The following is a 115,343-nucleotide window of genomic DNA, read 5'->3' as shown; positions in this document are numbered from 1 at the left end:
TTTCCCCGAAAGTCCGCATCTTATCAATAATCTCTCCCGCAGCCCCGGAAGTTGATGCCCCGACAGCACAACAGGAAGCAATCAAGCTTGCGGTTTTTTGGCGGATGATGGTATAATAGACATCTTCTGTAATGTCAAGCTTCCGCGATTTTGCCATTTGGAGAAGTTCTCCTTCAGACATTTCGCGTACGGCATTGGAGACGATTTTGAGCAGGTCAAAATCCCCGTTGTCCACGCTGAGCAACAGACCTCTTGACAGCAAATAATCACCTACCAAAACTGCGATTTTGTTCTTCCAAAGGGCATTTATCGAAAAAAATCCGCGGCGGTAATTCGAGTCGTCCACCACATCGTCATGTACAAGCGTCGCAGTGTGCAACAATTCAATCAAAGCCGCTCCTCTATAAGTTGATTCTGAAATCCCCCCACACATACCCGCAGTCAAAAACACAAACATGGGTCGCATTTGCTTGCCTTTGCGTCGGACAATATAATTGGTGATATGGTCGAGAAGTTTGACCTTACTTTTCATAAAGTCACGGAATTTGGTTTCAAATTCCTCCATCTCTGTGGCGATAGGTGCTTGAATCTGTTTGAGGTCAGGCTTCATAAAACAATAATGCTGCAATAATACAATGGATTCCTAGCAGCACAAAACCCAAGGTAAAATATTACCAAACAAACACCCCGGAGTTCAAAACGTTTTCGGTATCACCTTCTTTTTATTTCTACATCCCAAAACGGATTGTAAACGCACTATTCTGCGTGTACCAACGTGGTGATTTTTGTTATCTTTGTTTTCTATCCAAAAAAGGAAATCACTTGGCTGATACTTATATCAAACACCAATACGAACCTATCCTTCCCAAAAAGGACGAGTGGCCGGTCGTCAAACTCAGCAAAAGCAGAAAGGATTTTATCAGAAAAGTGGCTGATGCCAGCAAAAAATCTGTCCTGGAAATCACCGCAGGAAATATCGATTTGCTCAGGGAGGAGTTGGAAACAACGCTCTACCGCGAAAAGCTCAGGATAAAGCAAAATCCTTGGGCCGTAGACCCTGATGATGAGAAAGAATTTTGGGGAAATGTAAAATCAGGCATGGTCCAACTCAGCGCTGATGGCAGTTTGACAAAAACCCAAAAGAAAAAGAAATACCTAGAAATCCTCGATGATATTACCATGCGGTATTCGGAAGAAATCGCCAGTAATTTTATCCATTCCCATTATAAAGTTACCCGGAGGATCGTCACATTTGGTTTTTCAAGGTTGCTGAATGCTGCCCGGGTAAAGGGTTTTAAATCAATTTTTAGCAATCAATTTAGCCTGCAGGACAAAATCCAGATCGTCGGAGAGACGGATCAGATCCGCGAACTTGCCTCCAAAGGAACGATCGTGATGGTTCCAACCCATTTTTCCAACCTTGACAGCATTTTGATAGGATGGATTATTTCTGTGTTGGGATTGCCGCCATTTATCTATGGGGCCGGGTTGAACCTGTTCAACATCAGCATTTTTTCTTACTTCATGAATGCCCTTGGTGCCTACAAGGTAGACCGTAGAAAGAAAAACCTCATTTATCTTGAGACATTAAAAACCTATTCTTCAGAAGCGTTGCAGTTTGGTGTTCATAGTCTTTTCTTCCCCGGAGGGACGCGTTCACGAAGTGGGATGATAGAGAAAAAACTCAAACTTGGGTTGCTGAGTACGGCTGTTGAGGCCCAAAGGGCAAATTTCGAAAGAGGGGAAGACGATGTTAGCGGAAAGATTTTCATTGTCCCTGTCACCATCAATTACCACTTCGTCCTTGAAGCGCCAAGTCTTATCCAAGAGCACCTTGCTTTGACGGGACAAGAACGATACTATAAGGAGTCAGATGAGTTTTCCACCTCTTACAAAATCTCCAAATTTCTTGTCAAGTTCTTTACCAAAGGTTCCGATATCTCGGTGTCTGTAGGAAAGGCTTTGGACGTATTGGGCAACTATGTCGACAATGAGGGTAACAGCATAGACCGTAACGGAAGAAAAATTGATACCAAAGATTACTTTCTTTACAATGGGAAAGTTACCGTAGATGCCCAAAGGGAAGAAGAATATACTTACCATTTGGGAAAAAGAATCGTAGAGGAATTCCATAAAATCAACCGGGTATTCAGTTCCCATTTGGTGGCATTCACTGCCTTTCAGATGATCAAAAGGGAAAATAAAAAGATGGACCTGTACAATCTCCTCCGGCTTCCGGAAGAGGATGTAGTGCTCATTTACCATGAATTCAAAGAAGAATGCCAAAAAGTCCTGAACAAAATCCGGGAACTCGAGGCAGAATCCAAAGTTCAGATCGCACCTCACATGAAAAGCGATATCGACAGCATCATCGACCATGGCCTGGCCAATGTTGGGATGTATCACGCCAAGCGTCCCTTGGTCAAAAACAGTATGGGCAACATAGAAACCCAAGACTTGAACCTATTGTATTATTACCACAACCGACTTCACGGGTATGACCTCGAAAAACTCTTCTAAAGAAAAATCAGTCGGAGTGGTAGGCATGGGAAGTTTTGGAACTGCCATTGCCAATATCCTCTCCGAGAAAAGTAAGGTAATCGCTTATGTCAGGCGGACCGAAGTGGTCGACGAAATCAACCAAAAACATACCGTGGAGGGGGAGTTAATCAATCCGGAAATCTTTGCCACCCAAGATCCGGAGTACTTATGTAAATCCTGCAACACTATTTTCTTTATGGTTCCTTCCTCGGCTTTTCAGGATGTGATCCGTGCATTTTCTCCTTTTTTATATCCTTACCATTTGATTATCCATGGCACCAAAGGCCTATGCCTGAATCTTCCTCAAGGCAAAACCCTAGAAGATGTGGGTAAAATCAACAGGGAAGATATCCTGACCATGAGCGAGGTCATCATGAAGGAAACGGTTGTCGTCCGGGTGGGGTGCCTTGCAGGGCCAAACTTGGCGAGGGAACTTTACCTTGGTCAACCGGCGGCCACCGTGGTGGCAAGCAAATACAATGAAGTAATATTGGAAGGACAGCGCCTGCTCCGGACAGACAGATTTCAGGTATATGGCAATTCGGACATCGTCGGAGTCGAGTTGAGTGGAGTGCTTAAAAATATCATTGCGATTGCAGCGGGAGCCTTGGCAGGAATGGGTTTGGGAGAAAATGCAAAAGGATTGCTGATTTCCAGAGGAATGGTAGAACTTGTTTACTTGGGAAATGCCTTAGGGGGAAGTCTTAAATCCTTTATCGGCCTGGCTGGAATCGGCGATCTTGTTGCGACCTGCAATTCCACCCTTTCGCGAAACTATACAGTTGGATTCAGATTGGCTAAAGGTGAAAAACTCGACGATATCCTAGATACCATGGAAGAAGTGGCGGAGGGTGTCAATACCATCAAACTTATGAAAGCATTTGTAGAAGGTACCGGAAAGAGGGCACCCATTACTGAGAACTTATATAAAGTCCTTTTTGAAGATCTCAAAATTGAAGAAGCACTGCAATATTTAATGAAGTATCCATTTAGTGTAGATGTGGATTTCCTTTAATTTGGTTATTTGATTAAAGATTAAGGGGTTATTTGGTTATTGGTTATTTTGGAGTTGTTTGGTAAGAGATTAGGAAAGTAGATAACTGCAAAAAAAGATAAATTGGCAAATTCACCCACAACACTCAAGCGCGGTATCCAAAGATGGGACTTGGTTTTCCTCATCATCAATTCGGTAATCGGGGCGGGGATTTTTGCACTCCCGGCCAAAGTTTTTGCCCTTTCGGGAGTCTATTCCATTTTGGCATTTGTGGTTTGTGCTTTGGTGATGGCCGTTTTGATTTTGGTTTTTGCCGAAGTCAGTTCACGATTTGAGCAAACAGGCGGTCCTTACCTGTATGTCCATACTGCTTTTGGGCCAATTCCGGCATTTATCATCGGGTGGCTACTGATGCTGACTAGACTGTTCAGCTATGCCACACTGATCAATCTGATGGTCTTATACCTTTCATTTTTTTCTGAAAGCTTCAACCAACCCGAAGTCAGGATAGCCATCATCATTTTCATTACTGCCTTGATTACTTATTTCAATTGGATTGGGGTGAAAAATACTGCAAGGGTCAGCAATGTGCTTACAGTGGCGAAACTCTTTCCTTTGGCAATTTTCATTATTGTGGGTCTTTTTTATATTGATTTTGACCTGATGAAAGGTCAGCCTGTCCCCACCTTAAAGGATTTTTCTGCATCGACCTTATTGTTGGTTTTTGCTTTTGGTGGGTTTGAAGCAGGATTGGTCAATAGCGGGGAGATCGTCAATCCAAGGAAAAACCTTCCTTTTGGTTTATTGACAGCTGCGGGCGTGATTGCCGGTTTTTACATTCTCATCCAAATCGTTTCTATTGGAACCCTCCCTGATTTAGCCACTTCAGAAAAGCCCCTTGCAGATGCTGCTTCAGTATTTATGGGGTGGTATGGGGGACTTTTCATTACTGTCGGCGCAGTCATCTCCATTTTGGGAACCTTGAATGTGCAGATTTTGAGCGGGTCGAGGCTTCCCTTTGCGCTCAGTCAGGAGGACCAATTGCCAAAGTTGTTTGGAAAAATCCACCCACGATTTGCCACTCCGTATATTTCCATTCTTTTTTTCTCGGCTTTGGTGGCATCTGTTGCTATTGTTTGGGGATTTATGAGTTCTCTTGCGGTTTCCGTGATCTCAAGGCTGATTCTATACGCATTGGTGTGTGCGTCTTTGATCAAACTGAGAAAGACAAATCCCGAAGGTGACTTTTTCAAAATCCCATTGGGCAATTACTTCGCAATTGCAGGAATCGGAGCTACACTTTGGTTGCTTTCAGGTACCAAATCTGAAGAAATATGGGACACAATCCTTTGGACAGCATTGGGTTTGGTGATTTTTGGGATTCATCATTTTGCCAAAAAATTTTCAAAACAATAAAGAATTATTCACACTGAGATATCTTTAATTAATCAAGTTTTAAGATATTTGCTATTGAACCATTAAAGTCCTCTCCCATGAAAAAAATCTTTACAACTATTTTTATCATTACTTTTGCCCTGTCCGCCGCGTTGGCCCAAACCAAAACAGTTACCAAAGAGGGCAAACCCTATTTTACCTCAGGTGGCGAGTGGATTTTCTCCACAGGAACCGTTCAAAACAAGAATAATGTACTCAGGTTTTCTCCTGTGATCAACCTTCAGACCCTCCTCAACTTTGATCAAAGTGAGTCTTTTGGTTGGTTTACTGGTGTCAACATCCGCAACGTTGGATTCATTTTTGATGAATCGCCTTCAGTGAGGAAAAAAGTCAGGAATTACAATTTGGGTATTCCTATTGGCGTGAAGCTTGGAAACATGGATGACCGGTTTTTCTTTGCCGGTTACGAGTTTGAAATCGCGATGAATTATAGAGAAAGGACTTTTGTCGATGAAGTTAGGACTGAAAGGTTCAGTGTCTGGTTCAGTGACCGGGTCAATACCTTTCAACATGCTGTTTTCATAGGTTACACCTTGCCAAAAGGGACAAGTATCAAAGCTAAATATTATCTGACATCGTTTTTCAACCAAGGGTTTACCGCCTCGGATGGAGATGGCGGCACTTTCCAACCCTATGCCGGATTGGATGCCAACATATTCTACGTTTCCTTGAATTTTGCTTTGTTCAAAAAATGGGAATTAGTGGCTTTGGAGGATTGATCAATCCTCCCAAACAGTCCTTTTATTTCTTTGATAATCTGTGATGACAACCTTTTGATAGGTTTCTAGAATTGGGAAAATCCGGGAAGATTGGGAAAGATAACCCTCTCCATAATAAAACTCTTTGACAGATTTTGACCCGTCTTTGAAGGTGATTTCTGCCAAATAATCTAAAGGCCCCAGTTTTACAACACTCTTGTAAAATTGGGGCTTTGTGTTTTTAAATACTTTTAAGCTGTCTCCTTGTTGGGCGGCGAGGATGATTGGATTTCCTTCCTTATCCCTTATAACTGCTAAAGCCCTTCCTTGTCCATTTACTTCAAACCCACTTTCACTTAAAGACAAAGACTTCAATTCACCATTTTCTATTTTCAATTGAAGTCCTTTTGAGGCATCATACCTGCCTGTTACGGTTTCATTTCCATAAAAATTCCCTGCCAAAAGCAAAGATTGGTTTCTATCATCAGGATTTTCAAGGGCAACCAATCCATATTGCGGAGCAAACTGTGCTTCCACAGGCAATGATTTTATTGAGAATTTTTTGTCTGCAGATCTTTCCAAAACTGCACTTTGAAAATAATTCGCTTCCAAGCGCTCAGCTCCTTCTAATGCTCCTGACACAAAAAAATCTTCCAACTTTGTGTTGGCATATTCGGAATAGGCAAGAAATCTGGTTTTCCAGGAAGGCACCTGACTGACGACCATATCCCTACCTGGAACAGCAAAAAACCCATCTTTGAGATATTGGAACATGATCGGGTCGACACTTTTGTTTCCATCAAAATCCTTGGCAATCATGACCAAAGGCTGTTCAAATTTGGCTTTCCACCTTGAATTCAATCCAAGGTTTCCAAGAATATATTCCAATTTCCCGTCTTGGTTGAGGTCTGTAGAAGTAATGCTGTTCCACCAACCTGTGGAATTTTGCGGGGCAAATTCGGCTGATGCGTCGACAAACTGGATTGAGCCCTCTGCTTTCCGGTTTTGCTTCAAAAACCTCACAGGCATCCATTCACCCACCACGATCAGATCGAGATAACCATCATTGTCAAAGTCAGTCCAAAGTGCCGCAGTGACCATTCCCAAGTTTTCCAGACCTGGAAACAAGGAATTGCTTACGTCTGTAAACTTGCCGGCATTGTTTTCTAATATCACTGATTTGGGAGCCAAAGGATATTGCCCCGGTCTTACCCTTCCTCCGATAAAAAGGTCCAAATCCCCATCCCCATCATAATCAGCTGCGGTGACAATTGAACCGCTGAAATTCAGTTCAGGAAGTAACTCAGGATTCAGCTTAAAATTTCCTTTGCCATCATTGATGTATAACCTGTCCTGATATTCGGCCGATGACTCTGAATAGCGACTCCCACCGCTGACCACATACAGGTCGAGGTTTCCGTCGCCATCGGCATCAAACAATAGGCTTCCCATATCATCAGATGGCGAACTTTCCTCCAAACTTTTCTTTAAAAATCGGCCATCTTTTCCCTGAATAAAAAATACTCCGGGATAATCTTTTGATCCGCCGATAAAAAAATCTTCCAGTCCATCTCCATTGATATCGCCAACTGCCATCCCAGGCCCGTTTTCCGAATGCTTGTGGGGAAGCAATCTTTGTCTGTTGAAGTCTTTGTACGTAGGGTGATTGTGAATATAGTCGATTCCTAATTCGAGGCTTACTTCTGCATATTCAGAATAATTAGAATGTTCATCTTCTGTCTGAATTGAATCAATTGCCTCCTCATAGGTTAAAATTATGGATTGGTTTGAGGAGATATCTTTGACTATCTGGGTTTTTTCATCCGGCCAGATGACTTTTACCTCTTGGATAATTTTAGATTCTCCGATCCCAAAATGGGCCATAGGCTCCACAAAAGATTTGTATCCACGGGTCGGGTAATGTTCATGGTATAGGGTGGTAATTGAATCTCCTGAAGCAAAGGTGAGGTACACTTTTGCGCCGATTCCGTTCCTGTTTTGGATAGGTCCGTCAAAAGAGATTTTCAGGAAATTGCTTGACTCAGGCTGTTTTTCCCTTGTGGTATTTTTATAGATAAAGGCCGTTTCGTTGAGGTTGTTGGTGACCAAATCAAGGTCTCCATCATTGTCCAGGTCTGCATAAGCCACTCCATTGGAAATGGACGGGTGGGTAATTCCCCATTCTTGGCTTTTGTCAGCAAAAGTCAGGTCTGCATTGTTTTGAAAAACATAATTTGGAAGCTTGACTTCTTTCAAAGATTCAAGTCCTTCCAAAAGCCGTTTTCTCCTTTCCTCGGGACTTGTAAAGGGTCCAAGATTTTGCGAAAAATTGATATAATCTAGGTCGGTCACATCCTTGCCGTATCCATTGCTGACAAAAAGATCCCGATTGCCATCATTGTCAAGGTCGGCAAAAAGCGATGACCAACTCCAGTCTGTTTGAAATATTCCTGACAGAAACCCGATTTCGCTAAAGGTACCATTGCCACGGTTGAGCTGAAGGGTATTCCTGACATATTGTGGTTCGTATCCTCTATCTATGTTTGCTTGGTACAGGTCATAATTTTCAGTTGGGGCAAACATGGTTTTTTGGCGAAAGTTATCAGGTGGAAACATGTCCACCACCATCACATCTGATAGGGCGTCATTGTTGAAATCGGCAATGTCGACTCCCATCGAATTGAAGCTTTGGTGGTTTATCATTTCAGCAATCCGGTTTGAAAAAGTACCGTCCCCATTGTTGATATACAGAAGGTCATTGGATATAAAATCATTGGCAATATACATATCGGGCCAACCGTCCTGATTGATATCACTGATCGCTAAGCCTAGTCCATATCCTTCGATAGTAATCCCTGCCGACAAAGTCACATTGGAAAATGTTCCATTGCCATTATTTTGGTATAGCTTATCATTGCTTTTTCCTTTCCCTGTTTTCTCTTTTGGTCTTGACAAATTCCTCTGAAAACTCTCCAACGCATTGGACAAAATATACAAATCCAGATCACCGTCCCTGTCATAGTCAAAAAATGCAGCCTGGGTATTGTAGCCTCTGTCAGCAATTCCATATTGGGATGCCATTTCTTCGAAAACAGGAATGCCATCTTGATTTAAACCTTGATTCACAAAAAGCAAATTAGGATTTGGGTAAGTATCGTCCCGATTGGAAACACTAACATAAATATCCAATAGACCATCATCATTGATATCCACCAAAGTGACTCCTTCTGCCCATGTTGCGGTGCTTACGGCGGCTATATCGGTGACGTCCTCAAATTTAAAATTACCTCTGTTGAGGTACAATTTTGAAGAAACCATATTTCCCGTAAAAAATATATCCGGTAGACTGTCCCCATTAAAATCCCCCACAGCGACACCACCACCATTATATATATAATCAAAATCCAAAACATTAAAGTCCTCATCGATTTCAATTCGATTATTGAAAGTAACCCCGGTTTGTTCAGGAGATAGGAGTTCAAATCTATAATCACTACTGCCTGGTTTTGAACAGCTGAAAATAACAAATCCCAAAAAAAAGAAACTAAGAAGAGAATGTCTCATATATATCAAACCTAGGTGATAGCAAAAATATAGAAAGAAACATTGGTTTTACCTTCAGTCAAAGTTTGATTTGTCGCCTTAAGTCAAAACAATTGGCCCAAAATACTTTAAACTCTTATTTCCTTTTGGAAGAAGCTCTTACAATCAATTCAGACCGCAAGGTGATTTTATTGGTGTTCTGCAACATGCGGTCTCCCGGGTTTTCAAGGTGGTTGATCAGGTTTTTCATGGCAAGTTCTCCCATTTCATAGCCTGGATAGTTCACCGTGGTAATATTGGGCTCAACGAGACGGGAAATGAATTCGTTGTTGAAACCAACTACTGCAATATCCTCCGGAATTCTGATCCCTGCCAATTTCAGGTGCTTAATGCAGCTGGCCGCGCAGGAGTCATTAGAAACAAAAAGTCCGTCAGGCAAAGGGTCCATTTTTAGAATTTTGTTGACAATTTCTTCACCGACGTCCTCGACAAGATCTGCATAGAGGACCAAGGAAGGATTGAAGGGAATGTCATTTTCAAGCAAAGCATACTTATATCCTTTCAATCTGTCAGCATACACATTGATCTTTGTGGTACGCAATACGTGGACTATTCTTTTACATCCTTGCTCAATCAGATGATTGGTGGCGTTTTGGGCAGCCTGTATGTTGTCGATGGTGATTCCGGTAGTGTTGGAATGCTCGGCAATTCTGTCGTAAAACATCAAAGGAGTTCCTTTTTTCAGAAAGGGCATAAAGTGATCTATGTTTTCGGTATCTCCTGCCAATGAAACAAGAAGCCCGTCAACACGGCTGTTGAACATCGTCAAGGCATTAGCCACTTCCTTATGATAGGATTCAAGAGACTGACTGATAATGAGGTTATAACCTGCTTCATTGGCTACTTTCTCCATTCCGGCAAGTACCGAAGACTGGAAACTGGAATTAAGCCTAGGGACGATTACACCTATGTTGTTGGTCTTTTTGTTTCTAAGATTTGCCGCAAAAACATTTGACTGATATCCACTTTCCAATGCAGCACTAAAGATTTTCTTCTTTGTTTTTTCATTTACAGCCGGGTGGTTATTTAAGGCCCTACTCACTGTGGTCGGTGACACCCCCAGTTCTTTGGCAATGTCATAAATGGTTATTTCTTTTTCCATATTGTTGTTGGAGACCTGAATTTTGGCCTTTTTAAGAAAAACAGTCTTTTGTATTCTTCTTTTTATGGTGGGGGATTGTCAATTTCTTTTGGAAATTTCGCAATAATAATCAGTGTTTGTCAAAATTAAAGGTTTTACAAAATGTGGAAGAATAATAGATGAAATCGGTTGTAATGTAAATTTTACTTTGAATAAAGTGAATAAAACAAAGTAATTTCATGCTTATTTGATTAAAACTGTTTTGTTTATGTCTCTCTACTTTTCAGTTTTGAAAATTTTTATTTTGCCTCTTTAAATTTTTTAAAACTTCATTTTCTGAAAGAAATTTTCGACTAGTTTTAGTCATTTCCTAATTGGCAGAAAATTACAAATTTTCAAAGAATTAAGGCTATTATTTAAAATTTTATTCTGTGTAAAGATCCTTACGCCTAATTTTCGGTCAGATTGGGTGATTATTGTTAAAATTCTAAATAAAATATCGATCACGATTTTTTGATTGTTAAAAATAATTTATGAAATCGGTTGCATAAATAATTATTTTTTTAGAAGTTTATAATCTATGACCATTCAATTTATGGTCAAATGCATGTTTATGAAGGACTTATTGCAAGTTTTCTATCATATTGAGTAAAATTAACTAAACCCAAAACCACGCATGGATCGGAATTCTACAAGAAATCTCAACAAGACTTATCTTCTGTTTTTTTCCCTTCCACCACTCAGGTTATCGGCATTTCTATATCAATTTTTTCTCCTTTCAAAGTTTTTTGATCACCATGCGAAATTGGAAGTCAAATCGCCTTCCGGAACAGACTCTTTTTTCTCCGGCATTTCTGCCTTCGAAACAGTGAAATATAATGTGTTCAGTTTGTTATCGAATGCATTATTAACTATTCAATCAGGACAGAGCAGGATTGTAGTTTTATTAAAATTCATCTATTTAAATGGCAAATTTAGAATACCTATTAGATAGATATTCATTAGGAACTATGACCGATTCTTTTTAATAATTTTTCTTGATTATTGATTAAAACCAAATTCTTACATAAACCAAATAACCTATGAACAGCAAAATGTACCGTAAAAAATCAGGGCCCGGCGGAAAAATAATTTCGTTGATGGCCCTATTACTTGTTATGGGGATATTCCTGCTTCCCTGTAGTGCCTTTGCCCAATCTTTTGTGGTAAAAGGAACCGTAAAGTCTGTAGATGGAACAGAAACAATGCCGGGAGTAAACGTCCTTATCAAGGGAACGACCCAAGGTACCGCCACAGATATTGACGGTAATTTTTCTATTGAAGTGCCTTCTTCACAGTCTGTACTTGTTTTTTCCTTTATTGGATTCAAACAACAGGAGATTAGGGTGGGCAATACAACCACTTTGTCTGTTGCTATGGAACCTGACATGTCTAACCTTTCAGAAGTCATTGTGGTCGGATATGGTACTCAGGAGCGCGCCAAGGTTACAGGTGCGATTTCTTCTGTTGGCTCGGAAGCCATCAGGTCGCTTCCTGTTCCCAATCTTGCTTCTGCTATTCAGGGTCGTGCTGCCGGCGTGCAGGTAACCAATGCCGGTGCACCCGGAACAGATCCTATCGTACGGGTCAGGGGAATTGGAACTGTAGGTAACAATGATCCACTTTACGTCATTGACGGTGTACCGGCGGGAGGTTTGAATCAGATCAACCCTGCAGACATCGAATCCATTGAAGTCTTGAAAGATGCATCTGCGGCTGCCATTTATGGTTCTAGGGCTGCAAACGGTGTTATCCTGGTCACTACCAAAAAAGGGGTAATCGGAAAACCCAAAGTTACGTTCGATTCCTATTATGGTACCCAACAGGCATGGAAGCAACTTGATCTTTTGAACAGGGATCAATACATCGCTTTTGGACGTGAATTATTGGCAAACGGTAATCAGCCTGCACCACAAAGATTCGATAATCTTGGCGATCTTGCCAATGTCGAAACCGACTGGCAAGGGGAGATGTTCCGTTCTGCTCCTATTCAAGACCATAACATCGCCATATCCGGCGGAACTGAAAGTGTTCTTTACAACGTATCCATGGGGTATTTTTCCCAAGAAGGTATCATGAAAGGGACTGATTTTGAAAGGATATCATTCCGATCCAATACAGATTTTAAATTGAACAAATATGTCAGCATTGGACAGACCTTGACTTTTGCTTACTCCAACAGGAACAATGAGCCGTTTACAGGAGGTAGAAGCCAGTTGGAGCATATCGTCAAGCAGGTGCCATACATTCCTGTTAGAGATGACTCAAGATTGGGTGGATTTAGGGCTCCTGATAGGGTTGATGGTTCCGATCCTGAAAATCCGGTATTGAACGCCGAAATAAGAACAAACAGACAGCAGGATTTCAAAATATTGGGTACTGCATATATCGATGTGATGCCTTTTGAAGGATTTAAATATAGGTTCTTGGCTGGAATTGATATTGGAATAGGCCAAAATGACCAATACACTCCACGTTTCTTTGCCGGTGATTTCAACAACCAACCATTTGCTACCATTGCCCAAAGCAGATCCACCTTCGTATCTCCATTGTTCAGCAACCAGTTTTCCTATCAAAAAACCATCAATAAGCACAGCTTTGATTTATTGGCGGTAATCGAACAGCAGACTTTCAGGTCTACCAATCTCAACGGATCAGGACAAAATAACCTGACTAATGATGTGAGGGTGCTTCAGGGAGTCCAAAATCAGGTCACTTCAGGAAGTCAGACTGATTACGCTTTGATCTCCTATATTGGAAGGATAAACTACGATTATGATCAGAAATACCTTTTCAGTGCCTCTATTAGGCAGGATGGAGGATCAAGGTTTGGGCCAAACAACAAATGGGGTACCTTCCCATCTGTGTCAGCAGGATGGAGGTTGAGTCAAGAGACCTTTATGCAATCACTTACTGCGATTAGTGATCTGAAAATCAGGGCGAGTTATGGTGAGACAGGGAATGACCGTATCGGAGATTATGTGTATCAAGGAACCATAAATAGCAATCACTTCTACAACTTTGCAGGAAGTCTCCAAGGTGGAAGTACCATCAGTGCATTGGCCAATACCGATCTGAGATGGGAATCCACCATTATGAAAAACATCGGTATGGATTTGGGATTATTCAATGACAGGTTCAATCTTTCGTTCGAGTATTTTGACAATACCACCGAAGGTATGATACTTGGTGTTCCGATTCCTCCTTCATTGGGATTTGACGGCGCACCTATTGCCAATGTGGGAACTGTTAAAAATACCGGTTTGGAATTTACTTTAGGGTATAGAAAATATACAGGGGACTTTCAATTCTCCATTGACGGAAACTTAGGTTTTGTAAGTAACGAGTTGGTTTCGTTGGGATCCGGAAATACCATTTTTGGTCCTGCATTTAATGGAGACCCGTACACCTTTACTGAAGAAGGTCAGCCTATCGCTTACTTCTATGGCTGGATAGCTGATGGCCTATTCCAAACTGGTGAGAGCAATACGGCCCAGCCCAATGCAAGGCCAGGTGATATCAAATTCAGAGATATTAACAATGATGGGGTGATCAATGCAAGTGACAGGACCAACCTAGGTCATTACCTTCCCGATTTTACTTATGGGTTGAATTTCAACGGGAGCTATAAAAACTTTGACATTACCATGTTTTTGCAAGGCGTACAGGGAAATGAAATCTTCAATAACCTAAGATTCCATACCGAAGGTATGACAAGGTTGTTCAATGCATCCACAGTAGTGTTGGACAGATGGACACCAAACAATACCAATACCACTGTTCCACGTGCAGTTTCCGGGGATCCGAACAGGAATGCAAGGGCTAGTTCGAGATTTGTCGAAGATGGGTCTTATATGAGGGTGAAAAATATAATATTGGGGTACACTATTCCTACTGCTACATTGAATTCCTTGACGAACGGATATGTGAGCAAAGTTAGGATTTACTTCCTCACCCAAAATCCTTTGACCTTTACCAAATACAGTGGCTATGATCCTGAGATAGCAGCACGAACAGGAATCAATTCATCCTTGGGAACAGGTATCGATTATGGTCAATTCCCTGCCGCGAGAACATTTATCGGCGGTATCCAGTTTACATTTTAATCATGTCTCAATATCAAAAGTATAACATATGAAAACGAGATTATTTCTTACATCATTAGTATTGTTGCTGGGGTTCAATTCCTGCGATGAGGATAGGTTAAGTCCTACCAACCCTAATCAGTTAGGAGTAGAAACATTTTACAGGACAGGTCCGCAGTTGGTGGCAGCTGTGAACTCGGTTTATGCAGGTTTGCAGGCAAACAACCTTTACAACAGGGAATACTTCTTTTTCCAGGACTTGCTGTCAGACGATTGTGACACAGGAGGTCCACAACTAGAAGCTGCAAGGGCACAGGTTCTGAACCATGTATTCGATGCTTCAAATCCTCTGAATGAAGCAAATTGGAGAGGTTGGTACAGAATAGTTCATAGGGCCAATTTGATATTGGAAAATGCCGATAAAGCAACCGAAGAAATCACCGAGGAATTAAGGGAGAGAATAATAGCTGAAGCAAGATTTCTACGTGCATTGGCTCATTATGAACTTGTCACCCTTTGGGGAGGAGTACCATTGATGACTTCTACAGCAACTTCTCCGGATGCAAATCCAAGGGCATCAGAAGATGAGGTATACGCACTCATATTTTCTGATTTGACTGCCGCAATCGCAAGCTTACCGCTGAAAAGTGCCTACACTGGTACTGATGTGGGAAGGGCTTCCAAAGGGGCTGCACAGGCACTTGCTGCCAAGGCACATATTTTTAGAGGAAATTATGCTGCAGCAAGACCGTTCCTTCTTGAAATTATTTCGTCAAACCAATACAGGTTGGTAGACAGGTATTTGGATAATTTCGAAGAAGAGAGAGAAAACAATTCTGAGTCAGTATGGGAAATCCAATTCTCTGAAGCATTTGGAACTGCAGGTGCATGGAATGGTGATGGGGGCGGTATCGCCGAAGTGACTTTCCGTGGACAGGAATATGGCCCAACTGCCTGGAGAAACGTGATTCCAAGTCTGCCACTATTCAACGCCTATGAAAGGGTTGCGAATGGAGCTGCTAAAGATGACCCTAGGATCGGTTACAATTTCTTCCAGATCGGCGATACCTTTAATGGTGGAACCGCAGTCTTGACTGCCGATAAAGTCCAAGGAAATACTGCTCGCGCCAGCTGGAGAAAATACCAAATGATCTACAAGAGAGGTGCGGAAGACGTACAATCAGGAATCAACTTTAGAGCTATCAGGTATGCTGACATTCTCTTGCTGATGGCGGAAGTCGAGAATGAGCTTTCCGGACCGGCAGCAGCCCTTCCATATATCAACCAAGTACGGGCAAGACCAGATGTAGCCATGCCTCCATATCCAACTGCACAATATCCTACCGGAAGCAAATTGGAAATGCTAAGAGCAATCCAACATGAAAGACAGGTGGAATTGGCCGGTGAGCAAATCAGAAATAGGGACATTAGAAGATGGAGAAGACAAAACCTCTTGGCAAGCGAGCCTATTCCAAATTGGAACGTAAGGTATAATCTGATGCCGCTCCCCTTATCTGAAATCGATAATAATTCTGCATTGACCAATGCAGATCAGAATCCAGGATATTAATCTCATACCTATTAAATTGAAACAGAAAGCCAGGCGTACGTCTGGCTTTTTTGTTTGGAAAATTTTCAACTTAGGTTATTAGGCGTTTTAAATTTTATGGGCTAAAAGACTTAGAGGATTTAAGAAAAGGTGATTCCTTCTTTGAGACGTATTTGGTTAGGTGAAAACTGATATTTCCTAGGTTTTTGGATAAGATTAAAGAAATGAATTGGAGGTTTTGATCCAAGCTTGTAATTAATGGGCTGAGAAAAAACATTGGTAAATTATAAAGGATGGGAGTGATAGGCTGTTTTTTAAAGGTCCGATTCCTACCTTAGGGAAATTTTTAATCCATGACACAAGCATCTTCACCATCCTATTCTGAGCAAATACAGACTGCTTATGAATATATCCAAAAACTGTATCCCAAATCCCCTCAGGTAGGCATTATCCTTGGTACCGGTCTGGGTCAATTGATCCAAAACATGGAGATTGAACTAGAAATCCCATATGATGCCATTCCTTTCTTTCCTGTTTCGACAGTGGAAAGCCACAAAGGAAAACTGATTCTTGGAAAGCTTTCAGGAAAATCTGTTGTAGCCATGCAGGGGAGATTCCATTATTATGAAGGATACTCAATGAAGGAAGTGACCTTTCCCGTCAGGGTGATGAAAAAGCTGGGAATTGAACACCTTATTGTGTCTAACGCAGCTGGTGGACTCAATCCTGAGTACGGGATCGGCGAATTGATGATTATCAATGACCATATTGATCTTTTTCCTGAAAATCCGCTCCGAGGCAAAAACCTGGAGGAGTTTGGCGTACGCTTTCCGGATATGTCTGAGCCTTATGATCTGTCTTTGGTCCAAAAAGGCCTGGAGATCGCGGCTGCAAACGGATTGAAAGTCCATCAGGGAGTTTATGCTGCTGTACAGGGCCCCAACCTTGAAACCAAAGCAGAATACAAATACCTCAGGACAATCGGTGGTGATGCGATCGGAATGAGTACCATCCCCGAAGTCATCGTGGCAAGACATATGGAACTGCCGGTATTTGCAATGTCTGCGATTACTGACCTTTGCTCTCCTGGAAAAGTCCGCAAGATCAGTCTTACCGAAGTATTGGCCGGTGCTGCCAAAGCCGAACCTGGAATGAGTCTGATCATTAGGGAAATTGTAAAATCACTTTAATCATTATTTTCTGACGCATTCCATGCTGACAAAAGAACAGGCTGCAGTTGATTTTTTGAAGTCACAGATAACGGAATATCCCGAAACTGCCATCATTCTAGGTTCGGGCCTTGGGGGATTGGTTGGAGAAATCCAAGTTGAAAAAAGAATCTCCTATTCAAAGATTCCCCATTTTCCTGTTGCCACTGTTGAAGGGCATGGAGGAGATTTGATTTTCGGAAAATTGGAAGGTGTGGCTGTGTTGGCAATGAATGGACGTTTTCATTATTATGAAGGCTATGAAATGGACGATGTGGTTTTTCCTTTGCGGGTCATGAAGTTGATTGGGATAAAAAAATTGATAGTCACCAATGCTGCAGGAGGATTGAATGAGGACTTTGAGGCAGGGGATTTGATGCTGATTGAAGATATGATCAGCCTTTTTCCTGATAACCCATTGCGTGGAAAAAATCGGGAGGTGTTTGGACCTAGGTTTCCGGATATGAGCGAACCATTTGATCTAAGTTGGTTAGATAAAACCAAATCTGAAGCCCTGAAATTGGGAATAAAGCTGAAAACAGGAACCTATATCGGACTGCAGGGTCCCAAGTTGGAAACCAAAGCCGAGATCAGGTATTGTAGGATTATTGGCGGAGATGCGGTAGGAATGAGCACCGTTCCTGAAGTCATTGCCGCCAACCATATGGGCATAAAGGTTTTGGGAATATCCGTGATAACCAATGAAAGTATCCCAAAAGTTGCCAAAGAATTTACCCATGCCGAGGTGGTGTCTGTAGCCAATCAGGCAGGTAAGAAGTTGGTGGAGTTGGTGAAAGCTGTTTTGTAAGATCAATTTTTTTCAAAAGGATCTGATATTGATTGATACTCGATATTAATGGATATTAATTTGTAAACCAACCCATTAACAGGTTTTGACACCAACTCATATTATTTCTTTCCTGTCCAAAAAGTAATAATTAAAAAAGGCTCCCACGGTATAATGGAAGCCTTTTTTGGATTCTGAAATCTTCAAATCAACCTAAAGAAATTAGTATAACAGGTGAATAGGAGCCAATATCAATCAATATCCAATATCAACTAATATCTCAAATTATTTTGGTTAATTTTAAAAGAACTAGAGTATTTGCAAGATTGGTATAATCAAACCGTCATAATTTCCACTTCTTTTTTGACAAGAAGCTCATCTATTTTGGTTGAATAACTATCGGTGAATTTTTGGACTGTATCTTCGGCCCTTTTGATTTCATCCTCGGAAGCACCTTCTTTTTGAAGTTTGCGAAGGGATTCATTGGTTTCTTTCCTCACGGTGCGAATGGAGATTTTTCCAGATTCACATTCATTTTTGGCTTGCTTCACAAGGTTTCTCCTTCTTTCCTCGGTCATTGGAGGTATCGTCAGGATGATGATTTCTCCGTTGTTTTGTGGTGCAAGGCCGAGGTCAGAGTTGATGATAGATCTTTCGATTTCATTGATCAGGTTTCTTTCCCAAGGTTTGATGGTAAGGGTTCTTGCGTCAGGAGTTGTTACTGAAGCTACTTGTTGGAGAGGGGTGGGAGCGCCATAATAAGCGACCATGATCCCGTCCAACAAATTCGGCATGGCTTTTCCAGCCCTGATTTTTACAAGTTCAGCAGCAGTATGGTTTACTGCTTTTTGCATCAGTTCTTTGGCTTCTTCCAGGTACAGCTGAATTTCTTCCATAATATAATCCGTATTAGTTTGAAGTGATTAATGTCCCGATGTCTTCTCCGATGACTATTTTGTCAAGATTGCCGGGTTTGTTCATATCAAAAACGATGATGGGCAGGTTGTTTTCCTGGCAAAGTGTAAATGCCGTCATGTCCATGATATTGAGGTTCTTGGCATAGGCTTCCTGAAAGGATAGCGTACTGTATTTGGTAGCGGTTTTGTCTTTTTCGGGATCTGCGGTATATACCCCGTCTACCCTTGTGCCTTTCAATACCACATCGGCTTCGATTTCTATTGCTCTCAAAGCTGCAGTAGAGTCAGTAGTAAAATACGGGTTGCCGATGCCTGCTCCGAAAATTACTATCCTGCCTTTTTCGAGGTGTCGGATTGCCCTTCTTCTGATAAATGGCTCGCAGACACTTTCCACTTTGATCCCTGACATCAGTCGGGTAAACATTCCGCCTTGCTCGAGGGCGCTTTGAAGTGCCATGGCATTGATCAACGTAGCAAGCATTCCCATATAATCACCCTGCACGCGGTCGATACCTGCATTTTCTGCCTGCACGCCCCTAAAAATATTGCCTCCTCCGATGACGATGGCGATTTCTACCCCAAGGTCTTTGACACGTCGGATTTCTTGGGCATATTGTTCAAGTCTTTTGGAGTCAATTCCGTAGTTTTTTTCTCCCATCAGCGCCTCGCCGCTTAGTTTCAGCAATATCCTTTTGTACTTCATTGTTGGTTTTTAAATGTGAAAAAGAGCTAACTCAATCAGGTTGGTAAATTGATAAATCCGACAAATATAAAGCCTTCCTTTAGAAATCTAAACCCATGACTTCTTAAAATTGGATCAGGACCTGATTTTTCTCCACGCTTTGTCCTTTTTTTATTTTGATGGCTTTGACGGTTCCGTCCCCCGGGGATTTCAAAATGTTCTCCATTTTCATGGCTTCCAGGATAAGTACTGCATCTCCTTTTTTTACCTCATCGCCTTCTTTGACTTTGATATCAAAAATCAGCCCGGGCATGGGGGCTTTTATTTCCTTGGCAGTTTGACTCTTAAGGTTGTTCATTCCAAGTTTTTCCAACAACAGGTCAAATTTATCTTTGATCGTTATCTCACAAGGTTTGTTGTTGAGTTTGAGTTTTACTGTTTTGGTTTCTGCATCTAGGCTGACCAATTCCAGGTTGAATGATTGGCTGTTGTGGAGGACATGGTAGTGTCCGGTCCGAATTTCAGAAATGTCCCAATCAAGGATATTTCCGTTTACAGCTACCGTTTCTTTTGATTTTTCTACCTCAAAAACCGAATTCTTGATACTAACTGAATACATTTCCTTTATTTTGCGCTAAAATATACAATTAATCTTTAAAAAGCATTTTCATGGTATTCAATAAACCCAAGGCATTTTTAGCTGTTTCTGTTTTCTTAATCTGGTCTTGTCAAAGTTCAAAACCGGTGGCAGATCCGGCAGAAAATGTTCTTTCAGAAGAATTGACTGAGGCTTCAGAAACAACCGTTCCCTTTGATTCTACCTCGATCAAAGCGTTGATTCCGGTCCTTGAAAATAAGATATCCGCTTATAAAGGTTCTGATACCAGGCATTTTGACCTTTTGCACACAGCCTTGGACCTGTCATTTGACTACCAAAAAGAATGGGTAAACGGTGTTGCCGTCCTTACTTTGAAGCCTTACTTTTTCCCCCAGCGGGAACTTGTCCTTGATGCACAGGACTTTGATATCCATGTTTTTTCTCTGATAGCCAAGGGAAAAGAAACAGAATTGAATTTCCGCTATGATGGACAGATTGTCACGGCTTATTTACCACAGACCTACTCTGCCAAAGACACAATCCAAGTCAGGATAAAATATACTGCCAAACCAAATGAGAATCCTGAATTGGGAAGCGCAGCCATTACTGACACCAAAGGACTGTATTTTATCAATCCCCGTGGAGAAGACCCCAATAAACCGACGCTGATCTGGACACAGGGAGAGACCGAACACAACTCCAAGTGGTTTCCGACCATTGATTCTCCCAATGAAAGAATGACTCAGGAAATCCGAATGACCGTTGATAAAAAATACAGGACAATCAGTAACGGTCTTTTGAAATCAAGTAAGGAAAATGCAAATGGGACCAGAACAGACCATTGGGTGATGGACTTACCTCATGCGCCTTATTTGGCGGCAGTGATTGTGGGCGATTATGTGGAGATCAAAGATGAATGGGAAGGAATGCCCGTAAGGTATTATGTTGAAAAAGAATTTGAAGAAGGCGCAAAGACGGTGTTTCAAAATACGCCGGAGATGATCGGTTTTTTCTCCAAAGTCCTTGGGGTAAGGTACCCTTGGCAAAAATATGACCAGGTTGTTGTCCGGGATTTTGTATCAGGAGCGATGGAGAATACCACAATCTCGGTATTCATGGAGGAACTGAACCTTGATGCAAGAGCAGCGATCGATTCTGAATGGGATGGGATCATCGCCCACGAGCTTTTTCATCAGTGGGTAGGGGATTATGTGACCAATGAATCATGGGCAAACCTTACTTTGAATGAAGCTTTTGCCAATTATTCTGAATACTTATGGTATGAATACAAAAACGGAAAGGATGATGCAGACATGCACCATATTTCGGAAATGGAACAGTATTTTGAGGAATCCAAGGAAAAACAGGTGGATTTGATCAGGTTTTACTATGACAATTCAGAAGACATGTTCGATAGCCACTCCTATGCAAAAGGAGGGAGAATTCTCCATATGCTTAGGAGACATATCGGGGATGAGGCTTTTTTTGAAGCTATTAAGCTTTATTTGACCAAACATGCATTTTCAAGTGTGGAAGTACATGACTTGAGAATTGCCTTCGAGATGGTTACAGGTCAGGACTTGAATTGGTATTTCAATCAGTGGTTTCTAGGTTCAGGTCATCCCACTTTGGAATATGAGGTGGATTACAGTCAACCGGATAATCTACTCCTGACGGTATCCCAAAAGCAGGATTTGACCACCACACCTTTATATAAGATTCCTTTTAAAGTGAGTTGGTACCACGATGGGAAGAGATATGAAAAAGAATTTGTATTGGACAAAGCTTGGCAGCAGTTTGCTGTCGAAAACAAAGTTCCCGTGACTGAATTGTATGTGGATGAAGCCTTGGAATTGCTTGCTGAGAAAAAATCTTCAAGGGGTGTTGACCATTTCAAGAAGCAGTTCAGCATTTCCACTTTGGGAGTGGCAAGGTTCGAGGCATTGGACAGTCTTGCTAATACCTATGCAGATGATCCGGAAGTCGCCTCACTTGTTGGGAGAGGGTTGAATGATCCTTTTTGGGCAATCAGGGAAGCTGCCATCATGCACATTGCCCAGCATCCTGATTGGTTATTGGAGATTTCTGGTCTCGAAGAAAGCCTTTTGGCAATAGCGGAAACTGATCCAAAAAATACGGTAAAGCAGGGTGCCATTGAAATGCTGAGTTTGTTAGACCCCGATAAATATTCTCCTTATTTCATGAAATGGATGGAACATCCTTCCTATTATGTAGCAGGGGCAGCATTGGCAGCTTATTTGGAAAATGAAAACAATGCCGATAGGGGAGGAATTGCGACAAAGTTTGAATCGGAGAAAAACATCAGGTTATTAGTACCTGTGGCTGAATATTACATCTCCAATCTTATTCCCGGCAAAGCAGATTGGTTCCATAACGTTTTGAGCAAACAGACGGGAGAATCGCTTTATTATTTTGTGGGATACTACAGCGAATATTTTGTTCAAAATCCGGGGGAGGGAAAAGAAACTGCCATTAGTAATTTATATAATATAGCGAAAGAAAACAGTTCCAATTTTGTTCGCATAGGAGCATTTATGGGTTTATTCGGATTCATTGATGAGCCGGGAGTTTTGGACAAGGCCAAAGAATTATTTTCACTGGAAAAGGATGAGTTAGCCAAAAGATATGAGGAATTTTTCCTCTCCCAATACCTTGAGAAAAATTAAATCATTGATTTTTATGGTATTAATGTCGGTCTTCAAAAAATACTTTGAAATTTTCAAACATAATTTTGAATGTTTAGGAAAAGGGTATAATTTTGCCATCCGTTAAGAATACAAAAACCCAATTTGGGTTGAATTCTTAGCAGAAAATCAGTTGGGGGAATACCAAAGCGGCCAACTGGGACGGACTGTAAATCCGTTGACTTATGTCTTCACAGGTTCGAATCCTGTTTCCCCCACAAAGTGTGAATTGCAAAATATTTTATTACTTTTGCACAGCATTTTCAAAAGCGGGAGTAGCTCAGTTGGTAGAGCGGCAGCCTTCCAAGCTGCAGGTCGCGGGTTCGAGCCTCGTCTCCCGCTCTATGCTTTTAATAAAGCAGAGCGAATGTTACCAGCCGACGTAGCTCAGGGGTAGAGTACTTCCTTGGTAAGGAAGGGGTCACGGGTTCAATTCCCGTCGTTGGCTCTGAAACATTGAAAAATTAAAATAATTTATAACCTTAACTAAAACAGAGGATTTTCACGCATGGCAAAAGCAACCTTTGACCGTTCAAAACCGCACGTTAACATCGGTACGATTGGTCACGTAGACCATGGAAAGACAACTTTGACTGCTGCCATTACTACAGTTTTGGCGAAAAAGGGTCTTTCTGAATTAAGAGATTTTTCTTCCATCGATAACGCGCCGGAAGAAAAAGAAAGAGGTATTACTATCAACACTTCTCACGTAGAGTATTCTACAGAGAAGAGACACTACGCTCACGTAGATTGTCCTGGACACGCTGATTATGTAAAAAACATGGTTACAGGTGCTGCTCAGATGGACGGGGCTATTCTAGTAGTAGCTGCCACTGATGGTCCTATGCCTCAGACAAGAGAACACATCCTTCTTGCTCGTCAGGTAGGTGTACCTGCCCTTGTTGTATTTATGAATAAAGTTGATATGGTGGATGATCCTGAGCTTCTTGAGCTTGTGGAAATGGAAATCAGAGAACTTCTTTCATTCTATGATTTTGATGGCGATAACATTCCTGTAATTGCTGGTTCTGCTCTTGGTGCACTTAACGGTGATGCTAAGTGGGAAGCTACAGTTATGGAATTGATGAATGCTGTGGATGAGTTTATTCCAATCCCTGAGCGTTTGATCGACAAAGATTTCTTGATGCCTGTAGAAGACGTATTCTCAATCACTGGACGTGGTACTGTTGCAACCGGTAGAATCGAAAGAGGTGTAATCAACTCTGGAGACGCCGTTGATATCATCGGTATGGGTGCTGAAGGTTTGAAGTCTACTGTAACAGGTGTTGAAATGTTCCGCAAGATCCTTGACAGAGGTGAAGCTGGTGATAACGTAGGTCTTTTGTTGAGAGGTATTGAAAAATCTCAAATCAGAAGAGGTATGATCATCTGTAAGCCAAACTCTGTGAAGCCTCACGCTCACTTCAAGGCTGAAGTTTACGTTCTTTCAAAAGAAGAAGGTGGACGTCATACACCATTCTTCAACAAATACCGTCCACAGTTCTACTTAAGAACTACTGACGTAACTGGAGAAATCATGCTTCCTGAAAACGTTGAAATGGTTATGCCAGGTGATAACGTTACTATAGAAGTTAACTTATTGAACAAAGTTGCACTTGAGAAAGGTCTTCGTTTCGCTATCCGTGAAGGTGGTAGAACCGTAGGTGCCGGACAGGTGACTGAAATTCTTGACTAATAGTCTTAGAATTAATAAAATCTCAAATGCGATCCTGAATAATTTTTAGGATCGCATTTGTATCTCATCCCATTTCTGACTACCTTTGCGTTCCTTTTGGGGACTTAAAATTCTACGGGCATAGTTCAATGGCAGAATAGCGGTCTCCAAAACCGTTGATGGGAGTTCGAATCTCTCTGCCCGTGCACAAAATGTAGTAATCCATGAATATTAAGAGTTTTGTTATCGAATCAATCGACGAAATGAAAAACAAGGTCACTTGGCCTTCGTATTCGTTTTTGCAAAACAGCGCTGTTTTGGTAATTGTCGCATCTCTCATTTTTGCTCTTGTAATCGGAGCGATCGACTTGGGATTCGAAAATCTAATGAAATGGTTTTACGATCTATTCTAATTGAATAATACTGATGGCTGAACATAAGTGGTACGTACTTAGGGTGGTAGCCGGACAAGAGAAAAAAACCAAGTCTTACTTGGATAATGAAATTGTCCGTCAAAAACTTGAGGAATTTATTCCTGAGGTCTTGATACCTTCCGAAAAAGTTTACGAAATGCGTAATGGTAAAAAGAGAGTGCGTGAGAGAAATTTCTTTCCCGGCTACGTTTTGATCAATGCGGATTTGACTCATGGTGAAGCCAATCACGTTATTACAAGTATCCCGGGTGTTATCGGTTTCTTAGGTTCAAACCAGGGGGGAGCTTCCAAAACCCCTGAGCCATTGCGCCAGTCTGAAATCAACAGAATCTTAGGACGAGTTGAAGAGATTGATGAGTTTGCCGTAAAGCTTGATACACCATTTATAGTTGGAGAGACAGTCAAAGTAATGGACGGTCCTTTCAGTGGTTTCTCGGGTATTATTGAAGAGGTGTTTGAAGACAAGAAGAAATTGAATGTTATGGTCAAGATCTTCGGTCGAAATACACCGGTAGAATTAAACTTTATACAAGTAGAAAAACAAGATTAAGAAATGGCTAAGGAAATCACAGGTTATGTGAAATTACAGGTGAAAGGTGGCCAGGCAAATCCATCACCTCCGGTTGGTCCGGCTCTTGGTTCCAAGGGTTTGAACATCATGGAGTTCTGTAAGCAATACAATGCCCGTACCCAAGATAAAATTGGTCAGGTATTGCCTGTTTTGATTACTGTTTTCTCTGACAAAACATTTGAATTCGTAGTAAAAACGCCACCTGCAGCAAACTTGTTGCTTGAGGCTGCGAAGGTTAAAAGTGGTTCTGCAGAGCCTAACAGAAAAAAGGTAGGTTCAGTTACCTGGGATCAGGTAAAGGAGATTGCTCAGGTGAAAATGCCTGACTTAAACGCTTTCAAAGTGGAATCTGCCATGAAAATGATTGCAGGTACCGCTAGAAGTATGGGTATCACTGTTTCGGGTAAAGCCCCTTGGGAGGTATAATAATACAAATATGGCTAAGTTAACAAAAAAGCAAAAAGAAGCTCTTTCTAAGTACGACTCAAGCCAGCTGTACTCCCTAGAGGAAGCTTCTTCTATCGTCAAAGAAATTACCAGCTCAAAATTTGATGCATCTGTTGATATCGATGTCCGTCTGGGCGTTGATCCAAGAAAAGCAGATCAAATGGTGAGAGGCGTAGTCGCCTTGCCACATGGCACAGGTAAAGACGTTAAAGTATTGGTGTTATGTACGCCTGACAAAGTAGAGGAAGCTAAAGAAGCTGGTGCTGATTATGTAGGTCTTGATGACTACATAGCCAAAATTGAAGGAGGTTGGACTGACATTGATGTCATCATAACCATGCCTAACGTAATGGCTAAGGTAGGTAGACTTGGTAGGATTTTGGGACCTAGAGGCTTGATGCCTAATCCTAAATCCGGTACAGTTACTTTGGAAGTTGGAAAAGCTGTCAAAGAGGTAAAAGCAGGTAAAATCGATTTTAAAGTTGACAAATTCGGTATTATCCACGCTAGCGTCGGTAAAGTTTCTTTTGAGCCTGAAAAAATTCAGGATAACGTAAAAGAACTGATCAACACCATCTCTAAGTTGAAACCATCTTCTTCAAAAGGAACATATTTCAGGAGCATTCACTTGTCAAGTACACAATCTCCGGGAGTAAAAGTAGATAAAGGAAGTTTTCAAGGTATTTAATCATGACTAGAGAAGAAAAATTAGAAATAATCGACGGTCTTACCGAGAAGTTAAAGGAAAATCCCTACTTCTATATCACTGATGCTTCAGGGTTTACAGTGGCACAGGTAAATGCCTTCAGAAGAGCTTGCTTTGAAAAAGGTGTCGAGTACAAAGTTTTCAAAAATACGCTTATCAAAAAAGCGCTTGAAAATCTTGATGCCGATTACACCGAATTTTCAGAAGTGGCTTTAAAAGGATTCTCAGGTATTATCTTCTCCAAAGAGAGCGGTAATCTTCCTGCAAAAGTAATCCTAGATTTCAGAAAGAAACTTGGGAAAAAAGAAGTGAGACCTTTGTTCAAAGGCGCCTCGATAGATTCAGGAATTTTCTTGGGTGAAGATCAGTTAGACATGCTGTCTAATTTGAAATCAAAACAAGAGCTTATTGGAGACATCATCGGACTTCTTCAATCTCCTGCCAAAAACCTTATCTCTGCCCTTCAAAGTGGACAGAATACGTTGGCAGGTCTTGTTAAGACACTTTCTGAGAAAGAATAAAAAATACAGTTATCAAATCAGTTAAAAAAAAATCAACAATTTAAATATTAATACAATGGCAGATCTTAAACAACTTGCTGATCAGTTAGTAAACTTGACTGTAAAAGAAGTAAAAGAATTGGCTGATATATTGAAGGACGAATATGGCATCGAGCCTGCAGCTGCTGCTGTTGCTGTTGCTGCTCCTGCTGGTGGTGCCGGTGCCGGTGCTGCAGAAGTAGAAGAAAAAACCTCTTTTGATGTAATCTTGAAAGCTGCTGGCGGTCAGAAATTGGCTGTTGTGAAGCTAGTGAAAGAATTGACTGGTCTTGGCTTGAAAGAAGCTAAAGAATTGGTCGACGGAGCTCCAAAAGCTGTAAAAGAAGGTATCGCTAAAGACGAGGCTGACGCTCTGAAGAAGTCTCTTGAAGAAGCCGGTGCTGAAGTAGAGATTAAGTAATTTGAATAACCTTTCCTTCTAGGCAAAGGTTATGCATTAGGACCTGACTACATAGTCAGGTCTTTTCCTGTTTGTGCACAGGTAATAAATTGTACTATTCTAAGCAAAAATTGTCGCATTTAGTTATTCATTATCACTAAAACTTATACTGCCTTGGCTATCCAGAATCAAACCGTAAGGAAAAGTTTCTCATCTATTAAGGTAGTCAAAGACTATCCGGATTTCTTAGATATCCAATTACAATCTTTCAAAGACTTTTTCCAATTGGATACTCCTGCTGAAAGAAGAAGACAAGATGGTCTGTTCAAGGTATTTTCTGAGAATTTCCCAATATCTGATTCCCGGGAAAATTTCACCCTTGAATTTATTGACTACGCAGTCGATCCTCCAAAATATAGTGTAGAGGAGTGTATCGATAGGGGTCTGACTTATTCTGTTCCTCTTAAAGCAAAATTGCGTCTTCTTTGCCACGATGAGGACAACGAGGATTTCGAAACCATCGAGCAGGAAGTTTTCCTTGGCAATCTTCCTTACATGACAGAAAAAGGTTCATTCGTAATCAATGGTGCTGAGAGAGTAATTGTTTCTCAGTTGCATAGATCACCTGGAGTTTTCTTTGCTCAAAGTAAGCACACCAATGGCACCAAGCTTTATTCAGCCAGAATTATTCCTTTCAAGGGTAGTTGGATTGAATTTGCAACGGATATCAACAATGTCATGTATGCCTACATTGACAGAAAGAAAAAATTCCCGGTAACTACTCTGTTGAGAGCCATCGGTTTTGGTTCTGATAAAGAGATCCTTGATCTATTCGGTCTTTCGGAAGAAATCGACGCTACAAAAAACAACCTTAAAAAAGTGTCAGGTAGAAAACTTGCTGCAAGGGTACTCCGCACTTGGGTTGAAGATTTCGTAGATGAGGATACAGGGGAAGTTGTCTCTATTGACAGAAATGAAGTTTTGTTAGAAAGGGATTCCATTCTGACAGATGAAGATATATCATTGATTTTGGACTCAGGCGCTAAATCTATCATCCTCCATAGGGAAGATGTGAACGTAGCTGACTTTTCCATTATATATAATACGCTCCAAAAAGATAATTCAAACTCTGAAAAAGAGGCAGTTGAAGTTATCTATCGTCAATTGAGGAATACTGAAGCACCTGATGAGGCAACTGCCCGTGAGGTTATTCATGGTCTTTTCTTCTCTGACAAGAGATATGATCTTGGAGAAGTAGGTAGATACAGAATCAATAAAAAATTAGGATTGCAGATTGATCCCGAAAAAATTGTATTGACAACTGAAGATATTATCAGCATTGTTAAGTATTTGATCGGTTTGATCAATTCAAAAGCAGTAGTCGATGATATTGACCACTTAAGTAATAGAAGAGTACGTACAGTTGGTGAGCAGTTGTATAGCCAATTCGGAGTTGGTCTTGCCCGTATGGCGAGAACAATCAGGGAAAGAATGAACGTCCGTGACAATGAAGATTTCAAGCCTGTTGACTTGATCAACGCACGAACATTATCTTCTGTGATCAACTCCTTCTTTGGTACCAATCAACTTTCTCAGTTCATGGATCAGACCAATCCACTTGCGGAGCTTACTCATAAGAGAAGGTTGTCAGCATTGGGTCCGGGAGGTCTTTCAAGAGAAAGAGCAGGATTTGAAGTCCGTGACGTTCACTATACGCACTACGGTCGTTTGTGTACTATCGAAACTCCGGAAGGTCCAAACATTGGATTGATTTCTTCTCTTTGCGTTCATGCCAAAGTGAACTCCATGGGTTTCCTTGAAACTCCTTATAGAAAGGTGAAAGATGGTAAAGTAAGCATGAATGCCAACGATATTGTTTTCTTGACTGCAGAGGAAGAAGATGACAATAACATCGCACAGGCAAATGCTCCATTGGATGCCAACGGAATCTTTATCAATGAAAAAGTAAAAGCAAGATTTGAAGGTGATTTCCCGGTGTTAGAGCCTAAGGAAATTACCTATATGGATGTTGCTCCTAACCAAATTGTATCGGTAGCAGCATCTTTGATTCCATTCTTGGAGCATGATGATGCCAACCGTGCTTTGATGGGATCTAACATGCAACGTCAGGCAGTACCATTATTGAAGCCTGAGGCTCCAATTGTTGGAACAGGTTTGGAAGCGAAAGCAGCCACTGATTCCAGGTCATTGGTGTTGGCAGAGGCTGACGGTGTTGTGGAATATGTGGATGCTAGCAAAATCACCATTAAGTATGACCTTACTGAGGATGATCTTTTGGTCAATTTCAGTGATGAGTATAAGACTTATGAATTGGTTAAATTCAGAAGAACCAATCAGGACACTACCATTAACCTTTCTCCTTTGGTTTTGAAAGGGGAGAAAGTAACAAAAGGACAGGTTCTTGTAGAAGGTTATTCTACCAACAAAGGTGAATTGGCCCTAGGTAAAAACCTGATGGTCGCTTACATGCCTTGGCAAGGATATAACTTCGAAGATGCGATTGTAATTTCAGAAAGGGTAGTTAGGGAAGATATTTTCACTTCCATTCACATCGAAGAATTCCAACTTGAGGTAAGAGATACCAAAAGGGGTGAAGAAGAATTGACTTCTGAAATTCCTAACGTTTCTGAAGAGGCAGTCAAAAACCTTGATGAGAACGGTATCATCAGAGTGGGAGCTGAGGTTAAAGAAGGCGATATCATCATCGGAAAGATCACACCAAAAGGTGAAACTGATCCTACTCCTGAAGAGAAATTGTTGAGAGCGATCTTTGGAGACAAAGCAGGCGATGTAAAAGATGCTTCTTTGAAAGCTTCTCCATCATTGAATGGTGTGGTTATCGAAACCAAACTCTTCTCAAGACCTAAGAAAGACAAAGACCTCAGAGCTAAATCAAAAGCAGAGGTAGAAAAACTGAAAGGGAAATATGCCAAAGACCTTTTGGGAATCCGTGCGAGAATGATCAACAAGTTGGTCACACTTCTTGACGGAAAAACTTCTCAAGGGATCAGACATAAGTTCGGTGATGAGATCATCAGCAAGGGTGTTAAGATCAATTTGAAAAATATTGAGCAAAATCTCTTCCCTGCAAAAAACCCTTACAGAGATGAGTCTAACTACAACGTATCTGAAGAGGCAAACCTTATTTCTGATATCATTTTGGATGACTGGACTGAAGATGCACATACCAATGTGTTGATCCAAAAACTGGTCAAGAATTACGTGAATTCTAGAAATGAAATATCAGGTAGATTCAAGAGAGACAAATTTACTCTTGAAGTAGGTGATGAACTTCCTGCAGGTATCGTTCAGCTTGCTAAAGTTTATGTGGCCAAAAAACGTAAACTGAAAGTAGGAGATAAGATGGCGGGCCGTCACGGAAACAAAGGTATTGTAGCCAGAATCGTAAGGGAGGAAGATATGCCTTTCTTGGAAGACGGTTCTCCGATGGATATCGTACTCAACCCACTTGGTGTTCCTTCAAGGATGAACATCGGTCAGATTTACGAAACTGTTCTTGCTTGGGCAGGTATGAAGCTTGGAAAGAAATATTCTACACCAATCTTTGACGGTGCTACCATGGAAGAAGTATCCCATGAATTGGATTTGGCAGGTTTACCATCTTACGGTAGGACTTATCTTTACGATGGTCTTTCGGGTAAGAGATTTGATCAGCCGGTAACAGTAGGGGTTACTTATATGTTGAAACTTGGTCACTTGGTGGATGACAAGATGCACGCTAGGTCTATCGGACCATATTCTTTGATCACGCAGCAACCTTTGGGTGGTAAAGCCCAATTTGGTGGTCAGCGTTTTGGAGAAATGGAAGTTTGGGCCCTTGAAGCATTTGGAGCATCACATGTGTTGCAGGAAATCTTAACTGTGAAATCTGATGACGTGGTGGGTAGAGCCAAGGCGTATGAGGCGATCGTGAAAGGTGAAAACCTTCCTAAGCCAAATATACCTGAATCATTCAACGTATTGGTTCACGAGCTAAGAGGTCTTGCACTAGAAATTACCCTTGATTAATAAAATTTCAATGGGCCGCAAGGCCCTTCACATACTCTTCGACAATTATGGCGTTCAGAAAAAACAAAAAACTAAACAACGACTTTTCCAGAGTCACTATTAGTTTGGCCTCTCCAGAATCCATTCTGGACAGTTCACATGGTGAAGTAACGCAGCCCGAAACAATCAACTACAGAACTTACAAGCCTGAAATGGGCGGTTTGTTCTGCGAGAGGATTTTCGGTCCTGTAAAAGACTGGGAATGTCATTGTGGAAAATATAAGCGCATAAGATATAAAGGTATCATCTGTGACAGATGTGGTGTTGAAGTTACTGAAAAGAAAGTAAGAAGAGAGAGAATGGGACACATCGAATTGGTGGTTCCTGTTGCTCACATCTGGTACTTCAAATCCCTTCCTAACAAAATCGGATACCTATTGGGTCTTCCAACCAAAAAACTGGATCAAATTGTCTATTACGAAAGATATGCGGTCGTTCAAGCTGGTCTAAAAGCTGAAGACGGTGTGCAATATCTTGACTTTTTGACTGAAGACGAGTACCTGGATATCATGGATAAGCTTCCGAAAGAAAACCAGATGCTTGATGATGATGATCCAAATAAATTTATTGCCAAAATGGGTGCCGAAGCAATCGAAATGCTTTTGTCCAGATTGGATTTGGATGACTTGTCATACAGCTTGAGACATCAGGCAGCTACCGATACTTCTCAGCAGAGAAAAGCTGAAGCTTTGAAGAGGTTGAAAGTTGTCGAAGCATTCAGAGAGGCTAGAACCAGAATCGAGAACCGTCCTGAGTGGATGGTAGTAAGGATGGTACCTGTTATTCCACCGGAATTGAGACCATTGGTTCCTTTGGATGGCGGTAGATTTGCTACCTCTGATTTGAATGACCTTTACAGAAGGGTTATTATCAGAAACAATCGTCTGAAGAGGTTGATAGATATCAAAGCCCCTGAAGTCATTTTGAGAAATGAAAAAAGGATGCTTCAAGAAGCTGTCGATTCCTTATTTGACAATTCAAGAAAAGTAAATGCCGTAAGATCGGATGGTAACCGTGCTTTGAAATCTCTTTCAGATATGTTGAAAGGTAAGCAAGGCCGTTTCCGTCAAAACTTGCTCGGTAAAAGGGTTGATTATTCAGGCCGTTCGGTTATCGTCGTAGGACCTGAATTGAAACTTCACGAGTGCGGTCTTCCAAAAAATATGGCTGCTGAGCTTTTCAAACCATTTATCATCAGAAAACTGATCGAAAGAGGTATTGTAAAGACAGTAAAATCCGCCAAGAAAATTGTTGATAGAAAAGATCCTGTAGTATGGGATATTCTTGAAAACGTATTGAAAGGACACCCTGTATTGCTTAACCGTGCTCCAACTTTGCACAGATTGGGTATCCAGGCTTTCCAACCAAAATTGATCGAAGGAAAAGCAATCCAGCTTCACCCATTGGTATGTACTGCATTCAACGCCGATTTTGACGGTGATCAGATGGCGGTTCACGTACCACTTGGACATGAGGCGATATTGGAAGCTTCAACTTTGATGCTTTCCTCACATAACATCCTTAACCCTGCCAACGGAGCACCGATTACGGTTCCTTCTCAAGACATGGTTCTTGGATTATATTATGTGACAAAAGGAAAGAGATCCACTCCGGAAGAAATTGTCCTTGGAGAAGGTATGACTTTCTACGGAGAGGAAGAAGTGATCATCGCATTAAACGAAGGCACGATTTCCCAACATGCATTTATCAAGTGTAAAGTACATGTAAGGGACGAAAACGGCCAATTGGTTGAAAAAATCATTGAAACTGTAGCAGGTAGATTGATTTTCAATCAGTTTGTTCCTGAGGTTGTAGGCTTTGTCAATGAGTTGTTGACTAAGAAAAAACTGCAGCAGATCATTTCCGAAGTTGTGAAGATTTGTGGTGTTTCCAGAACAGCCCAATTCCTTGATGATATCAAGCACCTTGGATTCCAGATGGCATATGCCGGTGGATTGTCTATGGGATTGAACGATGTCATTATTCCAGTTGAAAAAGATCCATTGATCGCTAAGGCGAAAGATGAGGTTGACCAGGTTTGGAACAACTACCTTATGGGTCTGATCACAGACAATGAGAGATATAACCAAGTAATTGATATTTGGACCAGAACGAACTCCTTCCTGACCAACATCCTGATGAAACAGATGGAAGAGGATAAGCAAGGATTCAACGCCATCTACATGATGATGCACTCAGGAGCCAGAGGTTCAAGAGAGCAGATCCGTCAGTTGGGTGGTATGAGAGGCTTGATGGCCAAGCCACAGAAAAACCTTCAAGGTTCTGTGGGCGAAATCATCGAAAACCCAATTCTTTCCAACTTCAAAGAAGGTCTTGATGTATTGGAGTACTTCATCTCTACTCACGGTGCACGTAAAGGTCTTGCCGATACTGCATTGAAAACAGCAGATGCGGGTTACCTGACAAGAAGACTTGTGGACGTTGCTCAAGACATGATTATCTCTGAAGAGGATTGTGGTACTTTGAGAGGTCTTGTCGTTCAGGCTTTGAAAGACAATGACGAAATCGTTGAACCTCTTTCTGAAAGAATTCTAGGTCGGGTATCTGTACACGATGTATATGATGCGGTGACTGAAGAACTTGTTGTTCCTGCAGGAATTGAAATCACTGAAGAAATCGCCAGAAAAGTAGACGAATCTACCATAGAGGAAGTCGAAATCAGGTCAGTACTTACTTGTGAAACAAGAAGAGGTGTCTGTGCAAAATGCTACGGACGTAACCTTGCAACAGGTAGAATGGTACAAAACGGTGAATCTGTCGGTGTAATTGCCGCACAGTCTATCGGTGAACCAGGTACCCAGTTGACGTTGAGAACATTCCACGTGGGTGGTACAGCCTCTAACATTTCTGTTGAAGCAAGCATCACTGCCAAGTTTGAAGGTGTTGTTGAATTTGACGAGGAATTGAGATGGATTGATACTACTACCAAAGAAGGCGAACCAGTATCAATGGTAATGGGTAGATCAGGTGAGATTAAAATCAACGATGCCAAGACCGGAAAAACGTTGGTTTCAAACCACGTGCCTTATGGCGCTACTTTGAATGTGAAGGATGGTCAAAAAATCGGTAAAGGGGATGCTCTGTGTAAGTGGGATCCATACAATGCTGTGATTCTATCTGAATTTGATGGTGAAATCGAATTTGACTCCATTATCGAAGGAGTTACTTTCAAAGAAGTGGCCGATGACCAGACAGGATACAGAGAGAAAGTTATCATTGATACCAAGGATAAAACCAAAAACCCTGCAGTTGTTGTGAACTACGGTTCTGACGAAAGTAAGTCTTACAATATCCCTGTTGGGGCCCACCTTTCTGTTGAAGCAGGTGAAATGGTTAAATCAGGACAAATCTTAGTGAAAATCCCAAGATCTGTAGGAAAAACCAGAGACATCACCGGTGGTCTTCCAAGAGTTACTGAATTGTTCGAAGCGAGAAATCCTTCCAACCCTGCAGTAGTTTCTGAAATAGATGGTGTGGTAACTTATGGTGGTATCAAAAGAGGTAATCGTGAAATCTTCATCGAATCTAAAGATGGCGTGAAGAAAAGATACATGGTTTCTCTTTCCAAGCACATCCTTGTTCAGGAAAACGACTTTATTCGTGCAGGTGAGGCATTGTCAGACGGGGCTATCACACCAAGTGATATCCTTTCTATCAAAGGTCCAACAGCGGTACAGGAGTATTTGGTAAATGAAATCCAGGAAGTTTACAGACTTCAAGGTGTAAAAATCAATGACAAGCACATTGAGGTTATTGTAAGCCAGATGATGCAGAAAGTTGAAATCCTTGACGCAGGTGATACCGGATTCCTTCAAAACCAAGTGGTCGACAAATGGGCATTCAGAGAAGAGAACGACAACATTCTAGACAAGAAAGTTGTCATGGATGCGGGAGATTCTTCGACTTTGAAACCAGGTATGATCATCACTTCAAGAAGGTTGAGAGACGAAAACTCAAGCTTGAAGCGTAAGGATTTGAAACTTGTACAGGTAAGAGATGCAGAAACAGCCGTTTCTCAGCCAACCTTACAAGGTATCACAGCCGCTTCTTTGGGAACTGAAAGCTTTATCTCGGCTGCTTCCTTCCAGGAGACAACCAAGGTATTGAGTGAAGCTGCCATCAGAGGTAAGCGTGATGAATTGTTGGGCTTGAAAGAAAACGTAATTGTAGGACATTTGATCCCTGCAGGTACCGGACAGAGAGGTTTTGCAGAGATCATTGTAGGATCTCAGGAGGATTATGACAGACTTTCTGCAGAGAAAGAAAGGTCATTCAACAAATCAAGAGAAACAGTAAAATAAAAATTGATTTATTCAAATATGAAAGGCCTGTATCCCATACAGGCCTTTTTTCATCAAACCAAAATCACCATGGAAGACGGTAAAGGACAAAAACCAATAATCGATCAACAAATCAATGTTGAGCTTTCAGAAGAAGTTGCAGAGGGTATTTACAGCAACCTTGCTATGATAGCCCATTCCAATTCAGAGTTTGTGATTGATTTTATCAGGCTGATGCCGGGAGTACCGAAAGCAAAAGTGAAATCCAGGATCATCATGACTCCTGATCATGCCAAAAGATTATTGGCTGCTTTGAAGGATAACATCAGTAAATATGAGGCTGCTTTTGGGAAAATAGAAAGTGGAAATGAAGCACCGGGATTCCCCATGAACTTTGGCGGAAACTTTGGGGAGGCTTGACAAAAATATAACAGCTTAATTTTGTTTGTTTTACCTATTTGCATACCTTTGCAGTCCAAAATTCACAAGTTAAAGGAAGAAAAATAAATTTTATCAGTTAATGCCTACTATACAACAGTTAGTAAGAAAAGGTAGAACCACCCTTGAGACCACATCCAAATCGAGAGCTTTGGATTCTTGTCCTCAACGGAGAGGTGTTTGTACCAGGGTGTACACTACCACGCCTAAGAAGCCTAACTCAGCGATGAGGAAAGTGGCCAGGGTAAGATTGACGAATGGTAAAGAGGTAAACGCCTACATTCCGGGTGAAGGTCACAATTTGCAAGAACACTCTATCGTATTGATCAGAGGTGGTCGTGTGAAAGATCTTCCGGGAGTACGTTACCACATTATCAGAGGTGCATTGGATACTGCAGGAGTAAAAGACCGTAAGCAAGGTCGCTCCAAGTACGGTGCTAAGAGACCTAAGCCAGGTCAAGCTGCTAAAGGTGCCCCAGCAAAAGGTGCTCCAGCAAAAAAGAAATAATAAAAACTAGTTAAAGAAATGAGAAAAGCGAAACCAAAGAAGAGATATATTCTTCCTGACCCGAAGTTCGGCGACACCTTGGTAACCAAGTTCGTGAACTGTCTGATGGTAGATGGTAAGAAGAGTATTGCTTACAAAATCTTCTACGACGCAGTCGAGAAGGTAGAATCAAAAGTAGGTGAGAACGGTCTTGAGGTTTGGAAAAAAGCGCTTAACAATATAACTCCAGCCGTAGAGGTGAAGAGTCGTAGAGTTGGTGGTGCTACATTCCAGGTTCCAATGGAAGTTAGACCTGAAAGAAAAACGTCCCTAGGTATTAAGTGGATGATCACTTACGCCAGAAAAAGAGGTGAGAAGACAATGATGGACAGGCTTGCAGGTGAGATCATCTCTGCTTCAAAAGGCGAAGGTGCTGCAGTGAAGAAGAAGGATGATACACACAGAATGGCTGAAGCAAACAAGGCATTCTCACATTTTAGATTTTAATCAGTAATGGCAAGAGATTTAAAATACACTAGGAACATTGGCATTGCCGCGCATATCGATGCCGGCAAAACAACTACTACAGAACGCATACTCTACTATTCAGGTGTCAGCCACAAAATCGGTGAAGTCCACGATGGTGCGGCTACAATGGACTGGATGGCACAAGAGCAGGAAAGAGGTATCACCATTACTTCTGCTGCGACCACTGTGTTTTGGAATTACAGAAAAAACAAATACCAAGTTAACATTATCGATACTCCGGGTCACGTTGATTTTACCGTAGAGGTAAACCGTTCCTTGAGAGTTTTGGATGGGCTTGTATTCCTTTTTAGCGCTGTTGACGGTGTTGAGCCTCAATCAGAAACTAACTGGAGACTTGCCGATAACTACAAAGTAGCCCGTATCGGTTTTGTTAACAAAATGGATCGCTCTGGCGCAAACTTTCTTGAAGTGTGTAAGCAAGTCAAAGAAATGTTAGGAAGCTATGCGGTCCCATTGCAACTTCCAATAGGTGCCGAAGATAACTTTAAAGGTGTTGTCGATCTGATCAACAACAGAGGCATTGTATGGAATGAGGATGATAAAGGAATGACTTTTACAGAAGTTCCTATTCCTGATGACATGCTTGAAGAAGTGGCTGAATACAGAGAACACCTACTCGAAGCAGTGGCTGATTACGATGAGTCATTGATGGAGAAGTTTTTTGATGATCCGGATTCTATCACGGAAGCTGAGATTCTTTCCGCTTTGAGAAGAGCAACCATAGACATGAAAATTGTCCCTATGGTCTGTGGTTCTTCCTTCAAGAATAAAGGTGTGCAAACCATGCTTGATCTTGTTATGGAATTGCTTCCTTCTCCTTTGGACAAAGATGATATCATTGCTACAGGACTTGATTCTGAGGAAGAAGTTGTCATCAGACCTGACGAAAAAGAACCATTTACAGGATTGGCTTTTAAAATTGCAACTGACCCATTTGTTGGCCGCCTTTGCTTTGTGAGAGCTTACTCTGGGATTTTGGAATCTGGTTCATATATCTTTAATAGCCGTTCAGGTAATAAAGAGCGTATCTCCCGAGTATTCCAAATGCACGCCAATAAGCAGAACCAGATCGAAAGATTGGTTGCAGGTGATATTGGTGCAGTCGTAGGTTTCAAAGATATTAAGACAGGAGATACTCTTTGCGATGAGAAACGCAAAGTCGTACTTGAGTCCATGGTTTTCCCAGAGCCTGTTATCGGATATGCTATTGAGCCAAAAACTCAGGCTGACGTTGACAAATTGGGTATGGCGATTTCTAAATTGGTAGAAGAAGATCCAACTTTACAGGTTCATACTGATCAGGAAACTGGACAGACTATCCTTAGAGGAATGGGTGAACTCCATTTGGAAATCATCATTGACCGACTGAAGAGAGAATTTAAAGTTGAGATCAATCAAGGTGCGCCACAGGTTGCATATAAGGAAGCTCTTTTTAGCTCAGTTGAGCATAAAGAAGTTTACAAGAAGCAAACAGGTGGTAAAGGTAAATTTGCCGATATCTTATTTGAACTTGGACCTAAGGATCCTGATCCGGTTACAAATGAAATTAAGCCAGGACTCGATTTCGTAAATGGTATCGTCGGTGGGGTTATTCCAAGAGAATTTATCCCGGCCATTCAGAAAGGTTTCAATGAAGCCATGAAAAATGGTCCATTGGCAGGGTATCCAATAGAGTCCATGAAAGTTAGATTGTTTCACGGTTCATACCATGACGTTGACTCCGATGCACTTTCTTTTGAATTAGCAGCAAGGATTGGATTCAAGGAAGCAGCCAAAAAATGCAAGCCGCAATTGCTTGAGCCAATAATGGGTGTGGAAGTGGTTACACCTGACGAATACACAGGTCCTATCACAGGTGACTTGAATAGAAGAAGGGGAATGATGAAAGGGATGGATACCAAAGGTACCTCAACCGTTATCAAAGCCAATGTGCCTTTGTCTGAGTTGTTCGGATATGTAACCGACTTGAGAACAAATTCTTCCGGAAGAGCTTCTGCATCTTTGACATTCTCTCACTACGAGCCGGTGCCAAACAACATTGCAGAGGGCGTGATTGCAAAAGTAAAAGGTGAGAAAGCCTAAATTTTGACAGAAAATGAATCAGAAAATCAGAATAAAATTGAAATCATACGATCATAGCCTGGTGGACAAGTCATCCGAGAAGATCGTAAAGGCGGTAAAAGCAACCGGAGCTATTGTGGTTGGGCCTATTCCTTTGCCTACAAAGAAAGAAAAGTTTACGGTGTTGAAATCACCACACGTAAATAAGAAAGCAAGAGATCAATACCAACTTTGTACTTACAAAAGATTGGTGGATATCTACAGCAACAGCTCTAAAACTGTTGACGCATTGATGAAGATCGAACTTCCAAGTGGAGTAGATGTTGAAATCAAAGTCTGACGGATAAAATACATATTAAAGAGAAACCTGTACCTATCTGGTGCGGGTTTTTCTTTTGCCCTCATCATTTTGAATGTTTGCTTGATGCGATTAGCTGATTTTCTTGAGTCAGTTTAATTTATTTTTGTAAATAATTGAAAATATTAAAGTTGGGATTTGTAAGCTGGGGGAAAAACCCTAACTTTGCAGTCCTTAAAAAAGCACCCCGGCGCTTAAACGCTTGGGTTTCAAGATTATTATACAACAGAAGATGTCTGGAATAATTGGTAAAAAAGTAGGAATGACTAGCATTTTTAGTGCCGATGGACGAAACGTCGCATGCACGCTAATAGAAGCTGGTCCTTGCGTAGTGACGCAAGTAAAAAATGTAGAGACAGACGGATACAACGCTGTACAATTGGCATTCGGTGAGCGTAAAGAAAAAAACACGCCAAAACCGCTGATGGGCCACTTCAAAAAGGCCGGCACGACGCCAAAACAGAAAGTTGTAGAATTCAGAGACTTCAGAATCGAATTTGAAGGTCAGGTTGATCTTGGAAAGACTGTAAAAGCCGACGAGGTATTCATTGAAGGTGACTTCGTTGATGCTATCGGAACTTCCAAAGGTAAAGGTTTCCAAGGTGTAGTTAAGCGTCACGGTTTTGCCGGTGTCGGTGGTGCAACCCACGGTCAGCACAACAGATTGAGACACCCTGGATCTATTGGTGCTTGTTCTTGGCCATCCAGAGTATTTAAAGGAATGAGAATGGCCGGTAGGACTGGAGGAGACAGAGTTAAGGTGATCAATTTGAGAGTCCTTAGAATCTATCCTGACAAGAATCTATTGTTGGTAAGCGGTTCTGTCCCAGGTCCAAAAAATTCTTTCGTTATTCTAGAGAAGTAAGAAAATGGAATTAGCAGTATTAAAATATAACGGTGAAGACACAGGTAGGAAAGTCAGTCTTTCTGACGAGATCTTTGCGATCGAACCTAACGATCACGCGATCTACCTGGATGTAAAGCAATTTTTGGCGAACCAAAGACAAGGTACACACAAAGCCAAACAAAGAAACGAGATTGCTGGATCTACTAAAAAGATCAAAAAGCAAAAAGGTACCGGTGGAGCCAGAGCAGGTTCTATCAAATCACCTTTATTCAGAGGTGGAGGTAGGGTTTTTGGACCAGTTCCGAGAGACTATTCCTTCAAACTCAATAAAAAGCTGAAGCAATTAGCAAGAAAGTCTGCATTGTCATATAAGGCAAAAGAAAATAGTGTAATGGTGTTGGAGAACTTCTCCTTTGATGCTCCAAAGACCAAAAGCTATATCGCTATGTTGAATGGACTTGCTTTGTCAGATAAGAAAACTTTATTGGTTCTCCCTGAGGTAAATAAGAATATCTATTTGTCAAGCAGAAACTTGAAAAAGTCTAAAGTAATGACTGTAGAGAATGTAAATACTTATGAATTGTTGAATGCTGACAATTTGGTATTGTGCGAAGGTTCAGTAAGTATGTTAGAAACCCTTTTATTGAAGTAAGAAGATGGCAACACTTAAAAAACCTTTGATCACCGAGAAGATTTCAGCAATGAACGAAAAAGGTGTTTATGGATTTGCAGTTGAGAAAACTGCTACAAAGCCTGAAATCAAAAGAGCCGTAGAAAAATTGTATGGTGTGAAAGTTTTGGATGTCCGTACCATGAGGTATGCAGGAAAGCCAAAAACCAGATATACCAAGACAAAAATTGTATCTGGCTTTAGCGCTCCTTACAAGAAAGCTATCGTAAAGGTAGCTGAAGGCGAAATAATTGATTTTTACGGAGAAATTTAATTGAATCAGAATCATGGCAGTAAGAAAATTAAAACCTGTAACCCCAGGAACCAGATTCAGAGTAGCGCCGGCATTTGATGAAATCACAACATCAAAACCAGAGAAATCTCTTTTGGCTCCGAAAACAAAGTCAGGTGGTAGAAATAACACTGGTAAAATGACCAATAGATATATTGGTGGCGGTCATAAGCAAAGACTTAGAATTATTGATTTCAAAAGAAATAAGTTCGGTGTTAGTGCTGAAGTTGTTTCTATAGAATATGATCCAAACAGAACTGCACGTATCGCATTGTTGCAATATACTGACGGAGAAAAAGCATACATCATTGCACCAAATGGCATCAAAGTCGGTCAGACATTGATCTCCGGTGAAATTGTAGCTCCTGAAACCGGTAATGCAATGCATCTTGTGAATGTGCCTTTGGGTACCATTGTGCATAACATCGAGCTAAAGCCAGGTAAAGGCGGAGCAATGGCACGTAGTGCAGGTGGTTATGGTCAGGTAGTAGCTAGAGATGGAAAATATGTAACCATCAAATTGCCTTCAGGAGAAATGAGACTCGTTCTCGGAACCTGTATGGCTACAGTGGGAACTGTTTCCAATGCAGATCACATGAACGTTGTTCTTGGAAAAGCTGGTAGAAACCGTTGGTTGGGAAGAAGACCGAGAACAAGAGGTGTTGCCATGAACCCTGTCGATCACCCTATGGGTGGTGGTGAAGGTAGATCATCAGGTGGTCACCCTAGATCAAGGAAAGGTTTGCTTGCCAAAGGTAAGAAAACCAGAAGCCCTAAAAAGTATTCTAACAAATTCATTATCAGCAAAAGAACCAAATAGATATGGCACGTTCATTAAAAAAAGGTCCTTATATAGAGCACCACTTATTGAAAAAAGTGGATGTAATGAACGAGACCGGAAAAAAATCTGTCATCAAGACTTGGTCAAGAAGATCAATGATTTCTCCGGATTTCGTAGGCCATACATTCGCTGTGCATAACGGCAATAAGTTTATACCTGTGTTTGTCACTGACAACATGGTAGGACATAAGCTTGGAGAATTTGCACCAACCAGAAACTTCAGAGGTCACATTGCCAAAAAAGATAAAGGAAAGAGATAATCATGGAAGCAATAGCAAGATTAAATAACGTTCCTACTTCTCCTCGCAAAATGCGATTGGTAGCTGACCTTGTAAGAGGTAAAAGAGTAGGACAGGCATTAAGCATTTTGAAGTTCACTCCTAATAGTGGAGCTGCAAGAATCGAAAAACTCCTGCTTTCTGCTATAGCCAACTGGCAGGCAAAAAATCCTGATGAGAAGATTGAAGAAGCCGATTTGTTTCTAAAGACAATCTTCGTAGACGAAGGACGCATGCTCAAAAGACTTAGACCTGCACCGCAGGGAAGAGCGCACAGAATTCGTAAAAGATCGAATCATGTAACTTTGATTGTAGATTCCTACAGTACAGATGTTACCGCTGATCAAGTAGAAACAACAGAAAAATCTAATTAAAATCAGACTATGGGACAAAAGATAAACCCAATTGGTTTTAGACTTGGTGTAATCAAAGGTTGGGATTCCAACTGGTATGGCGGAAAAGATTTCGCTGAGAAGCTGTATGAAGACCAGCAGATCAGGAAATATGTAAACGCCAGGATTCCAAAAGGAGGAATCTCAAAAGTTGTCATCGAGAGAACTTTGAAGAGAATCACTCTAACCATCCATACTGCCCGTCCAGGAGTAGTAATCGGAAAAGGTGGAGCCGAAGTTGATAAGCTTAAAGAGGAATTGAAAAAATTGACCAACAAAGATGTTCAAATCAACATTTTTGAAATTAAGCGTCCCGAATTGGATGCCAAATTGGTTGGTGAATCAATCGCACAACAGCTTCAAGCACGTATCTCGTTTAGAAGAGCGATGAAGCAATCCATCACAGCTACTATGAGAGTTGGTGCCGAAGGTATCAAAGTTAAACTTTCAGGAAGACTTGGTGGAGCCGAAATGGCAAGATCTGAAATGTACAAAGAAGGAAGAATTCCTTTGCATACACTAAGAGCTGATATCGATTATGCTGTTTCTGAGGCCAACACTGTTTATGGAATCATCGGCATCAAGGTTTGGATTTTCAAAGGTGAAGTTTATGGAAAGAGAGATTTATCTCCAAACGTAGGCGCAGCCAGTGAGCCAAAAACCAATGCTTCTGCAGCAGCTAGAGGAAAGCGAAGAGAAGGTGGTCCAAAGAGAAGAAAGAGAAATAACTAATTTTCACCCATAAGTGAGAAATCATGTTACAGCCGAAAAGAACGAAATTTAGAAAAATGCATAAGGGTAGGGTCAAGGGACTTGCTCAAAGAGGTCACGAACTTTCTTTTGGCAACTTTGGCATCAAATCCCTCGAGCCAGGATGGATAACCTCCCGTCAGATTGAGGCAGCACGTATTGCCATGACGAGAGCGATGAAAAGAGAAGGTCAGGTTTGGATCAGGATCTTTCCTGACAAGCCGATCACTAAGAAGCCTGCAGAGGTTCGTATGGGTAAAGGTAAAGGTGCTCCAGAATATTGGGTCGCAGTTATCAAGCCAGGAACAATCCTTTTCGAAGCAACAGGAGTTACTCTTGAAGTAGCAAATGAAGCTTTGAGATTGGCACAACAGAAACTTCCAGTAAGTACAAGATTCGTAGTACGTAGAGATTACGTAGGATAATAGAAACTATGAAAAACGCAGAAATCAGATCACTTTCCGAAAGTGAAATCTTGGAACGCATAGCCTCTGAGCAAACCAATTTGTCAAAATTGAATTTCGCACACGCTATCTCTCCAATTGAGAATCCCAATAAAATAAAGGAATCAAGGAAGTTGATCGCAAGATTGAAAACTACCTTGAGTGCAAAACAATTAGCTAAATAATAACAATATGGCTACTACTGAGAGAAATCTTCGTAAAGAAAGAACAGGTAAGGTAGTTAGCAACAAGATGGATAAATCCATCACTGTAGCTGTAGAGAGAAAAGTGAAACATTCCATCTATGGTAAATTTGTTGCTAAGACTACAAAATTTATGGTTCATGACGAGAAAAATGATGCTAATGAAGGCGACATTGTCAGAATTAGCGAAACTCGTCCGCTGAGTAAGAACAAACGTTGGAGATTGGTTGAAATAATTGAAAGGGCTAAGTAATCATGATACAACAAGAATCCAGACTAGGTGTTGCGGACAATTCAGGCGCTAAAGAAGTGCTTGTAATCCGTGTATTGGGAGGTACGAAGAAAAAGTACGCTTCCATTGGTGATAAAGTTGTGGTAACTGTTAAGTCTGCTCTTTCCTCCAGCAACATGAAAAAAGGTACCGTTTCAAAGGCGGTTATCGTGAGAACGAAGAAAGAAATCAGAAGAAAAGACGGTTCATATATCCGATTTGAAGATAATGCAGCTGTTCTTTTGAACAACAATGATGAGCCTAGAGGAACACGTATTTTCGGTCCTGTAGCCAGAGAGTTGAGAGAGAAGCAATTTATGAAGATTGTGTCTTTAGCCCCAGAAGTATTGTAATCATGGAAAGAAAATTCAACAAGCAACCAAAATTGCATGTCAAAACCGGAGATACCGTTAAGGTGCTTTCAGGTGATGACAAAGGCAAGTCAGGTAAGGTACTTTCTGTTGACCCAACCGAAAGAAGGGCGATAGTAGAAGGTATCAATATGGTGACCAAGCACGTTAAGCCAACTGCATCCAGTCCTCAGGGAGGAATCGAGAAAAGAGAGGCTTCCTTACATATCAGCAATCTGATGTTGGTAGATCCTAAGACAGGACTAGCTACCAGAACCGGAAGAAAAGAAAATGAGAAAGGTAAACTAGTTAGGTATTCTAAGAAAACTGGGGAGGTAATCAATGGCTAATCCAAGAGTAAAAGATAGATATATTGCTGAAATCGTTCCTGCGATGAAGGATAAATTTCAGTACAGTTCCGTAATGGAAGTTCCCAAGTTGACCAAAATTGTGATCAACAAAGGAATCGGTGCTGCAGTGGCTGATAAAAAGTTGGTCGACCAAGGCGTAGAGGAATTATCCTTGATTGCAGGTCAGAAAGCTGTAGCTACCAAAGCCAAGACATCTGTATCCAACTTTAAGTTGAGAGAAGGAATGCCTATCGGAGCTAAAGTTACTTTAAGAGGTAACAAAATGTATGAATTCCTTGACCGTTTGATGACTATTGCCCTTCCAAGGGTAAGAGATTTCAAAGGTATCAATGATAAAGGTTTTGATGGAAGAGGCAATTACACCTTGGGTGTTACCGAACAGATCATTTTTCCTGAGATCAGCATAGAAAAAGTGAATAGAATTTCAGGAATGGATATCACTTTTGTAACGTCTGCGAAGACAGATGAAGAAAGCTACGCTTTGTTGAAAGCTTTCGGTATGCCTTTTATTAACAAAAATAATTAAGAAATATTATGGCAAGAGAGTCACTAAAAGCTCGCGAGCGTAAAAGAGAGAGTCTTGTAGCAAAATATGCTAAAAAGCGTGCTCTGTTAAAGGCAGCTGGAGATTTTGCAGGATTGGATAAATTACCTAAAAATTCATCACCGGTTAGATTACACAACAGGTGCAAATTGACAGGTCGTCCCAAAGGATACATGAGGAAGTTTGGAATCAACAGGGTAACCTTTAGAGAAATGGCTTCAGCAGGTAAAATTCCAGGAATTACTAAGTCTAGCTGGTAAAAATTAAACAAGAGTTTTTATTCTAAAAATCATTGTGTAACTTTGCACTCCCTTAGCGGGAAAGTGCAGTTAGACTAACATAATTATGACTGATCCAATAGCTGATTATCTGACAAGATTGAGAAATGCCATAAAGGCAACTCATAGAATCGTTGAGATGCCTGCTTCTAACATTAAGAAGGAGATCACGAAGGTGCTTCATGATAAAGGTTATATCCAAAACTATAAGTTTGAAGAAAATGGTCCTCAAGGGGTCATTAAAATAGCTTTGAAATATAACCCGACATCCAAGCAGAATGCCATCGTTAGCCTGAGTAGAGTTAGTAAGCCGGGTCTTAGAAAATATGTAAAACATGAAGATCTTCCAAGAGTCATTAATGGCCTTGGTATCGCGATCCTTTCCACTTCCAAAGGCATAATGACCGACAAAGAAGCACGCACCGAAGGTGTCGGAGGGGAAGTACTTTGCTACGTTTATTAATATACCGTCATGTCTAGAATAGGTAAAAAACCAATAAATATACCAGCGGGTGTTACTGTAGACGTAACTGCATTCAATGCAGTTACTGTTAAAGGTCCCAAAGGTACTCTGAGTAGGGATGTGAATCCCGACATTGCTGTGAAGGTCGAGGGTAAAGAAATTATCCTTGAAAGACCCACAGATTCTAAAAGACATAAGTCACTTCACGGACTATACAGGTCTTTGATAAACAACATGGTAATTGGTGTGTCTGAAGGATACAAAAAAGACCTGGAGCTTGTCGGGGTGGGTTATAAGGCGTCTAATCAAGGTCAAGTTCTTGAACTGTCCCTTGGTTATTCACACAACATCTTCTTTGCTTTGCCTGAGTCAGTTTCTTTGAAAACTGAGACTCCTAAAGGTAAAAATCCTCTGATTACACTAGAGGGAATTGATAAAGAATTGGTTGGTCAGATTGCCGCCAAAATCAAATCATTGCGTAAAGTAGAGCCTTACAAAGGTAAGGGTGTACGCTTTGTCGGAGAAATTGTTAGACGTAAGGCTGGTAAAACTGCCGGTAAAAAATAATTAATATGGCCTTTAATAAGAATTTAAGAAGACTTAGAATCAAGAAAAGTATCAGAAGGAAGATTTCTGGCACGGATTCTAGACCTCGTTTGTCTGTATTCAAAAGTAATACCGGAATATACGCACAGTTGGTGGACGATCTCAAAGGTCATACCCTCGCTCATGCGTCCTCAAAAGAACTTGGATCAGTAAACAATGCAAATGTCACTGTTTCCAAAGAGGTTGGTAAAAAATTGGCAGAAAGAGCTGTAGCTAATGGTGTTTCCGAAGTCGTTTTTGACAGAGGTGGATACTTATATCATGGTAATGTTAAAGCTCTTGCCGATGGTGCAAGGGAAGGTGGCCTTAAATTTTAATAGATATTATGTCTCAGGTAAAAAGAAAACCAATTAGGGCAACAGATACTGAATTAAAAGAAAAAGTTGTTGCTATCAACCGAGTTGCCAAAGTGGTAAAAGGTGGTAGAAGATTTTCATTTTCAGCTATAGTTGTGGTAGGTGATGGTGCAGGTGTTGTAGGTTATGGACTTGGTAAAGCCAATGAAGTGACTGATGCGATCACAAAAGGAATTGAAGATGCAAAGAAAAATCTTGTAAGGGTTCCTGTTTTGAAAGGTACTATCCCTCACGAGCAATTAGGTAAATTTGGTGGAGGTTTTGTTCTTATCAAGCCTGCAGCTGCCGGTACCGGTGTAATAGCAGGTGGTGCGATGAGAGCTGTTTTGGAAAGTGCCGGCGTTACTGACGTATTGGCAAAATCTAAAGGTTCATCAAACCCTCACAATGTGGTAAAGGCAACAATCGATGCATTAGTGCAATTGAGAGATGCTATCGCTGTTTCCCAGCAAAGAGGTGTTAAAATGTCAAAAGTTTTTAACGGTTAAGAAAATGGGAAAAATCAGAATAACTCAGATAAAAAGTACCATAAAAAGACCTAAAGATCAGAAAGCTACAATTGTAGCCTTAGGACTTGGTAAAATCAACAAGACAGTAGAGATTGAATCCAATCCTGCAATTGCTGGTATGGTCAGAAAAGTTAGTCACCTTGTAAAAGTGGAGGAAGCTTAATCATGAAATTACATACATTAAAACCTGCAGAAGGATCGGTCAAATCCAGTAAGAGGATCGGACGTGGTACAGGATCAGGAAGAGGCGGGACTTCTACCAGAGGTCATAAAGGTGCCAAGTCCAGGTCTGGATACAAGTCAAAGTTAGGATTTGAAGGTGGTCAAATGCCTCTTCAAAGAAGAGTTCCTAAGTTTGGTTTCAAAAGCCTTAATACTGTTACACACAAGCCAATTAATTTGGATATCATCCAAAGTCTGGCTACAGAATTTAAACTAGATACCGTGACCTTTGATACTTTGGTAGAACATGGACTCGTTTCTAAAAAAGATGTTGTAAAAGTGTTAGGTAGAGGCGAACTTACAGCCAAATTAAATGTAAGTGCTCACCTATTCTCTGCTTCAGCTGTTGAAGCCATTGAAAAAGTAGGCGGAACAGTAAACAAGCTTTAAATAAATGAAAAAGTTTATCTCAACAGTTAAGAATATCTTTTCTATTGAAGATCTAAGGATCCGAATTCTAAACACTATAGGTTTTCTTGTTGTGTTTAGACTTGGATCTTTTATAGTCTTACCAGGAGTAGATCCCTCTAAGCTTGGTGATGCGCCAGAAGGTATATTCGGTTTGATTGACACATTCTTAGGTGGTGCTTTTAGTAATGCTTCCATCTTTGGTTTGGGTATCATGCCGTATATCTCTGCTTCAATTGTGCTTCAGTTATTGACTGTTGGAGTCCCGTATTTTCAAAAACTTCAAAAAGAAGGTGAATCCGGTAGAAAAAGAATCAATCAATTCACAAGAGTTCTTACCATCCTGATTACTATCGCACAAGGTGTGGGTTATATTACTGCCACAATACTCCCAACAGGAGCGGTTATGGTAAGTACTACACTATTCATGTTCAGTTCTTTGGTATTGCTTACTGCTGGAACGATGTTCTGTATGTGGTTAGGTGAAAAGATCACTGAGAAAGGTATAGGAAATGGTATTTCTATGCTCATCATGATCGGTATCATATCAAGATTCCCAGGAGCTATCATTGCAGAGGTTCTTTCAAAAGGTACATCAGGAATGTTGTTGCTGTTAATTGAGGCTGCAGTATTGTTCTTCGTTGTTCTTGGAGTCGTTGCTATGACAGAGGCGACAAGAAGAATACCTGTTCAATATGCAAAGCAAGTTGTGGGAGGCAAAGTGTATGGTGGACAAAGGCAATATATCCCGATTAAAGTAAATGCATCAGGTGTAATGCCTATTATATTTGCCCAGTCGTTGATGTTCTTACCCGCTCTGATTGCTCAGATTTGGTCCTCAGAAAGCGATATCGCCAACTACATTGGAAGCACCTTTAGTGATTTCACTTCTTGGCAGTACAACTTGGTATTTGCTACAATGATCATTCTTTTTACCTTCTTTTACACTGCTATCACAGTTAACCCTGAGCAAATTGCAGAGGATCTGAAAAGAAACGGTGGTTTTGTACCGGGCATAAAGCCGGGCGCACCAACCTCTGATTTCATTGATAACATAATTTCAAGAATCACACTTCCCGGTTCTTTGCTACTGTCACTGATTGCTATTCTACCTGCCTTTGCGATCATTGCAGGCGTTGGAGGTGAATTTGCCCAATTCTATGGAGGTACTTCTCTATTGATCATGGTCGGTGTAATCATGGACACTTTGAGACAAATTGAAAGTTATTTGTTGATGAGGCACTACGAAGGAATGATGAAGAGTGGAAACATGAAAAACAATCCTACAAACTACGCAGCAGCGGTATGATTCATTACAAAACTTCCGAGGAAGTTCAGATAATCAAACAAGGTGCTCAGATTCTAGGAAAGGCTCACGGAGAAGTGGCCAAATATATTAAAGAAGGGGTAAAGACCTCTTATCTTGACAAAATAGCAGAGGAGTACATCCGTGATAACAGCGGAGTTCCTTCTTTTAAAGGTTACAATGGATTTCCTTCGTCACTTTGTATTTCAGTAAATGAAGTCGTTGTGCATGGTTTTCCAAGTAACTATGTTTTGAAAGATGGCGATATAATCTCAGTAGATTGTGGAGTCTTTCACCTAGGTTTTCATAGCGATAGCGCTTATACTTACCCTGTCGGTGAAGTTTCTCCCCAAGTTTTGTCATTGCTCAAAGCAACGAAAGAATCTCTTTACCTAGGTATAGAAAAAGCTGTTTTTGGAAACAGGATCGGCGATATCGGATATTCGATTCAGAGATATGTTGAGGCCAAAGGATTTACCGTAGTAAGGGAGTTGGTAGGTCATGGTCTAGGTAGGAATCTACATGAGACCCCTGAAGTTCCCAATTACGGTAAAAAAGGTAGTGGACCTTTGCTAAAAGCCGGTATGGTTATCGCCATCGAACCCATGATTAATCTCGGAACAAGGAACATTGTTCAGGAAAGGGATGGATGGACGATCAGAACAGCAGATAGAAAGCAGTCAGCCCATTATGAGCATACTGTAGCGATATTTGAGGATAGAACCGAAATTTTGACTACACATCAATATATAGAAGAAAATTTCAAATTCTAAGTATGGCTAAACAGACATCTATAGAGCAAGATGGTACAATCGTAGAAGCATTGTCTAACGCAATGTTTAAAGTGGAACTAGAAAATGGGCATCAATTGATCGCACATATTTCGGGTAAAATGAGAATGAATTATATCAAGATCCTGCCGGGGGATAAAGTCAAACTTGAACTCTCTCCGTATGATCTTTCAAAAGGTAGAATCGTTTACAGATACAAATAAAATGTCATGAAAGTTAAGACATCAATCAAAAAGAGAAGTGTTGACTGTAAAGTAATCAGAAGAAACGGAAAACTTTACGTGATCAACAAGAAGAATCCTAAGTTTAAACAAAGACAAGGTTAATCATTATGGCAAGAATTGCAGGTGTTGACATACCAGACAACAAGCGTGGTGAGATCGGCTTGACCTATATCTTCGGAATAGGTAGAAGTTCAGCAAGATCAATCCTGAACAAGGCGGGAATTTCTTTCGATAAGAAAGCAGGTGAGTGGGATGATGATGAGTCTACCGCTATCAGAACTATCATTGCGGATGAATTCAGAACAGAAGGTGCGCTGAAGTCAGAAATCCAATTGAATATCAAGAGATTGATGGACATTGGGTGTTATAGAGGTTTGAGACACAGAAAGGGTCTACCTGTTCGTGGTCAGAAAACCAAGAATAACGCAAGAACAAGAAAAGGTAAGAGAAAGACTGTTGCTAACAAGAAAAAAGCAACTAAATAAATCTTGAATTAGATTATGGCTCAGAAAAGAAACGATAAAGCTAAAGGTAAAAAAAGAGTAGTTAAAGTTGAGGCAGTTGGGCAGGTGCACATCAAAGCTTCATTTAACAATATCATCATCTCTATTACCAATAATTCTGGTCAAGTGATCTCTTGGGCTTCTGCCGGTAAAATGGGATTCAGAGGCTCCAAAAAGAACACTCCTTATGCAGCACAGATGGCCGCGCAAAATTGCGGACAGGTGGCATATGACCTTGGATTGAGAAAAATTGAGGTTTTTGTAAAAGGACCTGGAGCAGGACGTGAGTCGGCTATAAGGACTTTGCAAAATGTAGGACTGGATGTGACTACCATCGTGGACGTGACCCCACTACCACATAACGGATGTCGTCCTCCAAAACGTAGAAGAGTATAATTTCTTAAAGAAGATATATAATGGCAAGATATACAGGTCCAAAGGCAAAGATCGCCAGAAGATTCGGTGAGCCTATCGAAGGATACAGCAAAGCTCTCCAAAAGAAAAATTACCCTCCCGGAATGCACGGAAGAGGTAGAAGAAAAAAACAGTCTGAATATGCTATTCAGCTTGCTGAAAAGCAAAAAGCCAAATACATCTATGGTGTGTTGGAAAGACAGTTTGCTAAAATGTTTGACATTGCATCTAGAAAGCAAGGAATTACAGGTGAAAACCTTCTCCAGTTGCTAGAGTCAAGATTGGACAACACGGTTTATAGATTAGGCATCGCGCCAACAAGAAGAGGAGCAAGACAGCTTGTTTCACACAAACATATTCTTGTCAATGGTGAACTAGTCAATATTCCATCTTATACCTTGAAGCCGGGTGATGTTGTTTCTGTAAGAGAGCGTTCAAAATCTCTTGAAGCAATCAGCAATAGCCTTGCAGGTAGAAGTAACCGTTATTCTTGGTTAGAGTGGGATAACACCTCTTTGGCAGGTAAGTTTGTATCGATTCCAAGTAGAGATGATATTCCTGAGAATATCAAGGAACAGTTGATCGTCGAACTTTACTCTAAATAATTACTTTCAGACTTAAACAGAACTATTGATATGTCCATATTAGCATTTCAAATGCCCGAGAAAGTGGTAATGGAAAAAGCCGATGATTTTCACGGTTTATTCACCTTTAAGCCTCTTGAAAAGGGCTACGGGGTCACCATCGGTAATGCCTTGAGGAGAATCCTTTTGTCCTCATTAGAAGGTTATGCGATCACTTCTGTGAAGCTTCCTGGGGTAGTACATGAGTTTTCTACAATCGAGGGCGTTGTTGAAGATGTGACTGATATCATTCTGAACCTCAAGCAAGTTAGATTTAAAAAAGTCCATGATTCAATTGATGGAAAAATAACTGTTGAGATTAAAAACCAGCCTGTTTTGACTGCCAAAGATATAGCCAAGTTCACTACTTCATTCGAAATATTGAACCCTGAGCTGATCATCTGTCATCTTGACGACACCAAAAGTTTTGAAATTGAACTGACAGTAGAAAAAGGCAGGGGATATCTTCCTGCTGAAGAATCAAAACCGAAAGAGCAGATTTTCGGTGTTATTCCTATCGATGCGATTTTCACACCTATCAAAAATGTGAAATACAGCGTGGAAAACACCAGGGTTGAACAAAAGACTGACTTTGAAAAATTGATTTTGGAAGTCACCACCGATGGATCAATCCACCCGGAAAAAGCCCTTCAGGAATCAGCAAAAATTCTAATTCAGCATTTCATGTTGTTCTCTGACCAGACTATGGTCTTGGATTCAACAGGTATTTCTGAACCTGAGCCAATTGACGAAGAGTTCTTGCACATGAGAAAACTCCTTAAAACTCCTTTGAGTGATTTGGATCTTTCCGTAAGAGCTTTCAACTGTCTGAAAGCAGCTGATGTCCGTACCCTCGGAGATCTAGCCAAATTGGAAATTTCAGATATGATGAAATTCAGAAATTTCGGAAAAAAATCTCTTGCTGAATTAGAGCAGTTGATCCAAGAAAAAAGCCTGACTTTTGGAATGGATTTATCTAAGTATAAACTTGATGAAGAATAATTTAAAATGAGACACGGTAAGAAATTCAACCACCTTGGCAGGACAGCCAGTCATAGGAAAGCAATGCTTTCTAACATGGCAACTTCCCTGATTCTTCATAAGCGTATTTCTACGACGCTTGCCAAGGCAAAGGAGCTAAGAAAATATGTAGAGCCTCTGATTACCAGAGCCAAAGAAGATACAACCCACAATAGAAGGGTGGTTTTCTCTTATCTTCAAAACAAAGAAGGTATCAAAGCCTTGTTTGGTGAAGTAGTGGAGAAAGTAGGAACAAGAGCGGGTGGCTACACGAGAATCATCAAGACAAGTTTCCGATTGGGTGACAATGCAGAAATGTGTATTATCGAATTGGTAGATTTCAATGAATTGATGTTGAAAGATGCTCAACCTGCTAAGAAGACAACCAGAAGAAGCAGAAGAAGTGCTGTAAAAGCAACTGATGCACCTGAATCTTCTGCAGCGAAAGCTGAAGACAAAAAAGAAGAAAATACTGGTGAATAATTCATGTCAGGTAATTCTAAATATAAGGGGATTGGACTTTGGTTCAATCCCTTTTTTTATTTCAACCCCAAATTACCAAGGCTAATACTCCAAAATTCCTTAACTTTGACAAGTCCAAAAATTTAAGATGAATAAACAAAAAGCTACCCTTCTTTTGGCTGACGGTACAATTTTCCATGGATCATTAATTGGAAGTAAAGGTACCAACGGCGGTGAAATTTGTTTCAACACAGGTATGACCGGATATCAGGAGATTTACACAGATCCTTCTTATACCGGACAAATAGTAGTCACCACTACTTCTCATATCGGAAATTATGGAGTCATCGATTCTGAAGTAGAATCAGATCATCCTACCATCGCAGGGATTGTGGTCAACAGTTTCTCTGAAGTATTCAGCAGACTTGATGCAAGTGGTTCTTTGCAGGATTATCTAGTCCGTTATGGGATTACAGGCATAGCGGATATTGACACCAGAAAGCTCGTAAGACATCTCCGTTCCAAAGGAGCTATGAATGCCATTATCAGCTCTGAATTTGATGATGATCTGGCAGGTCTTAAAGCCGAATTGAATAAAATACCCGATATGAACGGATTGGAACTTTCCTCTCAAGTATCTACGGACGTTCCTTATTTCTTTGGAGATGAATCTTCTTCCATCAAAGTTGCCTGCCTTGATTTTGGGATAAAAAGGAATATTTTGAGAAATCTTGCCGAACGAGGGGTTTATTGTCAGGTTTTCCCTGCAAAAACTACTTTGGCCGAAATGGAATCATGGAATCCGGACGGTTATTTTCTTTCCAATGGTCCTGGTGACCCTGCTGTCATGGAATATGCAGTGAATACCACTAAGGATATTTTAGCTACAAATAAGCCATTATTTGGAATTTGTCTTGGACACCAGATTCTCGCTGAAGCTTGTGGCATTTCAACCTACAAAATGCATCACGGACACCGTGGATTGAACCACCCTATCAAAAACCTCTTAACTGGCAAAAGTGAAATCACTTCACAGAATCATGGTTTTGTCGTCAACAGGGAGGATGTTGAAAAAAGCGCCCTTGTAGAAATGACGCATGTACATTTGAACGACAATACTGTTGCGGGTATTAAATTGACAAACAAACCTGCTTTTTCAGTGCAGTACCATCCTGAGTCTTCCCCCGGACCGCATGATTCGAGGTACTTATTTGATGATTTTATCTCTTTAATCAATAAAAATTAAAAACTCTTAAACCTTAACATTATGACATTGATCCAATCGATTCATGCAAGACAAATTTTAGATTCTAGGGGTAACCCTACAGTCGAAGTGGATGTTTACACCGAAAATGGGGCCTTTGGAAGGGCTGCTGTCCCTAGTGGAGCCTCTACCGGAATCAGTGAGGCTGTGGAACTCCGTGATGGCGATAAATCGAAATATCTTGGAAAAGGTGTTTTAAAAGCAGTTTCCAATGTAAATGATATCATTGCTCCTGAGTTGGTGGGAATGGACGTTTTCGAGCAAAATCTGATTGATGAAATCATGATTGGTCTTGACGGAACTCCAAACAAAGGTAAACTTGGTGCAAATGCAATTCTTGGTGTGTCTTTGGCAGTTGCCAAAGCAGCGGCCATGGAATCCGGCCAACCACTTTACAGATACGTCGGTGGAGTTAATGCCAATACACTTCCTGTCCCAATGTTGAACATCATTAATGGAGGATCACATTCTGATGCTCCTATTGCTTTCCAGGAATTTATGGTAAGACCTGTTGGTGCTTCAAGTTTTTCGGAAGCCATCAGGATGGGTGCTGAAATTTTTCATCACTTGAAAAAAATCCTTCACGATAAAGGACTCAGCACTGCTGTAGGAGATGAAGGTGGTTTTGCTCCTAATTTCTCTGGAGGAACAGAGGAGGCTTTGGCTTGTGTATTGGATGCGATCAAAAATGCAGGCTACAAAGCCGGTGATGATGTCACCATAGCGCTTGATTGTGCTGCTACAGAATTTTACAAAGACGGAAAATACGACTATACTAAATTTGAAGGTCCAAACGGAAAAATTAGATCCAGAGAAGAACAAGTTGAGTATTTGGCTGAATTGACTCAAAAATATCCAATCGATTCTATAGAAGATGGTTTTTCTGAGGATGATTGGGCTGGTTGGGCAATGCTAACTGCTAAAATCGGAGACAAAGTCCAATTGGTCGGTGATGATGTATTCGTAACCAATGTTAAATTCCTTGAAAGAGGTATCAAAGAAAAATCCGCCAACTCTATCTTGGTGAAGGTTAACCAAATCGGAACCTTGACAGAAACTTTGAAGGCTGTTGCAATGGCTCACAAAGCAGGATTTACTGCTGTAATGTCTCATAGATCGGGCGAAACTGAAGATTCGACAATTGCTGACCTAGCAGTAGCGACCAACTGTGGACAGATCAAAACCGGTTCAGCTTCCAGATCTGACAGGATGGCAAAATACAACCAATTGCTAAGAATTGAAGAACAGTTGGGAGAATCAGCTATTTTCCCTAGTAAGAAAAAGTAATCAGTCCATAGACCACGATCGACAGGCCATAGCCACTACTATGGGTTTTCAATCGAAGAATTTTTTGTCTGTGGCAAGCGTAAATACGTAAATAGTAATTACGTAAATCAAATGAATAAAAAAAGCAGCTGAGAAGCTGCTTTTTTTATGTCCTTTCCAGACTTATCAATCTCATTTCTATACTTGGAATGTCTTCAATAAATAGTAATATCTGCGTTTCTGAAAATGCAATAACTTCATATTTGATGAGCCTATTTGAACTCCCAATATTTTCAGTTATTTCAATAATTATTTTACCATTTTTCAAGTAAGGCTCATTCCATTCTAATTTTTTGAGAGGTCGGTTGATAGGATTGTCTAAATGTGAGAATTTGTTGCGGTTATATTTACGTTCAAGCTTGAATGAAAAATTGTTGGCGTTCAAAACATTCTTTAAATCTTCAATATTCAATTTTGGTGATCTGTATATGATTGCAGAGTAAGCCGTTGTTTTTGAAAATATATTATTTTCTTGGGTTTCATGGAGAAACAAAATGTGACTTCCTCCCCTCATAGAGGTTTCTGTTTTCAGTTTTCTTAGCGCCCTGTTGTTAACACTGTTGATTGCAGAAATAATTGTTACACCTTTTGCTTTGGCGAATATTGTACCGATTTTTTCAAAATCTTCGCTTAATTCAGATTCTGTAATGGTTTCTATTTCATTGGGGTTAGTATAATTTTCAAGTTTCCAATATCGATCAACTTGAGCCATGGATATAAAGCAAACCAAACTCAGTGTAAATAATAGGGATAATTTTTCCATAAGTAATTTTTTTAAATATAATTAAAACTTAGTTCTAAAACGAATAGAAATGTTTTGAGTTTCTAAAAATCTTACTATCTCTTATGAATTGGCCTTAATTTGTTATCACCCGTATTCTGATATGTTGATAGAGGTAGTTTTAAAAAATGGTCTGAATAACTTTGAGCAAAATGTCGATTCAAGTAGGTCATAAAAGATTATTCATAAAAAAATTGTAATATGATCTTCATTGTGTGAAATTGAATCAAGTAAAGTAAATTCAAATGAAATGATTTAACTTTAAATTTATTTGATTTGGCTATATTTAGACTATGGAATCTTTGGATAAATATATTTCAATTAACCCTGATATTCGATTTGGGAAACCTTGTATAGTAAATACAAGGATCGCCGTTATCGATATTTTGGAATGGTTGGCCTCAGGAATGACATATGAAGAAATCTTGGAGGATTTCCCTAGCTTAACAAGAGAGCATATATTGGCCGCCTTAAATTTTGCAGCAAAAAGGGAAGGGATTACAAAAATTTCAATTCAATAAATTTGAAACTTCTTGTAGACGATAACCTTTCATGGCGTTTAGCGAAAGCTCTTGAAAATTTTTTTCCTGGATCTAAGCACGTCCGAGTTATACCGGAGCTTGTTTGGCCGGCCAAAGATCAAGAAATATGGGATTATGCCATACGTAATCATTTTATTATTTTGACAAATGATGATGACTTTTACAAGTTGGCTATCTTAAGAAAAAAGACTCCGAAAGTTATAATATTTAGAAAGGGTAATACCAGTACTGCTAATTTATTTAAGCTTTTGGTCCAGAAAATTCCTGAAATAGAGAGTTTTGTTGAAAATGAAGATTATTCAATATTTGAAATTAGATAGTAAAATCACCCAATCAAGTTTCCTTCATCATCCCAAACCGCCACCGTTGCCCTTTCTTCGGGTTTTAAATAAAGCGGAATGTATTTTTCCTCATAGGCAAATCCATGCTTTTTCATAACTTCTTCAGGGACACCATCCCAGACATTCGGTTTATTTCCGACATATCCCAAATAGTTGAATCCAATTTCAGAGGTAAAATATCCGGTAGAAGTAAGATTCCTAAGCATATTAAAGAACTTGACGCCTCCTTCCATCTCAGGTTTTGCTTTCTCCGGCCAAGCGATCAGTTCAATGATTTCCATTCTTTCAGATTCAGAAAGTTCCAGGAATTTTTTACCATAATTGTCATCGCTGTAGTGATCAAGCCACATGAGTCCACCGCGCATCTGTGTTTGATAGGCAATATAATCTTTCATCATAAATTCAATGAAATCCGGAACTCCGGCATCGGTGGCACTTCCAGAATCTTCACCTGCAGGCATGATGATATTGACCAAAACATCCAGTTTCTTTCTTTCTTCTTCGGTAAAGAATGTTTCGGAAAGTAGCTTTTGGTCTCTGATGTTTTCCGCTTCGATCCTGCCACCCATTGTCCCGCCTGAGATTTGCGGGCTCAAATCAGCTGCCTTATCCTCCGGCTTGCAATTGGTCAAAAGGAATCCGGATGCCAAAGACCCGGCAAAAAGGAGTTTGAGATTGTCTCTTCTGTTCATAGCTCCTGAATTATATGTTTTTCTTTTTCAATTCACTGATGATAAAATCTGAAGTTCTCCAAGACAAGGCCAAAATCGTCCAAGTTGGGTTTTTGTCAGCTTGGGAAACAAATGGTCCTGCATCCACCACAAACAGGTTTTTGCAGTCATGGGCTTGGCTATTGCTGTTTAAAGCAGACGTTGCGGGATTATTCCCCATTCTCGTTGTACCTACCTCGTGGATGATCCTTCCCGGACCGGCTAAGCCATACATGGTATCGGCTCCGGGTTTCTCTCCCAATAGAACCGCACCGGAATTGGTGAGGATTTCCTCAAAGGTATCCTGCATGTGTTTGGCCTGCTTGATTTCTTGGTCTGACCATTTGTAATGGAATCGCAGCACAGGTATGCCGAATTTGTCAACCACATTTGGGTCGATTTCACAATAATTGGTTTCCCTAGGAATACTTTCACCCCTTCCCGACATACCCACCATAGAACCATAGGACCTACGGATATCTTTTTTCAAGCCTTCCCCATATCCGCCGTTTGGACTTGGATTGCCAAATTCATCCTTCACATATTTCCTCATCGTATCCATCGAAAAACCTATGCCATAAGACGGCATGGACATTCCTCCCCAATATTCTATATGGTAGCCCCGTGCAAAATCAAGATTTTTATTGTCCAGCCACCAAGGTGTGTAGACGTGCATACCTCCGACTCCATCCTCGTTGTACCTTTCTCTATCGATAAGATCGGGAAGAATCCCCATTCTGTCTGCACCTGTCGAGTCATGTAGGTATTTTCCTACCACCCCACTGCTGTTACCGATTCCGTTTGGATGTGTTTTGGACTTCGAGTTCAGCATAATCCTGGATGATTCGCAGGCAGATGCGCCTAGAACAACCACTCTTGATTTGAGCTTGTATTCTTTCATGTCCACTTTACTGATGTAGGATACCCCTGTAGCTTTCCCGGAATCATCGGTTGTCACAGCCCTCACCATGGCATTGGTGTATAATTCCACTTTGCCTTTTTTCATGGCAGGCTTGATCAAAACCGAACCTGAAGAAAAATCCGCATATGCCTGACATGCCCTGTTGCATTGGTTACAGAAAAAGCAAACACCTCTTTCATTGTTAATCGGTCGGGTAAGCATCGAAAGCCGTCCGGGAATTACCGGCATATTTGCTTTTTTGGCTCCTTTCATGATAAACATCTCGTGTAGCCTAGGCTTTGGAGGTGGAAGGAAAAATCCATCCGGTTCGTTGTAAATCCCTTCTTTGGAGCCAAAAACTCCGATCAGTTTATCTACTTTATCATAATATGGCTTGACGTCATCATAGCCAATCGGCCAATCATCACCCATGCCATCAATACTGCTTCTTTTGAAATCATTGGGTCCAAAACGGAGAGAAATCCTGCCCCAGTGGTTGGTCCTACCACCCACCATTCTAGACCTGAACCAATCGAATTGGCTTCCTTTTACATGGGTATAAGGTTCTCCCTCGATGTCCCAACCGCCAATCGCCTGGTCAAAATCTCCAAAGGGCCTGATCCTTGTTCCACTGCCTCTTCTCGGAGATTCCCAAGGTGGTCTCAATTGGGTCCTATCTTCCCCTTTTGCCGGGTCAAAATCTCCTCCTGCTTCCAGAACAGCTACTGATAGACCTGCTTCAGAAAGAATTTTGGAAGCCATACCGCCACCGGCACCGGAACCTACGATAATCACATCATAAGCTTCTCCGGATGATTTGATTTCAAAACTCATGTTTTATAAAATTTTTATGTTTGTCTTACAAGTTAAATAAAAAAATCTAAAATTTACAAACCTCCAATTTGGATAAATATAGAAACTCAAGGTTTTCTGAATACAAATTTTGAGTATCTATTTCAAAATCTAGGTTTCTCTATTTTTTCCTGTTGTAAGCCAAAGTGGTGAGATGGGTAATTAAGGAAGTGATCGTTTCAAATTTGCGTATATCTGTACTTTCGCTTAAATAAAAACCAATTTGACTGCCTTCTGTTTTGATTGTTATGGAAATGATTTCGGGCCCGATATCATTTTTTCTCAAAGCGAGCTTCACCCACTTCACCATATCTTCAGGACCATCTATGTGGGGATATGGAAATTCTGCCGAATCCCGCACTTTGCCATCAGATTTGTCAAAATGGAGTCGATCATTGGGAAGCAAGAGATCGATTTTTCCTTGAAGAATCAGGTCTTCCGGACTTCCACAGACCAAAGGCAAGCCGCATTGCATCAGCCAAAATTCATCTGCTGTATCAATGGCAATATCGAGATCATGGGTTACTACGAGCACGGCTTTGTTTTCGTTCTTTGCAATATCCCGCAGGAGGTGCATGATCTCAAACCTGTTGATGAGGTCTAAATGCGCTGTTGGTTCGTCCAAAATCAAAATTTCCCCATCTTGTGCCAAAGCCCTTGCAATCATGACTTTCTGCAATTGCCCATCACTGAGCTCATTCATTGACCTTTCCTCAATATAATTGATGTGTGTTGATTGGATAGCCTTGTCAATTTTTTGCTGATCTTCCACAGATAAATTCCCCAACCAACCTGTGTGTGGGATTCTTCCCAAAGACACAACTTGCTTTACGGTAAGATTTGCACTGTTGATTTTTTCGGTGAGAACTGCTGCTATTTTTTTGGATAAATCCTTAATTGAAATGGAATTGGTAGGTTTTGTGTCCAAATAGACCTGATTTTTCAAAGCAGGAATCTGTCCCATGATTGTCTTGATCAAGGTAGATTTACCAACACCATTTGGGCCAAGCAGACAGGTGAGTTTTCCTTTTTCTAAAGAAAAGGAAATATGGTCTGCAATGACATTGGATCTGCTGCCTTTTTTATAACCTAATGAAAGGTCGGTTGCCTGCAATATGGAATTTTGAATTGACAAGGTTAATTATGTTAGTTACGTTTTTTCAAATCTCAAATCTCTCATCTATTTAAAACTCCTTACTGAAATTCCTCCTCAGAATCAACCAGATGACCATAGGCGCTCCTACCAAAGAAGTGACTGCATTGATTGGTAAAGTCTGTGCACTGCCGGGTAACTGACTGATCGTATCACATGCCAAAAGTACTGCAGCGCCGATCAAAGCAGAAGCCGGAAAAAGAATCCGGTGATCACCTGTTTTAAAAACAAGCCTCGCCATATGTGGAACGGCAATGCCGATAAAGGCGATAGGTCCACAGAATGCCGTCACTGATCCCGCCAAAATCCCCGTGCTGACTATCATCGCCCAACGCAACCGGTGGACATTGACTCCCATACTTTCCGCATAAGCTTCCCCAAGCAACATGGCATTGAAAGATTTGAGATTGACCAAAAGCGGAAGCAAACCTAATAAAACTGCAACAAGGAAGGCAACAAGCTGATCAGGTTGGGTACTTCCAAGACTTCCCATAGACCAAATGGTAAACATCTTCAGTTGGTCAGCCCCGGAAAAGTACGACAAAACCGAAATCAAGGCCGAAACAGCAGAGCCAAACATCAAGCCCACGATCAGCAAAGTCATGCTGTCTTTTACTTTCCAAGCGGTGAGACTCATCAGCAAAAGGACCAGAATAGATCCTAAAGTGGCAGAAAACACAACAGCCCAAATCCCAAAACCACCTGAATATATGGACCAACCAAAAGCCGATCCTGCCATAATCAACAATGCTACGCCCAACCCGGCCCCAGAACTGACACCCAATACATATGGGCCAGCCAGGGGATTTCTGAAAAATGTCTGCATCTGAAGCCCGCTCAGAGATAGCCCGATTCCGGCCAAGATTGCCGTAAATGCTTTTGGAATTCGGTATCCAATAACAATTGTCTCCCATGAGCTTTTTGAAAATTCTCCCCCGACAAATCTCCCCATCACTTCCTGAATAGGAATCAAAACTGACCCGCTCGCCAGATTCATCGCGAAAAGCAGCAGGCAAATCAAAATGCCTATCAGAAAAAGGAAACACGTGGGTTTATTTCTCATCCAGTTTGGTGTAAAAATAAAGGGAATATTCCGGCAAAAGGTCCGGGTATAAGATTTTGATCAAATCCCGAAGTATCAAATCGGGCCTCAAATATCCAAGCTCAAAGTATTCCAACCCACCGGTTACCCCCTTTTTTTGGGTGTAAGTATAGACATTACCCTGTTTGAAGGCATCGAAATGTTTATACCTAGGATCTGCATTTTCCATTTCTTCCAAAGTTTTGAAATCAGCCGCTCCCAACCAAAAGTCTGATTGATGAGCATTTTCCAACACATACTCATAACTCAACTGTGCGCTTCCTGTTCCTTTTTGGTCTTTGAAAAGGTAATCACCACCTGCCACTTCCAGCAATCTTGCTCCCCAAGAGTCTGCTCCGGGCACATACCAGATGTCTTTATACATGACTCCTGCCATTACTTTTGGTTTGCTTTCCGGTAACTCCTTTACCAAATCCGAAGCTTGATTATAATCCGATTCGATTTGCGAAAATATGGTTTTGGCTTCTTTGGATTTCCCCAATAATACTCCTGTAATTTTGATCCATTCTGCCCTTCCCAAAGGATGCTGCTCTACATATTCCCCATTTAGTATTGCAGGAATCTTAGCTGATTTGAGAATTTCAAGGTTCTTGAGGTCTTCTCCCAATGTTGAAATCATCACCCAGTCGGGATCGAGTTCGATGATCTTCTCAATATTCGCCTGCGCCCCAGAACCAAGGTCTGTCACTTTTCCGGCATCAATCAATTTTCTTGTCTGTGGGGATGAAATCAAATCCAGGTTAGGAAATCCCATCAACAGGTCCGAAACCCCCAAATAGTCCAGATGAGGAACCTGTGTCGTGGAGGTCAGCACCACCTTCGATATTGGCAGCGAAATAACGGCATCAAACCCAGTCTCATCCAATTTCAAATCTGGAATTTCTTTGACCAAATAATGAAAAGGAGGATGTTTATCCGGAAATGCCTGTCGGACCTCAACCACTTTAAATCCTTCCCCCTGAAAAACAGCAAAGCCCGTTGCATATGAATTTGGGATTTCGATCAAGTCAAGTTCTTTGATTTCTTTTGGAGATTGACAGGAAAAAAGGATAAAAAAAATGAAGAAGATGAAATAGGGGGCAGTATAAAAAGAGTGAAGTAGGGAGATTTTCATCTTGCAAGTGTCAACAAATGTTTTCCAAATATAACACCCGAAGCCAAAGTCTATTTTCTATTATGGTATTTGAACAAAAAATAATACCCCAGATAGACGCTCAAAAAATTTCTTTGGCTATGTTTGTGACAGAATTATGGTTCCCGAACCTACATCAGGCTCTCGGGATGAAAAGGGAATTCGGTGAAATACCGAAGCTGTCCCCGCAACTGTAACCCCATCCCGATCAACCCGGGATAGTGATTTACCCACCTCCATTGCCATTGTGCGCTGCGGCGTGCGAGAAGGCCGGTAAATCCAGGGAAGCCAGGAGACCTGCCATTTTTCATCATATTCAAAGCTTTCGGGTGAAAGGCTGAGGAAAAGGCAGTTTGTTTATCACAAAAATGATTAGGATGAAAGGGACTATCCGTTGATAGCTTTCTAATGTTGGATTTTGAATTTTTTTCATTCAGAATTCTTCATTCTTAATTGTTTTTATAAAACATCCAGTTTTCTTCTCAATCATTTTCCACAAAAGGCTTTGGATTAAATAGGTGCTGATCTTCATTTAATTCAAAAGATTTTGATATTCTTGGTTGTATTTATGTTTCAGACAATTCTTAATCAGGAGGTTAATCCTGTAAAGGAAAGTAAGATTTCTCTTGAAACAGAAATAACAAGTCAAGACACGGTCGCTTTATCCCCGGTGGAGGTTTTTTCTCCTTCTCTCGACAAATACGCTTTTGGAAGTACCATTCAAAACATTTCCGAAAAAGACCTTGAAATCTTCCAAGGTTTGCCTTTGTCGGATTTTCTCCAACAAAGAACCGGATTGTTTCTTCGTCAATATGGATCGGGAATGCTATCCTCCCTTACCATGCGCGGGACATCCGCCGGACACAACGCTGTCTTTTGGAACGGACTTCCCATCAACAGCCCTTCGCTTGGGCAGTCGGATTTTTCGATTTTGCCGGTAGGTGGTTTTGACAATGCTTCTATCCATTTTGGAAGTGGAGGAGCACTTTATGGCACGGATGCCATCGGCGGGGCAGTCCATTTGACCAATAAACTTAAATTTGACGAAGATCATCAGGTTAGGATTGGGTCGGTATTTGGGAGTTTTGGGAGATGGAACCAACAAGTAGAATATTCCTTTTCGGATAATAAATTCTCTGCAAGAACCAGAATCTACCGCAATTTTTCTGAAAATGATTTCCTCTTCCGAAACATTACCAAAATGGGTACTCCCATCGAAAGACAAAGCCACGGCCGACTAGACCAGACAGGGGCAATGCAGGACTTGGCTTGGAGCATCAACCCCAAAAATCTCATCAGCACGTCTGTGTGGTGGAATGAAACCAATCGTGAAATTCAACCGCTGATGGGTTCCAATACCATTGATTTTCAATCAGACCGAAACCTGAGATTGGTTTTGGATTATTTCCATTTTGGGAAAAATAAAGTCTGGAATCTAAAAAGTGGCTTGGTCAGGGACGATCAATTATTCAATAATTCATTCAATCAGACCATCCAATATTTTCTTGCAGGAGACTTGGATTGGGAGATCAGCAATAAATGGAATTCAAAATCCGGTCTTAGGATAACAGAAATCCAGGGGAATTTGAGCACTTATCAGGCAAAAGAATCCAGGGTAGAATTGTATCAATCCATCAATTTTCGGCCTTCAGAAAGATTGGGCTTTTCTGTCAATCTCAGGCAATTGGTTTTTGAGGGAAACTTGGCCCCATTTACACCAAGTGTCGGAGGGGAATGGGAAATATGGAGAAATGAGTCACACCAAATACATTTCACTTCCAATTTGGCTAGAAGTTTCAAAGTTCCGACATTGAATGACCGTTTTTGGGTTCCGGGCGGCAATCCTGAATTGCAATCCGAAAAGAGCTGGAGTGGGGAATCAGGCATAAATCACCTTTTCAAAAAAGGGAATTTTGAACTTTCCCAAAAAATTACGGTATACAGAATGAAGGTAGACAATTGGATCATTTGGCTTCCCAAAGGGAATGTCTGGACCCCCGAAAATATCCGTGAAGTTCATAATTCAGGTTTGGAATATGGATTGGAAGCAACACAAAAAGCCGGAGAATGGGATCTCCATATGAAAGTTAATTATGCCATGACCCGTGCCATCAACCAAACGGATATTTCAGAAAATGACCGTAGCAAAGGAAATCAACTCCCCTATACCCCTTTGCATAAATTCCAGTCAATAATTATGGTTGGGAAAGGGACATTCAGTACATTTCTAAATTACCAGTTGGTAGGAGAGCGGTTTTCAGGAACAGATGGCTCTGGGAGATTAGACCCATACCAGCTTTGGGACTTGGGAGGGAATTACAATTGGTCAATCCGAAATCTGAATGGAATCCTAGGTTTTCAAATCAACAACTTATTCAACACCGACTATCAAGTCATGCCATTGCGTGCGATGCCGGGGAGAAATTTTCAACTCAATTTAAATGTAAGAATATGAAAAATTTACGCTTGCTCCTGCCACTGATCTGGCTTACATTTTTTGTCGCTTCCTGTAACGATGATACTAAAGGTCCTTCAGATATCCCTGTTGGTGAATTTGAAAAAGGAGTTCTGATCATGAATGAAGGTGCTTTTGGTGTCAATGATGGAGAGGTTTTTCATTATGATCCATCTACCGGGGTGATCAAAGAAGATATTTTTAGGACCAAAAACAGCAGGCCTTTTGGGGGATTGATTGAGGATATGGTCGAAGCTGAGGGGAGAATGTACCTTGTCGCCAATACAGGGAAGGTGGAAATTGTAAATCCAAAGGACTTTAGTCTTCTTGGAGGCATAAGTTTAGGATTGAATATTACCAGGTCTTTGGTTTCTGTCAACCAAAAGCTATTCATCAGCGATTGGGGTCCATATGATGCCGGGTTCAACAATCCTGATTCGTATGTAGCCGTGGTAAATGACCTTAATGGAGGGCCAATCGCTAAAAAGATAGCTGTTTCAAGCCGTCCTGAAGGAATGATTGTGGTGGGGAATTTTATTTATGTAGCCTGTACTGCGGCCAAAAAATATGATGTGATTTCTATTGCTTCAGAAACGTTGGCGGCTAGTGTTGCTGTGGAGGGAAATCCGACGCAGTTTTTGGAGATCGAAGGAAGGTTATTTCTTTATGCCCAGGATGAAAACAATGCGATTTTTCACGAAATCAATCCAGGAAATTATGCTCTTGTTAGGACTGTTAAAATCCCTTTGGCCAACCCAACTCCAATAGTCACCTTGGGAGAGGGGAGTGAATTGTTTATAGTGACGTCTACCGGTTTTCCGGATTATACTGATGCAGTGGCAAAAGTATCCGTCAATACCGGACAAGTCATCAATGGGTCTTTTTTTACGGGTTCAGGGCTATACGGGATCGGATTCAAGATTGAAGGGAAGGAGATTTATGTAGCGGAGAACAATGGTTTCCAAGGAAAAGGCTCAGTTTCCATTCTCAGCACGACAGGTCAAAAAGTCAGAACTTTGAGTGTAGGGAAAGGCCCCTCAGGATTTATTTTTAAGTGATCAAAGGGGAGATTTTGGACCGATAGACTCATTTTGATAGAAAAAAATAGAGTGAAATCTTAAAGTTTCACTCTATTTTTTTCTATTTAGCCCCCGCAAGCAGATACAATACTGCCATCCTGATCGCGACTCCATTTTCAACTTGCTGAAGGATGATAGAATGTTCGCCATCTGCAGCGTCCGAATTCAGTTCCACTCCTCTGTTGATAGGACCCGGGTGCATGACCACGATTTTTTTATCAAGTCGGTCAAGCATCTTTTTGTTGATGCCAAAATAAAGTGAATACTCTCTCAGGGAAGGGAAATATTTGATCTGTTGTCTTTCAAGTTGGATGCGGAGGACGTTTGCTACATCGCACCATTCAAGTGCCTTTTGGACATCATATTCCACTTTGACTCCGAGACTGTCGATGTGTTTTGGAAGTAAGGTAATCGGTCCGCAAACCATGACTTCGGCACCGAGTTTTTGCAGGCAGAAAATATTGGATAGTGCTACCCTTGAGTGGAGGATATCTCCGATGATGGCAACTTTTTTTCCTGCCACATCTCCAAGTTTTTCTCTGATTGAAAAAGCATCTAAAAGTGCTTGGGTAGGATGTTCATGTGTGCCATCTCCTGCGTTGACCACATTTGCTTGTATATTTTTGGAGAGAAAGTGCGGGGCACCCGGACTTGCATGTCTCATCACGACCATGTCCACTTTCATCGAAAGGATATTATTGACCGTGTCGATGAGGGTTTCTCCTTTTTTGACAGAACTGTTGGAAGAAGAAAAATTGATCACATCGGCAGAGAGCCTCTTTTCGGCTAGTTCAAAGGATAATCTGGTGCGGGTAGAATTTTCGAAAAATATGTTGGCAATGGTAATGTCTCTCAGTGAGGGTACTTTTTTGATCGGGCGGTTGAGGACTTCTTTGAAGTTGTCCGCAGTCTCAAAAATAAGTTGGATATCATCTGCGGTGATGTCTTTGATGCCTAATAAGTGTCTGGTGCTGAGTTGTGACATGTGTTTTTTATGCTTTTTCTGTTATCCAAATGGCATCTTTTTCAAAGCCTTTTTCCACCCACTCTACTGAGACATATTGGCTTTCAAGGGTATTGACTTTCACACCGCAATAATCCGGCATAATAGGATAATCTCTGGTATATTTTCGATCGATCAAGATCATCAGTTCCACTTTCTGTGGCCTGCCAAATGCTATCATGGCATCCAAAGCAGCCCTGACAGAGCGCCCCTTGTACAGGACATCGTCTATCAGCACAACTTTTTTACCCTCGATCAGAAAATCAATTTTGGTTTCGTTGGCTTTGAGAGGAAAATCTCTTCTTCTGAAATCATCCCGGTGAAATGTCGCATCCAAATATCCAAAAGGCACTTTTACCCCTGCGATTTCTTCCAACAACCTGACAATCTTATCCAAAACTATCGGTCCACGGGGCTGTAAGCCTAAAAGTACGGTATTGTCAAAAGTATCGTGGTTTTCAATCAACTGATGGCAGAACCGTTTGAGGATGATGGCGATCTGCTGTTGGTCCAGAACAAGTCTTTTTTGCATGGCTTTGCTTTGGGAGCAAATATAAAAAGTTTCAAGGTGTTTGGGTTGAAAAATTTGAAAATTGCGGAGGATGATTGTCCGCTTCTTTGCCAATTGCTAAAAATAAAGATTAAAGCTGCGGTCAATCTGACCATAGTCGACAGGCCATGGCCACTACAATTGTACTTCACTCCTAGTTTTAATTGGTTAGTGTAAAACCTATCACAAGTTGGGGATTTTTGAATTCCGAAGGATGGAGACTGCCCACTGAAAACTGCAAATGCTTACGGCAAAAACTGCAAATGCCAAATTATTCCTCCAAATCTCATTTCTCACCCAAGTCTTCCTCCTCAGGCACATACAGGTCTCCGTCTACTTTGATCCTTGTCAGGAAAAAAACCTCTTTGATCTCCTCCTTGTTTTCAGCATTCATAAACCGGATTTTCTGCTTGCCGGTCAACAAAAAATAATTGTCCATCCAATGGCTAAGGGAAAGACTGCCGTCCTGGGTTTCTCTCAACCTTTCATTTTCATCCATCAATTCAATTTCAAAAGATTGGTTTTGGAAAATCACCTCGCCATTTTTGATATAACTCATATACATCTGGTTGCCGTCCAAGTACATATAATGGATTTTTTCTCCATCAAAACTTACCTCACCATATTTGCTGGGTACACTGGTGGATTTATGGAGAAGGTCTAGGGCGCCGTCCCAAATAACTTCACCATCGCGATTCAAATAAAGGAAATAGGAGGATACAAACTCGTATTCACCTAGTTCCTGCCAGGATGTAGAGGTGCCATACCTTGAACCCGGAAAGCTGTTGGCGTACCGCCCATCTCCGTATCCCACCTGGTCCATCATCAGTCTGTTGGGACTGTACCGGTAAGATTCATTGGCATAAACCCCATCTCTTGGGGTATAGCGGGCATTGGTAGCCAAAAAATGGTCACTGTATACCAAATATCCCTGATTAAGTGTGATGACTTCCCTTGCAGAAAAAACAGGCTTGATCGAAGGGGTTTTTCCTTTCGCAAAATACTTTTCAAGTTCCTGAAGCTTTTTCTCCTTTTGTTTTTCTTTCATATAATTGAAAAAACTGGGAAAATTTTCCAACGTCAGGTATTTTATATTGTATTCTCCAAATTCATTCACATCTGCAAGGTAGATTCCCTGATAGGATTCTCTCTTTCGGTTTCCGAAAGTACCGATGATGGACTGTTGGTAATTTTGAATCGGAGTGAGGATGCCTTCTACGAGTTCGAGGTCTTGGTCTTTGAGTTTGTCGATGACCACTTCACGGATTTTATTTCCATTGTCATCAAAAGTCATCAGGGAAATCTGCTTCATTTTGTATTTATCCCTCCTGCTGACCAACAAATCCAAAACGCCAAATTCACTTTCTTTTTTCAGTTGGAGGATTTTGGTGTCTTTGAAATATATTCCCTGCACCGTGATGAGATTATTGTCTGCGATATCATAAATCTGAACGATTGGCCTCACGTCAACCGTCCCCATGAAAATCGCGCTTCTATTGAGAACAAAAAACTCCTGAAGTTCCATGGCATAGATATTTTCAAGAGGGATTTCTTTTGCGACCTCGCTTTTCAGGTCTATTTCTATGAGATACCTGTCAGAAGTCGCCACTGTACCTTTTTGCATCAGGATGTATAGGAATTCCCCCTCTAGGTCGTATCCTGTCAGCTCATATCCATCCTTCACTCTGATTTCTTTGAAACTATCCGATTGGAGATTGACATCAGTCAAAAAATATTGGAGACTTGATTTCAGTGTCAATCCTTTTTCAGGTTGAACGCGAAAGGCTATCAAGCCACCTTGTCTCGGAATGACAATGAAGTTTTTTTCCGTAAAAATGCTCGGAACCTCAAATCTGTCCACATACATCAGTTGTGAAAAGGCAGAAAATACCAATGTGACCGAAAGAAGAAGTATTAGAGCCGGTTTTTTCATGAACCTAGTTTGATGATATGGTCAAATTGTATTTTTTCTACCGGCATGGTCGAAAGTCTCGATTGCTTGACCAAATGCAAAGTAGACAATAAGTCATCCGATTTGATTTGATATAATGTTACGGGATTTTTCAATTTTTGATGTGGTTTTATTTTCACAGCCACCCAGCCTTTGTCCTCGCCTTCTTCCAGATCAGGAAATGCTTCTTCTGATACCTTGGCCACCCCGACAATTTCTTTGTTTTTGCCACTGTGGTAAAAGAGTACCAAATCACCGGTTTTCATTTCTTTCAAAAAATTGCGCGCCTGGTAGTTACGGATTCCGTCCCAAATATCTTCTCCTTTGGAGAAAAGGTCCTCCCATCCATATTCACTCGGTTCTGATTTGACTAGCCAGTAATTCATATTTGGGTTCAGTTTTACATGTGTCAAGTTAAGGCTTAACATTTTATTTTGAAACAATTATTGATGACATTTGTCTATCTCAGGAACAAACATTTTCAAGATTTTGGACCAAAAATCAATCCTTCGCCTTCTCAAACGCAGCATCCAACTGATGGAACTGCATGATGAAAACTCTTTTAAGATCAGAAACTACCAATCTGCGCTCAACAACATTGACAGGAATGACATTTCAGTCATCAATAAGTCTGTAGAGCAATTGCAGGCTGAAGCAGGTATGGGCAAAAGTATCGCTGAATTTGTTTTTTCTCTTGCGACCACCGGAATGCATCCCTATTTGGAGGAGCTTTTGGCAAAAACACCTTCAGGGATTTTGGAAATTTTGGAGATCAAAGGCCTTGGCCCAAAAAAAGTGAAAGCACTTTGGGAAGACCTGAACATCACCTCTACCCACGAATTGCTTGAAGCCTGTCAATCCGGTCAGGTGGCAAAGGCAAAAGGATTTGGAGAAAAAACGCAGGAAAGCATCCTTGCTTCACTTGAGTTTAGGGAAGCCAATCAAGGGAAATGGCTTTATGCCGACATAGAAGGGATAATGGCTGATTTTGGTAACATAATCGGAGGACTTACCGGGGTTAAGGGAGTTGTGACAGTGGGGGAATTTGCCCGGAAAGCGGAAATAATTGAAAGGGTAGAATGGCTTGTCGCCACCGAGGACCACGCCGATACGGTTGCCAGGTTTTCCGGTTTGGATAATCTTGAACATAATAAAAAATCCTCCAGTCCTTTTAAATGGACGGGAAAAATGACCGAGCCTGAAATCAATTTGCTCATTCATTTTGCGAAGCCATCGCACTTTGTGGAAGAAAAAATAGTGAGGACAGGTGCTAAATCCCACTTGTTGTATCCCATAGAGGGAGAAAAAACAATGATAGAATTACTTCGGGAAAATACCCCGATTGCTTCCGAGTCAGCATTTTTCGAAAAAGCAGGATTACCATGGATTCCCGAAGAACTGCGGGAAGGATATCTGGAATTCGATCTGGCCAAGGCCGGGAAAATTCCCCAATTGCTTGAGGACAAAGACCTGAAAGGGATTTTGCACAACCACTCTACTTACAGCGACGGCAAGCATACTTTGAGACAGATGGCCGAATATTGTAAGGAATTGGGTTTTGAATATCTGGGAATCTCTGACCACAGCCGCACGGCCTTCTATGCGGGAGGTTTGGAAATCGAAAAAGTGCAGAAGCAACAGCAAGAGATCGATCAGTTGAACAAGGAGTTGGCGCCCTTCCGGATCTTCAAAGGAATTGAGAGTGATATCCTCACAGATGGGAGTTTGGATTATCCTGAGGAAGTGTTGGCGAGCTTTGATTTCATTGTTTCTTCCATCCACTCCAACTTGGGAATGGACAGAAAAAAAGCCACAGCAAGATTGCTCAATGCAATTATGAATCCTTACACCACCATTTTGGGACATCCTACGGGAAGGTTATTGTTGCGAAGAGAAGGCTACCCCATCGACCACAAAGCCATCATCGATGCCTGTGCAATCCACAATGTCGCCATCGAAATCAATGCCAATCCTTGGAGATTGGACTTGGATTGGAGATGGGTCAACTATGCCATGGACAAAGGGGTGAAGCTAGCCATCAACCCCGATGCCCACGAAATGGAAGGCTATGCAGATATGAAGTACGGTGTGATCGCGGGAAGAAAAGGCGGATTGACCAAAGACATGACCTTCAATGCCATGTCAGCCGATGAAATCGGGAAATATTTTCAAGACAGAAAAAGTAAAATCAAATAAAAGATAAGAAGGATGAAGTGGTTTGATAAGGATGAGAACCTGCTGTTGCAGCGTTCTTTCATTTTTGGGGTAGCAGGCATTGTGATTTGTTTGGTGCCGCTTTTCAATGGGTACTTTCAATTTTTGAATGCCCCGATGGGACCGCTCAGCGGAGTAGGCTTGTTGTTGCAGTTTTTTGGGTTGAGTATCGCCATCATGGTATTGCGAAAAAGGAAAATATCAGAACAGTCCAAGGACAAAGCCAAAAAAATGATTTTGGTTCTTGGAGTGGCTTTGGTGTTTTTTATAATGGTGATATAGTGGTTTCACAGTCCATAGTCGACAGTCCACGGCAGTTCGTTCATAATCAATCCAAGACTTATTGTATTGAAGATTTTGATAAATAAATATCAGGTTGTTTAGGTAAGAAGTTGAATTGTGAAAAGCTTTTCCAAAGTTTGTACAAGACCAATGGAATCTGAAAACATCCATTCCGAACTTTGGAAAAGTTTACACTCAAAACAAGGTTTCATAGTATATCAAGATACCGTAAATCAATGAAAACTTTGAATTCCATATTTTTTTCAATGATATTAATGATGCTGGGTTTTTCATGTAACCAAAAAGAATTCTCCTGGCAGGAAGGCGATATCCTGTTTCAAGACGGGGATTGTGGGGATTTCTGTGAAGCCATCCGGAAAGTAACTGAGGGATATCAGGGCATTGAGTTTTCGCACAATGGCTTGCTGATACAGGAAAATGGCGGGTGGTTTGTACTTGAGGCGATCGGAAAAGGAGTTAGCAAAACACCCTTGCAGGAATTCCTCAACAGGCACCTCGATGAAAATGGAAAGCCAAAAGTGATGGTAGGACGTTTAAAATCCGAATTCCAACATTTGATTCCGGAAGCTATTTCAGAAGCTAAAAAGCATCTTGGAAAACCCTATGATTCGGCTTTTGATTTTGACAATGAGGCGTACTACTGTTCTGAATTGATTCACTTTGCCTTCAAAGCCGCAAATGGAGGTTCGAATCTTTTCCAACCCAAACCCATGACCTACAATGATCCTGACACAGGTGAATTATTTCCGATTTGGGAAACCTATTTTCTGGAATTGGGGATTCCAGTTCCCGAAGGAAAATCTGGTTTGAATCCGGGGGGAATGTCTTTGGAACCTATTTTGGAGATGATGGAAATTCCTGATATTGATCAGATTTGATTTTAAGTTAAGCTTCAAATAACTGGGTATTTTCTTTAAGGTGTGCTTTAAAATGATTCCCGAGTTTATTTTGATTCCTATGAGCAATAAAAAATGGGATAAATGGTCTGAGGCAATTACCCTATCCCTTCACCATTATATTTATATCGCCTTCAAGTTACGTGAAAAAAGAAAGTGAGTAAGTTTTAGGAATGAATAAAAAGTTAATAATCCATTTTTAATATTTTTTCTCGAAGCGCAAAGCTGACTCCAATTAATTCCTTAAATCAAGATCAGTATTTTTTTCAAATTCTCATCAAAAGAATCCAGAGTCTACTTTAGGAATACCACTTTCTATTTGATGGTTCTACACTTTCATTTTTAAAGAGACCTTTATTTCGAAAATTATAAACATCTAATCTCAATCGAAATGAAAACCAAAATCAAACTTATGATAGGTGCATTTTTTTGCAGCCTTCATGTCTCATTTTGTCAAGACATTTTACAAAAAACTGACAATACCACAATCGCTTGCAAAGTGGTCGAAGTATCCGAGACTAAAATCTTCTACAAATCCTGGGATTACTTAAATGGTCCCAATCGAAGTATTGAAAAGAATCAGGTAGTCAAAATTATTTATGAAGATGGAAATATTGAATTTATGCAAAGTCAACAAGTCCAATTAATTCCTAATGGCTCAACAGTAATTCCCTCAACTACCCCAAACAATCAAACAACAAGTAATTCCTATTCTCCCAAAGTAGATCCGAAAAATGAAAATAAAGAAAAAATACCAGAATTAGCATATCAGCCGAACCGTATTGCCTATGGTTTCAATTCAGCCGGATATAGTTCTTTAGGATATGACTTTGAATTTAGAGTAATCGATTATTTGAATTTCGGGTTAGGGGCTTGGACTCATATACCATCCAAAGATATCGACTACACATTCTCATCCTTAAGACTTTACCTTTCAGGCTATTTACCTGTAAATAAAGTTTTGGGAAACGATAAAAAGATTAATCGTGGCTTTTTCCCATTTTTTCAACCAGGATACGATATGGTGGTGCAATTTCCTGAAGACGGTGGAATCTATTACTCCGGAGGTTTCATATGGAAAATCGGAACTGACTATAATTTTGGTGATAAGTTTGGAATAACCTACTCCTACTCGAATGGAAATATGAATAATATAGGAATTAGTTTTAGTTGGTGATAACCATCTTCAAACGCGATTTCCTCAATTAAATCAAATAAATAACCTAAATAAATTTTAACCTTAATTAAACTTTCAAATTATGAAAAAGTCAATTATTTCCTGCCTAATGCTTTCAGTTTTGTTCATTGGATGTATTCCAGAACCCGAACCAGAAACTGACCAACTCGTGGGTCAAGATGGAGACCCTAGGTTCAATCTTCAATTCTCAAATCACAATGAAGTTGATCTTGACATCTATGTTCAAACTCCTGATGGAAGTATAATTTCTTGGCTAAATCCCTTTTCAAACAATGGCCAATTAGATGTAGACTGCCTCTGTGGTGATTGTGCAAACGGGGGGAATGAAAATATCTTCTGGTATGCCGGAAGTGCACCATCTGGAACCTACAGATACTGGGTTGAATATTATGAATCATGTAGTGGAAGCCCTGCAAGCTCTGACTTTACACTTAGGGTGGTTAAAAACAATCAAATAATAAAAACCCAACAAGGTAGATTGTCAGGTGGAAAATCTCAAGTATGGACCCATGTACAAGATTAAAATAAATTTACATAAGTAAATACAGAATAATAAAAGTCTTTTGAATATTTCAAAAGACTTTTATTTTGTTTTTAAAATTGGATTGAAATATGAAATTACTTTAATATATTAGGATTTGTGTTCATTATCATCAGAAATAAGCTTTTTATTATTTTGCATAAATTCTTGATGGGATATACCTAATATATTTGGAGAAAATGACTGAAGTACAAATAACTGTTTTGGTAGGTTTATTACCTGTAATTATAGCTTTTTCATTTATCATATTTGTTGTTTATAGATCTAAGCGAGAATCAGAATTTAAGAGAAAAGAAACTGAATTAAAGCTTGATAAGGCAGAGGGAGAGCTTATTGCACTTAAAGCACAAATAAATCCTCATTTTATTTTTAATAGTCTAAATTCTATTCACCATTTTATTTTGAATCAGGAAACTTCACAGGCAAGTAATTTTTTAATTAAATTTTCGAAACTGATTAGGTATGTTCTTGAGAGTAGTTCTAAAAAATGGGTCAGTCTTGAAGAAGAAATTGAATCAAATAGAACATACTTGGAATTAGAGCAATTGAGAAGAAAAAATGATTTTTCGTTCTTTATTAATTGGAAAGATTCACAGAAACTTGATTCAATCTTTATCCCCCCGATGTTGATTCAGCCATTTTTGGAAAATGCAATATGGCATGGCATAAATGAAAATGGGGAAATAAAATTGGAAATAGCAAAGACTAATAAAAGCCATTTAGAAATTCAAATATCTGATAATGGAGATGGTACATCAAGTAAATCTTCTTCAGACCTAAGCAAATTTGTAAAAAAAAGTAGCATGGGGCTCCATTTGATGGAGGGTCGGTTTGCCCAGTTAAATACTCTTCCAGGAGTCGAAGCTTCCTTCACTATAAATAAAAACAACGGAACCCATGTTAATCTTGTCATACCCTTTGAAGAAGAATAAAAGCCATGAAAGATTTCTTTAATGTATTGATTGTGGAGGATGAACTATCGGATCAAACTACAATGGTCCAATTGCTCGCTCCTTACCAAAATCTGAAACTATGTGGTCTGGCAAGCAACATCGAGCAAGCTGCTTTAATTTCAAATAAAATGGAAATCGATTTGGTTTTCTCCGATGTGATGCTTCCTCCATTTACGTCTTTTGACTGGTTATCAAAATTATCAGAAATTCCATTTGAGATAATATTTACAACTTCATTTGAAGAATTTGCAGTTAAAGCATTTAAGCTAGCGGCCATTGATTATCTTCTAAAACCCATAGATCCTACGGATTTAGAGAAAGCCATTAACCGGTTTTTATCAAAAAAGGAAAGCAAAAATGAAAAGGTAGATTTATTATTGAAGAATTTGAGTGTTCAAAAAGAACAGGTTAAGATTGCATTACCGACGCTTCATGGATATATTTTTATAAAAATATCTGATATCATCCGATGTGAGTCGGATAACACTTATACCACTTTTTTCACCATTGACAAAAGAAAAATTCTAGTCTCTAAAACGCTCAAGGATGTCGAAGAAATGTTGGAGGATTATCGGTTTTTCCGGGTTCATAATTCACATCTCATAAATACCGATTACTTACTTGAATATTATAAAGGGGAAGGTGGACAAGTTAAGTTAAGTGATGGGTCGGTGGTGGATGTGTCAAGACGAAAAAAAGATGAATTCATGAGATATATTAAAAACAAGTAATCATTAAAGAATTTGACCGAATTCTTGGTGAAATCTACCGAATTCTAATTTTAATTAGAACAATTGGACCAGAATTTCGAATTTCATAAAAATAAATATTTAATAAGATGGGAAAATCTAAGAGAAAAGCACTTAAGTCGGGTCCAATAGAAATGCAGGTTGCGCAACAGTATTTTGAAGGATTTAAAGACGCAAAATATAATGAACTTTTCAATGGGATCTTAGGAGGTGTATATGCCGCTGCTAAATTTAAGGAATGGGCTAATGATCCGAATTTTGTAGGAATAATGTTTTGGTATTCTTTTGAAAATGAAACAAAAAAATATTTATTAGCCGCCGAGAAAAAAATAACTCCCTTTGATTACGAGGAAGACATAATAGAAAGTTATAAACCTGAAGACTCAGAAATAATATTATCAAACAATATTATAACTGAATTTGGGCCCTTGAAATGGATTCCATTTCAAAATGAAGAAGAATTTAAGGTTGATGTCATAAAGCCAAACTTTCCTGATAAAATTGAAAATTCCGCTAAAATCGAAATATTACAGAAAGATTTTTTAGGTTTTAATAAAGGTAAAAATATATCTAAAGTAAGTTTTGCATTTATGTGCAAAGCTGATAGTGACGAAAATGGTAAATCTTATTTGATAGATTTTTTAACCGATCCCAAATTAGTTTATATATCTTATCATTTTGGATATAGCTCGGCATTAGATCCCCATGGGCTACGATTGGTTCTGATGGGACGTGATCATGACGGAAGAATAATTGAAAATGGACAAGGGAAATTCAAGTATAGAATGGAGAATGAATCAAAGCCTCCAAGAAAACCACCTACACAATAAGTATTAACAAACACATGGCATGGAGACAATACATAAACTATCAATTGGTCTAATTTGGATTCCAACAAGTATTCTTGCCTTAAAACTAATCGGATCTGAATCTAAAAATTTCAAAATATGGATTGTTTTTTTGATGTCAGGTTTAATGGATGTTATAGGAGTATTCACACCGCTTACAGACAATGGTGACAGATGGTACTACACAATACACTTATTTTATCAATATATCCAAACCATATTGATAGTTGGCTTGTCTTCCGAATTTGTCGATATTAAAAATAAGGAAAAAAAAATGCATTGGTTTTATTTTCTCTTAACTGTAATAGCACTACTGACAATCTCAACTTTATTTACAGGTAGTCTTAAAACATATATAAATAACACTTCTTTATTTTCCGCTGTAATATTTATTATTTATTCATTTGTGTCTGCAATAGCATTATTGGGATTGGCAGAAAAAAACGATAAAATTTTACAATCTCCATGGTTTTGGTTTCTATCAGGTATCTTCTTCTATTCTTTTGGTAGCTTCTTTATTGATATGTTGATGCCAACCAAGATTGCGGGCCAGGTGTACTTCCTTAGGCACATAGTCAATATTATCAAGTGTTGCTTTTTTACCATTGGTTCAATTCAGTTTATACTTTATTCTTCAGAATACTTAAAACCAAAAACAAGCTTATGAAAAAGCTACAAATTGTTCTTCTCCTTTTTCTGTCTACAGGATTTGCCTATGGCCAAAACCCAAAAATCATAACAATTGATTTTTCAAAACCCGAAAAAACCATAGAATTAGGTCAAGTGAAAAATCACAAAGATTTGAAGGTTGGTGAGTATTATGTAATCAAGGTAACAGGCATCAACCAGGTAAATTATATGGTTTCCGTCAACCAGAAAGACACGCTTCCCACCGAAGCCTTGAAATTGCCCACAATACCGGATTTTAATTTGGAATCCATAGTTGCGGCATTGGCAACAATTAATTTTTATGTTCCTCCTAAGATAACTGAAGTTGAGGATCCCAAAAAAGATGCAAAAGAGAAGGCCGATCTTGAAAGCCTAGAAATAAGAAAAGAAATAGAACACAAATTGGATAATATTAAAAAAAATATAGTTTTGGCAAACGAGAATTTAGAAAAATTAAACAAAGTATTATTCGAATCAAACAAAGGTTTAAATACTAATGTTTTAGAGATTGAAAAAAAATATTTATTAATTAAACAATCATTCATAAAATCAAGAATTGCAAAGGAAGAATTAAAGGATATCACTTCAAATTCTTTGAAGGAATTCGAAAATATCGTAAATATTTTGAATACATCTTGGACAACTTATACAACAAAATCTGAATTAGAGAATTATTTGAGAGTAGAAAATACCTTAACTGGGATATTTAATTCCATTAATGTGGATAATCTTAACGATAAAGAAAAAATTGTATATGCTGACTTAAAATGGAAATTTGATGTATTGGGCAAAAATAAAGAATTGGTTTTTGCTAACAAGACAAAGCTCGATGATTCTTATAAAAATGCGAAAAAATTAGTCTCGGATGAAAATTGGGAAAAAATGATGGTTGCTTTGACATTTATTGAAAACCTTAATTCTAATGAATTTTATTCCATGCCAATCCAATATTTGGGAGAAAAAAGTAAAGTAACAGTTTCAATTTCTCCAAGAGATCCATTATATAAATTGAATTCATATTCCACTTCTTTTGTATTTCCTATTCAACAAACTCCTTATTCCGGAGTTAGCTCCTCCTTTTATTTTAGTGGTTTAAGTGACCAAAATTTTTCTGTAAAACAAGAAATTTCAGAAGTTGGAGATATTTCATATAGGTTAATTGAGGAGGATGGGAACAATTATGAAGTAGGAACTGCTATTTTGGCGAAGATGGGGGAAAAAATAAGTGATAAATTCGGTATCCATGGGTCATTAGGACTAGGTATTTCCTTTACTGAGAAGGTTCGACCACGAATATTAGTTGGAATTGGCGCAAGTTTGGGATTAAAAAACTCTTTGGTATTCGATGTTGGAATAGCAGGTGGCCATGTTGATAAATTAAGTGATATCTACAAAGATCCAAACCAAACATTTAATGACCCACCAACCCAAATTACTGTTTCTAAATTAGGTTTTGATTTATTTGGAGCTGTAGGATATTTCTTTCGGTTTTGATGGAAAATTCATTGGCTGAAAGAAATTGGATTTCCTAGGGAACTCAAACCCTTGCAGCTCTGAATAATAGAATTCCTAGTTTGGGATTGGGAGGATTTGGTTTTGTAAACAAAAGGTTGATTTGGTGATAGGAATAACCTAAACCAAAAACATCACTCCTTCGCCACCTCCAGCGCTTTCGTTGTAGTATAATACTTCACAATCATATTGGGAACTTCCCAATCGGGCATTTTTCCTGATTTATAATATTCTAAAAACTTCCCCGTGACCTGCCCAAAATGCGCTTCATGCCCGATATGGTAGCTGTCAGGAATGAGAATCAGGTATTCTCCGTTTTTTTGTTTTTGGAGTCCAAGCCCGGGGTATTTGGCTTGAAGGGTTGAGGCGATCGTATTTCCGAGTACTTGGTCTTGACCTTGTAAGAGTGCCACATACAAAGTCGGTTTGAAGTTTTCTTCTTTTCCTTGCCGGATAATGAGATTTGCTTTGGTACCCCGCATCATGCTGAAATGCGTATCTCCGGCACCTTCAGGAGCTTCGAAATTCCAGATTACACTGACTTTTGCATGTTTTCCTTTGAGTGTGTAATTCATCTCTCCATTGCAAAAAACTTCAAGATTTCCATTTTTCAGGTTCTTTTTCAAGAACTCAGGAAACTCAGTTTTGCCTGTGACTTTGCTGAATTTATCCAAAGTCAGGGAAGTGGGCCATCTCTTGGCAGTCAACATCTGCACATCGGTGGTGTCCAAGATGACCTCAGGAAAAGCCTCCCATTGGATTAGATCCACCAAATGGGTGGTCACATCGACTATGCCTTCCCCTTCTTTGCTTACATCGAAAAACCAATCAGGACGTACCAAAGGATTGCCTGAAACATACTTGAAAAAGTGGTGGACGCTTTCTTTGGTGATGGCCGGGTTTTCCAAGGTTCCGTTTTCCAATTCTCCAAAAACCGCAGGCAACATCGAAAGCTCCCGCTGAAGTAAAGAAGCGATCTCAAACCTCTCGGTCATGATGTCAAACAGAAGCAGATTTTTTTCTAAAGCTGCTTCAAATGTTCTCACCAATTTCTGAAAACCTTCCTGATTGATGACGAGAGGCTTATCAGCATAGACATGGATTCCATTGGCAATGGCAGCGCTGATGTAGTCGATTTTTTGGTCATTCTTTCCGGCGACTACCATCACGTTGCCCGGCTTTTTGGAAATCATTTTTACTAAAAAATCACCCCCTTTTTCCACTTCAATGTTCCATGCTGTCGGGGATTCTTCACGTGAGTTATAGCCTGCGATCCTCTTGATGTAATCGTCCAATTCTGCCCCTTCAGGTGCAAAGACATACACAGTCGAATCAACCTGAAGGTACATGGTCTTGTGGATGAGCCCTGCATGGAAATGCCCCGGGTCAAGACTCATGATAGTTACTTTGCCTTTATCCGAAAGTTCCATTTTTTCATTATTTGGAGCACTGCAGTATTGGAAGAAAATCAAAAAAGCCAAGAATGGAATAGTGAGAAAACGCTTTTTCATCTGATTAGACTTTGATGTGATCTGTTCCATAAGGAGCACGCTGTGGCCTGCTTAGGTGGGAATTTGCCTCCTCGTCATTGACAAAGCGCTCCGCTTTTGGATCCCATTCGAGTTTCCTTCTCACTTTCATGGCCACATGGCTGACCAAGCAAACAGAACAGGCACGGTGACCGATCTCGGCAGGAGAAAGCGGTTGCTTACCTGTTTGGATGCAATCGAGCCAATTGCCATGGTGTTCTTCGCTTTCGTATAGGTGTATTTCTCCCGCTCCGATTTCGGATTGAAGGATTTTTGGATCTGAAGCATCCAAAGCTTTGGCGTTGTTTCCTTGGGCGACTGGATCACTTGCCGATGCTGTATAATCCCCTCTCGAAACCCAAATCCATCCCTCAGATCCCTCATATCGGATTCCGTTGGGATAGCCGCCGCTTGTGAGCATCGTGATGCCGTTGTCATATTCGGCTTTGACCATAAAATCTCCGTGGACATTCCAAAGTCCCGACCGTGGAAATTCTGCCACTGCTTCGATAAATCTTGGTCCTGTCAGTTCAGTGTCCATTCCCCAAGCCGCTGAATCAAAGTGATGCTGGCCCCAACCTGTGATCATTCCGGCCCCGTAATTTTCCAGCCGGAGCCATCCCGGACGGCTATAGTCCTGCTGAGGATGAACGCCGATTTCGGTGAAGGGTACTTCCGGCGTAGACCCAAGCCACATGTCAAAATTTAGGTTGGTCGGGACCGGCATTGCAGGAGCTTCAGGCCCTGAGGGATCACCTGGCAAACCTATCCTGACGGTATGCAGTTTTCCGATCCTGCCGTTTCTGACCAATTCCGCTGCGCGCCTAAACTGAAAACTGGAACGTTGTTGGGTCCCAAGTTGCAGGATTACTTTGGTTTTGTTGATGGTTTCTACCAATTGCCGACCTTCTTTGATGGTCAGGGAAGTTGGTTTTTGGAGATAAATATGCTTACCTGCCAAAGCCGCTTCCATGGCAGGTTGGGAATGCCAATGATCCGGCGTGCTGATGATGACTGCGTCAATTTCTTTGTCTTGGAGCATTTGATGATAATCTGCATATTGCTTCACGGCAAGATAAGGACTGCCCATTTTTTTGGTATAATACTGCTCGATCAGTTCCTTTCCTTCACGCATCCGCTTGCTGTCAACATCTGAGACGGCCACTATTCTTGCTACATCATGCTGCCATGTTCCCGGAAGGTCATGTTCCCTTGCGATCCGCCCACATCCAATCTGACCTATATTGATTTTGTTGCTTGGGGCATTTTTCCCAAAAACCGAGGAGGGAACGATCGTAGGAAATCCAATGATTGCTGAGGCCATAGCGCTGTTTTTAATAAAGTTTCTTCTTTTCATGAGGAGATAATCAATATGGTTTTTGGTCAGTTTTTTGAGAAGGTTTTCCAATATTCTTCTGCTTCAGCAGCAGTCATATTTCCGTCAAAGACGACCATTCTGTAATGAAGCGTATATTTTTTGCCTGGAAGGATTTCCCAGGATTCGTGTCTGATAGGACAAAATTCTAAAAACACATTTCCTTTGCGATCATGGTCGTCTTCTGGCCAAACCCTTAGTGGTTCTGGATGTGCCCGGTTGGAAGGATGGCTGAGAAAGAGGATTCCGCTTCTTCCTGATGAGGCATCGCTGACACCTTCAACTATCACCCATTTGGCAAAACTTCCGTCTGCCCCATTCCTGTCTAATCCCTTTGAAGTCAAAATGGTGCTGTTTGAAGGATCCCAAATTTCAGTTGCCCTGAAGCCGATTCCCCCTCCATATCTGTAAGCCTCTAATTTGACACTGGATTTCAATGGAGTGGAGATCGTCGTGGAATAATCTACAAGATACCTTTCCCCTTCTTTGTTCCAGACTCGGATGGAAAGGTCTTCCTCGAGCGCCAATTGCGGGCCTTTTGGAGCCAATAAATCCATGTGGTTTTGCCTGACCACCAATTCTGAAAACTTAGAATTTGTCTTTTTGGAAATGACTTTTTCAAAATCCACGCGGCCTTTTCCGTCTCCCAAATTCCAAAAATCCACCTCCCTTCCTTCGATCGTCGTTTTTGTCCATGGTCCCCAAATCCCATAATGGTGGTAATGATCCGGTGGCTGTATTCTAGTCAGGACTTGACCTGAGGGTGAGGCAAGGGGATGGATAAATCCTGACTTACGGAACTCAGGTTTGACACCGGCAGGTACATCTGCTTTTGCGGTCTGGTATGTCAATAGGAGTTGGCCGGAGGCTTTAAAATTGATACCGTTTGAGGTTTCTTCCATGGTTGTATTTAGGGAAAAAGAATTGCAGGAAAAAATAATTGGAGCAAAAGTGATAAATAAAAGTCTTTTGAATGTCATTGGTTTTTAAGTTATTCGGATGTGTAATTTATTAAATTCCTTAAAAAATTTGGCCACCGTTTATACGATTTCACCGATGAATAATAAGATTGTATTTGCATTACTTCTTTTGCTACAGGTTTCTTGGGCGCGGGGACAAGACCTTCCTGAAGTAAAACTGGACCAAGCATGGAAGGAAAAGATTTATGGTCTTGCTCCTGAGAAAGCGACTTTTCCCTTTTCTGAGAGGAAGAACATCCTTGTGTTCTCCCTTCATACAGGATATGAACATTGGGTGATTCCGCATACGGAGGAAATGATCAAGATCATCAGTGAAAAGAGCGGTGCTTTTGTGGTCACAGGAAGTAAGGATCTCAGCATGTTTGAATCAAAAAACCTTGCCAAATATGATGCAGTCATACTCAACAACACCTGCTCTAAAGAAGATCACCGCAACCTTTTTTGGGATAAACTCCGAGCGAAATCCGATGCTGACAGTGCGGGATTGATGAAGAAGGCACTTCAATTGGAAAAGAATTTATTGAAATATGTAGAGAAAGGTGGAGGCTTATTATTGGTACATGGGGCGGTAGTCACCCAAAACAATTCCCGCGCTTTCAGCAAGTTGGTGGGGGCGAGTTTTGATTACCATCCGCCGCAGCAAGCCCTTCAGATAGGGTTGGCCGATCCAAAGCATCCGTTGGTGCAGGCATTTCCTGCCACAGGTTTCAAACATGTCGATGAACCTTATTTTTACAAAAATGCCTATGCAGATTTGGATTTCAAGCCTTTGCTGTACTTCAACAACGCAGAAATTACCGATCAGAAAAATCCTTTGACCAAAGGGAAAACTTACGTGGCATGGATCAGGACGCAGGGCAAAGGAAAAGTGATGTTTTGCTCGCCTTCCCACAATGCGCAAAGTTTTGAAAATCCGGATTTGCTCAGGTTCTATTTGAACGGGCTACAATATGTAGTCGGAGATGTGGAATGTGATGAGACGCCAATAGGGAAGGGAAGCCTTTGAGGGATTGGTTCAACTCCTCCTGAGTTGTCCGTTTCATGCTAGTTTGCTCATCCACGGGTTTCACCCGCGGTTATCATTGTGGAAACCTTTCCAAGGCTTCTTTGGTTTTCAGGTCAAGAGCAAGTACGGAGTACTTGAAAAACAATACCCCCCAATGTAATTGGGGGGCCAGAGATATGTAAGGGTACGGCCAACTCTAAAGGAGTTGAACATATTCTATTTGAAAAGATACTCCTCTTTAAACTCAATTTCATTTTCGATCAATAGCCTCTTATATTCATCATAGAAGGATTCTTTTTTATGGTGTTCTTTTTGATTTTTGATGTATTCAACAAGATTTGGTTTTTCTTTATTTGAGTAGGTAAATGCACCATAACCTAGTGCCCAACCATCCCAATTAGGAAAATCAGGATTTTCCTTCATCCAATTGCTACTTGCAATTTTGATATCCTTGATAAAGTCTGCTAAACTTTGACTTGGGTGTAAATCAGTCAAAATATGGATATGGTCTCCGATCCCATTTATTCGATAGAGGGTGCATTTTTTGTTTTTTGTGATTCCCCAGATGTATTTATAGAGTTCAAGGCAATGAGATTCTGGAATTGTGAATTCTCTTCGTTTAGTTCCAAAAATCAGGTGGTAAATGATCTGTTTGTAACTGCTCATATTTTAAAAAGGGTATGTGTAAAATAAAATTAGTTAAATATTTTAAATAATTCAACTCCTTCAGAGTTGTCGCAGACACCATAAATTCATGGGTCCACGGGTTTCACCCGTGGTTATTATTGTTGAAGCCTTTCCTAGGCTTCTTTAGGATTCAGTGTTTTTGCAAAAATTCACCTACTTGACTGGGTCTGGAGACAACTCTGAAGGAGTTGTCTCAGACACTTTTATTTGGTTGGCCCACGGGTTTCACCCGCGGTTATTATTGTTGAAGCCTTTTCAAGGCTTCTTTAGGATTCAGTGATTTCTTTCAAATCTACCTTCTTGATACGGATTTTGTTCAACTCCTCTGGAGTTGTTGGTTTCATCCTGGTTTGCTCATCCACGGGTTTCACCCGCGGTTATTATTTTGGAAGCCTTTCCAAGGCTCCTCTGGGTTTCACCTGCGGATATTGTCGTAGAAGCACTTCTAAGGCTGGTTGGTTTTTTTGTCGTGGCAAGTACGGAGTACTTGAAAAACAATAACCCCCAATGTAATTGGGGGCTTTTAGCTAATCTGAAGAAACAACAACTCTGAAGGAGTTGAACTTGGCACACATTTATGCCTTAAAAGGCAGCTGATAGATCCTTTCTCCTGTCAGCTTGTACATCGCATTGCACAAAGCCGGGATGTAAGGAGGTACCGGAGGCTCGCCGACACCCGTTGGTTTTTCCATACTCTCTAGGATATGGACATGGATTTTCTTGGGCGATTGGGGCATCCTGATGATTTGATAGCCATCAAAATTGTTTTGTTGTGGGATTCCATTCTCGAAAGTGATGGCTGAAGTGGTCGCCAAACTTGTCGCAAACTGTGACCCGCCTTCAAACTGTGAGCGGATTCTATCTGTATTGACTCCGATTCCACAATCCACCGCATAGAAGACTTCAGGGATGGAGATTTTGCCCGAACTGCCTTTTTCCACTACCACTATGCAAGCGACATAGGTCAGGAAGCTCTTGTGCGCTGCAAAGCCAACCGCTTTTCCCTCTGCCAGCTTTTGGTCCCAATTGGCTTCTTTGGCAACCCTTTCAATCACTTTTTTCATTCTTCCTGTATTCCATGGAAATGTTTCTATCGGCTCGCCATAGTTTTCATATTTCCCGTCAGTTTCAGGTTTGAACTCAAGATTGCGGTCCTCACCGAGCATCTGAAGGGCGTGCTTTACAGGATCGATACCTCGTGCTTCAGCGATTTCATCCATCATACATCCGATGGCAAAAGCGTGGTGGATATTGCTCACCGACCTCAGCCATCCGATTCTGGTATGGGCTGTTGATTCGTGTGTTTCAATTTTAATATTTGGTACATCATATGGAAAATCCGTACAGCCCAAAGCCAATTCACCATCAGAGGGATGAAGTTCAGTGGTACTGCCTGTTGCTCCGATTGCAGGAAAAACAGTATGGTGGTTCCATCCGGTGAAGTTCCCGTCTTTGTCAATCGTCGCTTTGATCCTTTGGGCACTGTGTGAGTGGAAAAAGTCAAAATGGAGGTCGTCCTCCCTTGTCCACTGAACCCTCACCGGTGATTTGGCGGCTTTGGAAAGCAGGGCTGCTTCCACCACAAAATCAGGCTTGGACTTTCTTCCAAATCCTCCTCCGAGTAAAGTGACATTCATCTTTACCTTATCCAGATCAAGTTCCAAAGCTGTTGCTACTGCCTGTCTTGCCCATTGGGGATGCTGTGTAGGTGCCCAGATTTCACAGATGCCGTCTCCCTGATAATGGGCGATGGCAGCAGGTGGCTCAATGGTAGCATGTGCATAGAAAGGAGCCAGATAAGTTCTTTCCAAAACCTTTCCTGCAGCCCTTTGCGCTGTCAAAAAGTTGCCTCTTTCCCTTCTGACTTTCCCGTCCTTAGCAGTACTTTGAAGCATTTCTTCCAATTGTTTGGCAGAGTTGTAAGTTTGGTTTGGTCCCAAGTCCCATTCTATTTCCAACGCTTCCCTGCCTTTCATCGCGGCCCATGTATTGTCGGCAATGACGGCAACACCCTCCAAGGCTTTGTCCAATCCCGGAGGAATTCCCGCACCATCGATCTTCACTACCCTATTTACTCCCGGCACTGCCAATGCTTTGGCATCATTGAAAGAAATGACTTTGGCACCGATGACTGGACTTCTACGGACCACAGCTACCTGCATTCCCGGCAGATCCACGTCAGCACCAAAAACCGCCTTGCCTGTAGTGATATCCCTGGCATCATAGATGGTGACATCTTTGCCGATCAGTTTATAGCTTGAAAATTCCTTCAAAGTGATACTTGCCGGATCCGGCAATGGCATGTCTTTGAGCTCAGCTACCAAATCTCCAAAGTCGATTTTCTTGCCTGAAGAATGGATGACCTGTGAATTTTCCGTATGGCATTCAGTGGGACTTACCTCCCATTTTTTGGCTGCGGCGGCGATAAGCATGTGTCTTGCCGTCGCCCCGGTTTTTCGCATGGGTTCATAAAACATCCTGACAGAAAATGAACCGTCGGTGTTTTGGTTTCCATATTTTTCTTCATCGCCTTCGGCCTGCACGATTTTCACCTTAGACCAATCCGCTCCCAATTCGTCCGCAACGATCTGAGGTAAGGAGGTTCTGATGCCCGTTCCCATTTCAGATCGGTGAGCAACGATGGTGACTTCATTGTCAGAAGTGATGCTGACAAATACATTGGGGGCAAAAGTGATGGTTTCACCTTTGGGGCCGGCACATTGGAAATTGACTCCCAAAAGGAATCCTCCGGTAGCCAGAGAACTAAGTTTCAAGAAATCCCTGCGTGAAGGAACAAAGACTTCGCTCTTGTCTTCAGCTTTTTTGTTTTTTAAAAATGGGAAGTTCGGCATCATATATTTTGATGTTTTGGGTTCAGGATTAAAGGGTTTTGGATGCGGTGAGTATGGCTTCTTTGATGCGGTTATAGGTGCCGCAGCGACAGAGGTTTCCTGCCATGGACTCCTCGATCTCAGCATCTGACGGGTTTGGACTTTTCTTAAGTAAAGCCGCCGCAGTCATGATCTGACCAGTTTGACAATAACCGCACTGGGGAACTACATGCTCCACCCAAGCGTCCTGAAGTGGGTGATGGCCTTCCTTATCCAGACCCTCGATAGTGGTGACTTTCCTGCTTCCAACAGTAGAGATGGGAGTGCTGCAGGATCTAATGGCTTCGTCATCCAAATGTACCGTGCAGGCTCCGCAAAGTGCCTGACCACAACCGAATTTGGTCCCTTTCATCGAGAGCAAATCTCTTAAAACCCAAAGCAGTGGCATGTCCGGATCAGCGGTCACTTCGTGGTTTTTTCCGTTGACAGATATTGTGAATTTTTCCATAGTGGTTGGATTGGTCTTTGTTGTTTGATGGGTAAAAGGTAATGATTATGAAGAAATTATGCACCGATGAGGTTCCATTTTTCCCTGTAAGGTCTGAACAACAATTCATTGGCAGCTTCATCTTTTAGGAACAGTTCTTTCTTTGCATCCCATTTCAAAGATTTTTCCTGTTTGTAGGAAATCAGTGCCAAATGCATCGGTAAAGTCATTCCTCTCGCATATTCAAGATTGGATTCAGGTTGCTGACGGGATTTGACCGCATCGAGAAAATTCTGTTGATGGCCCGGCGATCTTGGGATGGACTTGGCGATTTCTGGAATATCAGTCAAAGTTTGGCCATTCATGTGGATGGCCATGGTACTGTAATCGCAGATCAGGTTTCCTTTTGTACCTTCGAAATAGGCTCCTATTCCCATTTTCTCGGCACCTTGGACAGGGGGAGGCGTGGAGGTCCAATGGAGTTTGAGTTTTTTGAATTTGAAATCCACATCGATCCATTTTGGGGTATCGCCTACGCCTTCGGATTTTTCTCCTTTGGCCGAAATGGATTTCAGTCCGCTTGGCGCTATGGACATCCACACTACATCAGCGATATGGCACCAAAAATCCTGAAACACACCTCCGGAATAATCCATAAAATAGCGGTAGGTGAAATGACATTTTTCAGGGGCGTATTCTGAATAGGGGGCAGGTCCAAGCCACATATCCCAATTCAGGTTTGGTGGAGGGGTTTGATAGTTGAGTTTTTCGATGAGCGGGGGTTCGCCGGTTTTCCATAGCCTCACTGTTTTGATTTTCCCCAACTCCCCGGATTGGATGATCTCGGCCACACGGTGGTAATTGTCTCCGGCGTGGATCTGTGTGCCCAACTGAAAAACCCTGTTGTTTGACTTTTGCGCAGCCAACATCAACTGTCCTTCTCTCAGTGAATAGGAAAGCGGCTTTTCTCCATAGACATCTTTGCCTGCCTGAAATGCCAAAATGGCGATCTGTGCGTGCCAATGGTCCGGTGTGGCGATGGTGACAGCATCGATATCCTTCCTTTCCAGAACTTTTCTGAAGTCGGTATAAATCTGGGCTTTGGTATCCGGATGGATTTTTTTGAGTTGGGTCAAAGCTTCCTTGGCGTGTTCTTCGTCGACGTCACAGAGGGCGACGATCTCAGCTTCGGGTAAGTTGGCAAACCAATTCATATGTGCCAAACCCATTCCGCCGAGGCCAATGTGGGCTATCCTGACCCGGTCAGAGGCGGCGGCTTTGAGTCCTTGGAAAGGTAAAAATTGTAGTCCCAATGCGGTAAGGACAGAGTAGCGAACAAAATCCCGCCTATTGATATGTTGACTCATAAGATTGGTTTTTTTGGGTTGGTGGCTGAGTTATTGGAACTTCATTTACATTTTTGTTCTCAATTTAAAAAAAATACGTGTGTGATTTTTATCTCCTTCCTCAAGATTGTCTTTTGTTTACATTTATTGGATAATAGAAATATAAACGGGGAACAGATGCCATAAATGGCTGATAACCAAATCTGAAAATTGAAGTTGTATAGGTATGATAAAAAGGTTTTTTGATTGGCAGATTGGAATTTTCGATTTATTGGATGAACACTGGGAAAGCGACTCCGTGTCAAAGTGGATCAGCAATATAGTAGTTCTATTTTTTGTTGGAGGTCTGCTGATGGGACTGCTTTCCTACCTAAATATTTTTCAATTTGGTGAGAAATTTACTTCCTTTTACGCCATCGAATTGGCGTTCAATGTGCTTTTGGTATTTGAAGTGTTGGGGTTGATTTTTTTGATTCCAAAGTCAGTGGCGGATTCTGTTGGGAAGCAGTTTGAGATCATCTCCCTGCTCTTGCTGCGGGATGCCTTCAAGGAGTTTGGGCATTATTTGGGAGACATGACTTGGGAAGTCGGGTTTTTGATGGAACTACTCCCCATTGTGTCCGATGCTTTTGGTGCTGTATTGATTTTTTTGATCACAGGGCTTTTTTACAGAGCACAAAAACATATCCGGATTACTAGAACATATGAGGAGCAAAAGGGATTTGTGTCTATCAAAAAGTTAATGTCTATTTACCTGACGGCTTCCTTTATACTTTTGGGGATATATGACATTTTCACAGCCTATCAGACCCATGAATTTATTTACAGTATCAAGTTGTTTTATACGTTGCTGATATTCACAGATGTGTTTATCCTGTTGTTTTCTCTTCGGTATACTACCAAATACTATAACCTTTTCAGGTATTCCTCCTTTGCTTTGGCGACGATATTCCTGAGGCTGACCTTGTCGGCCCCTGCCTATTATAATGTATTGTTGGCAGTGATTGCCGGCCTGATGGTTTTGGGAGTCACCTATATTTATAACAAGCTTTTGATGAAACAAGTGGTTGAAGGGAAGGAATGAGATGTGATGTGGGTATCCGCTTATTTGCCGGAAACACTATATTTTTCTTCAAGCGGGACGGAAGACCGAAGTCGGAAGACGGATGTAGCGGGCTATTAATTCCCAGACCAGAATTAGAATAGATATCATATTTCTAGGCATCATTACTTTCATAAATGGGGAAATGGGAAGAGGAATTAAAAATAAGTCCCTGATTTATAGGAATAATTAAGTTGCAGTTGATAATATTCCAATTTTTTTGTGGAGGCAGTTTGGAAAAAATGGCTTAACCTGCTAATATTGCATCACCTTAGACCAAAGGGTCTGATAAAACCAATAAAATTCCTCCTTAGCTCAGTTGGTTGAGTCCCGTATGTACGGGATTAATCATGGGGTCAAAAGAGATAAAACCAATAAAATTCCTCCTTAGCTCAGTTGGTTGAGTCCCGTATGTACGGGATTAATCATGGGGTCAAAAGAGATAAAACCAATAAAATTCCTCCTTAGCTCAGTTGGTTGAGTCCCGTATGTACGGGATTAATCATGGGGTCAAAAGAGATAAAACCAATAAAATTCCTCCTTAGCTCAGTTGGTTGAGTCCCGTATGTACGGGATTAATCATGGGGTCAAAAGAGATAAAACCAATAAAATTCCTCCTTAGCTCAGTTGGTTAGAGCACATGACTGTTAATCATGGGGTCCTAGGTTCAAGCCCTAGAGGGGGAGCAAAAACAAAGAGGCCTTGCAGAAATGCGAGGCTTTTTGCATTTTTAACCTCATGAACTTTTACATCTACATACTCTATTCTCCTCGTTTTGACAAATTTTACATAGGGCATTCTGAAGACCCCTGGAGACGAAAAGAAGAACATAACGGCGGAAAGTTACATAAATATACATCTGACTACAGGCCTTGGATCTTAAGTGCTGTCTTTAAGATAGAGGGAACGCGAGGGGACGCGGGAAAAGTAGAAAAATTCATAAAAAAACAAAAGTCTAGAAACTTAATCCTCAAATTGATAGACCCTGGATTTGTACCTGGAGGCTCCTTAGCGCAGTTGGTTAGAGTCCCGCATGTGCGGGAATAATCATGTCCCGTACGTACGGGATAAGCTCAAGCCGTACCTACGGGAGGAGCAAAAAGCCTCAAATCGGGAGATTTGAGGCTTTTTCATTTATTGATATTTTAGCTCAGTGGTTAGAGTCCCGCATAAAGGGGATATTTAAATTCAGATTGAAGTTTGACTTTTGTCCCTGTTGCTGAAGATTTTCGTGCCGCTTCCATAATTTCAAGAACATGCAATGCATGCTCAACATTGATTTTAGGTTCGGTTTTGTTGATTATGGATTCAGCTACTTTTGTGGCGCCCTCTTGCCAAACATAACCGCCAGTCTCTTGATGATATAAAGTTGCTGGATGATCGTAAGAATCATCCAAATAAACACCGTTGGTTTCCCAATCGTAACCGATTAATCTCAAATTCCCTTTATCCCCAAAAATCTGAATGGAATGCAGTTGTTGACCATGCGCCTCATGGCCATGAGGATCAAAATAATTGAATCCACACATTATATGGCTTATAATTCCTTTGCCATGATCCATTAATATGTGTGCATTGTCCTCTACTTCTACTTTAACCAATCCTTTTTCATAAATCATGCGCTCTGGATTGACTATACTGGTCATTGCCATTACTGATAAAGCAGGACCAAGTAATCCTGTTAAGGTTGCAATATTATAGACTCCAAGATCTGGCATACTTCCACCATCTTTTTCATAAAAGAAAGAAGACCAATCTGGGCCGGTATGCCCATATTGACCATGGGCACTGGCAACTCTTCCTAATTTCCCTTCATGAATACATTTTGCCATAAATGAAAACTGTGGACTATTTACAACAGCTGGAGCTCCCCATAATCGTAAATTCTTACTTTTGGCCAATGCTAACAAAGCTTTTCCCTCAGCAAAAGTGTTAGCGATTGGTTTTTCACTCCAAACGTGTTTTTCAGCCATTAATGCTTTTTTATTCAAGTGTCCATGTTGTTGCATGTCAGTAAGTGTGATCATCATATCAAAAGGCACTCCCTTGAGCATGTCATCTATGTTCGGATAGGTGGCGGCGTTTACCTTATATTCTTGATTTTGAGCCAATGCCCGCTCATATTTGATGTCACACAGACTCACTATTTCAATGAGTGATGAACTTTGTAAATGTGGAATATATCTGTTGCTAACACTTCCGCAACCTATCACACCTATCCTGAGTTTTGGGCTTTTGGATTCCTTTGCAAAAGATTCTAAGGATGATAGAAGAATGGCTGCACCTGACATTGCTGTCATTTTCAAAAATTCCTTACGGGAAATTTCATTCATGGCCTTTTTTTAATCTAAAAATACATAGTAATAAGAAATCCTGCATAACTCGATAAAATAAAATCAAGGATATAAATTGAAGATTAAGTTTAATACTTTCAGTTTTTTTACGAGAAATTAAGAAAGGCATCAAATGGGTAGATATAAGTTTTTCATTAATTTGAATCGAAAGTGCAAGCAATCTACTGCAGCTTCTGTCAATAGGGGGAGCAAAAAGCCTCAGAGAAATCTGAGGTTTCGTCGTTTTATGACCCTTCTATGCTCAGTTGGTTAACCTTATACCTGACGAAAAAAAATCAAATCGTCAGGCAAGAAATTAATCAGATATTACTTTTTTGTCAAGTCAATATAGCGTACAAATGCGATAGATTTTCCGTCAGGAGACCAACTGTGTACATTGATTGTTCCCTGACCCCCGTAGAATACAGGAGTGATGTCTTTAATTTCTTTGGTCTCCAGATTCATTATTCTCAGCTTCACTTCTTTGCCAAAAGGATGTCCTGCTTTCTGATCTTCCAAATAGGAAATGTAAACAATTGATTTATTGTCAGGACTCGGGTGAGGAAACCAATTATCGAGTTCGTCTTCGGTCAGTTGTTCAACGCCGGATCCATCGGTTCTCATTCGGTAAATATGCATTCTGCCTGATCTGTGGGAGTTGAAATAAATCCAATTTCCATCGTAGCTGTACTCCGAACCGTCGTCCAGCCCCGCTGTATTTGTGATATTGATTTCTGTTCCGCCCTGAGTAGGGATTTTGAACAAATCCCAATCATCGTTTCTTCTTGCGGTATAGATGAGAAAGTTGTTGTCAGGACTTATTCCATGCCAGTAACTGGGAAAATTAGGTGTTACTAATCTTGGGTTGCTGCCATCGGCATTTGCTATATAGACTCGGGAATTGTTGGTAGGAGCTGCATCCCTATCATTTTTACTAAACACCAGAATTTTGCCATCAAAGCTTAGTCCATGGTCATTATTGACAGTGTTGATTCCTTCTGGATTGATCTTGCCCAGATTATTCCCCTTTAAATCAATTTTCTCTAAAAAACCCCCGGCATTTATGATCAAGAATTTGCCGTCTCGGCTCCAATTTGGAGCTTCAAAGTGCCTATTTTCCTTGATTACAACTTTCTCCTTTCCAGATTTCACCTTTACAATGATCAATTCACTAGATAGTTCTTTGGGTACCTGTGCAAGTGAGTTGAAGTAAACCAAAAATATTAAGGCGAGTAATCGTTTCATAGGATTTGGGTTTTTAATTGGTGACAATTTGATACCCTCAATTTCAAGTTTTTATTTAAATTCAAAAGCAAAATTTTGTAGGCGGTGATTAGTCAAGGTCTGATGCAAGCTTCCGATTAGTTACGCTTCCTTCCTCCTTTTAAAAAATGGAAGTTTTCAATCAGGGATTTTGGGCTCAATCCTTTGGTTCATTATGTCTTTCAGTGCTAGAATAACCTGTTTTTGCGGTTTAGCTGAGTTACTTCTTTAAATTTCGATGTGCTATTGCAACATTTTTCCTACACCACCCTCGTCTCAGAATACAGATCATAAGCAGCTACCAAAAGTTGGTGGTCCGGAGCCTGACCATAGCGGGCAAAATTTTTCAGTTCGCTCCGCTGCTCGATATATACGGAGATGTAGGTGCTGTCCAGTTCATCCCAAATGACCAATAGATACGCAAAAGGTGTTTTGCTCATTCGCCCTTTTTTCAGCCATTCCTCAAAAACCGATTCATCTAGCGCACGGTGGTGACTTGGACATTCAAAGATTATTGGCCTTTGCAGAACTAAGAAAATTAAAAAGCATCAAATCGCAAGATTTGATGCTTTTTTATGTCATTAGCATTTTATGGAAGCCTGACTTTTCCCCACTTTTTAAATCCAAACCTTTGTTTCGTTTGTTTCGTTTATTATCTTCACAGAAACAATAAAATTATTATGGCTTCATCCATCAATAAACCATCGGCAGAAGATCAAAAAGTAGCCGGAAAGTCGGTTGCAGCATTGAGAAGAATCTCAGGAAGGACAAAAAATCAGCATTTGATGGTTTTTCAAGTAGAAGGAACGGTTATTTCTGTACCAAGAAAAGCTGTCATGCTTCTGGAAAAAGTTTTAGATGAAATGGCAGATGGGAAATCTGTTGAAATCATCTCTTCTTCAAGTGAAATGAGTACCCAAGAAGCGGCTGATTTTCTGAAAGTTTCCCGCCCCCATTTGGTCAAACTTTTGGAAACAGGTAAAATTCCTTATAAAAAGGTAGGATCGCATAGAAGGATTCTGCCTGAAGATATCCAGAAATATGATTCGGTACTCCGCGAAAAAAGAAGAAAAGCTTTGGATTTGCTTGCTCAGGAAGCTCAAGAAATGGGCTTAGGTTACTAATCGGAGATTATGATTTCTGCACTACTAGATGCCAATGTACTCTACCCTGCGCCCGTCCGGGACCTATTGTTAAGCTTAGCAGAAGACGATCTTTTTAAACCATTTTGGTCAGAGAAAATCCAGCATGAGTGGAGTAGAAACCTTTTGATAAACAGGCCTGATTTAGAGCAAATGAGGATCGATCGAACTATTTATCTGATGAATGAGGCTTTTCCGGATGCGACGGTTGAAGGATACAAAAAACACATAGATGGACTTTCCTTAAAGGATCCTGATGACAGACATGTCTTGGCGGCTGCTGTGGAGGCCGATGTAGATTTTTTAGTTACTGCCAATCTTAAGGATTTTCAGTCACCAATCCTTAATACAATAAAACTACAGATAATCCATCCCGATGAATTTGTTAGCCATTTCATTTCTGAAAACCATGATGCAGTCACTAGAAGTTTTGAAAAGTTAGTTTCCAGGTTGAAAAAACCACCCCAATCAAAGGAAGATGTCTTAAATACTTTGGAGAAATGTGATTTGTTACAAACTGTTCAGAAATTTCGTGACAGTTACACCTGACCAACATTCCCTCCTACACCACCCTCGTCTCAGAATACAGATCATAAGCAGCTACCAAAAGTTGGTGGTCAGGTGCTTGACCATAGCGGGCAAAATTTTTCAGTTCACTCCGCTGCTCGATATATACCGGGATGTAGGTGCGGTCCAGTTCATCCCAAGTTCAACTCAAATTTTTTTAATTGGGTTAAGTAGATACCTGATTTTTTTTACATTAAGAGCCGTTTTACCTCTTCCTTTTTCAATCTAGAAACCGGGACTTGAGTACCATCTGACATCAGGAAATATCCGCCTTCAGTTTTGATATATTTACGGATGTGGTCCTTATTGATCAGATGCGACTGATGTGTCCGATAGAATCGGGTATCGTGCAAAAACCTTTCAAAATGCCCTATGTTACCTGATAATAACAAGGGGGGATTTTTATCTATAAAAATCCGAGTGTAATTTGCTTCTGCTTCAAGGCGTATAATGTCGCCAATAAGGACAAAGACTACTTCATCTTGAGTGGGTAGAGCAATGCGGCGGTCTTCCCGATTACTAAGGTTATATTTAAGCAATTCCAGTCTTTCCTTTTCTGATTGATTCCTGTGTAATTTCTCAACTGCTTGGACTAGTTCAAGAGGATCGACAGGCTTTAACAAATAATCCAAAGCACTGTATTTTATAGCTTTTAGCGCATAAGAATCAAAAGCCGTCACAAAAATGATGTGGAAGTTTACTTCCCCAACTTGATTCAAAAAATCGAACCCATTTCCTCCAGGCATTTCAATATCCAGAAAAACCACATCAATATCATTGTTCTTTACTACCAAAATGCCTTCTGCCGCAGAAGAGCTTTCTCTCACCTTTGAAATGGAGGGGCAGTGTTGCTTAATTTGCGTAGCCAAAAACTCTCGATTTCCGGCCTCATCATCGATAATCAACGCATGGTATCCCATCATTCAATTGGAAGCTTAATAGAAACTTTTACCCCACTTTGATCTTCCCTGTTGGAAATTTCAACAGATGCCTCTTTCAAATATATATGATTTAGGGTTTTAATTTGCGCATTTCCTAAATGGATTCCTGCCGAAGACTCCTTTGGTTCGGAAAGTCCAGGTCCATTGTCCAAAATTTCGATTTTCATGAATTCGCCATCTCTTGATATCAAAACTAGGATCTCTCCTTCTTCTCCCTTTGAAGCGACGCCATGTTTAACCGCATTTTCGATGTAGGGTTGGAGAAGCATCACTGGTACAAGATTTCCTAGCTCCACGTCATTTGAAACTTTGATTTTTGAAGAAAACGCAAAACGCAGCTTCTCCAATTCTAGGTAAAGCTCTATCAACTCTAACTCCCGTTCGAGCTCATGAAATTGTTTTTCCGAGACAGATAGTACACGTCTGAGGAATTTGGACAGTTTACGGAGATATGAATTGGCCAGTTCATTTTTCCCTTGACTAACTAAATTCTGAATAGAATTAAGTGAATTAAATAAAAAATGAGGGTTCAGTTGAGCACGAATGGCTTTCAGTTCAGCTTGGGTAAGTTGTTGGGCCCATTGCAATTCCCGCGTTTTTCTTCTTTGTGCAGATCTGTAGAACAGAAAAAGGATAAGCCCAAGGAGACCAACACCCAAGAAAGTAAAAAGTACAAGGGCAAGTGTCTCCTTCCACCATGGGTTACTTATCGAGAAGGGATATCTGAGTGTAATTGAATCAGGTGCATTTTTATAGGGCCAGACCACAAACTCATAATTGCCGGGTTTTAGATCTTCATAAAGAAAAAGTGCAAAGGGGTCATCTTGATTGAGTGCCTGTGGTGCAGAATGAAAACCGACCAATTGAACTTCTGCCCCTTCAACCAATTGATCTACAACAAAATAAAGTCCATTCTGAGAATAAGGGAACTTTGGATTAACGGGCAAACCCCTGTCATTCAATTCGGATATATACTCCTTACTTTTCCAATCGTATTGGGAAGAGTCAGGATAAGATTCAAAAATATATTTTATCTGTAGCGCTACATAGTTTTTGAAAAACTCAGCGGGATATAAGTCAGCCAGTTCTACCTGGTTATAGTCAACTTGCCAGCTGATTTCGAGCGTATCTTGTCGTTTTTTATCTATAAAAACATAACTGTTTTCAGAACCAGGTGAGGAACCCATAGCGAATCCATTCTTTATTATAATGGGCTGATTAAAATCAGTAGCGCTTTCGTTATTGATAAGCAAAGCAATATCAAGATCATCTCCAAGTGAATCAGATACAATCCCCAAGGAACTTCCTTCCGGAATTACTAGCTTTACAGGAACGCCTGTCCTAGGGTCAAATGAGTCAGATAAACTATCAATGTCCAGGACCTCATCATTTAAGGTGACTTTTATCCCTATTTTCATCTGCCCTTTTTGTACAAAATGGATTTGTCCATAGGCAGAAATAGGAGACAATCGAAAAATTAATAAAAGGAGAAAGATTTTGGATAGGCGCATAGTTTTAGTGTTTTGTTTGACCAAATCTCACCCCTTTTCAAGATGATTTTCTTGATGGATGTATATTCGGAAAGTTACACTGTATAATAAGGAAACTTAAATCCTCAATCCTTGTTGACCAATTTCAGTTCTCCGATTATTCAACTCCTGAATTACCCTCCTACACCACCCTCGTCTCAGAATACAGATCGTAAGCAGCTACCAAAAGTTGATGATCAGGAGCCTGACCATAGCGGGCAAAATTTTTCAGTTCACTCCGCTGTTCGATATATACCGGGATGTAGGTGCGGTCCAGTTCATCCCAAATGACCAATAGATAGGCAAAAGGTGTTTTGCTTAATCGCCCTTTTGCGAGCCATTCCTCAAAAACCGATTCATCTAATGCATTAGGATAGCTTGGGCCTTCAAACATGATTTGATTGTTTTATTTTAATTTCAAAGATAAGGATTGGTTGAATTATCCATTCCTAAAGGTGACGAATGAGGTCTTGCTGATATGTATGGATTTAGAAAAGGATTTTTTATTCCTCGTCAGAAGGCATATCATATAGTCACTTCTTACCTCCCGGATTATAAATCTCTTTCGCTGTTTTCAGGACCTCGGCCTTATCCAATGTCATCGGCTTCAGCTTTTGACCGAGGAAAAGTTCCATCTGATCATCAAAGTGGGGGCTGTCAGGGTCATTGCTTGCTCCGAAGACATTGATTGTCTCGATCTTTGGAAGGCCTTCCCCAAAGCGAACCATCATAATATAGGACTCTCCCTGTGTGCCTTTCCTCATCCCTTTTTCCCAAGGCAATGACCGCATGGCTGTGATCACATCATCAATTCCCTGCAAAGGCAGTGCTTTGTCGCCTCTTACCAGTTTTTGATATTCTCCCAAGGTCACCAATTCTTTTCCAAAATGGGTTTTAAAATGATTTTTGGCAGCTTTGAGACTTTCCACAGATTCTTCTTCGGTAAGTGTGGTTTCCCAACTCCTTCCATTTTCAGCGAATTTGTCCCACCAATAGTAATAGACAAAAGCAAAAACTGCTGCACCTTCATTTTCGATTCCCGAGTGTTTATCCCAGTTGTTAATGGTTTCGATCTGCTTTGCGATTTCGGGATATTTGCTTGGGTTTAGGCCAAAAAGAGATTCCATATTGGTACGGAAAGCCAGTTTTTCGGGCAATTGTCCATCGTACTTGATTTCTTTGAAACGCTCGTAGGAAATCCTCCCCGAGTCGGGTATCAATTCACGGAATCGGGTCGATCGGTTATTGTCCCGCAGTAGGTAATTCATCGATTTGGGGTAATTGTCCGGATTGAGATTGTCTGCCAATCCACTCGCCTTAAAAGGAGAATGGTTGGTGTTGAATAAAAATCCCGAAGCAGGATTGAATTGTTGCGGCAGATCCTCAAAGTCATGGTAGCTGGTCCACAGGGCTTTTTTGGTATTTCCGGCCACCGTTCCGGTGAAATCTATGGATGGATCTCTGACGGGGATCAGGCCATTGCTCACATAAAAAATTGTGTCATACTTATCTGCATAGACAGTATTGAAACTTGTAAGTTCCATCCGCGACATGGCTTCACTGAATTCTTTGAAATTCCGGGATTTGTTCATTCTCCACCATTGCTCCGGCGCTCCGATTCGCTCCAAGGCACCCAAGCGGATTGAAAATGTTCCTTGTTCAGTCACCATGGTAGGACCGTAGATGCTTTTCCATATTTTCTTTGGAAAGGGAATCGTGATCAAATCCCAGAGTTTTACACGAAGCCAAACTGTTTCTTCTTCCAATTCCAGCCATTCCCCATCTACTTGGTATTGATCCTCATTTTCCGGATTGATGTCCAATTGGTACAGATCCAAGAGATCGGGGAAATTAACCGTGTGTGCCCATCCAAGATTTTCATTTACTCCATGAAAAATCATCGCCCCACCTGGGAAAAGTCCCCCAAGAATATTCCATCCTTCCTCTGAATGGAGGTGTGCTTCATACCAAGCTACAGGTCCGTCCAGGGGTTGGTGGGAATTGATGGCTAGAAATGCTTCACCTGAGTCCGTTCGGGAAGGGTGAATGGCAATGGCATTTGAGCCTTTTGGATCGGCATCAAATGGAACGGTTTCTACTTTTCCGGAGACAATTTGTTGAACAGCCCGATCTGCTCCTGACATCTGGGCAAGGGAGAGAATATATGCCGCCGTTATTTCTTTGGTATTGACAGGAAAAGCTTTTTCGAATAAAACTTCTTCAGGATGTGCCAATGCAAAGTCGTTCATTCCTGCGGCGTAGGCCTCCAAAATCGCTTTGAATTCCTCTGAATAGGCCGATTCATATTTGGCCTCTGCGATTTCAACGGTTTGGAGCAAATGCCCAAAAAAATCCACCGCAGCACCGTCTTGACCATAAACCCTTCCCAACATTCGCTTCCCGGCAAGCAATGTTTTTTGGATAGTTTCAAAATCATCTTCGGCATGTGCCCAAGCCAAACCGTAGGCGACATCTGGATCTGTTTGTCCAAAAATATGAGGCACTCTAAATTCATCGCGTGCGATTTGGACTTTGGAGGTATCCCAACCGGAATGATTATATGGGGATTCGCAAGAAAAAATTAAAATGGTGAAGAGCAGGGAAAGCCCGGTTCGGAAGAATTTCATAGGGGGTTAGTCGCTGGTAAGAATGGCATGCAAAATGCGTTTTTATTGTAAACAAAAAAACTGGGGAAGTGACCGGTTTTCAAAGTTTTACTATACAATTTCAACTGCAGGAGGCATCCCCGTTTGGAGTAGGATATTGGATTACAGGCAAAGAAGCGATCATCATGCTGTAGAATCACCTTTTAGATAAAATACTTATCAGAGGTTCGTTAACGTAGTAGTTACCGGTTCCAAGTTTTTCTTTACGGAGAACCCCATCATCTGCAAGTTTATTGAGATAGTTTGATGCGGTGAGTCTAGTCACCCCCAAGTCTTCTACCAAAAATTCAATCTTTGTATAGGGATGTTTGAACAGGTTGTTAAGCAATTCTTGGCTATAAAATTTGTAATTATCCCTTAGTCTGTTTTTGAAAACTGCCATAAGTTCTTTGATCCTGAGTATCAATTCAACTGTTTCTTTGGAGGTTTCTTTAATCCCCTTAATCATATAAATCAACCATTCCTCCCAAGCCTCATTCTCCCTCACTTCTTGTAGCAATCTATAATAATCTGGTTTGTTTTTGATAATGTAGCTGCTTAAGTAAAGGATAGGCACAGTTTGAAGTCCTTCCAAAATCAAATATAGAATATTCATTATCCTTCCGGTTCTTCCGTTGCCGTCATAAAATGGATGGATACGTTCAAACTGGTAATGTATGATTGCCATTTTTACCAATGGGTCATAGTCAGACATTTGAGGCTCATTTATGAATTTCTCCAAATTATCCATCAACTTGATTATCTCCTCAGGATTTTGTGGTGGGGTGTAAATCACTTCTCCATTTGCAGCATTTTTGAGCGTGGTTCCCGGAAGTTTTCTAAATCCGGCATTATTTTCTTCAAGAGTTTCCTGGATTTGTAAAATGATATTATTGGTCAAAAGTCCCTTTTTAGAAGTCAGATCAAAGCCTTTTTTCAATGCTGAAATGTAATTTTGAACTTCTTTGGCCTCCATAGATTGGAAAGAGGCAAGGTTTAATGCGGATTTGAACAGTTCATCATGGGTGGTGACAATATTTTCGATTTCGGAACTGTCCTTTGCTTCCTTAAGCCCTAAGGTATTGATCAGGATATTTTGATTTGGGATAGTCGATGCTATTCCTTTCAGTTCAGCCAAGGCAGCGTGGGCGGCAGGTAAGCATTTAAGGACTTTCTTGGTTTCAAGGTCTTCTGATAAGGGAAGTGGTTTCAAAACCCATTTTTTAGATTCTGCCATAATGTATAGATTTTCGAATTTTCTATACTAATATAAGGTAATATGTATAGATTTTTCAATTTTCTATACATATAAATATTTGAATGTATAGTTTTAGGAAAAACAGGGACCTATAGTTTTTATTAAATCCATAAGAAAATACCTGTCTATTTTCAAAAATAAAAATCAAATGGAAGTACGCTTTCATATAACCAACTCAATAAAACCAGGATTGAAGTGCAATTGCAGTGGCTCCGCCACGGCGGAGAAGTCTGGACTGTCGGCAGGGGTCTATGGTCAGATTATCCTCAGTTTTAATCTTTAGGCATAAAAAATGAATCTCTATCCCCAAGATTTTTAATCCATAAATAAATGTAATGTCTACCATAAAAATAATTTAAATAGAATTAATCTAAATAAAATTAAAATTTAAAAGGACGATTTCTTAATATTGTGTTATTATTTAAAATTAATCCAAATAAATACAATACATAAAACATGAAACTGGTTTTTACGATTGTAAGTGCTTTACTGATAGGGATGAATGTTTCATTTGCCCAAAAGAATGTATTAAAAGGAAAAGTCTTGGATGAGACCAAGCAGGCTGTTCCGGGTGTGGCTTTGACGCTGGAAGGTACCGTAAGGGGAGTGCAGTCTGACCTTTCGGGCGGTTATACCATCAAGGATATTCCCGAAGGAGATTATATCCTCAAAGTCAACATGCTCGGCTATAAGGAAGTCAGCATTCCTTTTAGCATTATGAGTCAGGAAAATAAGGAGTTGGATATCACACTGGAGGAGGCCATGGTCTCCTTGGATGCCTTTGAATTCTCGGTAAGTCGGGGGATTATGGGACAGGAGCGGCTTCCTGAGGTGGACCGCTTCCGCATCAATGCCGGAAAGAAAAATGAAGTGATCAGGGTGGGAGAGATCAATGCCAACCTTGCGATGAACAACAGCCGTCAGATTTTTAGCCGAACGCCAGGCATTTCCATCTGGGAAAATGACGGTTCGGGCATACAGTTGGGAGTAGCTGCCCGGGGTTTGAATCCAAACCGCTCCTGGGAGTTCAATGTACGGATGAATGGATATGACATCACTCCCGACCCCATGGGGTATCCGGAGGCTTATTACACTCCCCCCATGGAAGTGGTAGAACAGATTGAAATCGTCCGTGGTGCTTCTTCCATCCAATATGGTTCCCAATTTGGAGGATTGATGAACTTCGTCATGCGCAAGCCTGACAAATCCAAGCGTTTTACCTTCGAGACGTTGAACACTGTCGGTAGCAATGGGCTTTTTAGCACTTTCAATTACCTCGGGGGAACAGAAGGAAAATGGAGCTATACAGCCTATTACCAAAAGCGGGTGGGGAATAGCTGGAGAGAAAACAGCTATTTCAATACCGACCATGCCCATGTGGAGGTCAATTACGCCGCGAACAACCGCCTGATGATCGGATTGGAAATGACTTATATGGATACCGAAAGCCAACAGCCGGGTGGTCTGACTGATGAGCAGTTCAAAACCGATCCCAGGTCAAGTTCACGGGAAAGGAATTGGTTCAGCACGCCTTGGTTTATCCCGGCTTTGACAGCCGAATATATCCTCAGCGAAAAAACCAAGCTGAGCTGGAAGACTTTCGGGACATTTGCAGAAAGAAACTCTGTGGGTTTTATGCGTCCAATAAACCAAGAGGATGACATGGGCAACAGACAGGTGGACAGGGATTTCTACACTACCTATGGTTCGGAAGTCAGGATGATCACCGAGTATTCATTGTTTGGCAAGGCAAATACCTTGGCAGCCGGGCTTCGGTATTTCAATGGCTTTATCGACAGAAAGCAAGTGGGTGCAGGAGACAATGGCACGGAAATGAACTTTGACCTTATTGACGGCGGGATTTTCAGAAGGGATTTTGACTTTACCAATATCAACCAAGCTGCCTTTGCAGAGAATGTGTTCAGGTTTTCTGACAAGTGGCTTTTGACCACAGGCCTGAGATATGAGAGGATTTACTCTAATATGGAAGGATTGTTCAATATCGTCAATGACCAAGAACAGGTATTGCTTCCACAAAACAGGACCAGGAATTTCCTTTTGGTGGGTATCGGATCTGAGTATAAAATCACCCCATCCATGGAGTTTTATTCCAATTTTTCCCAAGCTTACAGGCCTGTGCTGATATCGGACCTAACCCCTCCGGCTACTACAGATATCATCGATGAAAATTTGCAGGACTCAAGGGGTTTCAATTTTGATCTTGGATACCGGGGTGCCATTCAGAATTGGATGAAGTTTGATGTGGGGTATTTTTATCTGAACTACGCAGACAGGATAGGGACTATTGCTGTACAGGATGATAATGGCGCTATCTCACAGTTCCGTACCAACTTGGGCAATTCAGTCAGCCAGGGTTTTGAGGGATATGTTGAATTTGACCCTATTTCGGCCCTTACCAAAACTTCCAGATTTGGGTACCTACACCTTTTTGCTTCACTTGCTTTTGTGGATGCCCGATACGGGGATTTTGCCACGACTTCCGTCAGGGAGGGTGAAATTGTCTCGGGTAATCTCAAAGGAAACCGGGTCGAAAATGCCCCCCGAAAGATCAACAGGTACGGAGTAACGTATCGGTACAGCAGATTTTCAGTGACTTGGCAATTGAGTGATATCGGAGATGCTTTCTCGGATGCTTCCAATACCGTTTTGCCCAATGCGGCTGCAACAGTCGGTTTGATTCCAGCTTATCGGGTTCAGGACATCTCAGCCTCTACAGATATCAAAAGACGCTATATTTTCAAGGCTGGGGTCAATAACCTGACCAATGAAATGTATTTTACCAGAAGGGCAGGCGGCTATCCTGGGCCAGGAATTATGCCGGGTGAGGGAAGGACTGTTTACTTTACATTTGGATTGAAATTATAATCAAACTAGGGTTTTTTAAAAAGGCTGTCCACATATAATGGGCAGCCTTTTTTTGGTTGTTTCTTTGATGAGTGTTCAACAGTTTTTCATTTTTTTTTTGGAAAGTTTGAATACTTGATAGAATATAAAAATCGAATCGCAAATCGATCTATCGGTATCGGATTCTTCAAAAAATCCCTGAATGATGTTTTTTTGGCCGATTACTGAAATATATCAGTATTTTTTGTTTTGACTATGGGTTTTCAAATATCATTTGATTTGTCTATTATGGATAGAAATTGGTGATTCCTGACATGGTCTTTTAGATCTTAATTTGCGATCGTTAACCCACATTTAGTGATAACAAAGTAGCGGGAGAAACAAATTGAAGATTGAAGGTAAAGACTGAAAAGCCGGTGAGTTAAAATATGTGGCTACCCCTACTGACCTGATTTTGGGTTCCTGGCCTGAACTGAAAGGCTTGGTGGAAATATATGCGCAGCAAAAATGGGGGACTTGGAAAGACAGTACATAAAAAAAGGAGCCCTAGAGCTCCTTTTCCTTTTTTATCAATTTACGTAAATCAATTAATTGTAAGCCACTGTAATCGTAGAAGAGCATGTATTGCTTCCTGCCACGCAAACTTTGTATGTAAGCGAACCACTGCCTTTAAGGTTAGTCCTGTCTTGATAAGTTGTAATGTTGGTAGTGGTTGCTATTCTGGTGCCGTTTCGGAAAATGTCCACTGAAGTACCACTCGCAAATCCTGAATAGGATAAATTTACACGAAGCCTTCCTGACACTTTTGCCCAAGTGGCAGAAAGTGTTATCGGGCTTGGTTCAACTGTTGGAGGAGGTGTCACTTCTCCACCTGAAGCCCTTGTAAAAAGAAGGTGGTTATTTGGAGAACTGGCACTAGTGATGACTCCTTTTGTAGCATTGGCACTGATCAGATCATAGATTTGCTGTGCTGTGGCGCTTGGGTTGGTCTGAAGCAAAAGGGCCGCTGCACCTGCAACATGTGGACTGGCCATACTTGTACCGCTTATTGTGGAAGTCGCTGTGGTACCTGTGTACCAAGCAGAGGTGATTGATGAGCCGGGAGCAAAGACTTTTACAGTTGTTCCAAAATTAGAGAAGCTTGAGCGCGCATCAGTGTTGGTGCTCGAACCTACAGCATAGGCATTAGGAGCATTGGCAGGGGTAAACCCAGAGGCATCCAAATTAGAATTACCTGCCGCCACAATTACAGCAACATTGGCATTATAGAGTCTTGCTACTGCATCATTAATAGTGGAACTGGAACCTGAGCCTCCAAGAGACATATTGACCACAGCTGGTGATGTTCCTTTGTTGGCCACAACCCAGTCCATTCCGGCTATAATCGTTGACCAAGATCCTGATCCGGTATTGCCCAATACTTTCACTGAAACCAAGGTTGCTTTTTTGGCAACCCCATATACTGTACCTCCTACGGTTCCTGCTACGTGGGTTCCATGTCCATTTAAGTCAGAACCATTATCGCTGTATCCCGAATAACCTTGCTGTGTCCGACCTGTAAACTCGACGTGGTCATATTTGATCCCTGTATCCAAGATGTACACTTTTACACCTTCACCGGTCTGAGAGTAGGTATAACTGTTGCTTAATGGCCTGGCTGCCTGATCGATCCTGTCAATACCCCACGTCGCCGGGCTTTGGGTGATGTCCGCAAATGCATAGGCAATTCCGTCCTCTTCGACCAGTTGTACACTTGGGTCAGCCCTTAGAGCGCTTACCTGTTGTGGAGAAAGAGTGGCCGAAAATCCGGTAAGTAAGCTACCATACACATGGTCAACCTGAATAGGGGTTATCCCAAACTTTGTGACAAGGTCTACGGCTACTTTTCTCATGCCTGCCTGCGCATCTTCATAATTGACGGTTTTCCTGAAATTAATATTGCTTTCATGGAGTGTCACAATATACTTTCCGGAGAGATGGGTGGGTTTACCGTCGAGGGTATTGAACTCCTCCACTGAAGGGTTTATTTCATCATGTGTTTCACATGATATTGAAAACAGGGATAAAAAGAGTATGCCTATTCCAAAAAACAAACTGGGCTTAGTTAAGCTTAACTTATTCATAAAGGTTATAATTTAGGTAAGTTAAATTTTAATAAAACAATTTGTATTTAGCCATTTTATTTTGATTTTATTATAAAAAATGCTGAAAAAAGTAAATAAAGTGTATAAAAATATTTACTAAATATCATTGCAATAATTACTACTTTGTAGTTCATTTTTCCTTTTTTGAGTCTTTCCTTGTTTCAAGTGTTGTATAAAAAAGACATGCAATTTTCTTATTTGTCGATATTTCAGTCCAGGTTTGCTTCGAAGTGCTTTACCAAAAAATAAAAAAAAGTGCCCTAAACATATCTAGGGCACTTTTTTTAGTTTAAAATAAATTGACTTTTTCGGACTTAGGGGATTCAAATCCTAGGAAATCACCGTCCAAAATCATCCTGCAGCCTGACAATATCGTCCTCATTGGACGGATTGGAAGCATCTGTATGTTGCCAAATCTCCGCCACCACTCCCCAATCTTCCAAACCTATCAACCTGTGTCTTTCCCCTTGTTGGAGCTTGATTTTGTCTCCTTCCGAAAGGGTCTTGATTTCATTTTGCACATCAGTCATGCTTGTTCCCACGGCTACTTTTCCTTTGATGCAGCGCCAGATTTCGGCCCGGCGGAAGTGGTATTGCCAACTCAACCTTTTCTCGGGGGCTACCAAAAGGATTTTTGGGCTAAGCATTTCTGAAATTTTCAGAGATTCAAAATCCTCCTCCGGGAAAAATTGAGCGGCAAATTTGGAAGCTTGGTCTTCGTTGATCACCAAAAACCCTCCCCAAGGTCTTTGTTCGTCTTTTTTTACAATTTCAAATCCCAAACCTTCAATATACTGTTCTGTTTGTTCAAAAATCTCTTCTTTATAATTCATTATTTCTAAGTCAAAATTGGTGCTGATGATAAAGTGTTCAACTTGTAAAGGAAAGAATTTTTTGAATTTCTCCTTATTCATTTTGAATCGGCGATAAATATAAAAATCATTAATGTATGTACACAATTATGCAAGTAGATTGGATATCCATTTCAATTTTTGTCTGCAGACTGAAATATCCGGTACATCCCTGCCCGACGGCAGGCGGGGGTCTTCCGACTTCCGTCTTCCGTCCCCATGAAGAAGAATATAGGGTTACTGGCAAAGAAGCGTATATCCATGAAATCATTTTGAAAAAACGACCCAAGGATCTCCTCACGTCTACTTTTTCTTCTGGGCTGCCAGCCATTCCATGATGGTAACAGGGCGTCCGTTGAGCATGACAGGAGAGCCATCCAAATCCGTCCTAGCCGTATTGGCATGGGAATAAATCCACGACCAATGTCCATTATAACGGTAATTTTCACCACCATAAAATCCCGTGATGTCTGTCACGTTATCGTAGTAGGACAAAATCACATTTTTTGCGCCCGCTTGTTTCAGTCTTTGGTAAAGAGGAATGATTGTGTCATCTGGTTTGGTGGTCCCGTCATCTTTGGCATGGATAAACCACATCGGCAAGTTTTTGATTTTCTGTACCTGTGCGTCACTTACAAACTCATTTGAATATGCCAAAGCACTGATATATGCACCTGCAAAATAATCCGGGTGCTCCAAAATCAGTTTGAGAGACATATAACCCCCGTTGGAACATCCTCCCACATAAATTCTCTTTGGGTCTATGTTTGGGTTTTTGGCCACATAATCTTGGATCAAAGCGAAAACAGCCTCATTGTAGATGTCGTTGTCTTTCCCTCGGGTCATTCCATCAGCCGCCTGCATCCAAAAGGTGGGCGCTTGGGGTGCCAAGACATAGGCCCCACCAAAAAGAACCTGAATTTCCGGGGAGGCATAATTGGCTGCTTTGTTGCCCAGCAAGGCAATAGTAGGGTCGTTGCCACCTTCACCACCGCCATGAAGCCAAATGATCAGAGGAACTTTTGACTTGATGTCTTTAGGTGCAAACGAAGCGTAAGACATGCTAAGGCCGTTTCCGTATTGGAATGTTTTGGACAAATCATATTGGTCTACCAAGGGCATGATTTTGCCTTTGGAGTTATTCCAAACTTTTCCCGTTTTGTGGTGGAGGATGGTCATTTTGTAATCTACCCAATAGTTGGCGCCACGGTTGTTGATCCTTGTGTATTGGAAAGGTGATCCGACTGGCATGGCTGGGCTGACTGACAAGACCAAAGTGATGTGTCTCCCTTCCGCCAACCTGTTCCCATTTTCATCCGAAACATAAGCATAGACTACTGACCGGGTTCCGGAGGCACTTTCAGCCTGAATTTCTGCACCTTCCAAACTCCGGGTTGCGAATACTTGGTATTCTGTTGCGTTTGCATCCTTGACGGACTCTTCCAAACTGAGAATGACTTTGTTCACAGCAGGTCCCCAATCAAACCCTTCCACCACCCATCTGTAATCGCCGGGTGCAGCTAAGTTATTTATGTGGTTTTCATTTGGATCGGAAGCTGCAGCACCATAAGAGAAATGGCCAAGAAGAGAAGCCAAGAAAAGAAGGAGATAAAACTTTTTCATAGGAAGTACAATGGGTTTGGTTTGATGAACAAAAGTTAATTCAAAGGAATGGGGTTGGATAGTGGATTTACAGGAATGGGAGGTTTGGAGATTTGACAAAAAAAAATCCGGTAGTTTTCAAAAACCTGCCGGATCTAAAATCTTCTAAAATGCCCCGATTTTTCCATCCATCCAATTGGCGCGTTGACTCAGAAAATTCTGAAGGTCAAGGACAGATTGGTCGTAGGTTCGGTCCGCACTTACTTCCCACTTCGCATAGTTGCGGGTGACGGCATTATTGTCCTGCAGGTACTTGGAAGTGTCGGATACAAGTTTTTGGAGGTTTCCGGTGCTCAAAGTGCTTCCTCTTAATGTTGTCCAACGGGTTTTGACAGCTTGGCGAAATATCTGATCTTCCATCAATCGTTCCCACCAAAACGGCATCATCCAAGGGTCTTTGTTGACATAGTTGTTGTAATTGATCACCCAATCATTCATCGGAATCCTATCTCCCTCGTCAAAGCCAATATTGAAATCCCATACAGGCCCCATACCCAATTTACCATCACGGTCTTTTACCAAAAAGGTGCTGATGCGGTAGGCGTCGACATTACGGCAAAGTTCATTGATGAGGAAATAGTCCACAAAACTTCCGATGTCTATGTAATCAGCATAACTCCTTTCTCCTGCACCAAAATCATCCTGTAGCAAAGCAGTTTCGAAGTCTTGCAAATAATCGGCGATATAGATTTTTTGGGCACCGGTGATGTCTTCCGCTTTTGGATACTCATACATGAAGTAGGTCTCCAAGTATTGGTCCGGATGGTATGGTGGCCTAAAAGCCTCAAAATTGATTTGTTTTCTAAAAACATCATACCCGCTTCGAAAGCTGTTCTGAGAGGTATATCGGGCATCATCATCCCAATTGTTCAGGAAATAAGAAAGTGGTTTGCCATCATGTTCCGGTCCGGCATCAGCCTTGTCGATTTTGAGGATATAGCCCCCTGTCAGGTTGGTGGAGGATGTATTCAGTGATTTGATGTCAATCCGTTGACTGTCTCGCTTCAGCTTTTCACACAGATAATACACCCCCATATACTCCCCGTTGACTTCAATTTCGACAAACTTTCCCCTGCTTGCATATTTCCCGATCTGATTGGAAATGTCATAGGCGACTTGGTTGAACATCAAGCTTCTGTCCCAAATGTACTTTTCGGATTTATTGACAACATGGCCGATAAGCCTCCAATCTTCCTCCTTGGGAAGACCAAGGAAGGAAACGTCGATTCCTTCACCCGCCTCGTCAATAGTTTCAAAGTTGAATCCCTTTTTGTCTGAGAGCCGAAAAGATGTTTTGCCACGGTATTCGATATCGATCAGTTGGGTTTGGATCAGTTTTTTCTCTTGGTAGATTTTCATTTGGGCTTGAACCTTAGGTTCGTAAGGAATCGAAGCACCACGGGTGTCTATCACGACATAGGGTATCTCGCTATCTTCAGTATCGATGGCAAATACTTGTCCGTCGTCACCCTTCGGGATAAAAACCTCGACGGGTTCCTTGCATCCTGTCCAAATGAACAAACTGATGACCCCAATCCAAAAAATGTTTCTAACTGTACCTTGCATAATTTTTATATTTGGAAAACAAAACTAGGTGAATTTTACGGATTGCATAATACTTAAGTTTGGGGTCAGACTCTCGCCCCAAACAATCCCATTTGGAATCAGTTTTGTATTTGGCGTAAAGATGGCGCATGCCTGACGTTCTAATAGGATTTAGAAAAAAAGATATTTGGCCGTGAATCCAGAAGAAAAAATCAAATCCCTGAGGCTTGCCAAAGGACTTACCCAACAGGAATTGTCAGACCAAAGCGGCATTTCCCTGCGGACAATCCAAAGAATAGAAAACGGGGATGTCAAACCCAGCCTTTATTCTTTGAAGAAACTTTCCGAGGTACTGGAAGTGGATTTGGTTGGTTTTTTTAAGGATTCCAAGAAAAAAATCAATGTTCCAAATTCTAAACTTTCCAAAACCATGAACGGCTTATTTTCCTCTTTTTCCTTGTACAGAATTCCCCTATTAGGATCGCTTTCGCTTGTCGGATTGTCTATTTTGTCATTCTTGTTTTGGCCAAATAGCAGACCAAATGAAAGTCAACCATCCCAAAATTATGCTTTTGAAGTAGCCACAGTGAATTGTGGGTCTGAGACGGAGTGCGATATTGAAGTGACCAAAAAAGATGCTTTGGGCAATATTCTGTGGCAAAAAACCTATGGCGGGACAAGCTATGACAAGGCATCCCAAATCCTTCCCACCGAAAATGGCGGCTGTACGGTACTCGGTTCTACCAGTTCGTTTGGCGCAGGCAATTATGACGTGTTGCTCCTGAGTATCGATGCATCAGGCGAGCTCCTTTGGCAAAAAACCTATGGAGGATTTTTTAATGAGTATGGAGAAAAGTTTGAAGTCGCAGCTGATGCCAATGGCTACCTGATAGCCGGAACTAAACAAGCTTGCCCCGGCTCAAATGTATCCGCAGATTGCAGGGATTTCATCTGGAGTTTTGAGGTGGATAGGGAAGGAGAAGAAAAGGGAATGAAGCTGATCGGCGGATAAATCCTTGGTTTTATACTGAAGAGATACCCGGATTTTGGAAGCCTCCTCAAGGATGGATTCCAAAATCCGTGTTTCTTTTTTTTGGGGAATGGAAAGGCACGGGGTCATTGGAACCAAAAAAAACTTATCGATAAGGTTCACGTTTTTAGGCTAATTCATTTAGCACAAATAATTCTTTTTACTTGAAAATTCCCTCAGGGCCTTTCGTGATACTTTCGTGAATATTTCGATTTACTTTTATCGGTATTTACAACATGGCAATTATGAAAAAGGTACTGGTAGTCGAAGATGACCCTAATATCAGCCAACTCATTCAGATTCATCTCAGGGACCTGGGCTATCAGATTCAGGTGGCTAACAATGGAAAGACCGGATACGATCTTGCTTCCTCGGGTGCGTTTGACCTGATGATTTTGGATATCATGCTTCCCGAAATGGACGGTCTGAGTATCTGTCAAAAGCTCAGGGCATTGGATAATTTCACTCCTATCCTGATGATCACAGCCAAATCCGAAGAAATCGATAAAGTAATGGGATTGGAATCTGGTGCTGATGATTACATCACCAAACCTTTCAAAATCAGGGAATTTATAGCCAGGGTCAAAGCCATCGTGAGAAGGCAGGACCAATTTGTCCTCTTGAGCAATAAAAATGAGGATGCGGTGCGGTTTGAAAATCTGGAAATCGATGAGAAAAGGAGAAAAGTCTTATTGAACCAAAAAAGAATTGACCTGACTCCCAAAGAGTTTGATTTGCTGATGCTTCTGGCCAAAAGTCCCGGGAG

Annotated in this window: 112 protein-coding genes, 5 tRNA genes and 1 riboswitch (2 of these 118 running past the window's edge); of the genes, 82 read left to right on the top strand and 35 right to left on the bottom strand. The window is 40.9% G+C overall.

Annotated features, from left to right (window positions below):
- Positions 1-610, bottom strand: partial view of a polyprenyl synthetase family protein gene (locus tag MMU05_RS01285; RefSeq protein ID WP_241139857.1) — the 5' portion only. 365 nt of this gene lie to the left of the window's left edge; 610 of the gene's 975 nt are visible here — the first part of the coding sequence; the start codon lies at positions 608-610; the stop codon falls past the left edge of the window.
- 212 nt (positions 611-822) lie between these two features.
- Between MMU05_RS01285 and MMU05_RS01280 the strand changes: the two genes are divergently transcribed.
- From MMU05_RS01280 to MMU05_RS01265, 4 genes are all read left to right on the top strand, one after another.
- Positions 823-2,520 (top strand): 1-acyl-sn-glycerol-3-phosphate acyltransferase, encoded by a 1,698-nt coding sequence (locus MMU05_RS01280; protein ID WP_241139856.1) that lies wholly within the window; start codon positions 823-825, stop codon positions 2,518-2,520.
- Entirely contained in the window at positions 2,498-3,556 is a 1,059-nt protein-coding gene (locus tag MMU05_RS01275) for an NAD(P)H-dependent glycerol-3-phosphate dehydrogenase (protein ID WP_241139855.1), read from the top strand. The genes MMU05_RS01280 and MMU05_RS01275 overlap by 23 nt, the downstream gene beginning before the upstream one ends.
- Positions 3,557-3,658: 102 nt before the next feature.
- Positions 3,659-4,951 carry an APC family permease gene (locus tag MMU05_RS01270; protein WP_241139854.1) on the top strand — a complete coding sequence of 431 codons (1,293 nt, stop codon included), beginning with the start codon at positions 3,659-3,661 and terminating at the stop codon, positions 4,949-4,951.
- Between the two features lie 77 nt (positions 4,952-5,028).
- Positions 5,029-5,709 (top strand): hypothetical protein, encoded by a 681-nt coding sequence (locus tag MMU05_RS01265; RefSeq protein ID WP_241139853.1) that lies wholly within the window; start codon positions 5,029-5,031, stop codon positions 5,707-5,709.
- On the opposite strand, the gene MMU05_RS01260 is transcribed toward MMU05_RS01265, so the two are convergent.
- Together MMU05_RS01260 and MMU05_RS01255 are read right to left on the bottom strand one after the other, a co-directional pair.
- A complete protein-coding gene (locus tag MMU05_RS01260) occupies positions 5,710-9,252 on the bottom strand; it encodes a VCBS repeat-containing protein (protein ID WP_241139852.1) in 3,543 nt (1,180 codons plus the stop codon).
- 115 nt (positions 9,253-9,367) lie between these two features.
- Entirely contained in the window at positions 9,368-10,393 is a 1,026-nt protein-coding gene (locus MMU05_RS01255) for a LacI family DNA-binding transcriptional regulator (protein WP_241139851.1), read from the bottom strand.
- Between the two features lie 1,061 nt (positions 10,394-11,454).
- On the opposite strand from MMU05_RS01255, the gene MMU05_RS01250 reads away from it, so the two are divergent.
- From MMU05_RS01250 to MMU05_RS01235, 4 genes are all read left to right on the top strand, one after another.
- Positions 11,455-14,517 (top strand): SusC/RagA family TonB-linked outer membrane protein, encoded by a 3,063-nt coding sequence (locus MMU05_RS01250; protein WP_241139850.1) that lies wholly within the window; start codon positions 11,455-11,457, stop codon positions 14,515-14,517.
- A 28-nt stretch (positions 14,518-14,545) separates the two neighbouring features.
- The gene (locus tag MMU05_RS01245) at positions 14,546-16,066 is read left to right on the top strand and encodes a RagB/SusD family nutrient uptake outer membrane protein (RefSeq protein WP_241139849.1); all 1,521 of its coding nucleotides are present in this window, start codon (positions 14,546-14,548) and stop codon (positions 16,064-16,066) included.
- A 332-nt stretch (positions 16,067-16,398) separates the two neighbouring features.
- On the top strand, positions 16,399-17,235 hold the full coding sequence (locus tag MMU05_RS01240) for a purine-nucleoside phosphorylase (RefSeq protein ID WP_241139848.1): 837 nt from the start codon (positions 16,399-16,401) through the stop codon (positions 17,233-17,235).
- A 22-nt stretch (positions 17,236-17,257) separates the two neighbouring features.
- Positions 17,258-18,061 carry a purine-nucleoside phosphorylase gene (locus MMU05_RS01235; protein WP_241139847.1) on the top strand — a complete coding sequence of 268 codons (804 nt, stop codon included), beginning with the start codon at positions 17,258-17,260 and terminating at the stop codon, positions 18,059-18,061.
- A 314-nt stretch (positions 18,062-18,375) separates the two neighbouring features.
- Here MMU05_RS01235 and frr read toward each other — a convergent pair whose 3' ends face one another.
- The 3 genes from frr to MMU05_RS01220 form a co-directional block, all read right to left on the bottom strand.
- Complete coding sequence (gene frr / locus MMU05_RS01230) at positions 18,376-18,936, bottom strand: ribosome recycling factor (RefSeq protein WP_241139846.1); 561 nt, start codon at positions 18,934-18,936, stop codon at positions 18,376-18,378.
- A 13-nt stretch (positions 18,937-18,949) separates the two neighbouring features.
- A complete protein-coding gene (gene pyrH, locus MMU05_RS01225; protein WP_241139845.1) occupies positions 18,950-19,660 on the bottom strand; it encodes a UMP kinase in 711 nt (236 codons plus the stop codon).
- 103 nt (positions 19,661-19,763) lie between these two features.
- Positions 19,764-20,258, bottom strand: a complete 495-nt coding sequence (locus tag MMU05_RS01220) for an acyl-CoA carboxylase biotin carboxyl carrier protein subunit (RefSeq protein ID WP_241139844.1) — start codon at positions 20,256-20,258, stop codon at positions 19,764-19,766.
- Between the two features lie 50 nt (positions 20,259-20,308).
- Here MMU05_RS01220 and MMU05_RS01215 point away from each other — a divergent pair, with 50 nt between their 5' ends.
- The 50 genes from MMU05_RS01215 to eno all read left to right on the top strand — a co-directional run bounded on the left by MMU05_RS01215 (position 20,309) and on the right by eno (position 56,985).
- Positions 20,309-22,924: a M1 family metallopeptidase gene (locus MMU05_RS01215; RefSeq protein ID WP_241139843.1), complete on the top strand. Its 2,616-nt coding sequence runs from the start codon at positions 20,309-20,311 to the stop codon at positions 22,922-22,924.
- Between the two features lie 153 nt (positions 22,925-23,077).
- Positions 23,078-23,160: transfer RNA gene (locus tag MMU05_RS01210), tRNA-Tyr, on the top strand.
- Positions 23,161-23,211: 51 nt separating this feature from the next.
- Positions 23,212-23,284 (top strand) — tRNA-Gly (locus MMU05_RS01205).
- A 34-nt stretch (positions 23,285-23,318) separates the two neighbouring features.
- A tRNA-Thr gene (locus tag MMU05_RS01200) sits at positions 23,319-23,390 on the top strand.
- A 60-nt stretch (positions 23,391-23,450) separates the two neighbouring features.
- A complete protein-coding gene (tuf, locus tag MMU05_RS01195; RefSeq protein WP_113924090.1) occupies positions 23,451-24,638 on the top strand; it encodes an elongation factor Tu in 1,188 nt (395 codons plus the stop codon).
- 114 nt (positions 24,639-24,752) lie between these two features.
- Positions 24,753-24,823: transfer RNA gene (locus tag MMU05_RS01190), tRNA-Trp, on the top strand.
- A gap of 18 nt (positions 24,824-24,841) precedes the next feature.
- Entirely contained in the window at positions 24,842-25,030 is a 189-nt protein-coding gene (gene secE / locus MMU05_RS01185) for a preprotein translocase subunit SecE (protein ID WP_106566657.1), read from the top strand.
- Positions 25,031-25,043: 13 nt separating this feature from the next.
- Positions 25,044-25,601, top strand: coding sequence for a transcription termination/antitermination protein NusG (gene nusG, locus MMU05_RS01180; RefSeq protein WP_113924091.1), 558 nt, complete (start codon positions 25,044-25,046; stop codon positions 25,599-25,601).
- 3 nt (positions 25,602-25,604) lie between these two features.
- Positions 25,605-26,048: a 50S ribosomal protein L11 gene (rplK, locus tag MMU05_RS01175; RefSeq protein ID WP_241139842.1), complete on the top strand. Its 444-nt coding sequence runs from the start codon at positions 25,605-25,607 to the stop codon at positions 26,046-26,048.
- A gap of 10 nt (positions 26,049-26,058) precedes the next feature.
- A complete protein-coding gene (gene rplA / locus MMU05_RS01170) occupies positions 26,059-26,757 on the top strand; it encodes a 50S ribosomal protein L1 (protein WP_241139841.1) in 699 nt (232 codons plus the stop codon).
- Between the two features lie 2 nt (positions 26,758-26,759).
- Positions 26,760-27,296, top strand: a complete 537-nt coding sequence (gene rplJ / locus MMU05_RS01165) for a 50S ribosomal protein L10 (RefSeq protein WP_241139840.1) — start codon at positions 26,760-26,762, stop codon at positions 27,294-27,296.
- A 55-nt stretch (positions 27,297-27,351) separates the two neighbouring features.
- Entirely contained in the window at positions 27,352-27,735 is a 384-nt protein-coding gene (gene rplL, locus MMU05_RS01160; protein ID WP_241139839.1) for a 50S ribosomal protein L7/L12, read from the top strand.
- 153 nt (positions 27,736-27,888) lie between these two features.
- A complete protein-coding gene (gene rpoB / locus MMU05_RS01155) occupies positions 27,889-31,764 on the top strand; it encodes a DNA-directed RNA polymerase subunit beta (protein ID WP_241139838.1) in 3,876 nt (1,291 codons plus the stop codon).
- Positions 31,765-31,811: 47 nt separating this feature from the next.
- Complete coding sequence (gene rpoC, locus MMU05_RS01150; RefSeq protein ID WP_241139837.1) at positions 31,812-36,125, top strand: DNA-directed RNA polymerase subunit beta'; 4,314 nt, start codon at positions 31,812-31,814, stop codon at positions 36,123-36,125.
- A gap of 69 nt (positions 36,126-36,194) precedes the next feature.
- A complete protein-coding gene (locus MMU05_RS01145; RefSeq protein WP_241139836.1) occupies positions 36,195-36,524 on the top strand; it encodes a DUF3467 domain-containing protein in 330 nt (109 codons plus the stop codon).
- Positions 36,525-36,624: 100 nt separating this feature from the next.
- Positions 36,625-37,050, top strand: coding sequence for a 30S ribosomal protein S12 (gene rpsL, locus MMU05_RS01140; RefSeq protein WP_113924099.1), 426 nt, complete (start codon positions 36,625-36,627; stop codon positions 37,048-37,050).
- Between the two features lie 18 nt (positions 37,051-37,068).
- Positions 37,069-37,536 (top strand): 30S ribosomal protein S7, encoded by a 468-nt coding sequence (rpsG, locus tag MMU05_RS01135; RefSeq protein ID WP_113924100.1) that lies wholly within the window; start codon positions 37,069-37,071, stop codon positions 37,534-37,536.
- Between the two features lie 6 nt (positions 37,537-37,542).
- Positions 37,543-39,660 carry an elongation factor G gene (gene fusA, locus MMU05_RS01130; protein ID WP_113924101.1) on the top strand — a complete coding sequence of 706 codons (2,118 nt, stop codon included), beginning with the start codon at positions 37,543-37,545 and terminating at the stop codon, positions 39,658-39,660.
- 13 nt (positions 39,661-39,673) lie between these two features.
- Positions 39,674-39,979, top strand: coding sequence for a 30S ribosomal protein S10 (rpsJ, locus tag MMU05_RS01125; protein WP_009183381.1), 306 nt, complete (start codon positions 39,674-39,676; stop codon positions 39,977-39,979).
- A 250-nt stretch (positions 39,980-40,229) separates the two neighbouring features.
- Complete coding sequence (gene rplC / locus MMU05_RS01120; protein WP_241139835.1) at positions 40,230-40,862, top strand: 50S ribosomal protein L3; 633 nt, start codon at positions 40,230-40,232, stop codon at positions 40,860-40,862.
- 4 nt (positions 40,863-40,866) lie between these two features.
- Positions 40,867-41,496, top strand: coding sequence for a 50S ribosomal protein L4 (gene rplD / locus MMU05_RS01115; protein WP_241139834.1), 630 nt, complete (start codon positions 40,867-40,869; stop codon positions 41,494-41,496).
- A gap of 4 nt (positions 41,497-41,500) precedes the next feature.
- Positions 41,501-41,788, top strand: a complete 288-nt coding sequence (gene rplW, locus MMU05_RS01110; protein ID WP_241139833.1) for a 50S ribosomal protein L23 — start codon at positions 41,501-41,503, stop codon at positions 41,786-41,788.
- A gap of 13 nt (positions 41,789-41,801) precedes the next feature.
- Positions 41,802-42,626, top strand: a complete 825-nt coding sequence (gene rplB, locus MMU05_RS01105) for a 50S ribosomal protein L2 (RefSeq protein WP_241139832.1) — start codon at positions 41,802-41,804, stop codon at positions 42,624-42,626.
- Between the two features lie 2 nt (positions 42,627-42,628).
- On the top strand, positions 42,629-42,907 hold the full coding sequence (gene rpsS, locus MMU05_RS01100; RefSeq protein WP_113924105.1) for a 30S ribosomal protein S19: 279 nt from the start codon (positions 42,629-42,631) through the stop codon (positions 42,905-42,907).
- 2 nt (positions 42,908-42,909) lie between these two features.
- Positions 42,910-43,299: a 50S ribosomal protein L22 gene (gene rplV / locus MMU05_RS01095; RefSeq protein WP_241139831.1), complete on the top strand. Its 390-nt coding sequence runs from the start codon at positions 42,910-42,912 to the stop codon at positions 43,297-43,299.
- A 9-nt stretch (positions 43,300-43,308) separates the two neighbouring features.
- On the top strand, positions 43,309-44,049 hold the full coding sequence (rpsC, locus tag MMU05_RS01090) for a 30S ribosomal protein S3 (protein WP_113924107.1): 741 nt from the start codon (positions 43,309-43,311) through the stop codon (positions 44,047-44,049).
- A gap of 23 nt (positions 44,050-44,072) precedes the next feature.
- A complete protein-coding gene (gene rplP / locus MMU05_RS01085) occupies positions 44,073-44,492 on the top strand; it encodes a 50S ribosomal protein L16 (RefSeq protein WP_113924108.1) in 420 nt (139 codons plus the stop codon).
- An 8-nt stretch (positions 44,493-44,500) separates the two neighbouring features.
- A complete protein-coding gene (gene rpmC / locus MMU05_RS01080) occupies positions 44,501-44,695 on the top strand; it encodes a 50S ribosomal protein L29 (protein WP_241139830.1) in 195 nt (64 codons plus the stop codon).
- A 7-nt stretch (positions 44,696-44,702) separates the two neighbouring features.
- Complete coding sequence (gene rpsQ, locus MMU05_RS01075) at positions 44,703-44,966, top strand: 30S ribosomal protein S17 (protein WP_113924110.1); 264 nt, start codon at positions 44,703-44,705, stop codon at positions 44,964-44,966.
- Between the two features lie 2 nt (positions 44,967-44,968).
- On the top strand, positions 44,969-45,337 hold the full coding sequence (gene rplN, locus MMU05_RS01070) for a 50S ribosomal protein L14 (RefSeq protein WP_113924111.1): 369 nt from the start codon (positions 44,969-44,971) through the stop codon (positions 45,335-45,337).
- Positions 45,338-45,339: 2 nt separating this feature from the next.
- Positions 45,340-45,684 carry a 50S ribosomal protein L24 gene (rplX, locus tag MMU05_RS01065; RefSeq protein ID WP_241139829.1) on the top strand — a complete coding sequence of 115 codons (345 nt, stop codon included), beginning with the start codon at positions 45,340-45,342 and terminating at the stop codon, positions 45,682-45,684.
- Positions 45,677-46,231: a 50S ribosomal protein L5 gene (gene rplE / locus MMU05_RS01060; RefSeq protein WP_241139828.1), complete on the top strand. Its 555-nt coding sequence runs from the start codon at positions 45,677-45,679 to the stop codon at positions 46,229-46,231. Before rplX ends, rplE begins: the two co-directional genes overlap by 8 nt.
- 8 nt (positions 46,232-46,239) lie before the next feature.
- On the top strand, positions 46,240-46,509 hold the full coding sequence (rpsN, locus tag MMU05_RS01055; protein ID WP_241139827.1) for a 30S ribosomal protein S14: 270 nt from the start codon (positions 46,240-46,242) through the stop codon (positions 46,507-46,509).
- Between the two features lie 85 nt (positions 46,510-46,594).
- Positions 46,595-46,990, top strand: coding sequence for a 30S ribosomal protein S8 (gene rpsH, locus MMU05_RS01050; RefSeq protein ID WP_241139826.1), 396 nt, complete (start codon positions 46,595-46,597; stop codon positions 46,988-46,990).
- A 9-nt stretch (positions 46,991-46,999) separates the two neighbouring features.
- The gene (gene rplF, locus MMU05_RS01045; protein ID WP_241139825.1) at positions 47,000-47,557 is read left to right on the top strand and encodes a 50S ribosomal protein L6; all 558 of its coding nucleotides are present in this window, start codon (positions 47,000-47,002) and stop codon (positions 47,555-47,557) included.
- A 5-nt stretch (positions 47,558-47,562) separates the two neighbouring features.
- The gene (gene rplR, locus MMU05_RS01040; protein WP_241139824.1) at positions 47,563-47,913 is read left to right on the top strand and encodes a 50S ribosomal protein L18; all 351 of its coding nucleotides are present in this window, start codon (positions 47,563-47,565) and stop codon (positions 47,911-47,913) included.
- An 8-nt stretch (positions 47,914-47,921) separates the two neighbouring features.
- Complete coding sequence (gene rpsE, locus MMU05_RS01035) at positions 47,922-48,440, top strand: 30S ribosomal protein S5 (protein ID WP_113924118.1); 519 nt, start codon at positions 47,922-47,924, stop codon at positions 48,438-48,440.
- 4 nt (positions 48,441-48,444) lie between these two features.
- Positions 48,445-48,624, top strand: coding sequence for a 50S ribosomal protein L30 (rpmD, locus tag MMU05_RS01030; RefSeq protein WP_232826722.1), 180 nt, complete (start codon positions 48,445-48,447; stop codon positions 48,622-48,624).
- Positions 48,625-48,626: 2 nt separating this feature from the next.
- On the top strand, positions 48,627-49,073 hold the full coding sequence (gene rplO / locus MMU05_RS01025) for a 50S ribosomal protein L15 (protein WP_241139823.1): 447 nt from the start codon (positions 48,627-48,629) through the stop codon (positions 49,071-49,073).
- Between the two features lie 4 nt (positions 49,074-49,077).
- The gene (gene secY / locus MMU05_RS01020) at positions 49,078-50,400 is read left to right on the top strand and encodes a preprotein translocase subunit SecY (RefSeq protein WP_241139822.1); all 1,323 of its coding nucleotides are present in this window, start codon (positions 49,078-49,080) and stop codon (positions 50,398-50,400) included.
- Positions 50,397-51,170: a type I methionyl aminopeptidase gene (gene map / locus MMU05_RS01015; RefSeq protein ID WP_241139821.1), complete on the top strand. Its 774-nt coding sequence runs from the start codon at positions 50,397-50,399 to the stop codon at positions 51,168-51,170. Before secY ends, map begins: the two co-directional genes overlap by 4 nt.
- Positions 51,171-51,172: 2 nt before the next feature.
- Positions 51,173-51,391, top strand: coding sequence for a translation initiation factor IF-1 (gene infA / locus MMU05_RS01010; RefSeq protein WP_009034195.1), 219 nt, complete (start codon positions 51,173-51,175; stop codon positions 51,389-51,391).
- 6 nt (positions 51,392-51,397) lie between these two features.
- Positions 51,398-51,514: a 50S ribosomal protein L36 gene (gene rpmJ, locus MMU05_RS01005; RefSeq protein WP_113924123.1), complete on the top strand. Its 117-nt coding sequence runs from the start codon at positions 51,398-51,400 to the stop codon at positions 51,512-51,514.
- Positions 51,515-51,519: 5 nt separating this feature from the next.
- Complete coding sequence (gene rpsM / locus MMU05_RS01000) at positions 51,520-51,897, top strand: 30S ribosomal protein S13 (protein WP_241139820.1); 378 nt, start codon at positions 51,520-51,522, stop codon at positions 51,895-51,897.
- A gap of 15 nt (positions 51,898-51,912) precedes the next feature.
- Positions 51,913-52,311, top strand: a complete 399-nt coding sequence (gene rpsK, locus MMU05_RS00995; RefSeq protein ID WP_084118500.1) for a 30S ribosomal protein S11 — start codon at positions 51,913-51,915, stop codon at positions 52,309-52,311.
- 20 nt (positions 52,312-52,331) lie between these two features.
- Positions 52,332-52,934 (top strand): 30S ribosomal protein S4, encoded by a 603-nt coding sequence (gene rpsD, locus MMU05_RS00990; RefSeq protein WP_241139819.1) that lies wholly within the window; start codon positions 52,332-52,334, stop codon positions 52,932-52,934.
- A gap of 30 nt (positions 52,935-52,964) precedes the next feature.
- The gene (locus MMU05_RS00985) at positions 52,965-53,954 is read left to right on the top strand and encodes a DNA-directed RNA polymerase subunit alpha (RefSeq protein ID WP_241139818.1); all 990 of its coding nucleotides are present in this window, start codon (positions 52,965-52,967) and stop codon (positions 53,952-53,954) included.
- A 6-nt stretch (positions 53,955-53,960) separates the two neighbouring features.
- Complete coding sequence (gene rplQ, locus MMU05_RS00980; protein ID WP_241139817.1) at positions 53,961-54,455, top strand: 50S ribosomal protein L17; 495 nt, start codon at positions 53,961-53,963, stop codon at positions 54,453-54,455.
- A gap of 127 nt (positions 54,456-54,582) precedes the next feature.
- Positions 54,583-55,680, top strand: a complete 1,098-nt coding sequence (gene carA / locus MMU05_RS00975; RefSeq protein ID WP_241139816.1) for a glutamine-hydrolyzing carbamoyl-phosphate synthase small subunit — start codon at positions 54,583-54,585, stop codon at positions 55,678-55,680.
- A 21-nt stretch (positions 55,681-55,701) separates the two neighbouring features.
- Entirely contained in the window at positions 55,702-56,985 is a 1,284-nt protein-coding gene (gene eno, locus MMU05_RS00970; RefSeq protein ID WP_241139815.1) for a phosphopyruvate hydratase, read from the top strand.
- Positions 56,986-57,130: 145 nt separating this feature from the next.
- On the opposite strand, the gene MMU05_RS00965 is transcribed toward eno, so the two are convergent.
- The gene (locus MMU05_RS00965; protein ID WP_241139814.1) at positions 57,131-57,787 is read right to left on the bottom strand and encodes a hypothetical protein; all 657 of its coding nucleotides are present in this window, start codon (positions 57,785-57,787) and stop codon (positions 57,131-57,133) included.
- A gap of 311 nt (positions 57,788-58,098) precedes the next feature.
- Between MMU05_RS00965 and MMU05_RS00960 the strand changes: the two genes are divergently transcribed.
- Both MMU05_RS00960 and MMU05_RS00955 read left to right on the top strand, forming a co-directional pair.
- The gene (locus MMU05_RS00960; protein WP_241139813.1) at positions 58,099-58,326 is read left to right on the top strand and encodes a DUF433 domain-containing protein; all 228 of its coding nucleotides are present in this window, start codon (positions 58,099-58,101) and stop codon (positions 58,324-58,326) included.
- Positions 58,327-58,328: 2 nt separating this feature from the next.
- A complete protein-coding gene (locus MMU05_RS00955) occupies positions 58,329-58,667 on the top strand; it encodes a DUF5615 family PIN-like protein (protein ID WP_241139812.1) in 339 nt (112 codons plus the stop codon).
- Positions 58,668-58,672: 5 nt separating this feature from the next.
- On the opposite strand, the gene MMU05_RS00950 is transcribed toward MMU05_RS00955, so the two are convergent.
- From MMU05_RS00950 to MMU05_RS00930, 5 genes are all read right to left on the bottom strand, one after another.
- A complete protein-coding gene (locus tag MMU05_RS00950) occupies positions 58,673-59,380 on the bottom strand; it encodes a gluconate 2-dehydrogenase subunit 3 family protein (protein ID WP_241139811.1) in 708 nt (235 codons plus the stop codon).
- A gap of 10 nt (positions 59,381-59,390) precedes the next feature.
- Entirely contained in the window at positions 59,391-61,133 is a 1,743-nt protein-coding gene (locus tag MMU05_RS00945; RefSeq protein WP_241139810.1) for a GMC oxidoreductase, read from the bottom strand.
- A gap of 139 nt (positions 61,134-61,272) precedes the next feature.
- Positions 61,273-62,286, bottom strand: a complete 1,014-nt coding sequence (locus MMU05_RS00940; protein ID WP_241139809.1) for an ABC transporter ATP-binding protein — start codon at positions 62,284-62,286, stop codon at positions 61,273-61,275.
- A 49-nt stretch (positions 62,287-62,335) separates the two neighbouring features.
- Entirely contained in the window at positions 62,336-63,367 is a 1,032-nt protein-coding gene (locus MMU05_RS00935) for an iron ABC transporter permease (RefSeq protein ID WP_241139808.1), read from the bottom strand.
- Complete coding sequence (locus MMU05_RS00930; RefSeq protein ID WP_241139807.1) at positions 63,357-64,520, bottom strand: ABC transporter substrate-binding protein; 1,164 nt, start codon at positions 64,518-64,520, stop codon at positions 63,357-63,359. The genes MMU05_RS00935 and MMU05_RS00930 overlap by 11 nt, the downstream gene beginning before the upstream one ends.
- Before the next feature lie 120 nt (positions 64,521-64,640).
- Positions 64,641-64,857, top strand: a riboswitch (cobalamin riboswitch).
- Positions 64,858-65,106: 249 nt separating this feature from the next.
- Between MMU05_RS00930 and MMU05_RS00925 the strand changes: the two genes are divergently transcribed.
- Both MMU05_RS00925 and MMU05_RS00920 read left to right on the top strand, forming a co-directional pair.
- On the top strand, positions 65,107-66,993 hold the full coding sequence (locus MMU05_RS00925) for a TonB-dependent receptor (RefSeq protein ID WP_241139806.1): 1,887 nt from the start codon (positions 65,107-65,109) through the stop codon (positions 66,991-66,993).
- Positions 66,990-68,051 (top strand): YncE family protein, encoded by a 1,062-nt coding sequence (locus tag MMU05_RS00920; RefSeq protein ID WP_241139805.1) that lies wholly within the window; start codon positions 66,990-66,992, stop codon positions 68,049-68,051. The genes MMU05_RS00925 and MMU05_RS00920 overlap by 4 nt, the downstream gene beginning before the upstream one ends.
- An 82-nt stretch (positions 68,052-68,133) precedes the next feature.
- Here MMU05_RS00920 and MMU05_RS00915 read toward each other — a convergent pair whose 3' ends face one another.
- From MMU05_RS00915 to MMU05_RS00900, 4 genes are all read right to left on the bottom strand, one after another.
- Positions 68,134-69,057 carry an aspartate carbamoyltransferase catalytic subunit gene (locus MMU05_RS00915; RefSeq protein ID WP_241139804.1) on the bottom strand — a complete coding sequence of 308 codons (924 nt, stop codon included), beginning with the start codon at positions 69,055-69,057 and terminating at the stop codon, positions 68,134-68,136.
- Positions 69,058-69,064: 7 nt separating this feature from the next.
- On the bottom strand, positions 69,065-69,607 hold the full coding sequence (gene pyrR, locus MMU05_RS00910) for a bifunctional pyr operon transcriptional regulator/uracil phosphoribosyltransferase PyrR (RefSeq protein WP_241139803.1): 543 nt from the start codon (positions 69,605-69,607) through the stop codon (positions 69,065-69,067).
- A 304-nt stretch (positions 69,608-69,911) separates the two neighbouring features.
- Positions 69,912-71,558, bottom strand: coding sequence for a transcriptional regulator (locus tag MMU05_RS00905; RefSeq protein ID WP_241139802.1), 1,647 nt, complete (start codon positions 71,556-71,558; stop codon positions 69,912-69,914).
- Positions 71,555-71,962 carry an EVE domain-containing protein gene (locus MMU05_RS00900; RefSeq protein WP_241139801.1) on the bottom strand — a complete coding sequence of 136 codons (408 nt, stop codon included), beginning with the start codon at positions 71,960-71,962 and terminating at the stop codon, positions 71,555-71,557. Before MMU05_RS00900 ends, MMU05_RS00905 begins: the two co-directional genes overlap by 4 nt.
- Before the next feature lie 103 nt (positions 71,963-72,065).
- On the opposite strand from MMU05_RS00900, the gene MMU05_RS00895 reads away from it, so the two are divergent.
- From MMU05_RS00895 to MMU05_RS00850, 10 genes are all read left to right on the top strand, one after another.
- Positions 72,066-73,772, top strand: a complete 1,707-nt coding sequence (locus MMU05_RS00895) for a PHP domain-containing protein (RefSeq protein ID WP_336246819.1) — start codon at positions 72,066-72,068, stop codon at positions 73,770-73,772.
- Positions 73,773-73,784: 12 nt separating this feature from the next.
- Positions 73,785-74,072 carry a hypothetical protein gene (locus tag MMU05_RS00890; RefSeq protein ID WP_241139800.1) on the top strand — a complete coding sequence of 96 codons (288 nt, stop codon included), beginning with the start codon at positions 73,785-73,787 and terminating at the stop codon, positions 74,070-74,072.
- A gap of 236 nt (positions 74,073-74,308) precedes the next feature.
- Entirely contained in the window at positions 74,309-74,971 is a 663-nt protein-coding gene (locus MMU05_RS00885; RefSeq protein ID WP_241139799.1) for a YiiX/YebB-like N1pC/P60 family cysteine hydrolase, read from the top strand.
- Between the two features lie 409 nt (positions 74,972-75,380).
- Positions 75,381-76,166: a pepsin/retropepsin-like aspartic protease family protein gene (locus MMU05_RS00880; protein ID WP_241139798.1), complete on the top strand. Its 786-nt coding sequence runs from the start codon at positions 75,381-75,383 to the stop codon at positions 76,164-76,166.
- 82 nt (positions 76,167-76,248) lie between these two features.
- Positions 76,249-76,710, top strand: coding sequence for a hypothetical protein (locus tag MMU05_RS00875; RefSeq protein ID WP_241139797.1), 462 nt, complete (start codon positions 76,249-76,251; stop codon positions 76,708-76,710).
- Between the two features lie 197 nt (positions 76,711-76,907).
- Positions 76,908-77,660: a sensor histidine kinase gene (locus tag MMU05_RS00870; RefSeq protein WP_241139796.1), complete on the top strand. Its 753-nt coding sequence runs from the start codon at positions 76,908-76,910 to the stop codon at positions 77,658-77,660.
- Positions 77,661-77,665: 5 nt separating this feature from the next.
- Entirely contained in the window at positions 77,666-78,412 is a 747-nt protein-coding gene (locus MMU05_RS00865; RefSeq protein ID WP_241139795.1) for a LytR/AlgR family response regulator transcription factor, read from the top strand.
- 107 nt (positions 78,413-78,519) lie between these two features.
- Positions 78,520-79,260, top strand: coding sequence for a hypothetical protein (locus MMU05_RS00860; protein ID WP_241139794.1), 741 nt, complete (start codon positions 78,520-78,522; stop codon positions 79,258-79,260).
- A gap of 19 nt (positions 79,261-79,279) precedes the next feature.
- Positions 79,280-79,945: a hypothetical protein gene (locus MMU05_RS00855; protein WP_241139793.1), complete on the top strand. Its 666-nt coding sequence runs from the start codon at positions 79,280-79,282 to the stop codon at positions 79,943-79,945.
- Positions 79,942-81,441, top strand: a complete 1,500-nt coding sequence (locus MMU05_RS00850; RefSeq protein ID WP_241139792.1) for a hypothetical protein — start codon at positions 79,942-79,944, stop codon at positions 81,439-81,441. The genes MMU05_RS00855 and MMU05_RS00850 overlap by 4 nt, the downstream gene beginning before the upstream one ends.
- A gap of 152 nt (positions 81,442-81,593) precedes the next feature.
- On the opposite strand, the gene MMU05_RS00845 is transcribed toward MMU05_RS00850, so the two are convergent.
- Genes MMU05_RS00845 through MMU05_RS00835 form a run of 3 tightly spaced genes read right to left on the bottom strand, consistent with a single transcriptional unit; the run spans position 81,594 to position 85,265 of the window.
- Positions 81,594-82,970 carry a putative oxidoreductase C-terminal domain-containing protein gene (locus MMU05_RS00845; RefSeq protein ID WP_241139791.1) on the bottom strand — a complete coding sequence of 459 codons (1,377 nt, stop codon included), beginning with the start codon at positions 82,968-82,970 and terminating at the stop codon, positions 81,594-81,596.
- A gap of 4 nt (positions 82,971-82,974) precedes the next feature.
- A complete protein-coding gene (locus MMU05_RS00840) occupies positions 82,975-84,345 on the bottom strand; it encodes a Gfo/Idh/MocA family protein (protein WP_241139790.1) in 1,371 nt (456 codons plus the stop codon).
- 26 nt (positions 84,346-84,371) lie between these two features.
- Positions 84,372-85,265, bottom strand: a complete 894-nt coding sequence (locus MMU05_RS00835) for a DUF6807 domain-containing protein (protein ID WP_241139789.1) — start codon at positions 85,263-85,265, stop codon at positions 84,372-84,374.
- Positions 85,266-85,419: 154 nt separating this feature from the next.
- Here MMU05_RS00835 and MMU05_RS00830 point away from each other — a divergent pair, with 154 nt between their 5' ends.
- Positions 85,420-86,349, top strand: coding sequence for a ThuA domain-containing protein (locus MMU05_RS00830; RefSeq protein WP_241139788.1), 930 nt, complete (start codon positions 85,420-85,422; stop codon positions 86,347-86,349).
- 216 nt (positions 86,350-86,565) lie between these two features.
- On the opposite strand, the gene tnpA is transcribed toward MMU05_RS00830, so the two are convergent.
- From tnpA to MMU05_RS00810, 4 genes are all read right to left on the bottom strand, one after another.
- Positions 86,566-87,015: an IS200/IS605 family transposase gene (tnpA, locus tag MMU05_RS00825; RefSeq protein ID WP_241139787.1), complete on the bottom strand. Its 450-nt coding sequence runs from the start codon at positions 87,013-87,015 to the stop codon at positions 86,566-86,568.
- Between the two features lie 596 nt (positions 87,016-87,611).
- Positions 87,612-89,891, bottom strand: coding sequence for a xanthine dehydrogenase family protein molybdopterin-binding subunit (locus tag MMU05_RS00820; RefSeq protein ID WP_241139786.1), 2,280 nt, complete (start codon positions 89,889-89,891; stop codon positions 87,612-87,614).
- 25 nt (positions 89,892-89,916) lie between these two features.
- Positions 89,917-90,375, bottom strand: coding sequence for a (2Fe-2S)-binding protein (locus MMU05_RS00815; protein WP_241139785.1), 459 nt, complete (start codon positions 90,373-90,375; stop codon positions 89,917-89,919).
- 56 nt (positions 90,376-90,431) lie between these two features.
- Positions 90,432-91,721 (bottom strand): Gfo/Idh/MocA family protein, encoded by a 1,290-nt coding sequence (locus tag MMU05_RS00810; RefSeq protein ID WP_241139784.1) that lies wholly within the window; start codon positions 91,719-91,721, stop codon positions 90,432-90,434.
- Positions 91,722-91,926: 205 nt separating this feature from the next.
- Here MMU05_RS00810 and MMU05_RS00805 point away from each other — a divergent pair, with 205 nt between their 5' ends.
- The 3 genes from MMU05_RS00805 (at position 91,927) to MMU05_RS23130 (ending at position 93,849) form a co-directional block, all read left to right on the top strand.
- On the top strand, positions 91,927-92,784 hold the full coding sequence (locus tag MMU05_RS00805; protein WP_241139783.1) for a hypothetical protein: 858 nt from the start codon (positions 91,927-91,929) through the stop codon (positions 92,782-92,784).
- Positions 92,785-93,414: 630 nt separating this feature from the next.
- Positions 93,415-93,488: transfer RNA gene (locus tag MMU05_RS00800), tRNA-Asn, on the top strand.
- A gap of 52 nt (positions 93,489-93,540) precedes the next feature.
- Positions 93,541-93,849, top strand: coding sequence for a GIY-YIG nuclease family protein (locus MMU05_RS23130; RefSeq protein ID WP_418884450.1), 309 nt, complete (start codon positions 93,541-93,543; stop codon positions 93,847-93,849).
- 110 nt (positions 93,850-93,959) lie between these two features.
- Here the strand turns inward: MMU05_RS23130 and MMU05_RS00795 are convergent, their stop codons facing one another.
- The 3 genes from MMU05_RS00795 to MMU05_RS00785 form a co-directional block, all read right to left on the bottom strand.
- Entirely contained in the window at positions 93,960-95,135 is a 1,176-nt protein-coding gene (locus MMU05_RS00795; protein ID WP_241139782.1) for a Gfo/Idh/MocA family protein, read from the bottom strand.
- A 327-nt stretch (positions 95,136-95,462) separates the two neighbouring features.
- Positions 95,463-96,380, bottom strand: coding sequence for a TolB family protein (locus MMU05_RS00790; RefSeq protein WP_241139781.1), 918 nt, complete (start codon positions 96,378-96,380; stop codon positions 95,463-95,465).
- Between the two features lie 278 nt (positions 96,381-96,658).
- The gene (locus MMU05_RS00785; protein ID WP_241139780.1) at positions 96,659-96,838 is read right to left on the bottom strand and encodes a hypothetical protein; all 180 of its coding nucleotides are present in this window, start codon (positions 96,836-96,838) and stop codon (positions 96,659-96,661) included.
- Between the two features lie 240 nt (positions 96,839-97,078).
- Between MMU05_RS00785 and MMU05_RS00780 the strand changes: the two genes are divergently transcribed.
- Entirely contained in the window at positions 97,079-97,522 is a 444-nt protein-coding gene (locus tag MMU05_RS00780) for a helix-turn-helix domain-containing protein (RefSeq protein ID WP_241139779.1), read from the top strand.
- A 9-nt stretch (positions 97,523-97,531) separates the two neighbouring features.
- Positions 97,532-98,089: a PIN domain-containing protein gene (locus MMU05_RS00775; RefSeq protein WP_241139778.1), complete on the top strand. Its 558-nt coding sequence runs from the start codon at positions 97,532-97,534 to the stop codon at positions 98,087-98,089.
- A gap of 206 nt (positions 98,090-98,295) precedes the next feature.
- Here MMU05_RS00775 and MMU05_RS00770 read toward each other — a convergent pair whose 3' ends face one another.
- From MMU05_RS00770 to MMU05_RS00750, 5 genes are all read right to left on the bottom strand, one after another.
- Entirely contained in the window at positions 98,296-99,030 is a 735-nt protein-coding gene (locus MMU05_RS00770; protein ID WP_241139777.1) for a LytR/AlgR family response regulator transcription factor, read from the bottom strand.
- A complete protein-coding gene (locus MMU05_RS00765; RefSeq protein WP_241139776.1) occupies positions 99,027-100,466 on the bottom strand; it encodes a sensor histidine kinase in 1,440 nt (479 codons plus the stop codon). Before MMU05_RS00765 ends, MMU05_RS00770 begins: the two co-directional genes overlap by 4 nt.
- A 253-nt stretch (positions 100,467-100,719) precedes the next feature.
- Positions 100,720-100,971, bottom strand: a complete 252-nt coding sequence (locus MMU05_RS00760; RefSeq protein ID WP_113924153.1) for a hypothetical protein — start codon at positions 100,969-100,971, stop codon at positions 100,720-100,722.
- A 139-nt stretch (positions 100,972-101,110) separates the two neighbouring features.
- The gene (locus MMU05_RS00755; protein WP_241139775.1) at positions 101,111-103,204 is read right to left on the bottom strand and encodes a penicillin acylase family protein; all 2,094 of its coding nucleotides are present in this window, start codon (positions 103,202-103,204) and stop codon (positions 101,111-101,113) included.
- A gap of 175 nt (positions 103,205-103,379) precedes the next feature.
- Positions 103,380-104,459: a Fic family protein gene (locus MMU05_RS00750; RefSeq protein WP_241139774.1), complete on the bottom strand. Its 1,080-nt coding sequence runs from the start codon at positions 104,457-104,459 to the stop codon at positions 103,380-103,382.
- Positions 104,460-104,936: 477 nt separating this feature from the next.
- Between MMU05_RS00750 and MMU05_RS00745 the strand changes: the two genes are divergently transcribed.
- Positions 104,937-107,366 carry a TonB-dependent receptor gene (locus MMU05_RS00745; RefSeq protein WP_241139773.1) on the top strand — a complete coding sequence of 810 codons (2,430 nt, stop codon included), beginning with the start codon at positions 104,937-104,939 and terminating at the stop codon, positions 107,364-107,366.
- 566 nt (positions 107,367-107,932) lie between these two features.
- Here the strand turns inward: MMU05_RS00745 and MMU05_RS00740 are convergent.
- A complete protein-coding gene (locus MMU05_RS00740) occupies positions 107,933-109,468 on the bottom strand; it encodes a S8 family peptidase (protein ID WP_241139772.1) in 1,536 nt (511 codons plus the stop codon).
- A gap of 359 nt (positions 109,469-109,827) precedes the next feature.
- Entirely contained in the window at positions 109,828-110,322 is a 495-nt protein-coding gene (locus MMU05_RS00735; RefSeq protein ID WP_241139771.1) for a cupin domain-containing protein, read from the bottom strand.
- A gap of 116 nt (positions 110,323-110,438) precedes the next feature.
- Here MMU05_RS00735 and MMU05_RS00730 point away from each other — a divergent pair, with 116 nt between their 5' ends.
- Positions 110,439-110,678 (top strand): hypothetical protein, encoded by a 240-nt coding sequence (locus MMU05_RS00730; protein WP_241139770.1) that lies wholly within the window; start codon positions 110,439-110,441, stop codon positions 110,676-110,678.
- Here the strand turns inward: MMU05_RS00730 and MMU05_RS00725 are convergent.
- Together MMU05_RS00725 and MMU05_RS00720 are read right to left on the bottom strand one after the other, a co-directional pair.
- Positions 110,644-111,963, bottom strand: a complete 1,320-nt coding sequence (locus tag MMU05_RS00725; RefSeq protein WP_241139769.1) for a prolyl oligopeptidase family serine peptidase — start codon at positions 111,961-111,963, stop codon at positions 110,644-110,646. The genes MMU05_RS00730 and MMU05_RS00725 overlap by 35 nt on opposite strands.
- Positions 111,964-112,107: 144 nt before the next feature.
- Positions 112,108-113,568 carry a CotH kinase family protein gene (locus tag MMU05_RS00720; RefSeq protein WP_241139768.1) on the bottom strand — a complete coding sequence of 487 codons (1,461 nt, stop codon included), beginning with the start codon at positions 113,566-113,568 and terminating at the stop codon, positions 112,108-112,110.
- Positions 113,569-113,740: 172 nt separating this feature from the next.
- On the opposite strand from MMU05_RS00720, the gene MMU05_RS00715 reads away from it, so the two are divergent.
- Together MMU05_RS00715 and MMU05_RS00710 are read left to right on the top strand one after the other, a co-directional pair.
- Positions 113,741-114,559, top strand: coding sequence for a helix-turn-helix domain-containing protein (locus tag MMU05_RS00715; protein ID WP_241139767.1), 819 nt, complete (start codon positions 113,741-113,743; stop codon positions 114,557-114,559).
- A 263-nt stretch (positions 114,560-114,822) separates the two neighbouring features.
- Positions 114,823-115,343, top strand: the 5' portion of a protein-coding gene (locus MMU05_RS00710) for a response regulator transcription factor (protein ID WP_241139766.1). Its footprint extends 178 nt past the window's final position; 521 of the gene's 699 nt are visible here — the first part of the coding sequence; the start codon lies at positions 114,823-114,825; its stop codon lies off the right edge, out of view.

This window comes from Cognataquiflexum rubidum, assembly GCF_022538115.1.
Lineage (GTDB): Bacteria > Bacteroidota > Bacteroidia > Cytophagales > Cyclobacteriaceae > Cognataquiflexum > Cognataquiflexum rubidum.
This window is presented reverse-complemented; position numbering and strand designations above follow the sequence as displayed.

Coding starts and splice junctions, on each gene's coding strand:
- MMU05_RS01275 (WP_241139855.1), top strand. CDS start 2,498: ATGACCTCGAAAAACTCTTCTAAAGAAAAATCAGTCGGAGTGGTAGGC.
- MMU05_RS01265 (WP_241139853.1), top strand. CDS start 5,029: ATGAAAAAAATCTTTACAACTATTTTTATCATTACTTTTGCCCTGTCC.
- MMU05_RS01260 (WP_241139852.1), bottom strand. CDS start 9,252: ATGAGACATTCTCTTCTTAGTTTCTTTTTTTTGGGATTTGTTATTTTC.
- MMU05_RS01255 (WP_241139851.1), bottom strand. CDS start 10,393: ATGGAAAAAGAAATAACCATTTATGACATTGCCAAAGAACTGGGGGTG.
- MMU05_RS01250 (WP_241139850.1), top strand. CDS start 11,455: ATGAACAGCAAAATGTACCGTAAAAAATCAGGGCCCGGCGGAAAAATA.
- MMU05_RS01245 (WP_241139849.1), top strand. CDS start 14,546: ATGAAAACGAGATTATTTCTTACATCATTAGTATTGTTGCTGGGGTTC.
- MMU05_RS01240 (WP_241139848.1), top strand. CDS start 16,399: ATGACACAAGCATCTTCACCATCCTATTCTGAGCAAATACAGACTGCT.
- MMU05_RS01235 (WP_241139847.1), top strand. CDS start 17,258: ATGCTGACAAAAGAACAGGCTGCAGTTGATTTTTTGAAGTCACAGATA.
- frr (WP_241139846.1), bottom strand. CDS start 18,936: ATGGAAGAAATTCAGCTGTACCTGGAAGAAGCCAAAGAACTGATGCAA.
- pyrH (WP_241139845.1), bottom strand. CDS start 19,660: ATGAAGTACAAAAGGATATTGCTGAAACTAAGCGGCGAGGCGCTGATG.
- MMU05_RS01220 (WP_241139844.1), bottom strand. CDS start 20,258: ATGTATTCAGTTAGTATCAAGAATTCGGTTTTTGAGGTAGAAAAATCA.
- MMU05_RS01215 (WP_241139843.1), top strand. CDS start 20,309: ATGGTATTCAATAAACCCAAGGCATTTTTAGCTGTTTCTGTTTTCTTA.
- tuf (WP_113924090.1), top strand. CDS start 23,451: ATGGCAAAAGCAACCTTTGACCGTTCAAAACCGCACGTTAACATCGGT.
- secE (WP_106566657.1), top strand. CDS start 24,842: ATGAATATTAAGAGTTTTGTTATCGAATCAATCGACGAAATGAAAAAC.
- nusG (WP_113924091.1), top strand. CDS start 25,044: ATGGCTGAACATAAGTGGTACGTACTTAGGGTGGTAGCCGGACAAGAG.
- rplK (WP_241139842.1), top strand. CDS start 25,605: ATGGCTAAGGAAATCACAGGTTATGTGAAATTACAGGTGAAAGGTGGC.
- rplA (WP_241139841.1), top strand. CDS start 26,059: ATGGCTAAGTTAACAAAAAAGCAAAAAGAAGCTCTTTCTAAGTACGAC.
- rplJ (WP_241139840.1), top strand. CDS start 26,760: ATGACTAGAGAAGAAAAATTAGAAATAATCGACGGTCTTACCGAGAAG.
- rplL (WP_241139839.1), top strand. CDS start 27,352: ATGGCAGATCTTAAACAACTTGCTGATCAGTTAGTAAACTTGACTGTA.
- rpoC (WP_241139837.1), top strand. CDS start 31,812: ATGGCGTTCAGAAAAAACAAAAAACTAAACAACGACTTTTCCAGAGTC.
- MMU05_RS01145 (WP_241139836.1), top strand. CDS start 36,195: ATGGAAGACGGTAAAGGACAAAAACCAATAATCGATCAACAAATCAAT.
- rpsL (WP_113924099.1), top strand. CDS start 36,625: ATGCCTACTATACAACAGTTAGTAAGAAAAGGTAGAACCACCCTTGAG.
- rpsG (WP_113924100.1), top strand. CDS start 37,069: ATGAGAAAAGCGAAACCAAAGAAGAGATATATTCTTCCTGACCCGAAG.
- fusA (WP_113924101.1), top strand. CDS start 37,543: ATGGCAAGAGATTTAAAATACACTAGGAACATTGGCATTGCCGCGCAT.
- rpsJ (WP_009183381.1), top strand. CDS start 39,674: ATGAATCAGAAAATCAGAATAAAATTGAAATCATACGATCATAGCCTG.
- rplC (WP_241139835.1), top strand. CDS start 40,230: ATGTCTGGAATAATTGGTAAAAAAGTAGGAATGACTAGCATTTTTAGT.
- rplD (WP_241139834.1), top strand. CDS start 40,867: ATGGAATTAGCAGTATTAAAATATAACGGTGAAGACACAGGTAGGAAA.
- rplW (WP_241139833.1), top strand. CDS start 41,501: ATGGCAACACTTAAAAAACCTTTGATCACCGAGAAGATTTCAGCAATG.
- rplB (WP_241139832.1), top strand. CDS start 41,802: ATGGCAGTAAGAAAATTAAAACCTGTAACCCCAGGAACCAGATTCAGA.
- rpsS (WP_113924105.1), top strand. CDS start 42,629: ATGGCACGTTCATTAAAAAAAGGTCCTTATATAGAGCACCACTTATTG.
- rplV (WP_241139831.1), top strand. CDS start 42,910: ATGGAAGCAATAGCAAGATTAAATAACGTTCCTACTTCTCCTCGCAAA.
- rpsC (WP_113924107.1), top strand. CDS start 43,309: ATGGGACAAAAGATAAACCCAATTGGTTTTAGACTTGGTGTAATCAAA.
- rplP (WP_113924108.1), top strand. CDS start 44,073: ATGTTACAGCCGAAAAGAACGAAATTTAGAAAAATGCATAAGGGTAGG.
- rpmC (WP_241139830.1), top strand. CDS start 44,501: ATGAAAAACGCAGAAATCAGATCACTTTCCGAAAGTGAAATCTTGGAA.
- rpsQ (WP_113924110.1), top strand. CDS start 44,703: ATGGCTACTACTGAGAGAAATCTTCGTAAAGAAAGAACAGGTAAGGTA.
- rplN (WP_113924111.1), top strand. CDS start 44,969: ATGATACAACAAGAATCCAGACTAGGTGTTGCGGACAATTCAGGCGCT.
- rplX (WP_241139829.1), top strand. CDS start 45,340: ATGGAAAGAAAATTCAACAAGCAACCAAAATTGCATGTCAAAACCGGA.
- rplE (WP_241139828.1), top strand. CDS start 45,677: ATGGCTAATCCAAGAGTAAAAGATAGATATATTGCTGAAATCGTTCCT.
- rpsN (WP_241139827.1), top strand. CDS start 46,240: ATGGCAAGAGAGTCACTAAAAGCTCGCGAGCGTAAAAGAGAGAGTCTT.
- rpsH (WP_241139826.1), top strand. CDS start 46,595: ATGACTGATCCAATAGCTGATTATCTGACAAGATTGAGAAATGCCATA.
- rplF (WP_241139825.1), top strand. CDS start 47,000: ATGTCTAGAATAGGTAAAAAACCAATAAATATACCAGCGGGTGTTACT.
- rplR (WP_241139824.1), top strand. CDS start 47,563: ATGGCCTTTAATAAGAATTTAAGAAGACTTAGAATCAAGAAAAGTATC.
- rpsE (WP_113924118.1), top strand. CDS start 47,922: ATGTCTCAGGTAAAAAGAAAACCAATTAGGGCAACAGATACTGAATTA.
- rpmD (WP_232826722.1), top strand. CDS start 48,445: ATGGGAAAAATCAGAATAACTCAGATAAAAAGTACCATAAAAAGACCT.
- rplO (WP_241139823.1), top strand. CDS start 48,627: ATGAAATTACATACATTAAAACCTGCAGAAGGATCGGTCAAATCCAGT.
- secY (WP_241139822.1), top strand. CDS start 49,078: ATGAAAAAGTTTATCTCAACAGTTAAGAATATCTTTTCTATTGAAGAT.
- map (WP_241139821.1), top strand. CDS start 50,397: ATGATTCATTACAAAACTTCCGAGGAAGTTCAGATAATCAAACAAGGT.
- infA (WP_009034195.1), top strand. CDS start 51,173: ATGGCTAAACAGACATCTATAGAGCAAGATGGTACAATCGTAGAAGCA.
- rpmJ (WP_113924123.1), top strand. CDS start 51,398: ATGAAAGTTAAGACATCAATCAAAAAGAGAAGTGTTGACTGTAAAGTA.
- rpsM (WP_241139820.1), top strand. CDS start 51,520: ATGGCAAGAATTGCAGGTGTTGACATACCAGACAACAAGCGTGGTGAG.
- rpsK (WP_084118500.1), top strand. CDS start 51,913: ATGGCTCAGAAAAGAAACGATAAAGCTAAAGGTAAAAAAAGAGTAGTT.
- rpsD (WP_241139819.1), top strand. CDS start 52,332: ATGGCAAGATATACAGGTCCAAAGGCAAAGATCGCCAGAAGATTCGGT.
- MMU05_RS00985 (WP_241139818.1), top strand. CDS start 52,965: ATGTCCATATTAGCATTTCAAATGCCCGAGAAAGTGGTAATGGAAAAA.
- rplQ (WP_241139817.1), top strand. CDS start 53,961: ATGAGACACGGTAAGAAATTCAACCACCTTGGCAGGACAGCCAGTCAT.
- carA (WP_241139816.1), top strand. CDS start 54,583: ATGAATAAACAAAAAGCTACCCTTCTTTTGGCTGACGGTACAATTTTC.
- eno (WP_241139815.1), top strand. CDS start 55,702: ATGACATTGATCCAATCGATTCATGCAAGACAAATTTTAGATTCTAGG.
- MMU05_RS00965 (WP_241139814.1), bottom strand. CDS start 57,787: ATGGAAAAATTATCCCTATTATTTACACTGAGTTTGGTTTGCTTTATA.
- MMU05_RS00960 (WP_241139813.1), top strand. CDS start 58,099: ATGGAATCTTTGGATAAATATATTTCAATTAACCCTGATATTCGATTT.
- MMU05_RS00950 (WP_241139811.1), bottom strand. CDS start 59,380: ATGAACAGAAGAGACAATCTCAAACTCCTTTTTGCCGGGTCTTTGGCA.
- MMU05_RS00945 (WP_241139810.1), bottom strand. CDS start 61,133: ATGAGTTTTGAAATCAAATCATCCGGAGAAGCTTATGATGTGATTATC.
- MMU05_RS00935 (WP_241139808.1), bottom strand. CDS start 63,367: ATGAGAAATAAACCCACGTGTTTCCTTTTTCTGATAGGCATTTTGATT.
- MMU05_RS00930 (WP_241139807.1), bottom strand. CDS start 64,520: ATGAAAATCTCCCTACTTCACTCTTTTTATACTGCCCCCTATTTCATC.
- MMU05_RS00925 (WP_241139806.1), top strand. CDS start 65,107: ATGTTTCAGACAATTCTTAATCAGGAGGTTAATCCTGTAAAGGAAAGT.
- MMU05_RS00920 (WP_241139805.1), top strand. CDS start 66,990: ATGAAAAATTTACGCTTGCTCCTGCCACTGATCTGGCTTACATTTTTT.
- MMU05_RS00915 (WP_241139804.1), bottom strand. CDS start 69,057: ATGTCACAACTCAGCACCAGACACTTATTAGGCATCAAAGACATCACC.
- pyrR (WP_241139803.1), bottom strand. CDS start 69,607: ATGCAAAAAAGACTTGTTCTGGACCAACAGCAGATCGCCATCATCCTC.
- MMU05_RS00905 (WP_241139802.1), bottom strand. CDS start 71,558: ATGAAAAAACCGGCTCTAATACTTCTTCTTTCGGTCACATTGGTATTT.
- MMU05_RS00900 (WP_241139801.1), bottom strand. CDS start 71,962: ATGAATTACTGGCTAGTCAAATCAGAACCGAGTGAATATGGATGGGAG.
- MMU05_RS00890 (WP_241139800.1), top strand. CDS start 73,785: ATGAAGTGGTTTGATAAGGATGAGAACCTGCTGTTGCAGCGTTCTTTC.
- MMU05_RS00885 (WP_241139799.1), top strand. CDS start 74,309: ATGAAAACTTTGAATTCCATATTTTTTTCAATGATATTAATGATGCTG.
- MMU05_RS00880 (WP_241139798.1), top strand. CDS start 75,381: ATGAAAACCAAAATCAAACTTATGATAGGTGCATTTTTTTGCAGCCTT.
- MMU05_RS00875 (WP_241139797.1), top strand. CDS start 76,249: ATGAAAAAGTCAATTATTTCCTGCCTAATGCTTTCAGTTTTGTTCATT.
- MMU05_RS00870 (WP_241139796.1), top strand. CDS start 76,908: ATGACTGAAGTACAAATAACTGTTTTGGTAGGTTTATTACCTGTAATT.
- MMU05_RS00865 (WP_241139795.1), top strand. CDS start 77,666: ATGAAAGATTTCTTTAATGTATTGATTGTGGAGGATGAACTATCGGAT.
- MMU05_RS00860 (WP_241139794.1), top strand. CDS start 78,520: ATGGGAAAATCTAAGAGAAAAGCACTTAAGTCGGGTCCAATAGAAATG.
- MMU05_RS00855 (WP_241139793.1), top strand. CDS start 79,280: ATGGAGACAATACATAAACTATCAATTGGTCTAATTTGGATTCCAACA.
- MMU05_RS00850 (WP_241139792.1), top strand. CDS start 79,942: ATGAAAAAGCTACAAATTGTTCTTCTCCTTTTTCTGTCTACAGGATTT.
- MMU05_RS00845 (WP_241139791.1), bottom strand. CDS start 82,970: ATGAAAAAGCGTTTTCTCACTATTCCATTCTTGGCTTTTTTGATTTTC.
- MMU05_RS00840 (WP_241139790.1), bottom strand. CDS start 84,345: ATGAAAAGAAGAAACTTTATTAAAAACAGCGCTATGGCCTCAGCAATC.
- MMU05_RS00835 (WP_241139789.1), bottom strand. CDS start 85,265: ATGGAAGAAACCTCAAACGGTATCAATTTTAAAGCCTCCGGCCAACTC.
- MMU05_RS00830 (WP_241139788.1), top strand. CDS start 85,420: ATGAATAATAAGATTGTATTTGCATTACTTCTTTTGCTACAGGTTTCT.
- tnpA (WP_241139787.1), bottom strand. CDS start 87,015: ATGAGCAGTTACAAACAGATCATTTACCACCTGATTTTTGGAACTAAA.
- MMU05_RS00820 (WP_241139786.1), bottom strand. CDS start 89,891: ATGATGCCGAACTTCCCATTTTTAAAAAACAAAAAAGCTGAAGACAAG.
- MMU05_RS00815 (WP_241139785.1), bottom strand. CDS start 90,375: ATGGAAAAATTCACAATATCTGTCAACGGAAAAAACCACGAAGTGACC.
- MMU05_RS00810 (WP_241139784.1), bottom strand. CDS start 91,721: ATGAGTCAACATATCAATAGGCGGGATTTTGTTCGCTACTCTGTCCTT.
- MMU05_RS00805 (WP_241139783.1), top strand. CDS start 91,927: ATGATAAAAAGGTTTTTTGATTGGCAGATTGGAATTTTCGATTTATTG.
- MMU05_RS23130 (WP_418884450.1), top strand. CDS start 93,541: ATGAACTTTTACATCTACATACTCTATTCTCCTCGTTTTGACAAATTT.
- MMU05_RS00795 (WP_241139782.1), bottom strand. CDS start 95,135: ATGAATGAAATTTCCCGTAAGGAATTTTTGAAAATGACAGCAATGTCA.
- MMU05_RS00790 (WP_241139781.1), bottom strand. CDS start 96,380: ATGAAACGATTACTCGCCTTAATATTTTTGGTTTACTTCAACTCACTT.
- MMU05_RS00785 (WP_241139780.1), bottom strand. CDS start 96,838: ATGAGCAAAACACCTTTTGCGTATCTATTGGTCATTTGGGATGAACTG.
- MMU05_RS00780 (WP_241139779.1), top strand. CDS start 97,079: ATGGCTTCATCCATCAATAAACCATCGGCAGAAGATCAAAAAGTAGCC.
- MMU05_RS00775 (WP_241139778.1), top strand. CDS start 97,532: ATGATTTCTGCACTACTAGATGCCAATGTACTCTACCCTGCGCCCGTC.
- MMU05_RS00770 (WP_241139777.1), bottom strand. CDS start 99,030: ATGATGGGATACCATGCGTTGATTATCGATGATGAGGCCGGAAATCGA.
- MMU05_RS00765 (WP_241139776.1), bottom strand. CDS start 100,466: ATGAAAATAGGGATAAAAGTCACCTTAAATGATGAGGTCCTGGACATT.
- MMU05_RS00760 (WP_113924153.1), bottom strand. CDS start 100,971: ATGTTTGAAGGCCCAAGCTATCCTAATGCATTAGATGAATCGGTTTTT.
- MMU05_RS00755 (WP_241139775.1), bottom strand. CDS start 103,204: ATGAAATTCTTCCGAACCGGGCTTTCCCTGCTCTTCACCATTTTAATT.
- MMU05_RS00750 (WP_241139774.1), bottom strand. CDS start 104,459: ATGGCAGAATCTAAAAAATGGGTTTTGAAACCACTTCCCTTATCAGAA.
- MMU05_RS00745 (WP_241139773.1), top strand. CDS start 104,937: ATGAAACTGGTTTTTACGATTGTAAGTGCTTTACTGATAGGGATGAAT.
- MMU05_RS00740 (WP_241139772.1), bottom strand. CDS start 109,468: ATGAATAAGTTAAGCTTAACTAAGCCCAGTTTGTTTTTTGGAATAGGC.
- MMU05_RS00735 (WP_241139771.1), bottom strand. CDS start 110,322: ATGAATTATAAAGAAGAGATTTTTGAACAAACAGAACAGTATATTGAA.
- MMU05_RS00730 (WP_241139770.1), top strand. CDS start 110,439: ATGTACACAATTATGCAAGTAGATTGGATATCCATTTCAATTTTTGTC.
- MMU05_RS00725 (WP_241139769.1), bottom strand. CDS start 111,963: ATGAAAAAGTTTTATCTCCTTCTTTTCTTGGCTTCTCTTCTTGGCCAT.
- MMU05_RS00720 (WP_241139768.1), bottom strand. CDS start 113,568: ATGCAAGGTACAGTTAGAAACATTTTTTGGATTGGGGTCATCAGTTTG.